The sequence below is a fragment of the Pseudomonas sp. 20P_3.2_Bac5 genome (assembly GCF_025466035.1).
GTDB lineage: Bacteria > Pseudomonadota > Gammaproteobacteria > Pseudomonadales > Pseudomonadaceae > Aquipseudomonas.
This window is the reverse complement of sequence record NZ_JANLOA010000070.1, coordinates 1-111,672: the sequence shown is the minus strand read 5'-3', so window position 1 is coordinate 111,672 and position 111,672 is coordinate 1. Positions and strand designations below refer to the sequence as shown.

Genomic DNA, 111,672 nt, shown 5'->3' with positions numbered 1-111,672 from the left:
TCGCGCTCGGCGCCGCGCAGCAGCGGCAAGGTGGCGTCGGCCAGTTGCAGCAGGCGCAGGCCGGCGCTGGTGAAACGGATCGGCTTGGTCTTGCGCACGAACAATTGCATGCCCAGGCGCTCTTCCAGTTCCTTGAACTGGTGCGAAAGCGCCGACTGGGTCAGGTGCAGGCGGTCAGCGGCGTCGACCAGGCTGTCGGCCTCGCGCAAGGCGTGCAGGGTTTTCAGGTGGCGGATTTCGAGCACCCGGATTCTCCATGAGTAATATTTGAGTGAAAGTCGAATTGGTTGAGTTTGTCTCATGATGAGCGGGCTGTCGACCACAACGTTTTAGACGCCAGCAAGCCGGACCGCTCTGCAACGGCCCGGCTTCGGGTTTTGGCGATGTGCCGTCGATCAGTCGAACAGCGGGGCAAAGTGCTTGTGCGCCAGCACCTTGCCGATATCTCCGCGCCAGATCCGTTCCGCCGACTCGCCCTGGCCTTGTTGCCATTGCAGACCACGGCGGCGTTGCTCAGGAATTTTCAGATGGGCCTTGGCGAAGCTGGCGAACCCCGGATTCGCCGAGGTGTAGTGAAAGTGCGCGTACCACAGGGGACACGGTGGGGTGCGGGTCAGGTCGCGTATTTCGTACTCCAGCAGGTATTCGGCACGGCCCTCGGCGCGCTTGGGCACCTGAGTCATTTCGCCGACCTTGATGATGTCCACCGACTGGTGCTCCAGCAGGTAGTCCAGCATCCCTTCGCTCGGGGTCTTGCTCGCCAGCGTCTGACGGATGCGCAGTTCCCGTCCTTGTGTCACCAGCTCATCCGCCTTGGCCCGGAGTGTCTCGAGCAGCGGCGCCTGCGGGTCCTGTTCGGCGATGAGCGTGGCGCGGGTGCGAAGCTCGCCGGCTTCGCTGACCAGCAGGTGTTCCAGGTCTACCGGCAACATGTTCTGGCGGGCGTAACCCTGAACCTTGGCGGTGTAGGCGGGGAGGTTGTCCAGGCGCTCCCGGGCTTCGCGCATGAGTTGCTTGAGGTCACTGGGCGCGCTCGCGGGCGCGGGCCTTGGATTTTCCAGGCGCCAGCGGCCTTGCGGGCCTTCGACATAGATTTCGGTGTTGTTGTTGATCCCGGGAATGGTCATGCGCCGCTGCCTGTCGGCATGCTCCTCGATCCCCATCAGCACTTGGTTGTCCTCGGTTTCGAACAGTCGACGCGCGGGTTGCGCCGGGCCGGGTTGGCGCGTCTGCGTCGGGAATGCGGACTTCTTTCTCCAGCGTTCGGCCAGTTCAGTGATATGGCGCAGGCCCTCCAGGAAGGGCTCGACATGGGGCTGATCGAAGAATTGCGGGTAGCTGGCGTTCCAGGCCAGAAAGTCGCGGTGATAGTTCTGGTAGGTTGCGTGGCAGTCCTGAAGTACGCGCTCGCGCTGGGTCGCACTGGCGCGCACCTCCGTCAGATGGAGCTGGTTGTTCAGTGCACGGTCAAGCCGGCTGCGGCTTCCGGCGATCCCCCGTTGGAGCAGGATCCAGGAAACATCGATGGCGGCTTCGTAACGGTTGACGATTTCCAGGTAGTTGCCGACCTTCAGGAGCTCGGTGGTGGCCTGGCTGAATTTCTGCTGCACGACTTCTACGTCTTCCTGCACGTTGGCACGCTGTTCGGCCACGGTGATGCGCTTGTTCCAGGCCTCGACCTCTTGCATCACCCTGCTGGTTTCGTCGAGCTTCTTCACCAGTTTCAGGCGCACCTGTTTGCGTTGTTGCAAGAGCAGCAGGTGGCGCTGGATGTCCATGACGGGGGTGTTTTCTATCTCGCTGCCAATCGCATCGATTCGCTCCAGATGCGCCAGCGCCTTGGGTTTGATGATGTTCAGCTCGTTGAGCCTGCGATCGACCTGCAGCCAGGCAACGCGGCTTTGCAGCCCTTTCAGTCGGGTCCGATTGTTGCCGGTGCTCAACTGGACCAGTGCCTCGAGGTCGGGGTACAGCTCGGTGGCGATTTCTCTTTCCTTCAGGTAGCGGGCGCGCAATTCGATGGTCAGCGCGTTGCGTGCCTCCGGGTCGACTGTCTGGTTGAAGCGGTTCTGCTGCGCCTGGGTGCCCGAGTTGAGGTTTTGCAGTTCGTACAGCCTCCGGTCGGCGCTGATCTTGAGGGCTTGCTGGCGACGCAGGACCGGGTCGGTCCACCAGCGTGGCAGGTGTCGGCGGATGGCCGCGGGCCACAGCGGGTCGGCGAATTCGGCCAAATGCCCCAGCGCGGCGCCGCCCCCGGCTGCGGGGCTGATGATATTGACGCCATAGAGCGCGCCGTGGGTGTCCCAGTTGCCAAAACCGTCGAGGGCGACCGGCTGTTTGTACGCGGAGTTGGCTTTGCCGGTCAGGCGCCAGGTATGCCGGCTTGCATCGAATATCACCGGATAAACCCGGCCGCTGTTGAGGATGAACGTGCCTTCGGTGTGGCGGTAGATACCGCGATAGATACCCTCGGTGCCTGGCGTCAGGCCGACCAGTGACAGTTCCCCCGCGTATTCGTAGCCGCTGAAGCGATCCACGGCGGTACGTCGACGCCCGCCCGGCGCGGCATGCAAGTGGCCGCTGGCGACCAGTTGTTTCAGTTGCCGTTGGTGGATCCGCGCACGTGCCGGGCCGGGTTTGAGGCTGGCGCCGGGCAGCAGGTCCATGGCGGCGTCGATCAGCGATTGCAGGAGCGATTCAAGCGCTTCCAGGCCCTCGGCGACCTGGTTGTGGAGAAAGGCCGCCACGGCCCGGTTGGCGCTGGTCCAGGCGTCGTAGAGTGCGATCACCGTGCCCGCGAAAGGCAGCACGCCCAGCGCCATTTTGATGTAGTCGAACACCCTCCCGCTCTCCAGCGCGGCCAGCTCCAGGCGCAGTTCCCGGTTGGAGCGCGAGGTGCTGCGGTGGGCCTGGATCAGGCGGCCCAGGTGCGCGTTGAGTTGCAGCGCCGCCAGCGAAGCGGTGGCCGGCCAGGCCTGCTCGATACCGATCAATCCGTCGAAATGACGAACGCAGGCCTCGTTGATACGGCTGACGTGGTAGTCCACCTCGCCCTCCAGCGCCCGGTCGGCCAGGTACGCCGCGATGCTGCTGTCGAACGCCAGGTTGAACAGCGCGATGCGCGCACTTTCCAGGCTGTCGTACTGGCGCAGGAAGATCGCGTCAGGGCAGTCAGGCAAATACAGCAGGGTCAGGCCGCTGACGCTTTCGTGGATGAACGTCACGCCGGACAGCGGCGTATTGCGATCGCCGGTGTCCTCACCGCCCGGCATCAGCATCGCCGGCAACAGGCTGACGCGTTTGCCGCCGGTATTGAACGCTTCGCTTGAACTGGCATCGATGGTCAGCGACAGGAGCTCATGCCCGGCCTGGGTGATATGGCGCTGGTGCCGGGCCGCTTCGCCGCGAATCGCCAGCATCAGCCGGATAGGCGCCAGCAAGCATTCCTGACGGTATTGCTGATGGAAAAGGGGCGCGTCCGCGGCGCCCAGCAAGGCATCGCGAATGCGTTGCTCGTAGCGCCCGGCGAGGTCCAGTTCGCTGACGAAGCGGCGCAGGTATATGGCATCCAGGCCGGAGGCGAGCGTGGACTGGTCAGCGGAGTCGCCCTCCGTGAGTACCAGCCCCATGAACTGCAGGCGGTTGGACATGCTGTGGTCGATGTTGCCCAGGGCCAGTTCCTGGAGGCTTATCAGGCTTCTGCTTTTACTGGGTTTGAGGACGAGCGTGAGCGGCGTCCCCGGGGCGCCTGATCCTGCAATCGCTTCCCTCACGAACTGGGTCGAATCGGGCAAGTCGAGATGAACCTGCACGGCACTGCCAAGGGCGAAATCGCGGATCAGGCGGGCGGTGACCTGTCGCGTGGCGAAATCCTCGCGGCGGGGAAGTTCGCGTTCCAGCAAGGCCTGGGAGCGTCGCGCGGCAGGTACGCAGGCCTTGATCAGGGCCCTGAATGACTGACGTTCGGAAGGCGCCAACTGACGCAGCCATTCGGGTTGTCCGCGGTTCAGGGCCAGGGATCGGTTTTGTTCAAGGAAGCGCTCATAGGCCAGGTCGCGAGCGGTATTGACCGGGACGTTCAGTTCATCGAGGACTGTGCGCCGCAGTTCCTCCCGTGCGCTCTGGTACTGCGCTTCATCGTTTGCGGCAAAGCGCTGGCGCAGTTCGAGCGCGGCCTGTTCGCAAGCGGCCAGTTGGCGTTGCAGGCCATAGTCGAACGCGTCCCCGACCAAGGGCGTGAGCAGCAGTTTGCGGGCGTCGTCGCTCGCCGACAGCTTGAAGAATTCGCGCTCCAGCGCCGTCACTGAAGCGAACTGCTGCAAGCCGCCCGCGCTGCCAGGCCAGAACAGCAACAGCGGGCGGTCAGCCACGACGGTGTTGGCCTCGGTGCCGTGGGCGATGACCAGCACACCGTCCAGCGCTTGTGAGGTGATCTGTTGGTCGTCGCCGGTCATTTGCAGGGTCAGCGCGGCCGCAACCACCGGGATGCCGCGCTGCGCCGCAGTGGGTGAGCGGAGCAGCGCTTCGAGCATGTGCCACTCGTCGTCGCCGAGCTGTTTCATGGCGTGTTGGACAGCGGCCTCGGCGTGCAGGCCGTCCTGGCGCGCCTGTTTCAGGTCGGCGTAGGTGTCCTGGGCCCGGCTGCGCAGTTCGTGTAGCCAGGCGGTGTCGAGTAACGAAGAGGCCGCGCTGTCGGCGCGGCTCTGCGCCATGGACAGGGCATTGAGCGTTTCTCTGAGTGATTGCAGTGTTGGCGAATCAGGGTCGTCCTGCTCGCCTGCCAGGGCTTCGAAGGCCCGCAGTTGCTGTTTGACCATGCCCAGGCGGGTGCTGAGCGCGATGTCCTGGTACAGGTTGCCAAAGTCGGTGTGGCGAGGGGATTCGCCATCGTCGGCAGCGTTGGCCAGCGAGTGAAACAGCGGCGGTTCGGCGAACAGGGTGTTGCTCGCTCGCGCGTTGTCGTAGGCGTCGACGGCGGCAAGGGGCGCGCTCGCGGTGGCCGCCGGCTCGGCGTCGCTGTTTTGTTGCAGGGGAGTGAGATAGCCAGCCCGCAGATGCCCCATCAATTGCCGGAAGGCGGCATCCAGCGGCGCGTCCTGGACTTGGTAGTCGATGGTGTTGCGCGGTCGCAGCTCGTTGCTGGTGTAGGACCACAGCAGGCGCTGGCGGTGCAGAAGCTCGCTTTCCATCGCTGCCCGATCGGCAAACACCTGCAGCGCGGGGGTGTACGACGGCAGGTAGAGCACGTGGTCGGTGCCCTCGCTAGCGACAGTGATGACCAGCGCGCCCGGCAGCCTGAGCCTGCTGCCATCGGCCAGAACCAGTTGCAGCGTCTCGAAACCGCTGGACACGGCTGGTGTATCGGGGCGCGGGAGCGCCGTTTGTAGCGCTTGCCACTGGCGTGCGGTCAGCGTGCCATCGGCCACGGCGAGATCGCAGGCCGCCTGGAAGTGCGCGTGATACTGCCGCGCCGCCCAACTGCGCCGGGACAGCGGGGTGCCGGGCGCCCGGCCATTCCAGTAGACGATCCACTGTCTGTTGAGGCTGCTGCTGAGTTCCAGGGTCTTGAGTGTCTCCAGCAGCGCCGTTGGCGACAGGCCATGCAGCGGGTGATCCGCGGGCAGGCCAAAGACGTCACTGGCCTGGTTCAGGGTCGGGTCCAGCGGAAACTGCAGGACGAATACGGCGGCTTCATCAAGGCACAGGCGCTGCCCGGTGTGGAAGCGCAGGCCGGCAAGGTCGCTGTCCAGGCCCCAACGCTCGGTGATCTGTTGCCTGATCGCGCCACGGATTGCGGGAAGCTCGCTGAACAGCTCGAGCATGTGCTTACGGCATTCGTGCCAACGCGCCGAGGCGCTGGAAAACAGGTTTTCATCGTGGGGGAGGGGGGCGTCGAGATTCTGTTCAAAAGCGAAGTCGATCACGGTCAAGGTGTCGACGTGGTCTGGGGCGGGCATCGGGTTTACCTCGGGCTCGGCGAAAACAGGCCGTACTGGCGCTGTGGTCGGCGGATTTGAGGTCAAGCCGGGGAAGGACGGGCGGTACATAGGTATCCGCTCGGCGAGGTTCATGAAATTGTCACGGAACTGTGGCAGCGCGCCGGCACAAACATCATCACACTCGCGCTCTACTGGGGATTTCGTTTTCGGTGTTTTTCCATGCGGTTGTATTTATTTCTCCTGGCGCTGCTGAGCGCCTTTCCGTCGTTCGCCGCGCCGCGTTGCGACGTCCATGCGCCGGTCGAGCAGGCCGAGCTGAAGCAGGTCAGCCTGGCCTACCAGAGCGTCGGGCGCAGCACCGACCCGGCGCTGTTGCTGGTCATGGGGCTGGGCGGGCAGTTGATCCACTGGCCTGATGAAGTGGTCGAGGCCCTGTGTCGCCAAGGCTTCCGGGTGATCCGCTACGACAACCGCGATGTCGGTCTGTCGCGCTGGAACCAGCCGCCCGCCGATGCCAGCCTGACCTACGAACTGGTGCGCTATCGCCTCGGCCTGTCGGTGAGTGCGCCCTACACCCTCGAAGACATGGCCGAGGACGGCCTGGAGCTAATGCAGTACCTCGGCGAAAGCCGCTTTCATGTGTTGGGCGTGAGCATGGGCGGGATGATCGCCCAGCACCTGGCGGCGATGGCGCCGGAGCGGGTCGAGAGCCTGACGCTGATCATGTCCAGTTCCGGTGCCCAGGGCCTGCCGGCGCCGAGCGCGGCGCTGATCCAGCAACTGGCGCGGCGCGGCGCGCCCAACCGCGAGGTGGCGATCGAGCAACAGGCGGACCTGCTGGCGGCGCTGGGCAGCCCGCGGGTGCAGGATGATCGTCAGGCGTTGCTGCAACAGGCGGCGGTGTCCTACGACCGCGCATTCAACCCCGAAGGGGTCAAGCGCCAGATCATGGCAATCCTCGCCGAACCCAGCCGGGTCGAGTTGCTCAACCGCCTGCGGGTGCCGGCGCTGGTGGTGCATGGCACCGCCGATCCGCTGCTGCCGGTGATGCACGGGGTGCACCTGGCGGCGCATATCCAGGGCAGCCAATTGGCGTTGATTCCCGGGTTGGCCCACCGATTCCAGGAACCGTTCAAGGCCGCGCTGCTGGCGGCGGTGCTGCCGTATTTACAGGCGCACCGCAATGATTACAGCCATCTCGCCCAGCGTTAATGAAGGCGTACCCAGACACTCACCAGGATCGCCGCCGCCACCAGCCACGCTAGCGCGGCGAGGGCCAGTGAGGCTTCCAGGCGCAGGCGGTCGACGAGGAAATACAACGCCGCGAGGTAGACGAAGTACGGAATGATCGACCACATGCCGAACACGATGGTGGTCTTCAGGTCGTCCAGCGAGCGCCCCTTGCCGACGATGTAGTGGGCGATCAGGGCGAAGGTGGGAAACAGCGGCACCAGCCCGGCGATGTAGTAATTGCGGGTCTTGGCCAGCATCGCGAGGATCACCACCACGGCGGCGCCAAGGCAGGCTTTGAGTATCAGGTCCATGTCGTTTCCGCCTTGTCAGCCGAGGCCGTATTTCTTCACTTTGTCGAACAGGGTGGTCTTGGCCATGCCCAGCTCCTGGCTGGCCTGGCTGAGATTGCCCCCAGTGCGTTGCAGCGCGTCGCTGAGCAGGTTGCGCTCGAAGGCTTCCACCGCCTCGGCAAAACCCACGCCCTGGGACGGGCTGGTGCCGCTCTTCTTGAACGCCGGCAAGCCGAGGGCGAAGCGCTCGGCGACGTTGCGCAGTTCGCGCACGTTGCCCGGCCAGTCATGGCTCATCAGGCGCGACAGGGTCTGGCTGTCCAGTTGCGGCGCCTCGCGGTCGAAGCGCAGGGACGACAGTTGGAGGAAGTGTTCGAACAGTTGCAGGATGTCTTCGCGGCGTTCGCGCAGCGGCGGCAGTTCCAGGGTGACGACGTTGAGGCGGTAATACAGGTCGCTGCGGAACTGGCCGCTCTGGCCGAGGGCGTCGAGGTCGGACTTGGTCGCGGCGATCACCCGGCAATCCACGGCGATGCTCTGGTTCGAGCCGAGGCGTTCGAGGGTGCGCTCCTGCAACACCCGCAGCAGTTTGATCTGCAGGTTGATCGGCATGCTCTCGACCTCGTCGAGGAACAGCGTGCCGCCATTGGCGTGCTCGATCTTGCCGATCCGCCGCTTGCCCGCGCCGGTGAAGGCGTTGGCCTCGTGGCCGAAGATTTCGCTTTCGAACAGGTTTTCCGGCAGGCCGCCGCAGTTCAGCGCGACGAAAGGCTGGGACTGGCGCCGGCTGAAGTCGTGCAGGCAGCGCGCGACCAGTTCCTTGCCGGTGCCGGTCTCGCCTTCGATCAGCACGTTGGCCGAGGTGTCGGCGACGTTGGCGATCAGTTCGCGCAGGTTCTGCATCGCCGGCGAACGACCGATGATGCGGCCTTCCAGGGTGCTGCGCTCGGCCAGTTGGCGGCGCAGGGCGAACACTTCCCGGGCCAGGCCACGTTGTTCGAGCGCGCGGCGGACCACGTCGACCAGGCGCTCCGGCGAGAAGGGTTTTTCCATGAAATCGTAGGCGCCGTTGCGCATCGCGCCGACGGCCATGTCGATGTCGCCGTGGCCGGTGATCAGCACCACCGGCAGGCTGCTGTCGCGGGCCTTGAGGCGGCTGAGCAGTTCCAGGCCGTCGATGCCGGGCAGGCGGATGTCGCTGACGACGATCCCGGCGAAGTCGTCGCCGATCCGCTCCAGGGCCTGTTCGGCACTGCTCACGCCTTCGCTGGCGATGTCTTCCAGGGCCAGGGCCTGCTGGCAGCCGAGCAACACATGCGGGTCGTCTTCGACGATCAGGACGGTAAGGGGCGATGGGTTCATAAGGACTCGGCGGGTTCAGTGGCGGTTTTGACCAGCGGCAGGCTGATGACGAACGCGGTGCCGCCGTTGGCGGGGTGTTCGACGTTCAGGCTGCCACCAGCGGCGGCCGCGAGGCTGGCGGACAAGGTCAGGCCCAGGCCGAGGCCATGCTCGCCCGGTTTGGTGGTGAAGAACGGTTCGAACAAATGCTTGCGGGCTTCGTCGTCGATGCCGTGGCCGTTGTCGCGGACTCGCAAGCGGTATTTGTCGTCCTGGCGCTCGCCTTCCAGCCAGAGCTGCGGCAGCGGCACCGTGGCCATGGCGTCCAGGGCGTTGCCGATGAGGTTGACGAGAATCTGTTCCAGGCGGGTCTGGTCGATGGCCAGTTGCTGGTCGCTGTAGTTGCTGTGCAGCTTCAGGTGGCACCCTTCGATGCGCGCATTGAGCACTTGCAGGGTAGCCTCGACGGCCTTGCTCAGCGAGGCCTGGCCGCGGTCGTCGCCGCGCCGGGCGAAGGAGCGCAGGCTGGCGGTGATGCGGCCCATGCGGTCGATCAGGTCGTTCATGGTCAGCAGGTTGGCGCTGGCGATTTCCAGCGAGCCGCGTTCGAGGAAGCGCACGGTGTTGCCGGACAAGGTGCGCAGCGCGGCCAGCGGCTGGTTCAGTTCGTGGGCGATGCTGGTGGACATCTGGCCGATGGCTGCGAGTTTTCCGGCCTGCACCAGTTCGTCCTGAGCGTGGCGCAGAGTCTGCTCGGCCTGGCGACGTTCGCGGATTTGCGCTTTCAGGCGGTCGTTGCTGGCGCGCAGGTCGGCGGTACGTTCGGCGATCTTGCGTTCGAGCTGGTTGTTGGCTTCTTCCAGCGCCTCGCGGGCGGCCAGGCGGGTGGCGATCACCTTGCGCCGCTCGTTCCAGGCGATGGCGAGAATGGCCAGCAGGGCGAAAGCCACGGCTACCAGAACACCCTGGATGATCGATTCGCGGCGCAGGTCCTGCAGCGGCGTCAGCAGGGTGAAGTGCCAGGGCGTGTCGACCAGGCGGCGAGTCTGCGCCAGGTAAGCGACTTCATGGGTGCCGTCATCGAGCCGGGCGTTGGCCGGGAAGGTCAGTTTCTCCAGGTCGTCGCCGAGTTTTTCCCGGCCCAGCGGTTGCAGCTCGTTGAGCGAGAACCAGTAGTACTGCAGGCTGCGGGCCAGGCGTTCCTTGAGTTCCGGGTTGAGCGGACGCACTGACTTCAGGCGTCGGGCCGGGTCGCTGGAGAGGATGATGATGCCGTTCTCGTCGCTGACGAAGGCTTCCAGGCGGGCGCGTTGCCAGCGTTCTTCGAGGGGTTCCAGGCGCACCTTGATCACCGCCACGCCAATGATCTTGCCGTGTTCTTCAAGACCGTGGGCCAGGTAGTAGCCCGGCTCGCCGGTGGTGCTGCCGATGCCGTAGAACCGTCCCGGCTGGCCGCGCACGGCGTCCTGGAAATAGGCGCGGAACGACAGGTCTTCACCGAGGAAACTGTCGACATCGCGCCAGTTGCTGGAGGCCTGGACCCGGCCGGTGGTGTCGAGGACGAAGATCGCCCGGCTGCGGCTGCGCCGGTTGAGGCCTTCGAGGTATTCGTTGACCACCTGGCGGTGTTCGCCATCCGGTTCGGTCAGCAATTTCGAGACGCTGTCTTCCAGCTCCAGCAGGCTGGGCAGGTAGGTGTACTTGCTGATTTCGCTCTCGACGGTGCGCGCGTGCAGCTCTAGCTGGCGCTCGCCGTTGTCGCTCAAGGTGCGGATGCCGTTGTGTTCGCTGACCATGAAGCCGGCGACGCCCAGTCCGATCGTCAGCAGGAGGATCAGTGGGGGAATGATGAGCTGGCGAATCAGGCGGGGTTTCACGGCAAGGGCAGGCTTGGCTGGGCGAAAGAGCGTGGGGTCGCATTTCATCACAGTGGCCTTATGACGACCAGCGCCCGCTGCCCGGCGAACACCGGACGGCGGGCTACGGTCTGCTTAGTGCTGCAGGATCTTGCTGAGGAAGTGTTGGGTACGTTGGTCACGCACGCTCTGGTCACCAAAGAATTCTTCCTTGGTGCAGTCCTCGATGATGTTGCCTTTGTCCATGAAGATGACCCGGTTGGCGACCTTGCGGGCGAAGCCCATTTCGTGGGTCACGCACATCATGGTCATGCCTTCGTTGGCCAACTGGACCATGACGTCCAGTACTTCACTGACCATTTCCGGGTCCAGGGCCGAGGTCGGTTCGTCGAACAGCATGACGATCGGGTCCATGGCCAGTGCGCGGGCAATCGCGACACGTTGTTGCTGGCCGCCGGAAAGCTGGCCGGGGTGCTTCCCGGCGTGGGCGCTCAGGCCGACGCGGTCGAGCAGGGCCAGGCCTTTCTTGCTGGCTTCGGCCTCGCTGCGACCCAGCACCTTGCGCTGGGCGATGGTCAGGTTCTCGGTGATGGTCAGGTGCGGGAACAGCTCGAAGTGCTGGAACACCATGCCCACCCGCGAGCGCAGCTTCGGCAGGTTGGTCTTCGGGTCGGCGATGGACGTGCCGTCGACGATGATGTCGCCCTTCTGGAACGGCTCCAGTGCGTTGACGCATTTGATCAGGGTCGATTTGCCCGAGCCGGACGGCCCGCAGACCACCACCACTTCACCTTTCTTGACCTCGGTATTGCAGTCGGTCAGTACCTGGAAGTCGCCGTACCACTTGTTGACGTTCTTGATGGAAATCATACGGTTATCCTTTTCTGCAGACGCTTGACCAGGAAGGAAGCGGAGAAGCTGATGACGAAGTACACGACGCCGGCGAAGATCAGGAACTCATTCGAGCGTCCGATGATGTCGCCACTGGCCCGTGCCGAGTTGAGAAAGTCCACCAGGCCGACGGTGTAAACCAACGAGGTGTCCTGGAACAGGATGATGCTCTGTTGCAGCAGCAACGGGGTCATCTTGCGGAATGCCTGGGGCAGGATGATCAGGCGCATGGTCTGGCCGTAGGTCATGCCCAGCGCTTGTGCTGCGCCCATCTGGCCCTTGGCGATCGACTGCACGCCCGCACGGACGATTTCGCAGAAGTACGCCGCCTCGAACATCATGAACGCCACGACGCAGGAGGTGAACGCGCCGATCGGGGTGTCTTCGCCGGTGATCCAGCGCAGCACGAACGGCACCGCCAGGTAGAACCAGGTGATCACCAGCAGCAGCGGGATGGAGCGGAAATAGTTGACGTAGGCACCGGCCAGGTTCGACATCAGCTTGTTCGATGACAGCCGCATCAGCGCCAGGATAGTACCCAGCACGATACCGCCGACGATGCCCATGACCATCAGTTGCAGGGTCATGCGCATGCCGTTCCAGAGGCCCGGCAGGGCGGGAATGATCCCGCTGAAGTCCAGTTCCATCATTTACCTCCCACGGAGATCAGGCCCGGTACCGAAACTTTCTTCTCGACCATGCGCATGAGCAGCATCAGGCCCATGTTCAGGGTGAAGTAGATCAGCGTGGCGAGGGTGAAGGCTTCGAACAGGTTGGCGGAGAATTCGGCGGTCTGCTTGGTCTGCGCCAGCAGCTCCATCAGGCCGATCAGCGAGGCGACCGACGAGTTCTTGAAGACGTTGAGGAACTCCGAGGTGAGCGGCGGAATGATGATCCGGTAGGCCTGGGGCAGCAGCACGTTGCTGTAGATCTGCGAGAGGCTGAAACCCATGGCGCGGGCGGCGGCTTCCTGACCGCGGGGCAGGGCCTGGATGCCGGTGCGGACCTGTTCGCAGACCCGTGCGGCGGTGAACAGGCCGAGGCAGATGACCACGCTGATCAGTGCCGAGGTCGTCGGGTTGAGGTCCTGCTTGAACCATTCCTGCAGGCCTTCGGGCAACAGGTCGGGCACCAGGAAGTACCAGATGAACAGTTGCACCAGCAGCGGTACGTTGCGGAAGAGTTCCACGTAGCAGGTGGCGATACCCGATACCACGCGGTTCGGTACGGTGCGCATGACGCCGAGGACCGAGCCCAGCAGCAACGCGATGATCCAGGCGGCGATCGCAATGGCGATGGTCCAGCCCAGACCGGTGATGTACCAGTCGAGGTAGGTCTCGTCGCCCACGCCGGTGGACTTGAAGAATACGCCCCAGTCCCAGTTGTAATTCATCGGGGTCTCCCCTCAGATCAGTTGTTTCACGGGCACCTTCGAGCATCCGGGGGCGCGGGCGCCCTCGGATGAAAGGTTAGACACTAACTAAACGGGATTCAGGACTTCTTTTCGTCCGCGGCTTTGTCGGTAGGGTTGGCGATCAACGCCTTGAGCTCTTCGCTCATCGGGAAGCCGAGGTTCAGGCCTTTTGGTGGGACCGGCTGCTGGAACCACTTGTCGTAGATCTTGTTGATCTCGCCCGACTTGTAGAGCGCGACGATGGCCTTGTCGACCGCCGCCTTGAACGGTGCGTCGTCCTTGCGGACCATGCAGCCGTAGATTTCATAGGATTGCGGCGTACCGGTAACGACCCAGTCGGTCGGCTTCTTGGCCTTGGCCATTTCGCCTGCGAGCAGGGCATCGTCCATCATGAAGGCAACGGCGCGACCGGATTCGAGCATCTGGAACGACTCGCCGTGGTCCTTGGCCGAGATGACGTTCATCTTCATCTGCTTGTCGGCGTTCATGGCCTTGAGGATGCGCTCGGAGGTGGTACCGGCGGTGGTCACCACGTTCTTGCCGGCCAGGTCCGGGAAGTCCTTGTAGGCGGGTTGACCGTCCTTGACCTTGGTCAGCAGGCGGGTACCGACTTCGAAGATGCCGACCGAGAAGGCGACCTGCTGCTGGCGCTCGACGTTGTTGGTGGTGGAGCCACACTCGACGTCAACGGTGCCGTTCTGGACCAGCGGGATGCGGGTCTGGGAGGTGACCAGGTTGTATTTGACGTTCAGGTTGGGAAGGTCCAGATCCTTTTTCAGGGTCTCGACGATTGCCAACTGGATGTCGTGGGAGTAACCGACCGGTTTACCCGAAGCGTCGGCGATGTAAGAAAACGGAATGGAAGCGTCCCGATGCCCCAGCGTAACGGTGCCCGAGTCCTTGATCTTCTTCAGGGTGCCGGTCAGTTCTTCGGCCATGACGGGCGAAGCGATCACAGCGGCCGCGATAGCGGCGCCCAACAGATGACGAACGATACGCATCTAATTTTCCTCGACGTTGTTTTTTTTATGAGGCCGTTGTCGGCCGTTTCGTTCAGCGAACACTGCAATAAAGCGTTTGCGCATTCGGGTACTGAGTGTAGAGCATGAGTCGTGCCAGGCGCTGACTTCGGTCATGAAGGCCCGGTTTTACTGGATAGCAGGGTTATTTGACGGGCGTTTGACAGGAGGCCGTGTACGGTAGGCCGAATCTTACGGAGGTTGGCGTTCGGAAAGCCGAACGAAGGCGGCGATGGGGTTGACGCGGAACTTGTGAGAGTGGCTGTTAGCCGCGATGGGCTGCTCCCACGGGTTCCGTGTCAACCGCCGCGATTCAGGCAGCCTGCACCCGACCACGCTTCAGCTCGACCCGCTGCAGATACTCACGCAGTGCCTGCTGTTCCGAGGCGCTCAGGAACAGCCCCAGTTTGCTGCGGCGCCACAGAATGTCGTCGGCGTTCAGCGCCCATTCTTCGCGGCACAGGTAATCCACTTCACGGCTGAACAGGCCACCACCGATGGCTTCGCCCAGATCTTCCGGACCTTGCGCGCCTTCCAGCAGCGCCAGGGTACGGCTGCCGTAGGTCAGCGCCCAGCGTTTGGCCAGGGCCGCAGGCAGCCAGCCGTGGCGGGCGAGGATTTCGTCGCAAAGGGCTTGCGGCGTGCTCATGTCTTCACCGCCGGGCAGCGGTGCGGTGGCGGTCCAGCTTCCGGTCATCTGGGTGAACCAGGGGGCCAGTTCGCCCATGGCCGATTCGGCCAGCTTGCGGTAGGTGGTCAGCTTGCCGCCGAACACCGACAGCAGCGGTGCCTGGCCGTTGTCCGAGGACAACGCCAGGGTGTAGTCGCGGGTCACCGCCGACGGGTTGTCCGACTCGTCGTTGCACAGCGGACGCACACCGGAATAGGTGTGGAGGATGTCGCTCCGGCTGAGTTGATGATTGAAGTGCTGGTTGACCACGTTGAGCAGGTAGTCGGTCTCGGCTTCGGTAATTGCCACCTGGGCCGGGTCGCCGCTGTATTCGCGGTCGGTGGTGCCGATCAGGGTGAAGCGTTCCAGGTAAGGAATGCAGAACACGATGCGCTGGTCTTCGTTCTGCAGGATGTAGGCATGTTCGCCTTCGTACAGCTTCGGCACGATCAGGTGGCTGCCCTGGATCAGGCGGATGCCGTAGGGCGCGTCGAGCTTGAGGTCGTCTTTGATGAACTTCGCGACCCACGGGCCGGCGGCGTTGACCAGCGAGCGGGCCTGGATGGTCTGCTGGCTGCCGTCGGCGCGTTCGACCTGCACGTTCCACAGCTTGCCGCTGCGACGCGCGCTCAGGCAGCGGGTGCGGGTGAGGATGTGCGCGCCGCGCTCACGGGCGGCCATGGCGTTGAGCACCACCAGGCGGGCATCGTCCACCGCGCAGTCGGCGTATTCGAAACCGCGGGTGATCGCCGGCTTGAGCGGGCTGCCCGGACCGAAGCGCAAGCTGCGCGAGGCGCCAAGTTGCTTGCGCTTGCCCAGGTTGTCGTAGAGGAACAGGCCGGCACGGATCATCCAGCCCGGACGCAGGTGAGGGCGGTGCGGCAGAACGAAACGCATCGGCTTGACGATGTGCGGAGCCTTGGCCAGCAGCACTTCGCGTTCGGCGAGGGCTTCGCGCACCAGGCGGAATTCGTAATGTTCGAGATAGCGCAGGCCACCGTGGATCAGTTTGCTGCTGGCCGATGAGGTGTGGCTGGCGAGGTCGTCCTTTTCGCAGAGGAACACCGAAAGACCGCGTCCGGCAGCGTCGGCGGCGATGCCGACACCATTGATGCCACCACCGATGACGGCAACGTCATAGATTTCGGCAAGGATGGGGGAGCTGGAATTGGACACGGCGCGGCCTCTTGTAAAGTCGTTCTGGTATCTTTTCTGAACATTAATGTTCGTATTCGAAAATGTTAGCCGAACGGAAAGCCGCCGACCAGTGACTTTCCATAGAAAATACTGATCTGGTTACAAATAAGTGAAAAAAACCGAACATTGAAACCGCCACCCTTGCGATGGCGGTTGCGGGGCCGTCACACCACTTCGAGGCGGATCTTGTTCTGGTTGAGCAACTGGCTCAGGGCGGCGACGGGAGCCTGGTCGGTTACCAGGCAGTCGATCAGGCTGATCGAGCCGAGGCGGACCATGGCGTTGCGGCCGAACTTGCTGGAGTCGGCGGCGAGGATCACTTGCCGGGCATTGGCGATGATTGCCTGGGAAACGCGCACTTCCTGGTAGTCGAAGTCCAGCAGGCTGCCGTCTTCGTCGATGCCGCTGATGCCCACCAGGGCGAAATCGACCTTGAACTGGTTGATGAAGTCGACGCTGGCCTGGCCCACCACACCGCCGTCGCGGCGCACATTGCCGCCGGCCAGCAGCACTTCGAAGTCGTCCTTGGCACTGAGGATCGAAGCGACATGCAGGTTGTTGGTGATGATTTTCAGGTGATTGTGGTTGAGCAGGGCGCGGGCGATGGACTCGGTGGTGGTGCCGATATTGATGAACAGCGAGGCGTTATCGGGGATCTGCTGGGCCACGGCTTCGGCGATGCGCTGTTTCTCATCGCGCATCTGGTCGGCGCGCATGGCGTAGGCGGTGTTTTCGATGCTGGAGTCGTAGGCCGCGCCACCGTGATAGCGCCGCAGCAGATTGACCTCCGCCAGTTGGTTGATATCGCGGCGGATGGTTTGCGGGGTGACGACGAACAATTGCGCCATTTCTTCGATACTGACGTAGCCGCGTTCGCGGACCAGTTCGAGAATTTGTTGTTGGCGGGGAGGCAGATTCATGGGCGTCCTTCAGGGGCGGCCGAAAAATGCTGCAATGATGCCGTAGGAAGTAGCCGGGGACCAGCCTGAGTGCGGCAGCCGCGTAGCACAGGGCGCATCCATTGCGGATGCGCCCTGTACGCACTGCTTACTCTTCGTGGGGTTCCCAGTCGCGCGTGCGATCAACGGCCTTGAGCCAGCCGCTGTAGAGTTTTTCCTTCTCCGCTTCCGCCAGTTGCGGAGTGAATTCGCGCTCGATCAGCGCCTTGCCGCGCAATTCGTCCAGGCCGCTCCAGAAGCCACAGGCCAGGCCCGCCAGGTAGGCGGCGCCGAGGGCGGTGGTTTCGCGCATCTGCGGACGCTCGACACAGGTGCCGAGGATGTCGGCCTGGAATTGCATCAGGAAATTGTTGGCTACCGCGCCACCGTCCACGCGCAGCGCGCTGAGGCGTTGGCCGCAGTCCTGCTGCATGGCGTCGAGGACGTCGCGGGTCTGGTAGGCGATCGACTCCAGTGCGGCGCGGATGATGTGGTCCACCTTGACCCCGCGGGTCAGGCCGAACAGGGCGCCACGGGCGTACGGGTCCCAGTAGGGCGCGCCGAGGCCGGTGAAGGCCGGCACCAGGTACACGCCGTTGCTGTCCTTGACCTTGCTGGCGAAGTACTCGGTGTCGTGGGCGTCGTTGACGATCTTCAGTTCGTCGCGCAGCCACTGCACGGTGGAGCCACCGTTGAACACGGCGCCTTCCAGTGCGTAGGCCACTTCGCCACGCGGCCCACAGGCGATGGTGGTCAGCAGGCCGTGGGAGGACTGCACGGCTTTGTCGCCGGTGTTCATCAGCAGGAAGCAGCCGGTGCCGTAGGTGTTCTTGGCCTGGCCCGGCTCCACGCACATCTGGCCGAACAGCGCGGCCTGCTGGTCGCCGGCGATACCGGCGATGTCGATGCCGCTCTTGGTCTTGCCGTAGATTTCCGAGGACGAACGAACTTCGGGCAGCATCTGCCGCGGGATGCCCAGCACTTCCAGCATCTTGTCATCCCACTGCAGCGTGTGGATGTTGAAGAGCAGGGTGCGCGAGGCGTTGGTGTAGTCGGTGACGTGAACCTTGCCGCCGGAGAATTTCCAGATCAGCCAGCTATCGACGGTGCCGAACAGCAGGTCGCCGCGCTCGGCGCGCTCGCGAGCGCCTTCGACATTGTCGAGGATCCACTTGAGCTTGGTGCCGGAGAAGTAGGGGTCGGTGACCAGGCCAGTGGTTTCGCGGATGTAGTCCTGCAGGCCGTCGCGCTTGAGCTGTTCGCAGATCTCGGTGCTGCGTCGGCACTGCCAGACGATGGCGTTGTACACCGGACGACCGGTTTCCTTGTCCCAGACCACCGTGGTTTCACGCTGGTTGGTGATACCGATGGCGGCGACCTGGTCGTGGCTGATGCCCGCCTGAGCCAGGGCTTCGACCATGGTTGCGCTCTGGGTGGCGAAGATTTCCATCGGGTCGTGCTCGACCCAGCCGGCCTGCGGGTAGTGTTGGGCGAACTCGCGCTGGGAGGTGCCGACCACGTTGGCATCGCGGTCGAAAATGATGGCCCGCGAACTGGTCGTGCCCTGGTCGAGGGCAATGATGTAGTTCTTGTTCTGACGGTCTGTCATGTCGTTGGCCTTGCAGTGAAATAGGTTGGAGTCAGGGCAGCTCTGTCCGCGTGCGGATCAGGAAGTCTGGGTGTTGCCCTGGGTCTTGTCGTCGGTCGGGGTGCTGGCAGCGGCGCTGGGCAGGCTGCGGGCGAACACGCCGCGGTACAGGGCGGCGCCAAGGCACGCTCCCATGATCGGCGCGAAAACCGGAACGAGGAAGTAGGGAATATCACGGCCGCCGGTGAAGGCTACTTCGCCCCAGCCAGCCAGGAATGTCATCAGTTTGGGGCCGAAATCACGTGCCGGGTTCATCGCGAAGCCGGTCAGCGGGCCCATGGCGCTGCCGATCACGGCGATCAGCAGGCCGATCAGCAGTGGGGCGAGGGCGCCGCGCGGCAGGCCGTTGTTGTCATCGGTGAGGGCCATGATCACGGCCATGAGAATCGCGGTGATGATCACTTCAACGAGGAACGCCTGACCGGTGGACAGCGCCGGGTGCGGGTAGGTGGAGAACACCGAGGCCAGTTCGAGGCTGGCCTCGCTGCCGCGAATCATCTGGTGGGTTTGTTCGTAATCGAAGAACAGGCTGCTGTAGAGCGTGTAGACCAGCGCCGCGCCGCAGAAGGCGCCGGCGATCTGGGCGACGATGTAGAACGGCAGCTTGCCCTTCTCGAAACCGGCGAACAGGCACAGCGCGATACTCACGGCGGGGTTCAGGTGCGCGCCGGAAATACCGGCGGTGAGGTAGATCGCCATGCTGACGCCCACCCCCCAGATGATGCTGATTTCCCACAGGCCGAAGCTGGCACCCGCCACCTTGAGCGCGGCAACACAGCCAGTACCGAAGAAGATCAACAGTGCGGTGCCGAAGAATTCGGCCATGCATTGGCTGGACAACGTCGGTTGTTGTAGAGCAGTCGTCATTCGATACCTCGGTTTTTGTTGTTGTGAGGCGCAGTGAGCGCTCGACAGAAACCCGAACGAAATCCCCATTTCGGTCAGGCAGACGATAGAAATGCACCTTATAAGGGCATCACCAATATTCAGATTCGAAAAAATATAGACAAGAAACGCTGATGTCAAAGGTCGAAAGTGAACTGTCATTCATAATCTGACTGCCGGCCTGCGAGTTGTCATGTTCGTGTCCTACAGGCCAATGGTTGTGGCACACGATTTGTCCTACAGTAGCCGCCGAATACAGAACGAATGTTGGAGCCCCGCATGACCCCTGCTCTGGACCTGTTGAAGAAAGTTCGCGCCGAACACCGCATTCACAGTTATGAACACGACCCCAAGGCCGCGTCCTACGGCCTGGAGGCTGCTGAAAAACTGGGTCTGGACCCCAAGCGGGTGTTCAAGACCTTGCTGGCCAGCAGTGAGAAGGGCGAGTTGCTGGTGGCGGTGGTGCCGGTGGGCGGCAGCCTCGATCTGAAGGCACTGGCCCAGGCGGCGGGCGTGAAGAAGTGCGAAATGGCTGACCCCGCCGCAGCCCAGCGTTCAACGGGCTACTTGTTGGGCGGAATCAGCCCGCTGGGTCAGAAGAAACGTCTGCGCACTTTTATCGACCAATCGGCCGAGGCTCACGAGACGATTCATGTCAGCGCCGGACGGCGTGGGCTGGAGGTGGAGCTGGCGGCTGCGGTACTTGCTGAGCACACCCAGGGCAAGTTCGCGGATATCGGTCGCGAATAGAAACGCGGATGCCCCAACGAAAAGGCCGCCACGATTGTGGCGGCCTTTTTTGTATCAGCTGACCGAGCCGTATCGGCGAACGCCGCTCTCGCCAGCCGGCAACCTCGCTTCGACACTGCCTGAAGCAGCGAACAGCACCAGGTGATCCGCCGCAACGGCAATCCCGACGTCCTGGCCAATCTGGTAATCGATATGGCTCGGGAAGATCGCTTCCAGCTGGGTGCCGGTGCCCAGTTGCAGGCGGTACAGCGTTGAGGCGCCCTGGAAGCTCTTGCCGTTGATCCGCGCGCTCAGGGTACTGTCCGGGGCATGGATGATGTCATCAGGCCGCAACAGCACATCCACGGCGCCGCCGACCGGCAGCGCATAGGCGCGGTTGCCGCGCAGCGTGCCGAGTTCGGTCTGGACCGTCTCCGGGTCGAGCAACTGGCCGCGAATGAAATAGCCCTGACCGATGAAGCTGGCAACGAACGGGGTCGCCGGCTCGTGGTACAGGTTGTAGGGCGTATCCCACTGCTCCAGCCGGCCTTCCTTGAAGACGCCGACATGGTCGCTGACGGCGAAGGCCTCTTCCTGGTCGTGTGTCACCAGGATCGCACTGGTGCCGCGGCTCTTGAGGATGTCGCGGACTTCGTGGCTGAGGCGCCGGCGAAGTTCCACGTCGAGGTTGGAGAAGGGTTCGTCCAGCAGCAGCAACTGCGGCTCGGGTGCCAGGGCGCGGGCCAGGGCGACCCGTTGCTGCTGGCCACCGGAAAGCTCGTGCGGGTAGCGCCCGCCGAGGCCGTCGAGCTTGACCAGTTCGAGCATCTCCTTGACCACCTGCTGCTTGTGCGGGTGTTTGCCGATGCCGAACGCGACGTTGTCCGCCACCGTCAGGTGTGGGAACAGCGCGTAGTCCTGGAACACCATGCCGATCCGGCGTTTCTCCGGCGCCAGGGTGAACCCGGCCTTGGAGATGGTCTCGCCGGCCAACTGGATGTCGCCATCGTGGATCGGCTCGAAGCCGGCGATGGCGCGCAGGGTGGTGGTCTTGCCGCAACCCGAGGAGCCGAGCAGACAGCCGATGTCACCGGCGTTCAGGTGCAGGTTGAGGTTCTGGACGATGCGCGCCTCGCCATAGCCGCAGGCGAGGTTGCGCAGGTTGAGCAATAGGGGACGACTCATGCGTGGTGGTAGGCCGGTTCAACAAGGAATTCGAGAAGCGCCTTCTGTGCATGCAGACGGTTTTCCGCCTGGTCCCAGGCGACCGAACGAGGGTCGTCGAGCAGGTCCACACTGATTTCCTCGCCACGGTGGGCGGGCAGGCAGTGCATGAACAGGGCATCGGGGGCTGCCAGGTCGAGCAGTGCGCGGTTGACCTGATAAGGCGCGAACCGCTCCAGGCGCCGTGCAGTTTCCTCTTCCTGGCCCATGGAAGTCCAGACATCGGTGCTGACCAGATGTGCACCGCGTACCGCTTCCTTCGGGTCGCGGACGATCTGCACGCGGTCACCGGCCTGGGCGACGAATTTTGGGTTCGGCTCGTAGCCTTCCGGGCAGGCGATGCGCAACTGGAAGTCGAACTGGATGGCCGCTTCGATATAGCTGTTGCACATATTGTTGCCGTCGCCGATCCAGGCCACGGTCTTGCCCTGGATCGAGCCGCGGTGTTCGAGGAAGGTCTGCATGTCGGCCAGCAACTGGCACGGGTGCAGGTCGTCAGACAGGCCGTTGATCACCGGAACCCGCGAATTGGCGGCGAATTCGGTCAGGGTGCTGTGGGCAAAGGTACGGATCATGACCGCATCGAGCATGCGCGACATGACGATGGCGCAGTCGCCGATCGGCTCGCCACGGCCCAGTTGGGTATCGCGCGGGGACAGGAAGATGGCCTGGCCGCCGAGCTGGATCATGCCGGCTTCGAAGGACAGCCGGGTACGGGTCGAGGATTTCTCGAAGATCATGCCCAGCACGCGGTTTTTCAGGGGCTCGAAGAGTACGCCGCGGTTACGCAGGTCTTTCAGCTCGATCCCTCGGCGGATCACACTGACCAGTTCTTCGGCGGTGAAATCCATCAGGGAGAGAAAGTGCCTAGCGCTCATCATTGACTACCTTTTTGCAACAGACCGCAGATCAGCAAAAACCGGTTTTTCGGAAACACGGATGAGACCTGCGGCGAAAGCCGCACGGGGCGACGAAATAGGGGAAGGCGCAATACTATAATTAAATGTCGCGTCTTACCAAGTGGGGCTGCATCCATGGCGTGAGCCGAGGATTTGGGCAAGCCGTTGGTCTGCTTCTTTTTCCAGAGCAAGAGAGCTTTTTACACTGCCCCAGACGGGCTTGGCAATGAATCGGCCAGGCTTTGTCGGTCATCTGGAACCATCGTTCCTCCTGATGCCCGGGGATTCACGCCGCGAAGGTCGCTGGCAGCCCGCGCATGCCGGGGCCATAGTCGGGGACGGCACTCCCCCCTGATCCGAGAACAAGAGGCGGCCATGACCAAGACCGTGCACCACCGAGCCTGTCACCTGTGCGAGGCCATCTGCGGCCTGACCTTCGAGCTTGATACCGAGGAGGGCGGCGCCCCGCGTATCACCTCGATCAAGGGCGATGCCCAGGACAGTTTCAGTCGCGGCCACATCTGCCCCAAGGCGGTGGCGCTGCAGGACATTCAGAACGATCCCAATCGCCTGCGCGGGCCGGTAGTGCGCGTGGGCGACCAATGGCTGCCCATTCCCTGGGAAGAAGCCTTCGAGCTGGCCGCCCGCAAGCTCTACGACATCCAGCAGCGACACGGCCAGAATGCCGTCGCGGTCTACCAGGGCAACCCGAGCGTGCACAACTACGGGCTGATGACCCACAGCAACTACTTCCTCGGCCTGCTCAAGACCCGCAACCGCTTTTCCGCGACGTCGGTCGACCAATTGCCGCATCACCTGACCAGCTACCTGATGTACGGGCACGGCCTGTTGCTGCCGATCCCGGACATCGACCACACCGATTTCATGTTGATCCTCGGCGGCAACCCGCTGGCCTCCAACGGCAGCATCATGACCGTGCCGGATGTCGAGAAGCGGCTGAAGGCGCTCCAGGCGCGCGGCGGCAAGCTGGTTGTGGTCGATCCGCGGCGCAGCGAAACCGCGGCGATGGCGGATCAGCATCTGTTCGTCCGTCCGGGAGGCGACGCGGCGCTGCTCTGTGGCGTGCTCAACACCCTGTTCGAGGAAAACCTGACCCGCGTGACGCATTTGCCGGTCAACGGCCTGGATCAGGTTCGCGAGGCCCTGCAGTCGTTCACGCCGGAGATCATGAGCCTGCTGTGCGGTATCGATGCGGGGCTGATTCGGCAGTTGGCGCGGGACTTCGCGGCGGCGGACAAGGCGGTGTGTTATGGGCGCATGGGGGTGTCGACCCAGGCGTTCGGCACGCTTTGTCACTGGTTGGTGCAGTTGATCAACCTGGTCAGCGGTAACCTCGACCGCGTCGGCGGCGCGCTGTGCACCGAACCTGCGGTGGACCTGGTGGCGACCACCAGCGGCGGGCATTTCAATCAGTGGCAGAGCCGGGTATCCGGGCTGCCTGAATATGGCGGCGAGCTGCCGGTGTCAGCCTTGGCTGAAGAGATACTCATCGAAGGCGAAGGACAGGTACGCGCGCTGGTGACCGTGGCCGGCAACCCGGCGTTGTCCACGCCCAATGGCCGACAGCTCGAACAAGCGCTGGACGGCCTGGAGTTCATGCTCAGCATCGATCTCTATATCAACGAGACCACGCGCTACGCCGACCTCATCCTGCCATCGACCTCCCCACTGGAGAACGATCACTACGACACCACGTTCAACCTGTTCGCGGTGCGCAACGTTTCTCGCTTCAACCGGGCGATCCTGCCCAAGCCCCAGGGCGCGCTGCATGACTGGGAGATTTTCGTCGGCCTGGCGCGGGCCTTCGCGGCGATCAGCGACAAACCCCTCAAACCGACCCTGCCGCCCGCGCAGATGATTGATCGGGGCCTGCGCGGCGGGCGTTACGGGGAAGGTTCGGCGTTCGGCCTGTCACTGGAGACGCTCGACCAGCACCCGCATGGCATCGATCTGGGCCCTTTGCAGCCCAATCTGAGCGGACGCCTGAAAACCGCGAGTGGCGCCATCGAAGCGGCCCCGGCCGAGATTCTCGCCGACCTGCAGCGCTTCGCCGCGCAACAGCCACCCAGCGCCGCGCAGTTGCTGTTGATTGGCCGGCGTCATGTGCGCAGCAATAACTCCTGGATGCACAACTATCATCGACTGGTCAAAGGCAAGCCCCGCCATCAGTTGTTGATGCACCCGGAAGATCTGGCCGGACGGCAGTTGCAGGATGGGCAGCGGGTGAGGGTGACCTCGCGGGTCGGCAGCATCGAGGTGGATGTGCAGGCCAGCACCGACATGATGCGCGGCGTGGTCAGCCTGCCCCACGGTTTCGGCCACGCCAGGCCCGGCGTGCTGCTGGACATCGCGCGGGCGCAGTCCGGGGCCAGTGCCAATGACCTGACCGATGACCGTCTGCTCGACGCGTTGTCCGGCAATGCGGTGCTCAACGGTGTGCCGGTGGAGGTGGTTGCTGCATGATTGTCGGCAAGGCCGAGCGTCGTGCTCGGCTTTCCGATACAATTCGCCACCGTGCCGACAACCAGGTCGGAAAGTTCAGCCGAGGTGCTTCATGGATATCATCGAAACAATCAAAGAGCAGATCGCCAACAACACCGTTCTGCTTTACATGAAAGGCTCGCCGAATGCCCCGCAGTGCGGCTTTTCGGCAAAAGCGGCGCAAGCCGTAATGGGCTGCGGCGAGAAGTTCGCTTACGTGGACATCCTGCAGAACCCGGAAATTCGCGCCAACCTGCCGAAGTACGCCAACTGGCCAACCTTCCCACAACTGTGGGTGGCCGGTGAGCTGGTCGGCGGTAGCGACATCATGATCGAGATGGCCGCCAATGGTGAGCTGCAGACCCTGATCAAAGAAGCTGCTGCCAAGGCCAAGGCTTCCGAAGCCTGATCACCTGCCAGCCGTCATGAAGAGCCCCGCGATGCGGGGCTTTTTCATATCTGGTGCCTCTGAATGAAAAAAAGCGCCGCGGCCCTTGAAGGCGCGCGGCGCTTTTATCTTGCAACTGGGAGCTTGAAGCTCGCGGCTGCGTTACTCACCCATCTGCGATTGCAGGTAGTTTTCCAGACCAACCTTGTCGATCAGGCTCAACTGGGTTTCCAACCAGTCGATATGCTCTTCCTCGGCCTCGAGGATGTCTTCCAGCAGTTCGCGGCTACCGAAGTCGCCAGCGGTTTCGCAGTGAGCGATGGCGGCTTTCAGGTCGATCAGGCCTTTCTGCTCGATCTTCAGGTCACATTCCAGCATTTCGCGGGTGTGCTCGCCGATCAGCAGCTTGCCCAGGTCCTGGACGTTGGGGATGCCTTCGAGGAAGAGAATACGCTTGATCAGTTTGTCAGCGTGCTTCATCTCGTCGATGGATTCTTTGTATTCGTGCTTGCCGAGTTTTTCCAGGCCCCAGTCTTCGTACATACGCGCATGCAGGAAGTATTGGTTGATCGCGACCAGCTCGTTTCCGAGGATCTTGTTGAGATGCTGGATGACGCTTACGTCGCCTTTCATGATTGAGGTCCTGCTCTTCAAGTGTGCCAATAAGCAGGAGTTTGAGCCTGGCAACTTTCTCTGTCAAACCTAAGTTATTGAATAATAAGTGAAAATTAATCGGAATAAGAATGTTTGTGTTCCGCGTTTTACACCTAACTAGTTGAATTATGGGAATAAAAAAACCGGACACTAGGTCCGGTTCTTTATAAATGGGGAAAAGATTTTTTCAGGCGGCGGAGAATTCCACGGGATAAGGCAGGGCAGAAGCCTGGCTGGCCTGGATTTCAGTCAGGGTCTCGCGGACGACCTGCTTGGCAACACACGCACACTTGCCACATTGGCTGGCCACGTTGGTGGCGGCGCGGACTTCCTTGTAGCTACAGCATCCTTCATAGATCGCATCGCGGATCTGTCCGTCGGTTACACCAACACAAAGACACACATACATAGAAGAAGACCATCAGGGTGGCGGACTCAATGGAACGAAGCTTAATGTTAATGAGAATGCTTGTCAAAACTCTTCTTGTGAGCCGCGAGATAGAGCGACCGCCGGTAGGTCAAACTGTCTGATCGCCATTACTCGGCGTCCCGCGCAGCGCGGTGTATGATGCCCAACTCGTGTCAGGCGACTTCGATCGCCTGCGTAGTTAGTTTCACACCATCAGGAGAAATCGAATGAGCGTGCTCGTTGGCAAAAAAGCCCCGGACTTCACCGTCGCCGCAGTACTGGGCAATGGCGAAATCGTCGACAGCTTCAACTTGGCTTCGGCTATCAAGGGCAAGTACGGCCTGGTGTTCTTCTACCCGCTGGACTTCACTTTCGTCTGCCCGTCCGAGCTGATCGCGCTGGACCACCGCATCCCTGACTTCCAGGCGCGCAACGTCGAAGTCATCGGCGTCTCGATCGACTCGCACTTCACCCACAACGCCTGGCGTAACACCCCGGTCAACAACGGCGGTATCGGCCAGGTCAAATACACCCTGGCAGCCGACATCTCCCACGAAATCTGCAAAGCCTACGACGTTGAGTCCGAAGGCGGCGTAGCCTTCCGTGGCGCGTTCCTGATCGACACCAACGGTGTCGTCCGTTCGCAGATCGTCAACGACCTGCCACTGGGCCGTAACATGGACGAGCTGCTGCGTCTGGTCGACGCCCTGCAATTCCACGAAGAGCACGGCGAAGTCTGCCCTGCCAACTGGAAAAAAGGCGACAAGGGCATGACCGCTTCGCCAGAAGGCGTTGCTGCTTACCTGAGCGAGAACGCTGGCAAGCTGTAATTCGCCACGCACAAAAAAACCGGCCCATGTGGCCGGTTTTTTTGTGCGTTGAAAACGACTCACTCGTCGAAATCGTGCCAGCCGCCCATTTCTTTCCAGCGGTTGACGATGCCGCAGAACAGCTCGGCGGTCTTCTCGGTGTCGTAGCGGGCGGAATGCGCCTCGCGGCCATCGAAGTCGATATCGGCGCTCTGGCAGGCCCGTGCCAGGACGGTCTGGCCATAGGCGAGGCCGGCGAGGGTGGCGGTGTCGAAGCTGGAGAACGGATGAAACGGGTTGCGTTTCATGTCGGTGCGCGCCACGGCAGCGTTGAGGAAGCCGAGGTCGAAGCTGCTGTTATGGCCGACCAGGATCGCCCGCTTGCAGCCATTGGCCTTCAGCGCCTTGCGCACGCCGCGGAAGATATCGGTCAGCGCCGCTTCTTCACTCACTGCCATGCGCAGCGGGTGATCGAGCTTGATCCCGGTGAACTCCAGGGCCGCCTGCTCGATATTGGCGCCCTCGAAGGGCTCTACGCGGAAGAAATAGGTGTGTTCCGGAAACAGGAAGCCCTTTTCATCCATGCCGATGGTCACCGCGGCGATTTCCAGCAGCGCGTCGGTGGCGCTGTTGAAGCCGCCGGTCTCGACATCCACCACGACGGGCAGATAGCCACGGAAACGTTCTGCCATCGGGTGGCGCGAACCACCGCCAAGACCTTCCTGGTCGTCGAACTGATCGTCACTCACGCGTTTTCCTCCAGCAGGCGCCAGCGCAGTTGCTCACCGGCGCGCAGCGGGACGACAGTCTGCTCACCGAAGGGCAGGCTGTCGGGTGCGGTCCAGCTTTCGCGGACCAGGGTAATGGTGTCGGTGTTCGCTGGCAGGCCGTAGAACGCCGGGCCGTGCAGGCTGGCGAAACCTTCGAGTTTGTCCAGGGCATTGCGCTGTTCGAAGGCCTCGGCGTACATCTCGATCGCCGCATAGGCGGTGTAGCAGCCGGCGCAGCCACAGGCGGCTTCCTTGGCGTGACGGGCGTGCGGTGCCGAGTCGGTGCCGAGGAAGAACTTGCTGTTGCCACTGGTGGCGGCGTCGAGCAGGGCGACCTGGTGGGTGTTGCGCTTGAGGATCGGCAGGCAATAGAAGTGCGGGCGAATACCGCCGACCAGCATGTGGTTGCGGTTGTACAGCAGGTGCTGGGCGGTGATGGTCGCGCCGACGTTGGCCGGAGCTTCGCTGACGAACTGCGCGGCATCGGCGGTGGTGATGTGTTCGAAGACCACTTTCAGCGTCGGGAAACGCTCGACCACGCGACGCAGGTGCTCGTCGATGAACAGCTTCTCGCGGTCGAACACGTCGACCTCGCTGCGGGTCACTTCACCGTGCACCAGCAGCAGCATGCCGACTTCGGCCATGGCTTCGAGCACCGGGGAAATCTTGTCGATGCTGGTAACGCCGGAATCCGAGTTGGTGGTGGCACCGGCCGGGTACATCTTGGCAGCATGGACGAAGCCGCTGGCCTTGGCGGCGCGGATTTCTTCCGGCTGCGTGCGGTCGGTGAGGTACAGCACCATCAGCGGCTCGAAACGGCTGCCGGCCGGACGGGCGTCGAGAATACGCTGGCGATAAGCGCCGGCTTCGTCGGCATTGCGTACCGGCGGGACCAGGTTAGGCATGATGATGGCGCGGGCAAAGGTGCGCGCCACGTCAGCGACGGTGTGAGGCAGGACGGCTCCATCGCGAAGATGGATGTGCCAGTCGTCGGGACGCAGGAGGGTCAGGCGGTCGGACATTGGGGATTCCAGGCGGTTCGAACTCTGGGCGAATGCTACCGGAAAAGCCTGGGTCGAGCACTCGCTATCAAGTTTTGCCAAAGCCGTCCGATAGCCTGCTGGTAAGTCGAAAGAATTTTGTGGAGCCGCCCGTGCGCCAGCGTTATCTAGCCCTGTTCAGCCTCTTTGTCAGCCTTCCGGCCGCCGCGCTCACGTTCCAGACGCGTGTGGAAAATATCGAGTGGAAGGTCGAAGGCGATCAGTTCGAGTGTCGCCTGATCCAGCCGATTGCCGATTTCGGCAGCGGCGAGTTCGTGCGTCGCGCCGGCGAGCAGGCGACGTTCCGCCTGCGCTCGTCCAGCAACATGCTCGGCGCGGGGTCGGCCACCCTGCTGGCCGCGGCCGCGCCGTGGCAACCGGGGCGCGGCGACATCAACCTGGGATCGATCCGCATGTCCGGTAGCGGCGTGCTGTTCAATAGCTCCCAGGGCCAGGCCAGCCGTCTGATCAACGGGCTGATGGATGGCCGCAGCACGGTGGTTCGCAACTACGCCGGGGAAGCCGGGCGGGCCATGGAAGTCCGCCTGCTGCCGGTGAAGTTCAACAAGGCCTTCGCTGACTACCAGGCCTGCACCGCCAAGCTGCTGCCGATGAACTTCGACCAGATCCGCCAGGCGCGCATCGGGTTCCCCGGCAATGGCATCGACCTGGACGCCGATGCCCGCGCCCGCCTGGACGTGATCCTCGACTTCCTCAAGGCTGACCCCACCGTCAACCATATCGAGCTGGACGGCCACTCCGACAACAGCGGCAACCGCCTGACCAACCGTGACCTGTCCCGCCGTCGTGCGCTGGCGGTGATGGAGTACCTCAAGGCCCATGGCGTACCGGAAAGCAACATCGTCGTGCGTTTCCATGGCGAGCGTTATCCGCTGGCGGCCAACAATTCGGCGGGCAACCGTGCGCGCAACCGGCGGGTGAATATCGAGCTGGACCGCGTGACCCCGGTCGAGACGCCAGCAGCGGAGAAACCCGCAGCGCCAGCACCGACGCCAGCTGCCACTCCCGCCGCACCGGAGGCCTCGGCGCCTGCGGCAACCCCGGTGGCGCCGGCGAAGTCGAATACCCCCGCCACGCAGCTGACGCCAGGCAAAACGTCGTTGAAGTCCTGAGTGCGACCGTCCGTCGCGCTCACGACAGTTCCTGTCGCTTTGTCGTCACAAGCTGTCGCCCCACTGTAAATTCCGCACCAAGAGCGGTAGAATCCGGGGTTTTCCGTACAACCCCGTGGAGTGATGGCATGGCGGACGTAAAAAAGGTCGTACTGGCGTATTCCGGCGGCCTTGATACTTCGGTGATTCTCAAGTGGCTGCAAGATACCTACGACTGTGAAGTGGTGACGTTCACCGCCGATCTGGGGCAGGGCGAAGAGGTCGAGCCGGCCCGCGCCAAGGCTCAGGCCATGGGCGTCAAAGAGATCTACATCGATGACCTGCGCGAAGAGTTCGTCCGAGACTTCGTGTTCCCGATGTTCCGCGCCAACACCGTCTACGAAGGCGAGTACCTGCTGGGTACTTCCATCGCCCGTCCGCTGATCGCCAAGCGCCTGATCGAAATCGCCAACGAAACCGGCGCCGACGCCATTTCCCATGGCGCTACCGGCAAGGGTAACGACCAGGTTCGTTTCGAGCTGGGCGCCTACGCGCTGAAGCCGGGCGTCAAGGTCATTGCGCCATGGCGCGAGTGGGACCTGCTGTCCCGCGAGAAGCTGATGGACTACGCCGAGAAGCACGCCATCCCGATCGAGCGTCATGGCAAGAAGAAGTCGCCGTACTCGATGGATGCCAACCTGCTGCACATCTCCTACGAAGGCGGTGTCCTGGAAGATACCTGGACCGAGCACGAGGAAGACATGTGGCGTTGGAGCGTCTCGCCTGAGAACGCCCCTGACCAGGCCACCTACCTGGAGCTGACTTACCGCAACGGTGACATCGTCGCCCTCGACGGCGTCGAGATGTCCCCGGCTACCGTTCTGGCCGAACTGAACCGCATCGGCGGCGCCAACGGCATCGGCCGCCTGGACATCGTCGAGAACCGTTATGTCGGCATGAAGTCCCGTGGCTGCTACGAAACCCCGGGCGGCACCATCATGCTGCGCGCCCACCGCGCCATCGAGTCGATCACCCTGGACCGCGAAGTCGCTCACTTGAAAGATGAGCTGATGCCGAAGTACGCCAGCCTGATCTACACCGGTTACTGGTGGAGCCCTGAGCGTCTGATGCTGCAAAAAATGATCGACGCCTCCCAGGTCAACGTGAACGGCGTCGTTCGCCTGAAACTGTACAAGGGCAACGTCATCGTTACCGGCCGCAAGTCCGACGATTCGCTGTTCGATGCCAACATCGCCACCTTCGAAGAAGACGGCGGTGCCTACAACCAGGCGGACGCGGCGGGCTTCATCAAGCTCAACGCCCTGCGTATGCGGATCGCTGCGAACAAAGGTCGTTCGCTGGTCTGATCGCGCCTCGTTGATAAAGAGCCCCGGCACTAGTGCCGGGGTTTTTTTATCCGTCCAAAGGTGGCGAGTGATTGTTGGGCCACTCGGTAATGATGGTCGTGTGAGTGCCGGCCTCCAGGTTTTGCAGGATCAGGCGGTTCGAGCTTGGCCGCGTTACAGCATGTCGGGCCAGTAGTTCGAGTAGGGTCTGCGCGTTGGGTCCGGAAATGACAACCGTCGATATTGTAACTTCAGATATTGGCGAAGCTGCGCGCGGAAGTAATAGCGGAGTTGTTGAGCTACTTGTTATGGGTGATGGCTCTTGTGTAACGTTATTGGTTTCAGGTGTTTCCGTTGTGCCCGAATGTTCATCGGGGCCGTACAGACTTTTGGTATTGAAGTTGAGTGTAAGAAAGAACAATAGCGTGAGAAAAGGCGGAAAACCGACCAGGAACCACGTGTAGATACTCTGGCTACTTTCCCCGAGAAAGGGTAACGAGGCCAATGCCGACGCTTCGATAATGCCGGCGAAGATAGCGATAGTGGTCAGCGGGCTTTTCGGTTCCTGGCTGCTCATGGTGAGATCTCTGCGTGCGGTGAGCGTTCGTCTGCCGGCTCTCGGGCAGGGAGTACAAGGGGCGTGGGCGCAGTGTGCCGCAAATGGGATCCAGCAATCACAGGGTGATGGGTCTTATTGAAGAAGCATTTCAGGGGGAATTTGTTTCCTTGCGGCGTGAACGGTCTGTCACTAGGACTTGTTTGGCGAATATTAAGGATATTTCCTTCATATGTTTTTCCGTTATTCGTAGCGATATTTTCTGCGCGCGAGGCTAGCATCCAGAGATGCCTTTTTTGATCTTCAAATTAAGGTTCGCAATAACGGTAAATACGCTGCCTGTAGGAATCTTCTGTAAGAAGCTTCTTTTATTTTTGTAGTCCATGTCTGAGTGTGCGGGTGTTCAGAACATACGCCCTGCAATCAACAAGCTGACTGGGCTATTGTGCGGGCTTCTAACAAGTCGAATAGTAAAGAATGGATCTTGCCCATGAATAAAGTGCTGATCGTCGATGACCATCCGGTCATTCGCTTGGCCGTGCGCATGCTGATGGACCGGCATGGTTATGAAGTGATTGGGGAAACGGATAACGGGGTGGATGCGCTGCAACTGGCCAGGGAGCATTTGCCGGATATCGTGATTCTGGATATCGGGATTCCAAAGCTTGACGGGCTTGAGGTGATTGGTCGCCTCACGGCCAATGGAATCGTCATCAAGGTTCTCGTACTGACTTCCCAGGCGCCGGGACATTTTTCGATGCGTTGCATGCAGGCGGGAGCTGCCGGCTATGTGTGCAAGCAGCAGGACCTTACCGAGCTGCTCAGTGCAATCAAGGCCGTGCTCTCGGGCTACAGCTACTTTCCCAACCAGGCGCTGCACTCGGTACGCGCCAATCTCGGCGGCTCCAGCGAGGCGGACATGGTGGGGCGTCTGTCAGGGCGGGAAATGATGGTGTTGCAGCAATTGGCCCGGGGCAAGTCCAACAAGGAGATCGCCGACGGCATGTTTCTCAGCAACAAGACGGTAAGTACCTACAAGACGCGTCTGTTACTCAAGCTCAATGCTCGCTCATTGGTCGATCTGATCGAGTTGGCGCAGCGCAACGGCCTGGTCTGACCGCTTCCCCCAAAACGCAAAAAGCCTCCGCAATGGAGGCTTTTGTTTTTCCAGGCCCGTAACGTCTCAAAGATCGAAGTCGTAATCAGCCAGTCGCTTTTGCAAACGGCGTTCTTCCAGCAGGTTGTCGATGGTGCGGCGCTTGCTCAGATTGGTTTTTGCAGCTTCAACCGGGGTGTCGTTGACAAACTCGTCGGACGCCGGGGCTTCGTCATCAACATCAAGGTCTTCTTTTTCAGTGCTCATGAGTCACTCCGTTACAAGAGGGCCATTCGCGCTCCTTATAACGATATTCCTGAAGCGGGTAAAAAAGATTTTTTCAATCACCCTGTGAAGGTTTTCACTATGTTCTCAATCGTCGGAGGTCTTGTGCTTGTACTCGCACAAGTCTTCGATCCGGCAACTTCCGCAACGGGGTTTGCGCGCTTGGCACACATAGCGGCCAAGCAGGATCAACCAGTGATGCGCATCCAGCAGATAGTCCTTGGGAACGAACTTCAACAGTGCCTTCTCCACGTCCACAACATTCTTTCCCGGGGCGATGTTGGTGCGATTGCTCACCCGGAAAATATGCGTATCAACGGCCATGGTCAGTTGCCGGAACGCGGTGTTGAGCACCACGTTGGCGGTCTTGCGGCCCACGCCCGGCAAAGCTTCCAGCGCTTCGCGGGTTTGCGGGACTTCACCGCCGTGTTGCTCCACCAGAATCCGGCAGGTCTCGATGACATTCTTCGCCTTGCTGTTGTACAGACCGATGGTCTTGATGTACTCGGACAGGCCTTCCACACCGAGCGCATGAATCGCGGCGGGCGTGTTGGCGACCGGGTACAGCTTGGCGGTGGCCTTGTTGACGCCCACGTCGGTGGACTGGGCAGAGAGGATCACGGCGATCAGCAGCTCGAAGGGCGAGCTGTAGGCCAGCTCGGTTTTCGGCTCGGGGTTGTCTTCGTGTAGCCGGCGAAAAATCTCCAGGCGTTTGGCGGCATTCATGGATCAGCTATTTCCTTCACGGTCTGGTGTGGCCTGTTTCGGACAGGCTCGTTTGATCAGGGCCAGCAGCACGCCGAGCAGCAGTAGGGCGCCGGGTGCGAGGCTGGCCAGGCGCAGGCCGGTAATGTCCGGCCCGCTGATGGATGTCAGATTGAGGGCGCCGCTGGCCAGCAATTCGCGAATCGTGCCCAGCAGCAGGTACAGCACGCAGAACCCTCCCAGCAATATGAACGCCCGGCGCCCGGCCTTGCCGACGCTTTGTTCGAAGAGCAGGCACTGCAGGGCGATCAGCTCTGGGTAGACGCCGAGCGCGTTGCGCAATTCCAGGCCCCAGGCGTGCAGGGCCAGGGTCTGGCACGTGACCAGGGTAGCGGCGACCAGAATGCTGGTGATCTCGCCCGCGACCCCATCGAGCCAGCGCCGCAGGGGTGTCATGCAGGCGAGATGAACCAGCACCGTCGACAGGGTAAGCCCGGCCATGGCGCTGGCCTGGAGCAGTGTCTGGCTCGCGCCGAGCAGTGGCGCCAGGCTGAGGGCCGCCAGCCAGGACCTATTCATGGGCGGGGCCCTCCGTCAGCCAGCCTTGGGCGTGTTCGTCGAAGTAGCGCAGGGCGTCCTGGATGGCGTGGATCACCGCCCGGGAGGTCACGCTGGCGCCGGCCAGTTGATCGAACTGGCCGTTGTCGCGCCTCAGGGCCCAGGCTGCCTCTGGCGTGTTGGCCTGGCTGTGGCCGGCGAAACCCTGCAGCCAGCGGTTGCCAGGTTCAGTCAGGCGAGCGCCGAGCCCTGGGGTTTCCTGATGCTGTAGAACATGGCTGGAGATCACCCGGCCATCAGGAGCGATGGCGATCAACAGTTGAATGGGGCCGGCATAGCCTTGCACACGGCTATGCAGCACCACCGCGGTGGGCTTGCCGGCCAGGGTGGCGAGATAGCCGCCAAGCAGGCTGCTGTGGGCCAGTTCCGGCTCGGGCAGGGCGAGCGGCTGTCGCAGCGGCTCGTTGTCGTAGCTGCCTGCGGGCAACACGCTGAGCCAGGTGCGTGCCTTGAGCTGTTCTTCAGCTGCGCTGATCCCTGGGGCCAAAAGCTGTTGCCAGGTGACACTGGCACCCACGCCCAGCAGTGCCAGGACGGCGATCAGCACGACGCTGCGAGCGTTCATGTCGCCTCCGCTTGCCGACGCTCCGCCCAGCGGTCCAGCGCCGGTACGCAGAGGTTCATCAGCAATACGGCAAAGGCGGTGCCGTCCGGATAATTGCCCCAGGTGCGAATCAAATAGGCCAGCACACCCACCGCGGCACCGAACAACAGCCGGCCCCACGGGGTTTTCGGGCCGCTGACCGGTTCGGTAACGATGAAGAATGCGCCCAGCATGGTCGAGCCGGCCAGCAGGTGCAGCAGCGGCGAACCGTTGGAATCTGACCCCGAACCGTTCCAGCAGAGCAGGCTGATCACGAACAGTGCGCCCAGCATGGCGACCGGTGCCTGCCAGGCGATCACCTTGCGTTGCAGCAGGAACAGGCCGCCGAGCAGGAAGCCCAGGCTGGCCCATTCGCTACCGCGGCCGGCGAAGTGGCCAAAGCCCGGATGGCTGGCGAACAGCTCATCGATGGTCAGGCTCTTGTTCTGGCGTAAACCGTCCAGCACCGTGGCCTGCGCCCAGGCGTCGGGACGTTCGCCGAGGCCGAACAGCGCATTCAGGCTGTGGCCCAGGTCCAGCGGCTGGGGCGCTGGCCAATGGGTCATTTGCACCGGGAACGAGAGCAGCACGACAACGTAGCCGAGCATGGCCGGATTGAACGGGTTGCGACCAACGCCGCCGTAAAGCTGCTTGCCGAGGGCAATGGCGCTGGCGGCGGCAATCACCGGTAGCCACCAGGGGCTGTGAGCGGGCAGGGCGGCAGCCAGCAGGGTCGCGCTGACCAGCGCGCTGCCATCGTTCAGCGCAGGGAGCACCGGACGCTGACGCAGGCGCAGCAACAGCGCTTCCGTGAGCAGGGCGGCGCTGCCAGCCAGCAGCAGATTGAACAACACCCCCCAGCCGTAGACCCAGAACAGCGCCAACACACCCGGCGCACAGGCCAGCAGCACCTGTTGCATGGCGCTACGCAGGCGCAGGTCGGTATCAGCAACAGCGCTCATGATGTGAACAATCCGCTGAACCCGAGAAAAGCCATGGCCATGATCCCGGCGCTCATCAACTCGATGGGCAGACCACGAAAGGCCAGTGGAATATCGTCATGCTGGCTGCGTTGGCGCAGGTCATCGAACAGCGCCAGCACCAGCCAGAAGCCTAGCCCGCTGCCCAGGCCCACCGCCAGGCTGAACAGCACGCCGCGCTGTTCGTCGGCCAGTTGCAGGCACAGGCCAAGCAGCGCGGCATTGCCCATCAGCATCGGCTTGAGCCCGTCGAACGCCGCATTGTTCCGCCAGCGCTGCAAACCATGAAGAATCGGCCCGGCGCTCAGCACACAGAGCGGCAGGAAGACGAACAGGCGCAGGTAGCCGAGTTGCAGCGGCAGCAGGAGGTAATGGTGGAGCAGTTGCCCGAGGGTGCTGATCAGCGTCATCGCCACCAGCGTTGCCAGCCCCAGCGCGTGGACGCGTGGGCGGCTCGTCCGGTCGTCCGGACGCAGCAAGGGATCCAGCGCCAGCGTCTGTTGCAGGACGATGTTGTTGATCAGCGCTGCGCCGATCAGGGCGAGGATCAGTTCGGTCATGGCGGTGCCAGCGGCAGGGTGCAGGACGCCATTATCCGGCAATGACGGTTCAATGAGAACGCCCCGGCGGGTGAGGCCGGGGCGTTGGTTTTACTTGATGCGCTGACCCGGCTTGGCGCCGCTGTCAGGGCTCAGCAGGTAGATTTCTTCGCCGCCAGGGCCGGCGGCCATGACCATGCCCTCGGAGACGCCGAAGCGCATTTTCCGCGGCTTCAGGTTGGCGATCATCATGGTCAGGCGACCTTCGAGCTTGGCCGGGTCCGGGTACGCCGACTTGATGCCGGAGAACACGTTGCGTTGCTCGTCACCGATATCCAGGGTCAGGCGCAGCAGCTTGTCGGCACCCTCGACGGCTTCGGCCTTGAGGATCAGGGCCACGCGCAGGTCGACCGCAGCAAAGGCATCGAACTCGATCTCGGGAGACAGCGGGTCCTTGGCCAGCTCGCCGTTGCCGGCAGGCGCCGACGAAGCCTGGCTGGCGGCCAGGTCTTCCTTGGAGGCTTCGACCATGGCTTCGACCTTGACCGGGTCGATCCGGGTCATCAGTGCCTTGAACGGGTTCAGCGTGTGGTTTTCGAGGCGGGTCAGGTGGTCGTTCCAGGTCAGCGGCGCGACGTTCAGGAAGGCTTCGGCCTCGGCGGTCAGCACCGGCAATACCGGCTTGAGGAAGATCACCAGTTGGCGGAACAGGTTGATGCCCTGGGCGCAGACCGCCTGGACTTCATCCTGCTTGCCTTCCTGCTTGGCCAGGGCCCATGGCGCCTTGTCGGCGATCCAGGCGTTGGCACGGTCGGCCAGGCCCATGATTTCGCGCATGGCACGGGAGAAATCGCGTGCCTCATAGGCTTCGGCGATGCTCGGCGCGGCGGCGAGGAAGGCTTCGGTCAGTTCCGGGGCGGCATCGCCCGCGACCATCACGCCGTCGTTGCCCTTGTGGATGAAGCCTGCGCAGCGGCTGGCGATGTTGACCACCTTGCCCACCAGGTCGGAGTTGACCTTCTGCACGAAGTCTTCGAGGTTCAGGTCGAGGTCATCGACGCCACGGCCAAGCTTGGACGCGTAGTAGTAGCGCAGGTATTCCGGCGACAGGTGATCCAGGTAGGTGCGGGCCTTGATGAAGGTGCCGCGGGATTTCGACATTTTCTGGCCGTTGACGGTCAGGTAGCCGTGCACGTTGATCGCGGTCGGCTTGCGGTAGCCGGCGCCCTGCAGCATGGCAGGCCAGAACAGGGCGTGGAAGTTGACGATGTCCTTGCCGATGAAGTGGTACAGCTCGGCCTTGGAATCCTTGTTCCAGAAGGCCTCGAAGTCCAGCTCGGGGCGGCGGGCGCAGAGGTTCTTGAAGCTGGCCATGTAGCCGATCGGCGCGTCCAGCCAGACGTAGAAGTATTTGCCCGGCTCGTCCGGAATCTCGAAACCGAAGTACGGCGCGTCGCGGGAGATATCCCACTCCTGCAGGCCGGAATCCAGCCACTCGGCGAGCTTGTTGGCTACGGCGTCCTGCAGGGTGCCGCTGCGGGTCCACTCCTGGAGCATGGCCTGGAAGTCCGGCAGCTTGAAGAAGAAGTGCTGGGAGTCCTTGAGCACCGGAGTGGCGCCGGAGATGGCCGACTTGGGGTTCTTCAGCTCGGTGGGCGCGTAAGTGGCGCCGCACTTCTCGCAGTTGTCGCCGTACTGGTCTTCCGCCGCGCATTTCGGGCAGGTGCCCTTGATGAAGCGGTCGGCCAGGAACATTTTCTTGTCCGGGTCGAAGTACTGGGTCACCGAACGGGTGGCGATATGGCCAGCGTCGCGCAGTGCCAGGTAGATGTGGCTGGACAGCTCACGGTTCTCTTCGGCGTGGGTCGAGTGGAAGTTGTCGAAGTCGACGAGGAAGTCGGCGAAGTCGCCGGCATGTTCCTTCTGGACGCCGTCGATCAGTTGCTCCGGGGTAATGCCTTCCTTTTCCGCGCGCAGCATGATCGCCGAGCCGTGAGCATCGTCGGCGCACACATAGATGCACTGGTTGCCACGGTGTTTCTGGAAGCGCACCCACATGTCGGTCTGGACGTACTCAAGCATGTGGCCAAGGTGGATGGAACCGTTGGCATAGGGCAGGGCACTGGTGACAAGGATCTGGCGTGGCTCGGACATGGGGGCTCGGCTACTTTATTCGGCTAAACAGGAGGAAAACGTGATCGGCCACTATAAAGCGCCGGGAAATATATTTCACCCTGTGGACGTCCCGGCGGTGGCTCGCGGGTTAGCATAGCGGCCTGTTTTACTCAGTCTTTTTATCGGGAGTCTCCATGAGCGCCGTCACTCGCGCAGCGGTTGAAGCCGTCCTTCGTCAATACACCGACCCATACCTGAACCAGGATCCCGTCAGCGCCGGCAGCGTCCGCGCCATCGAGATCGAGGACGGCCGCGTCAGCGTGCAGATGCAACTCGGCTATGCCGCTGGCCTGTTCAAGAACGGTTGGGCCCAGGTGCTCCAGACCGCGATCGAAGGGCTGGACGGCGTGAGCGCGGCGAAGGTGAGCATCGATTGCGTGATCGAGCCGCACAAGGCCCAGGCGCAGATTCCGGGGCTGGCCAACGTCAAGAACATCATCGCCGTGGCCTCGGGCAAAGGCGGCGTCGGCAAGTCCACCACCGCCGCCAACCTGGCGCTGGCGCTGGCCCGTGAAGGCGCCCGGGTGGGGATTCTCGACGCGGACATCTATGGCCCGAGTCAGGGCGTGATGTTCGGCATTGCCGAAGGCACGCGGCCGCAGGTCAAGGACCAGAAGTGGTTCGTGCCGTTGCAGGCTCATGGTGTCGAGGTCATGTCGATGGCCTTCCTCACCGATGACAACACGCCGATGGTGTGGCGCGGCCCGATGGTTTCCGGCGCGCTGCTGCAACTGGTGACCCAGACCGCCTGGGACAACCTCGACTACCTGGTGATCGACATGCCGCCGGGCACTGGCGACATCCAGTTGACCCTGGCGCAGAAGGTGCCGGTCGCAGGCTCCGTGATCGTCACCACGCCGCAGGACCTGGCCTTGCTCGATGCGAAGAAGGGCGTGGAAATGTTCCGCAAGGTCAACATTCCGGTGCTGGGTGTGGTGGAAAACATGGCCGTGCACATCTGCTCGAACTGCGGTCATGCCGAGCACCTGTTCGGCGAAGGCGGCGGCGAGAAGCTGGCGTCGCAGTACGGTGTCGAACTGCTGGCTTCGCTGCCGCTGTCGATGCTGATCCGCGAGCAGGCCGATAACGGCAAGCCGACCGCGATCGCCGAGCCGGAAAGCCAGATCGCCATGGTCTATCAGGAACTGGCCCGCTCGGTGGGTGCGCGCCTGGTGTTGCAGGAAGCGGCCGCCCCGGCGATGCCGAATATCACTGTCAGCGACGACTGAGTGCTGGCCCGGCCCGCTGCGCTGTTACGCGGCGGGCCTGCAAGAACCGATCGCCCATAAAAAAACCCCGCTCGAGAGCGGGGTTTTTTCAAGCGATGAAGCAGAAGTTAGATAACTTCAACTTCTTCAGCTTGCATGCCTTTCTGACCGCGGGTAGCGATGAAAGAGACCGCTTGGCCTTCTTTCAGGCTCTTGAAGCCGTCAGCCTTGATGGCTTTGAAGTGTACGAACAGGTCGTCACCGGATTGTGGGGTGATGAAGCCGAAGCCTTTTTCATCGTTGAACCACTTAACGGTACCGGTTTGGCGATTGGACATGGTCTGTCTCCTTGGACAAAAGTTTTCCGGCTCAGGAACGCCCTGGCCGAGACTGAGTGCAAAAAGACAGAAAATTCATGGATGGTTGATCGAGATCTTGCATCGAGTAGAGATTCTCAGTGACAGCGTGCAGCACAGTGTCGGCACCTTACCGGTTTTTCTTCGAGGTGCCAATGGTCTTGCGCGGCTTTTGCGCAATTCATGACTGACGGCGTCATTTGCGGCCTGTAGCCATTCGCCACTAACGGATCGACGGCCGGATGCAGGCTAATTCTTTGAAGCGGGCGCTCGTCCCGGTAAGATGCCGCTCACCTTTTTCACCACGCTACTTCAGGACACCCCGCCATGAGCATCAAATCGGACAAGTGGATTCGCCGCATGGCGCAGGAACACGGCATGATCGAGCCGTTCGTCGAGCGCCAGGTGCGCAATGACGGCAACGACAAGCTGATCTCCTTCGGTGTCTCCAGCTACGGCTACGACGTGCGCTGCGCCGATGAATTCAAGGTGTTCACCAACATCAATTCGGCCACCGTCGATCCGAAGAACTTCGACGCCGGCAGCTTCGTCGACGTCAAGAGCGACGTCTGCATCATCCCGCCGAACTCCTTCGCCCTGGCCCGCACCGTCGAGTACTTCCGCATTCCGCGCAACGTGCTGACCATCTGCCTGGGCAAGAGCACCTACGCCCGTTGCGGCATCATCGTCAACGTCACGCCGCTGGAACCGGAATGGGAAGGCCACGTGACCCTGGAATTCTCCAACACCACCACGCTGCCGGCGAAGATCTACGCCAACGAAGGCGTGGCGCAAATGCTGTTCCTGGAGTCCGACGAGGAATGTGAAGTCTCCTACAAGGACCGTGGCGGTAAATACCAAGGCCAGCGCGGCGTCACCCTGCCGCGTACCTGAACCGACGAACTGGTGGGAATTCCGCCGCCTTGTGGCACTCCAAGAAGATGAACCGTCCCGGCGCGCATGACGTGCGCCGGACCTCGTCAGGAGCAGCCAATGAAACTCGATCCCGCAATCAGCGCCAAGCTGGCCGTGCTGCAGCCCAACCACATCGGGCTGCCGGTATGGTCACTGCTGGCCCATCCGCATCCGGCGATGCACGCTGGCGGTGTTCCCGGCCAGCCCGACCCGGACACCCCGCAACCGCCGCAGCCCGGTGAAAATCCACCGATGGAACCCGGCGAACCGACCCTTCCCGATGAACCGCCACCCGCCCCGGTAGCCTGACTCAGCTTCAGCGCGCCAGCGGCCAGACCCGGCCGGCGCCCGCCAGGAATATCCTGGCCGGTGCGGCCGGGGTCACCCGCCAACCGCCGGTAAATTCGCCGAACGCCGGCAGCAGGCTCACTTGCTCGTCGATCACGAAGCACGGCAGGCGCAGCCTTTGCCGTGCCTTGCCATGCAGTACGCAGACCGGATGCACATGCCCGCACAGCACCGGATGGGTCGGGTGGGCCACGGGGTCGTGCTGCAAGGCGAAGGGCTCCAGCAACCAGGGTTCGTCCAGCATCTCGATGCCCAGGCTAGGCGGCGGATCGCCGGCATGCCGGTCGTGATTGCCGCGAATCAGGCGGATTTGCAACGCGGGGTGGCGTTCACGCCAGGCCTGCAATAACGCCAGGGTTGCCGGCGCGCGGCCTTGGCGGGCATGGATGAAATCCCCCAGCACCACCAGTTGCTCGCTCGGATAGCGTTCCAGCAGGGCGTCCAGTCGCTGCAAGGTTGCGGCGGTGGTGCCACGCGGCACCGGCTGATGCTGGGCGCGGTAGCTGGCGGCCTTGCCGATATGCACGTCGGCCAGCAGCAGCGCCTTGCGTGCAGGCCAATACAGGGCGCGGTCGGCGAGCAGCCACAGACGCTCGCCGCACAGTTCGATTTCACAGTGCTCGTGCATTCCGGCGCCCCCCGTCCGCAGCTTTTTCCAGATCGGCGACCATCCGTGCGATGCGGTCGGCGAGCTTTTCCGTGCTCATGGTCTCGCGCATGCCCTCGACGACCAGCGCGAAGGCCAACGGCCCCGGCCGGCGCAGCGCGTGCAGGTCCAGGCGCTGGCCGCTCATCTTCAGCAACTGGCGATGCAGCCGCTCGATTTCCAGTTCCTCGCGCAACACTTCATCCCGTGCCTGGCCCAGCAGCAGGTTGTCGGCGTCGTGGCGGCGGAACACTTCGAAAAACAGCCCGCTGGAGGCCTGGATCTGCCGGGTGCTTTTCTGCGCGGCGGGGTAGCCGCCGAACACCAGCCCGGATATCTGTGCGATCTCGCGAAAACGTCGCTGGGCCATTTCCCCGGCGTTGAGGCTGGCGAGCACGTCTTCGAGCAGGTTGTCGGCGCTCAGTGCTGCCGGCAGGATGCTGGCCCATTCCACGGCGGTCGGGCTGAGCAGTTCGAAGCCGTAATCGTTGACCGCGATGGACACACTCAACGGCTGCTCGCGACTCGCCCGCCAGGCGATCAGGCTGGCCAGCCCGAGGTTGGCCATGCGCCCGGCGAAGGGGTACAGAAACAGGTGCCAGCCCTGCCGCGAGTGCCAGGTTTCCGCGAGTAGGCTGCTTTGCGTCGGTAGCGCCGACCAGGCGGCCTGCAATTCCAGCAGCGGGCGCACGGCTTGCATTTCCGCGCCGCTGAATTGCCCCTTGGCGGCGGCATCGAGCTGCTCCACCAAGGCGTCGGCCAGTTCGCTGGAAAGCGGCATGCGCCCGCCATTCCAGCGCGCCAGTGCGGCCTTGCGCGCGGTGCTGCGCCGCACATAGGCGGTCATGTTCTCGACCCGCACCAGCTCCAACACCCGCCCGGCGAAGACGAAGGCGTCGTTGGGCCGCAGACGGGCGATAAAGGCTTCTTCGACGCTGCCGAGGTTGGTGCCGCCGCCGCCCTTGCTCCAGAACTTCAACTGGATGCTCGCGTCGCTGACGATGGTGCCGATGCCCATGCGATGCCGTCGTGCCAGTCGCTCGCTGGCGACCCGCCATATACCGTCGGCATGGACCTCGACCCGCTGGTAGTCGGGATAGGCGCTGAGGGAACTGCCGCCATGCCGGACGAAATCCAGCGCCCATTGCCACTGGCTGTCGCGCAGGTCGCGAAAGGCGAAGGTCGTGCGCACTTCCTCCAGCAACTCCAGCGGCCTGAAGCCCGCGCCCAGCGCCATGCTCACCAGATGCTGCACCAGCACGTCCAGGCACAGTCGCGGCGATTGCCGCGCCTCGATATGCCCGGCCGCCAAGGCCTGGCGCGCGGCGGCGGCTTCCACCAGTTCCAGGCTGTGGGTCGGCACCAGGGTGATGCGCGACGCCCGCCCCGGCGCGTGCCCCGAGCGACCGGCGCGCTGCATCAGCCGTGCCACGCCTTTGGCCGAGCCAATCTGCAGGACCCGCTCCACCGGCAGGAAGTCCACGCCGAGGTCCAGACTCGAGGTGCACACCACCGCCTTCAGCCCGCCCTCCTTGAGACTGCGCTCGACCCACTCGCGAGTGCTGCGGGCCAGCGAGGCGTGGTGCAGGGCGATCAGTCCGGCCCACTGCGGACGGGCTTCCAGCAGCGCCTGATACCAGCGTTCGGCCTGGGCGCGGGTGTTGGTGAAGACCAGGCAACTGTGGCAGTCATCGATCTCCCGACAGACCGGCTCGACCAGATTCAGGCCCATGTGCCCGGCCCAGGGAAAACGCTCGATGGCGGCGGGCAGCAGACTGTCCACCAACAGGCGCTTGTCCTGGCGACCTTCGATCAGCCGGCCGTTTTCCGGCACCAGCACGTCAAGGGCGTGGGGAAGATTGCCGAGGGTCGCCGACAGCCCCCACACCACCAACTGCGGGTGCCATCGACGCAGGCGGGCGAGGGCCAGTTGCAGTTGCACGCCGCGCTTGTTGCCGAGCAGTTCGTGCCACTCGTCGACCACCACCATGCGCAGGCTGGCGAAGTCGTCTTCGGCCTGGGCGCGGGTCAGCAACAGGGTCAGGCTTTCCGGGGTGGTGATCAGCGCGCTCGGCAGGCGCCGGGCCTGGCGGGCGCGTTCGGCGCTGCCGGTGTCGCCGCTGCGCACGCCGATGCTCCACGGCAGTTCCAGCTCGTCCAGCGGTGCTTGCAGGGCGCGGGCGGTGTCGGCGGCGAGGGCGCGCATCGGCGTGATCCACAGCACCTGCAAGGGCGCGGGCTGCGGGCGTTTGGCGTTGACGACGGGTTTGCCGGCGAAGGCGCGCAAGGCGGCCAGCCACACCGCGTAGGTCTTGCCCGCGCCGGTGCTGGCGTGCAGCAGCCCGGATTCGCCGCGGCCCACCGCTGCCCAGACCTGCCGCTGAAAGGCGAACGGCGTCCAGCCACGGGCGGCGAACCAGGCATCGGCGAGGTTGGGGCTGACTGGCATGGGCGCGTCCGGCTCGATGAGGGCTGTGTCTTCACAGACCATCGGCCGGACGCATTGGTTTTATTTCAGATTGCCCCGCAGGAATTGCTGCAAGCGCTCGCTCTTCGGCTGGCCGAGCACGTCGGCCGGCGTGCCCTGTTCTTCCACCAGCCCCTGGTGGAGGAACATCACCTGGCTGGAGACCTGACGGGCGAAGGCCATTTCATGGGTGACCATGATCATGGTCCGGCCTTCTTCGGCCAGGCCCTGGATCACCCGCAGTACTTCGCCCACCAGTTCCGGGTCGAGGGCCGAGGTCGGTTCGTCGAACAGCAACACTTCCGGCTCCATCGCCAGCGCGCGGGCGATGGCCACCCGTTGCTGCTGGCCGCCGGACAGAAACGCCGGGTACTGGTCGGCGACTCGCGGCGCCAGGCCGACCTTGTCCAGGTAGCGGCGCGCGCGTTCTTCGGCCTCGTGCTTGCTCACGCCCAGCACGCGGCGTGGCGCCATGCAGATGTTCTCCAGCACGCTGAGGTGGCTCCACAGGTTGAAGTGCTGGAAAACCATGGCCAGCCGCGTGCGCAGGCGCTGCAACTCGTCGGCGTCGGCGACGTGCAGGCCATGGCGGTCATGGACCATGCGGATGTCCTTGCCGTCCAGGGTCATGCGCCCGTCGTCGGGTTGTTCGAGGAAGTTGATGCAGCGCAGGAAGGTACTTTTGCCCGAGCCGCTGGCGCCGATCAGGCTGATGACGTCGCCGGTGTTCGCCTTGAGCGAGACGCCCTTGAGCACCTTGTGGTCGCCGTAGCTCTTGTGAAGGTCTTCGATGGTCAGTTTGTACACGCACAAGCCCTCATGGCGACAGCAGATAACCGCTTCGGTAAGCCTCGCGGCCGGCGACGTGGGCGATGACCATCCCGGCGGTGGCCATGCGCCGCAGCGAACGGGCGTAGAGCAGGCCCGGCTGGACGTTATGCACCGGGGTCACGCGGTCACTGAGCGGGTCGATGACCTCGGCCACCCGTTGTCCGGCTTCCAGGTATTGGCCGGGGCTGACATGAAACACCAGCAACCCGCCCAGCGGCGTGGCGACCGGCTCGACACCGGCCAGCGGCGTGGCCGGATACAGCAGCGGCGGCAACGGCGCCGGCTCGCCGTCGATGGCGCCGAAGTGGGTCAGGTAATCGAGGATGGCCTGGCAGTCGGCCTGGGCCAGCGGATGACTGACGTCGCCTTGGCCGCGCAGTTCGACGGTGACCGAGAAGCTGCCCATCGGAATCGGGAAGTGCTTGCCGAACCGCTGCTGCAACTGCCACCAGACCAGGGTGAAGCACTCGTCGAACGACTGCCCGCCGGAGTCGGTGGCCAGCAGGCTGGCCTGCACCCCGAGGTAGCGTGACAGCGGCTCGACCCGCGCCCAGGCTTCCGGCGTGGTGTAGAGGTGTTTCACGGCTTCGAAATCGCAGTGCAGGTCGAGCACCATGTCGGCATCGCAGGCCAGCCGTTGCAGGGTCAGGCGCTGGGATTGCAGCGGCGTGTGCGCCGGGTGCCCGGCCAGGGCACGGCGCAGGCTCTCGCGGATCAGCTCGACGTTGTGTTGCGGGTCCTGGTTCAGGTGCCCTTCGATCTGGTCGCCGACCAGGTCGGACAGGTCGACGAAGCGCCGGTTGAAATTCTCGCCGCTCTGCAACTCGTAGCGGCCCAGCGGCACGTCCATCAACACCTGCTCGAGGCCCACCGGATTGGCCACCGGCACCAGGACGATTTCCTGGCGCAGGCGTCCCTGGCTTTCCAGTTCGGCGAGGCGTTGCTTGAGGTGCCAGGCCACCAGCATGCCGGGCAGTTCGTCGGCGTGCAGCGAGGCCTGGATGTAGATCTTGCCGCCGGCCCGCGGGCCGAAGTGGAAACTGTGGATCTGGCGGGAAATGCCGGGGACCGGGGCCAGAAGGTCGTGGGTCTTGTGGTGCATGAAAAGTCCTAGTGAGCGGGGCCGAGGAAGGCCAGCCAACGCCGCTCGGCGAGGCGGAACAGACCGACCAGGGCGAAGGTGACGCACAGATAGATGATTGCCGCGGTGCCGAACGACTGGAACGTCAGGAAGGTGGCCGAGTTGGCATCCCGGGCCACTTTGAGGATATCGGGCACGGTGGCGGTGAAGGCCACGGTGGTCGAGTGCAGCATCAGGATCACCTCATTGCTGTAGAACGGCAGCGAGCGCCGCAATGCGGACGGCATGATGATGTAAGCATAGAGTTTCCAGCCTTGCAGGCCGTAGGCGCGGGCGGCCTCGATTTCGCCGTGGTTCATCCCGCGGATCGCCCCGGCGAAGATTTCCGTGGTGTAGGCGCAGGTGTTGAGGGCGAAGGCGAGGATGGTGCAGTTCATCGCGTCGCGGAAAAACGCATCCAGCAGCGGCTGTTCGCGCACGGCGGCGAGGCTGTAGATGCCGGTGTAGCAAATCAGCAACTGGATATACAGCGGCGTGCCGCGGAACAGATAGGTGTAGAACTGCACCGGCCAGCGTACCCAGAAGCGCCGCGAAACCCGGGCGATCGACAGCGGGATCGAGACCAGGAAACCGATCGCCAGCGAGGCGCTGAGCAGCCACATGGTCATGGCCAGGCCGGTGATGTGGGTGCCGTCGGTGTAGAGGAAGGCGCGCCAGTATTCCTGTAGCAGTTCGATCATCGCAGGGCCTCCCGGGTGCCGACGTTATAGCGCCGTTCCAGCCAGCGCAGGGCGATGTTCGAGGCACTGGTGATCAACAGGTAGATGAGCGCCGCCACGATCAGGAAAAAGAACAGTTGATAGGTGCTTTTGCCGGCGTCCTGGGCGGCCTTGACCAGGTCGGCGAGGCCAATGATCGACACCAGCGCGGTGGCCTTGAGCATCACCATCCAGTTGTTGCCGATGCCCGGCAGGGCGAAGCGCATCATTTGCGGGAAGACCACGAAGCGAAAGCGTTGCATGCGCTTGAGTCCGTAGGCCGTGGCCGCCTCGACTTGGCCGCGGGGCACGGCAAGGATCGCGCCGCGAAAGGTCTCGGTGAAATAGGCGCCGTAGATGAAGCCCAGGGTGATGACCCCGGCGGCAAACGGGTCGATCTCGATGTATTCCCATTCCAGGTAGTCGGTGAGGCTGGTGAGCCAGGTTTGCAGGCTGTAGAAAATCAGCAGCATCAGCACCAGGTCAGGCACGCCGCGGATCAGCGTGGTGTAGAGCTGGGCGGGGAGGCGCAGCATGCGCAGTGCCGAGAGCTTGGCGCTGGCGCCGAGCAATCCCAGGCCGACGGCGACCAGCAGCGACATGAAAGACAGTTTCAGGGTCATCCAGGTGCCCTGCCACAACAGTGGGCCGAAGCCCTTCAGGCTGAACGCCGAAAGCCCGAGCAGCGCAAGCAGATCGTCGAACATGAAGCGAACCCTTGGGGTGAAAAAAAGATGCCCATCCGTGGGATGGGCACCGGTTGGCGGTTATTTGCCGCTGTAGAGGTTCAGTTCACCGAAGTGCTTCTTCTGGATCTCGGCGTAGGTGCCGTCGGCGTGTAACGCTTTGATACCTTTGTTCAGGAGGTCCTGCAGGTCTTTGTTACCTTTGCGGATACCGACTGCGGTTTTCGACGGCAGCAGTTCGCTGTCCACCGGCTGGCTCACTTCATAGTTGGCGCCTTGCGGCGACTTCAGGAAGCCCAGTTCGGCTTGCAGCATGTCCTGGATCGAGGCATCCAGGCGGCCTGAGATCAGGTCGGAATAGACCTGGTCCTGGTTCTGGTAGGCCTGGGTCTTGACCCCGGCCTTGTCCAGCACGGCCTTGGCGTAGGCTTCCTGAATGGTGCCCTGCTCGTAGCCGACGGTCTTGCCCTTGAGCGAAGCGATATCGGCGCTCAGGCCCGAACCTTTCTTGAAGACGAAGGAGGTAGGGCCGGAGAACAGCTCTTCCGAGAAGTCGATGACCTTCTGCCGCGCTGGCGTCACGGTCATGGACGAAATCACGCCATCAAACTTGTTGGCCTTGAGGCCCGGGATCATCCCGTCGAAATCGCTTTCCACCCACTTGCAGGTGACCTTCAGTTCCTTGCAGATCGCGTTGCCCAGATCGATATCGAAGCCCACCAGCGAGCCATCGGCGGCTTTGGACTCAAACGGCGCATAGGAAGGATCGACGCCAAAACGCAGCTCCTTGTACTCCTTGGCCAGGGCGTTGCCGGCAGCCAGACACAGAGCAACAGCGGAAAGCGTCAGCCATGCTTTTTTCATCGTGTAGTCCTTGAGAAGCGGCGAAATATTGGGGTGGCCGTGCACCGTTACCGGTCGCGGCCCGACATCACAGTGATAGCAAGTTTTGCACCACTCTGACGGATACCTTGTCCTGGAGGCTTTATCCGGGCACCTCGGGCGGTGCCTGTCGTGCGGGGAAAGCGGTTTGGCGGCGGTGTGCGTTTTTACAGTGCGTGCCTCGCACAGTTCGATCCGCTCAGTGCACTGTCTTGCAGCACGGCGTGGCCGGGTCTCACGTGACTAACTCAAACAGTCTGCATGTTTGAACTGTTTATATCGTGTGCGAAACGGGCGACGGTCATCTCCCAAAGTTCATGCTCGAACCGATTGTTTATTGTCGGCCAGCACAGAGTCTCTTAAGGTCCCCTGTGAAGTGTGCTGCCCAGGCTTGCAGTGTTTTTATTATGTGTGCGAGAGGCCATAAGGCCGATGTGAATGTGCCTCCCGGCTGCGGCTGTTGCCTGCCTGAACACTGGCGGATCTGACTTTATTCTTTGAAATTAATGTTGGAGATGACCATGGTGTACGACGTTGTTGTAGTCGGGAGTGGGGCGATTGGTGGCTCCATTGCATTCGAACTGGCCAGCCGCGGGCTCTCGGTCTGCCGCGTGGGCGAGACCGCCCGGCGCAATGCGGCGTCCCGGGCTGCGGGGGCGATGAATGGCTGTTTCGGTGAGGTGACCAGGACACTGTTGTCTTCGGAGCCTGGTCGCCTGAAGTTGGTCATGGATATACAAGCGAAAAGTCTGTGGGCCGACTGGGAAGAGCGCCTTGCAACGGCCAGCAGCAATAACAAGGGATTACTGGCCGCCTGCGGAACGCATGTAATTCTAAACTCCGCGGGCATGGCGGAAGTTGACAGTGCCAACTACGCCGCCATTGAACAGAGCCTGCGTGATTTTCAGGTATTGCATACTTCGGTGGCGCCGGATGAACTTGAATGGATCAAGGCCAATGATCTGGTCAGGCCGATGCGCGCGCTGTTCATTCCGGATGAAAACGCAATCGATCCCCACCTGCTGCTGGAGAAACTTGATACGGCATTACTGGGAACCGGCGGCACGATCATCGATGCAACGGCCCGCAAGATCCTCGTGGAAGGTGCCGTCGCCACCGGCGTGATGCTGGACGACGGCCGCTCTATCGCGGGAAAACACGTGGTGGTGGCGGCGGGCGTGCAGTCACTGGACCTGTTCGACGAACTGGAGGACGTGGGACGCAAGATTCCGCCGCTGTTCGCCGGCTATGGCGTGTCGCTGCTGTTGCGGCCCAAGGCCGGCCAAAAACTGCCTGAAACCGTGATCCGTACGCCCAATCGCGCCTTTGCCTGTGGCTTGCACTGTCTGCCCCGGGGCGATGACCTGCTCTACCTCGGCGCGACCAATATCCTCGCGGAACAACCGCGCAGCCAGGCCCTGGTTTCCGACGTGCAGTTCCTCCTCGACTGCGCTGTAGACCAGCTCAACCTCGACCTTCATGACGCGGAAATCGTGGATATCCAGGTGGGCAACCGGCCGATCGCCGCCGATGGATTCCCGTTGATAGGGCCGTGCGGATACGACGGCCTGTGGATGGTCACTGGTACCTACCGCGACGGTTTGCACCAGTCGCCATTGTTGGCGGCCTGGGTCGCGGACCAGATCGAGGGCCGCGACAACAAGCTCGACCTGTCGGCCTTCACCCCGTTGCGGGCGCCGCTGCAGGTCGCGTCGCGGGCTGACACCCTCACCGAAACGGTGCGGCAGATGTTCGCCACCGGTTACGAATACCGCTGGGATATCAAGCCCTACTGGATGCCGCTGCTGGATCGCGGCATGAACGAGAACTACACCCGGCTGGTCGAGGCACTGCACCCGAGCTTCACGCCGCCGCCGGAGCTGATTGCCTTCTCCTGGCTGTACCCCTCGATGTTCCAGAGACTGGCCCGTTACTACGAGGCGTGGTCATGACCGCGGCATGGATCGCAGGGCACCGCGCGGCGGCATTGCGTGCCCTGGCCGACGCCGGGGTCTGGGATCCGGGTGCCGACACGGCGGCGCTGGTGGCGAAGCACTTGTACGGCGTCGAATGCTTCGACGAGCAGCGGGTGCAGGCGTTTCGCGCCGATGTAGCGGAGCGCTGCGCGCGCATTCCGCTGGGGCACATACTCGGTTACGCCGATTTCGGCTTCCTGCGCCTGATGGTTGGCAGCGGGACGTTCGTGCCCCGGTGCCAGAGCCTGGCAATGCTGCGCTGGATCGAGCGCAACCTGAGGCTGGATTCCCAATCCTGCGTGTATGACCTGTGTGCCGGAGTCGGAGCGCTGGGGTTGTCGATCTGGTCGGCGTGCGGCGCGAGGGTGACCTGCGTCGAATCTGATCCCACCGCCCAGGCCTATCTGCAGCGCAACATCGGCCGGCTCGGTGCCGAGCGCCACCTCAACCTGATGGCGGCGGACATCACCCAGCCCGCCCCCTTCGAACACGACCGCGGGTTGATCGATGTGGTCGTCGCCAACCCGCCTTACGTTGCACCGCACACCGACCTGCTACCGGAGTGGAGTCGTCATCACCCGCCTGGCGCGATTTACGCCCGGGACGAGGGCGCTGAATTGATCGAGGCCTCGGCCCGGCTGGCCAGCACCGTGCTGAAGCCTGCGGGCGCCTTGCTCATCGAGCATGGCGAGGCCCAGGTGGAGCAGGTTGAAACCTTAATGAGGAGGCACGGCTTTCAGTCGATCAGTCATTGCGTGGACGATGACTTCGGCGATGCGACCGGACCCTCCGTTTTCAGCGTAGGGAGAAGGGCATGAATCAATACGGCAAGCACAACACGGGCAAGGGCGACACCTGGATGGGGCTGCGCCATCAACGAACCAGCGATGCACTGGGCACGGCCGCCGCCGGTGGCCTGACCGGATTCGATGTGGTCGCTCGCAAGGGCAAGGAACTGACCCTGGCCGATGGCTCGACCTGCACCGAGTTCGTGTCCTGCTCCTATCTCGGGCTGGAGAGCCACCCGGCGCTGGTCCTGGCTGCCCGGGAGGCGCTGGAGCGGATCGGCATCCACCTGTCGGCCAGCCGCGGGGCGATGAGCCCGGTGTACCTGCGCCAACTGGAACAACTGCTGTCAGAGATCTACGACGGGGCGTCGGTCACGGTCTTCACCTCCACCAGCAATGCCCATCTGGGCGTCCTGCCGCTGCTGGGCAGTGGGGTGATGGAGGGCTATCCCGTTCGCGACAAGGGCGTGATGTGGCTGGTGGATCGCACCGCCCACGCCTCGATGCAGGTCTTGCGCGGGGTGCTGGAGCAGTTTGGCCCGGTATGCCGGGTCGACACCGCGGATATCGACGCCGTCGAAGAGGTGCTGCGTGGCTGCGACCAACAGGGCGTGACACCGGTCCTGCTGATCGACGGCGTGGGCTCGATGTCCGGCCTGCTGCCGGTGGCCCGGCTGAGCGAACGGCTGCGCACCCACGGCGGCTACCTGTACGTCGATGACGCCCACGGCATTTCGATCACCGGACGCCATGGCGCCGGCTACGCCTTCGAGAACCTGGGCCACCGGCTGCCGGCCAACACCCTGATTGCCGGCTCCCTGAGCAAGGCGTTCGGCGGGGCGGGAGGCTTCATCGTACTGCGGCCCGGCTACGACGCCCGGCAACTGCAGGCGCTGGCCAACCCGCTGGTGTTCGGTCACAGCATCGCGGTGCCCATGCTGGCGGCGAACGTGGCGGCTGCGCAGATTCACCTGTCTTCCGACATCCACGCGTTGCAGCAGCGGCTGTGGCGCAACGTCCGGCGGCTGGATGAAAGCGTCGCACAGCCGATGATGAACGCCGACCTGTGTGCGCCGATCCGCGGCGCCCTGTTCGCCAGCGAGCGTCAGGGCGTGACTGCCGCCCGGGCCCTGAGGGCGGCGGGCCTGGTGATGTTTCCGGTGTTCTATCCCATCGTCGAAAGCGGCAAGGCGATGCTGCGCTGCGCGGTGTCCGCCGCCCATACCCCGGCCCAGATCGACACCCTGGCGCTGCAGCTCAACCAGCACCTGAACGCACAGGCCGTGGAGGAATGAACCATGTCGAACGATGCCGCTGTAGTGCTCGGCTCGCACCGGGCGCAACTGGACAGGATCAACGGGCAACTGGTCGATTTGCTGGCAGAGCGAATGCAGCTCTGCCGGAACATCGCCAGGCTGAAATCAGCCCATGGCATTTCGATGATGCAACCGCAGCGCATCAGCTCGACGCTTGAGCTGGTGCGCTCGCTGTCCAGCGCGAGGCAATTGCGCCCGGACTATGTCGACCGGCTGTTCCGTCTGATCATCGATGAAACCTGTGATGAAGAACTGCGGGTCATGGCCAGCGCCGCCAAGGACGAGGGATGAACGATGCGCGTACTGATCATCGACAACCTCGACTCCTTCACCAACAACATCGCCCAGTACCTGTATGAGGTCTGCGGCGAGCACCCGGTGGTGGTGCCCAACACCCACAGCCTGGCGCAACTGGAACTGGACCGGTACGAGGCCGTGGTGCTGTCGCCCGGCCCCGGCCATCCCGGACGCTCCGGGGATTTCGGGGTGTGCCGGGATGTCCTGGAACATGGCGGTCTCCCGGTGCTGGGCGTGTGCCTCGGGCATCAGGGCATCAACTGCTTTTTCGGCGGGCAGGTGGAGCACGCACCGGCGCCGGTGCACGGTTACAGGACCCGGATCCGGCATGCGGGCAGTGGCCTGTTCGAAGGCATCGAGCAGGACTTCACCGCCGTGCGCTACCACTCGCTGGTGTGCACCGAAGTGCCGGAATCACTGGAGGTGACGGCCCGTTCCGAGTGTGGGCTGGTCATGGCGCTGGCCCATCGGCAGCGCCCGGTCTGGGGCGTGCAGTTTCATCCGGAGTCCATCGACTCGCAGCACGGCAAGCGGCTCTTCGGCAATTTCCTGCGCATGGTGAGGCAGTGCCAGAAAGGCGCTATCGAGAAACAGGTGGCTCATGCCTTGCGCCTGGCGGGCGGCCCGTCGACGCTCGCTCCGGACTACCGGCTGATGGACCCCGCCACCGATCCGCTGGCCACCTTCGAACACCAGTTCGGTGACTGCGTGGCGGCGTTCTGGCTCGACAGCGAGCGGGCCGAGCGCAGCAGGGCGCGCTATTCGCTGATGGGCAGCTGCGATCCCGATTCGGCGCTGGTGTTCAGCTATAACGTCGAGCAACGGCTGCTGACGATCGAAGGGCCGGCGGGGAAGACCGCGCTGGCGGGTGACTTCTTCGATCTGATGGCCGGGGTCACCGCCTCGTTGCGTCCCGAGTGCTGGCCGCAGGCGCCGTTTCCGTTTCGTGGCGGGCTGGCGGGTTATCTGGGGTACGAACTCAAGGCGCTCAATGGTGCTGAAAACCTGCACGTGTCGCCGCTGCCCGACAGCCTGTTGTACCTGCCGAAAAACATGATCGTGTTCGATCATCAGCTTGGCGTTGGTTATCTCTGCCACCTCTGGGGCGAGCGCCTGTCGCTCAAGCCCGTGCCGCCGGTCAGCCGCGCCGCTGCCACCGCATTTTCACCGGGGCCGGTGGCCGAGGCGGCGTTGAACCTCGCCGACGGCTCGACCGCCTACCAGGAAAAAGTCAGGGCCTGCCTGGCGCAAATCACCGAAGGCGAGTCATACGAGATCTGCCTGACCAACCGCGCCCGCATGGTCTGCCCGGATGCGCCGCTGGCGGTCTACACGCGCATGCGTGCTATCAGTCCCGTGCCTTATGGCGCCTATATCGACACCGGCACCTTCGCGATCCTCAGTGCGTCGCCGGAGACCTTCCTGAAAATCGATGCCACTGGCCGTATCCGCTCCCGGCCGATCAAGGGCACCCGCCCGCGTGGCAGCAGCCCCGTGGCGGATCAGGCGCTGCGCGACGACCTGGCCGCATCAGCCAAGGACCGTGCCGAGAACCTGATGATCGTCGACCTGGTCCGGCACGACCTCAACGGTATCTGCGTGGCGGGTTCGGTCGAGGTTCCGGACGCCTTTTCGATTGAAAGCTATTCGTCGGTCCACCAACTGGTGTCCACCGTGCAGGGGCAGCTGCGTGCGGGCGTCGATGCGTTTACCGCCATCAAGGCGTGCTTTCCGGGCGGCTCCATGACCGGCGCGCCGAAAGTGCGCACGATGGCTATCATCGACCGGCTCGAAGCTTCCGCCCGTGGCGTTTACTCTGGCGCCCTGGGCTGGATCGGGATGGACGGCTACACCGAACTGAGTGTGGTCATCCGCACGGCGGTGGTGAGGGACGGCATGGCCACCTTCGGTATCGGCGGGGCGATCGTCGCGGCCTCCGACCCCGCCGACGAAATGGAGGAAACACTGGTGAAGGCGAGCGTTCCGTTTCACAGCATCAAGGGATGAACATGGAAAAAATTCTGATCATTGGCGGCGCGGGCTGCGTCGGCCAGTTCATGGCGGGCCTGCTGGCGGACGCCGGCCATGCGCCGATCATCATCGATCGGGTGGCCGCACCGTCGGGCCTCGATCAGCGGGTCATGGACGCGCTGCTGTTGCCCGAACAGGCGCCGGAACTGCTGCGGGCCGCCACCACGCTGATCATCGCTCTGCCGGAAGAGGCGGCTTTGCAGGTGCTGGAGCGTTACGCCGGTGCCATGCCTGCGTTGCGGGTACTGGTCAATACCTGTTCGGTGCAGACTCCGTTCCAGTTACGCGCCTCCCGGCTGTTTTGCGATGTACCGTCGCTGGGCCTGAACCCGATGTTTTCGCCGACCCTCGATTGCCGGGGGCGGCCGCTGGTGCTGTGCGAGCGCGGGCGCAGCGAAGCGGGTGAATGGTTCGAGCAACTGCTGGTCGAGCGCGGCATGCTCGTCACCCGCCTGGCCCCCGACGAGCATGACCGCACCCTGGCGGTCTGCCAGACGCTGCCCCATGCGGCGATCCTCGCTTTTGCCGTTGCCCTGCAACACAGTGAGTGCGATCCGGCGCTGATCGCGGCGCTGGCGCCGCCGCCGATGAAAACCCTGCTGAGCCTCGCCGCCCGCATCCTGCAAAACCAGCCCGAGACCTACTGGGATATCCAGAAGCACAACCACAACGCCGCGCGCCAGCGCGAACAACTGGGCAAGGGGCTGGACCTGCTGCATCAGTTCTGCCGGCAGGACACGCCGGAGCATTTCAGCGCCGAACTGGACGCCGTGCGCCGCTACCTCGGCGTCGGGGTCGAACACTACGGCAAGGCGTGTGCCGGCATTTTCACGTTGTTGAATACACCTCAGGGAGAAGCACTCCATGCAAGAAGCAGCGAGCCCGCTGTACGCGATTCTCGGCAACCGCACGAAAGCACTGGCGTTGCTGGCGATCATGCTGCCCGTTCTACTGGTCACCATCGATAACACCATTCTCAACTTCGCCTTGCCGCGTATTGCCGTGGCGCTCAATCCGTCCGCCGCTGGCCAGTTGTGGATGATCGATGCCTACTCGTTGGTGCTGGCCGGTCTTTTGGTGACCATGGGCGGCACCGGTGACCGGGTCGGTCATCGCCGCATGCTGTTCATCGGGTGCGGCGGGTTCGCGCTGGTGTCGCTGCTGGTGTCGCTGTCGGTGCACGCCTGGCAGTTGATTGCCGGACGCGCCTTGCTGGGCATCTTCGGGGCAATGATTCTGCCGGCGACCCTGGCCCTGATCCGCAGTGCCTTCAGCGACCGTGAAGAGCGGCGGGTGGCCGTGGCGGTCTGGGCCACCTGCCTGACCATCGGTTCGGCGCTGGGGCCGTTGCTGGGCGGTGTGCTGTTGCAGTTTTTCGACTGGCCTTCGGTGTTCCTCGTGGCCTTGCCGTTCTTGCTGCCGGTCCTGGTGCTGGCGCCGTCGCTCAGTGAAACGCAACGGCAATCCGGAGGCTCGGCGGATTACCTCAGCATCCTGCTCAGCCTCGGCGCCATGACCGGCGTAATGCTGGCGCTCAAGCACGGCGCGACCACCGGTCTCGACGTCCAGGCCCTGCTCTTGCTGGTGGCCGGTGCGGGGCTGGGCCTGTTGTTCGTGCGGCGGCAGTTTCGCCTTGAAGAACCGCTGCTGGACCTGCGCCTGTTCCGCAGCACCACCTTCAGCGTGTGCATCGCGGTGAACCTGGTGAGCCTGGGGCTGCTGATCGGCTTCATCTTCTTCGCCACGCAACTGCTGCAATTGGTGTTCGGCATGGCGCCGCTGGCCGCCAGCCTGATCCTGGTGCCCGGCCAGGTGCTGGCGATCATCGCCGGCATGGCCGTGGTGCCGTTGGCGCGCAATGTGGCGCCCAACCGGTTGCTGGCGGCCTGCCTGCTGCTCGCGGCGCTGGCGTTCGCGGTGATGGCGCTGGTTCAGGCCAGTGTGGTCAGCGTCTGCGTTGCCTTCGTGCTGCTCAATATCAGTGTCGCGGCGATCACCACGGTCTCCAATGACCTCGTGTTGAGTTCGGTTCCCGCCGAGCGTGCGGGCAGTGCATCGTCGGTGAGTGAAACGGCCTATGAGGTGGGCGTGGTGCTGGGCACGACGCTGATCGGTGGCGCGGTCGCGGCGCTGTACCGGTTGTCATTGGTGCTGCCCGAAGGGCTGTCGGACGAGGCGACCCGCGCGGCGGCGACCCTGGGTGGCGCGCGCACGGTCAGCAGCGGCGAGCATGCGGCGGCGCTGTTGCAGGCGGCGGATGCGGCGTTCCGCGAAGGTGTATCGCTCACCAGTGCCGCGGTGTCGCTGACCGTGCTGGCGTTCGCGCTGCTGACTCTGCGCTGCCTGCGTTCGCCTAGCTGAGCAACGCCTGCAATGTCGCCAGGTCATCCGCTTCTTCTACCGGCTTGTCCTGGCGCCATCGGGCCATGCGCGGGAAGCGCACGGCGATGCCGCTCTTGTGGCGGCGGGACAGGGCGATGCCTTCGAAGGCCAGTTCGAAGACCATGCTGGGGGTGACGCTGCGCACCGGGCCGAAGGTTTCGAGGGTGGTCTTGCGGATGATGGCGTCGACGCTGCGCATCTCGGCGTCGCTGAGCCCGGAATAGGCTTTGGCGAACGGCACCAAGGCGCGCTCCGGCGTGCCGGGCGGGGCGTCCCAGACGGCGAAGGTGTAATCGCTGTAGAGGCTGGCGCGGCGGCCGTGGCCGCGCTGGGCATAGATCAGCACGGCGTCGACGGTGAAGGGGTCGATCTTCCATTTCCACCACACGCCCATGTCCTTGGTCCGGCCCACACCGTAGAGGGCGTCGCGCGCCTTGAGCATCAGGCCTTCGACGCCGAGGTCGCGGGAGTTTTCGCGCTGGCGGGCGAGGTCGGCCCAGTCGCTGGCGGCGAGCACGGGCGACAGGTGCAGCACCGCGTCCTGGCACTGCTCGACCACGGTTTCCAGTTGGCGCCGGCGCTCATGCTGCGGGCGGCTGCGCCAGTCTTCGCCCTGCCACTCCAGCAGGTCGTAGGCGAGCAGCGCCACGGGCGCATCGGCCAGCAGTTTCTTGCCGAGGGTCTTGCGGCCGATCCGTTGCTGCAACAGGGCGAAGGGCTGGACGGCGATGGCGTCGGCCTGGGTATCCGGCTTCCATACCACGATTTCGCCGTCGAGCACCGTGCCGTCGGGCAGGCTCGCGGCCAGCGTGTGCAACTCGGGAAAACGCTCGGTGACCAGTTCTTCGCCCCGCGACCAGATCCACAACTGGCCGTCGCGTTTGACCAGTTGCGCGCGGATGCCGTCCCACTTCCATTCCGCCTGCCAGTTGCTGACCGGCCCGAGCAGGGCGTCGAACTGCTCGACTGGCTGTTGCAGAGCATGGGCGAGGAAGAAGGGATAGGGCTGGCCGCCGCGTTGGGCGTGCTCGTCGGCGGAAGCTTCGGCGACCAGCGCGCGGTAGTCGTCCGCAGTGGGTCTGTGGCTGAGGTCGGTGTAGCCGACCAGGCGCTGGGCCACTTGCTTGGCGTCGAGGCCGGCCAGTTGCGCCAGGGCGCGAGTGACCAGCAGCTTCGACACGCCAACGCGGAAACTGCCGGTGATCAGTTTCAGGCACACCAGCAGGCTGTTGCGGTCCAGTTGCGCCCAGAGCTGCGGCAGGCGTTGTGACAGGGTTTCCGCTGGCAGGCCGCGCAGCGGCAGCAGCTCGTCTTCGACCCAGTGCGCCAGGCCCGCGTCGCTGCTGTGTTCGACCTCCGGCAACAGCAGGGAGAAGGTTTCGGCCAGGTCGCCCACCGCCTGATAACTTTCCTCGAACAGCCATTCGGGCAGTGCCGCGAGGCGGGTGGCGATGTCGCGCAGCAGGCGAGTGGGCACCAATTGCCGGGGACGACCGCCGGCGAGAAAGTACACCGCCCAGGCGGCGTCCCGCGCTGGCGCCTGACTGAAGTAGTCCTGCAGGGCTTGCAACTTGGCGTTGCTGGAGGTGGTGGCGTCCAGGCGCAGGTAGAGCTCGGCGAAGGCTTTCATGCCTCGGCCTGCGCTGCGGTCGGCGCGTCGTCTTCGTCGCCGTATTCGGTGACGAAGGGGCGGGCGTCGAGGCCCTGTTCGCTGAGATAGCGCACCAGCACACCGACCGAACCATGGGTGACCATCACCCGCTGCGCCCCCGTCTCGGCGATGGCCCAGAGCAGTCCCGGCCAGTCGGCGTGGTCGGACAGTACGAAGCCGCGATCGACCCCGCGCCGCCGCCGGGTGCCGCGCAGGCGCATCCAGCCGCTGGCGAAGGCGTCGCTGTAATCGCCGAAACGGCGCATCCAGGTGCTGCCGCCCGCCGAGGGCGGGGCAATGATCAGGGCCTGGCGCAGCAGCGGGTCGTTGCGCGGAATATCGCCGGCGTATTGCGTCGGCGGCAGATGGATGCCGGCCTCGCGGTAGACCCGGTTGAGCGGTTCGACCGAGCCGTGGGCGAGGATCGGCCCGAGGCTGGCATCGATGCCGTGGAGGATGCGCTGTGCCTTGCCGAAGGCGTAGCAGAACAACACGCTGGCCTTGCCGCGGGTCTGGTTGCCGCGCCACCACTCATTGATTTCGCTGAACACCTCGGCCTGTGGTTGCCAGCGGTAGATCGGCAGGCCGAAGGTGGATTCGGTGATGAAGGTGTGGCAGCGCACCGGCTCGAACGGCGCGCAGGTGCCGTCGGCTTCGACCTTGTAGTCCCCCGACGCGACCCAGATTTCGCCCTGGTATTCCAGGCGCACCTGGGCCGAGCCGAGGACATGGCCGGCGGGGTGGAAACTGAGGGTGACGCCGTGGTGCGACAGGCGTTCGTGGTAGGGCAGGGTTTGCAGATTGATCTCGGCGCCGAGGCGGGCTCGCAGGATCCCGGCGCCGGGGGCGGCGCACAGGTAATGGTGATTGCCGGTGCGGGCATGGTCGCCGTGGCCATGGGTGATGACCGCCCGTTCCACCGGGCGCCAGGGATCGATATAGAAATCACCGGGCGGGCAGTAGAGGCCTTCGGGGCGGGCGATGACAAGGTCCATGGCAGGGCTGCTGGTGGAGGGCTTGTATCGGTAGAGCGGTTACTGGGTGGGGAAGTTCGGTGTTTTTGAGGGCCTTATCGCTGATTTGTCGGGGGACCGAACCGCAGCGATAAGGCCCTCAAGGCCGATAAATTACTTCCCTGGCACCAAGGTCAGGCGCTTGCTGCCATACGCCCGTTCAAAGTTCTGCGTCTGCAGCGGCACGCTCTGGTACTGCCCGCGGAACCACGCATCCAGGCCGTTGGCGAACTGCGGGCTGGCCGGGTTGCCGGACTGGCCGCTGCTGGTGAGCAATTGCAGCGGCTCGACCTGGCCGAAGTCCACCACCATGCGTACTGCCGGGCCGAGGCTGGCCTTGAAGTCCTGGCCCCAGGCATAGGTCGACGGGTTCAGGGTGCTGTGGTCGCCGCCCACCGCTTGCGCCCGTCGGCTGAGGTTGTCGCCCAAACCATGCAGGTTGGCCGTCGGCCATTGGTACTGGTGCAGCTTGCCCCACTGCCAGGTCTTGCGGTCGGCACCGAGTTGCTGTTCACCGGCACTGATCGCCGCGGCCAGGCTGCGGGCAATGATGGTCGGTTTGTCCTCTTTTGCCGGGGTCGTGCGGTCATCCCAGAACGGGCTGTCGTCGCGACCCAGCAGGTGGTCGGCCTGGGCCGAGTAGGACAGCCGCGCATTGGCGACAAACGCCTGCCACGCCGGGCTCGACTCCGGACCCAACTCGTCGAGGAAGGTCAGCCGGGTGCTTTCCTGAAGGAACAGTTCGTACACCGCGGCGTCGGCCGAGGTCTGGCTCAGGCGGCCATCGAAAGCCATCAGGCGGGTGTACGCCTCGCGGGCGCGGGCCTTCTGCTCGGCCGGCAGGCTGTCGATGGCCTTTTTCAGCGGCTGGGCCATGCCCGGCGCTTCGAACATGGCCTTGAGTTTGCCGGCGAACAGCGTGGTCTGGTCGTTCTGCATGGCGATCAGGCTGCGGTTGTCGTGCTTGCCGTTGCCGGCCAGTTGCGCGAGGCGCTCGGCGCGCTCCGGGTACGACCAGCTATTGGACAACTGCATGCCGTAGCCTTTCGGCGCGCTGCGCTGGTTGGCGTTGCCGATCCAGCCTTGCAGCGGGTCCTGGTCGTACGGATGGAGCATGGCGTCGGCGTAGCCGTCCCAGTCGTAGCGGCTGTCCCAGCCCGGCGAGGGCAGCAGGCCCTGGCCTTCGCGGCGGTTGGGGTAGCGGCCGGTGACTTGCCAGCCGATGTTGCTGGCATCGGCGAACACCATGTTCAGCGCTGCTGCGCCGATCTCCCGGCTGGCGTCGAAGGCGCGCTCGACGTTCTGCGCCCGCGACAGGTCGAAGAACGCGTCGAGGCTCTTGTCGCCCTTGAGGTCGGGCATGCGCAGCGCCAGGCCGAGGCCGCCCTTGTCGCCGGTGAGCAAGGCGCCGTGGCCGGTCTCGTAGATCACTTCGCGCTGCGGGCGCTGGCCCTTGACGAAGAAGGTTTCGTTACGCGCCCGCGCCGGCTGCCAGCGGCCGTCCACTTCATAGAGCAACTGGCTGCCCTGGCGGCGCAGTTTTTCCAGGTACAGGTCCTGGTTGTCGCCCATGGCCGCGCTGCCGCTCCAGGCCAGCTTGCCGTTGAAGCCGGCGAGCACGAAAGGCAGGCCGGGCAGGGTGAAGCCGGCGGCCTGGTACTTGGTGGTGCGGATCTGCACCGGGCTCAGCACCCAGCCGCCCTGGCTGTCGCTGGCCAGCAGGCTGCGGCCGCTGCGGCTGCGCTGTGGGCCGAGGGCCCAGTTGGCCGAGTTGGCATTGCCGAGCACGTTGAACGCCGCGAGTTGCGCGCTGACCGCCGCCACCGGCGCCAGGCCGGTCAACTGGCTGGCCAGGTTCAGGCCCTTGAGCTTGTCGGCCTCGGCCTCCGGCAGCGGTTCGTCCGGGTAGTTGGGCAGCAGCCAGGCCAGTTTGTCGGCACCGACTTTCTGCGCCAGGGTCAGGGCGGCGAGTTCTTCCTGCAGGTTCACCGACTGGCTGAAGCTGTAGAGGGCGAACACCAGCGCCGAGTCTTCGGCTTTCCAGTACTCCGGGCGGTAGCCGGCGAGTGGCGTCGGCAGTTTTTCGCGGTAGCGGAACAGGTAGGCGTTGACGCCGCGGGCGTAGACCTCGAAGAAGCGCTTCAGCCGCGGCGAGGCGTCGGCATAGAGCTGGGTCGCGCTCTGGCGCAGGTTGGTGGCGCGCATGAAACGGTCGATGTCCAGCGCGTCGGCGCCGGCCATCTCGGAAAGGCGACCCTGGGCCAGCAGGCGCATGCCGAGCATCTGGCCGATGCGGTCGGAGGCGTGGACGTAGCCGAGGCTGAACAGAGCGTCATGGAAGGAGCTGCTTTCGATCAGCGGCATGCCCTGGGCATTGCGCCGTACCGAAACGTTCTGCGCCAGGCCCTTGAGCGGCTCGACCCCGACGGTCGGTGGCACGCTGTCGCGAACGTTGCCCATCTGGCAACCACCCAGGCTGAGCAGCCCGAGTGCGGCCGCGGCGACGCCGAACCGAAGACGTGAAAGGGGAAAGGCTGGCGAGGCCATGGCAAGGCTCCTGCAAGGGGGTGGCGGCTGAAAGGCGCTACGTTAGTGAGCGCGATGGCCCCGTGCAAGCGGGGGCGCGGGCTTTATTTGCAAAGCGCCGCGCCGGTGACGCGGGCTTATGGCTGCGGCGGGTTGATCTTTTCCACCAGAGCGTAGGCGCGCTGGGTGGCGGGACGGGCCTGAATGCGCTCGAACCAGCCTTTAAGGGCCGGGAAGTTGTCGAGATCCTGCCCCTGCCATTTGTGCGGGACGATCCACGGGTAGATCGCCATGTCGGCAATGCTGTACGCCTCGCCGGCGACGAACGGTCGGTCTTCCAGGCGCTTGTTCAGCACCCCGTAGAGGCGCGCGGTCTCGTCGACATAGCGCTTGATGGCGTAGGGGATCTTTTCCGGCGCGAAGCGGTTGAAATGGTGGTTCTGCCCGGCCATCGGGCCGAGGCCGCCCATCTGCCAGAACAGCCATTGCAGGGCTTCCTGGCGACCGCGCAGGTCTTGCGGAATGAACTGGCCGGTTTTTTCGGCGAGGTACAGCAGGATGGCCCCGGATTCGAACAGCGACAGGGGCTGGCCGTCGGCGGTGTCGTTGTCGACGATGGCCGGAATGCGGTTGTTGGGGGCGATTTTCAGGAAGTCGGCGGCGAATTGCTCGCCTTTGCCGATGTTGATCGGGTGGATCCGGTACGGAAGGCCGGTCTCCTCAAGAAACAGGCTGATCTTGTGGCCGTTGGGGGTGGTCCAGTAGTACAGATCGATCATGAGGCGCTCCATCAGGAAACGGCAGCATGGTGCATGCTGCCGTCGTTCTGCCGCGCTCGGGCGCAGCGGTCGGCGTTATGGATATCACAAAGCGCGACCGCTGTTACAGGAAGTCACACTCAGGCGCCGTGGCACTTCTTGAATTTTTTCTCGCTGCCGCAGGGGCAAGGGTCGTTACGGCCGACATCTTTCAACGTGTTGCGCACCGGCTCCTGGGGCGCATGGTTGCAGTGCGGACCGTGCACATGGCCGTGGTCGTGATCGTGGTGATGGTCGTGATCATGATTGCAATCAGGGCCGTGAACGTGGGGTTGCTGGGTCATCTGGGTTACTCCGGGACAAAATCGCCGGGAATTATCTCACCACTGCGGGACAAGTGCAGGTCGCGGGTGAAGAATAATCCGGTGCGCAGGGTGCCTTCGAGGCGGTAGTGCAGCGGTCGGTGGGTGCGCAGCATCTTCGCCAGCGGTTTCAGGTGCTGCCAGAGGTTGGTTCGCACCTCGACCTGGACGGTGCGCCGGCCGTGGGCGTCGATCCGCAGCCACTGGCCGTCGTCGCCCTCGGCCAGCAACAGCTCGTTGAGCCGTACCGCGTAGCTCAGGCCGCGAACCTGCAAGGCGCTGTCGTTGGGGTTGTCGATACGAAAGTGAAGGATGAAGCGCTGCTGCATCAGTCGCGCCTTGACCGTTTCCACCTTGATCAGGTGCACCTCGGGATCGCGGAAGTCGCTGTCCAGCCAACTGGCGCAGCCTGTCAGGCTCAGCAGGAGCATGAGCACTGACAGACGGGCCAGACGGCGCATGGTCGCTATCCGCCTACATAACTGGAACAGCACTTCTTGAATTTCTGCCCGCTGGCGCAGGGGCAGGCGTCGTTGCGGCCGGCCTTGAGGCCGACGGTCGGGTCGATGAAGTACCAGTGGCCCTGGTTCTGCACGAAGGCCGAACGCTCGCGGTGGCTGTGTTCGCCCTCGGCGTCATGCCAGCGCGCGGTGAAGGTGACGAAGGCGTGCTCGGGCTGACCGCCGAAGACCTCCGCCGATTCCACCTCCAGCCCGAGCCAGGTGCTTTGCGCACTCCAGGCGGCGATGGCCGGGCGGTCGAGGCCGGCCTGTTGCACCGGCAGGGTGGTTTTCACCAGATAGTCCACCAGGCCCAACACATAGGCGCTGTAGCGCGAACGCATCAGCGTTTGGGCGTCCGGGGCGGGTTGCCCGGCGTGATAGTGCCCGCAGCAGGTATCCAGCAGGTTGCCGCTGCCGCAGGGACAAACCGAAACACTCATCGCGTCACCACCAGTACTTGCCGAAGTTTTGCGGATTGGCCCAGAACTTGGCGTTGAGCCAGTCGGGTACCTGTTTATAGTCACGCAGATCGTAGCTGAACAGGCCGAGGACCTGGTCATCACGCTGGAAACGCTCGTTGGCCTGCAGCGCCAGCGAGTAGAAATCAGTGTCTTCCCAGCCGCTGGCGGCGAGGTCGGCCAGCACGGCGATGCGGCTGGCGTTGAGGTTGCGGATTCCGCCCACCAATTCCAGGCCATTGCGCTTGGGCAGGTGTTCCAGGCAGTCCACCAGCAGCGCCAGGTCGTAGCGCTTGCCTGCCAGTTCCGCTGGCAGCGGGCCGGGCGCGGCGACGTCGATGCTGGCCTGCGGGTGCGCCGCGGCGAAGGCTTCCAGGGCGGGGAAGCGGGTGCCCACCAACAACAGGCGTTGCGGGGCGTGGTGTTCCAATAGCGCGGCCAGGGCCTGTTGCGGCGTGCGCGAAGAAAAGCTCTCGGTCATCGAAGGTCCTCATCTGATCCGCCAAGACTAGCGGGCCACGGCGCCAAGGCAAAGGGGCGCGGTGGTAGCGTCATGGCTTATTGCTGGCGGAGATGGACGCTGCGGTCTTTACTCCCAGAGCATCGGTTTTGCACCGAATCCTCCTGGGAGATGCAACAAATGAGCATAGTTCGCACAGCTTTACCTCTGGTTCTGCTAGCCAGCGTATTGACTGGTTGTGCAGGTTTGCAAAAAACCGACTGGCCGAAATGTGCAGCCGTCGGAGGCGTCGGTGGCGCCGCATTGGGCGCGATCGAGAGCAGCAGTTGGGCCGGTTGGGGCGCATTGGTGGGCGGCACCATGGCCGCGGCGTATTGCTATGTCCATGGTGATGGCGATGAAGACGGCGATGGCGTGCCGGACAGCCGCGACAAGTGCCCGGGCACGCCGCGTGGCGTCCAGGTCGATGCCAACGGCTGCCCGCCAGAGCCTGTGCCGGTCGCGGTGGTCGAAGAAGTGGTGGTGGTGAAGGAAGAGACCATCGTGATCCGCGACATCCACTTCGAGTTCGATTCGGCCAAGCTGACCGCGGCTGACAAGTCCCGCCTGAACACCATCGCCACTCGCCTGAAACAGGAAGCGCCAAGCGCCCGGCTGAGCGTGACCGGGCACACCGACAGCGTCGGCTCGGACGCCTACAACCAGAAACTCTCCGAGCGCCGGGCGCATTCGGTGACCGAGTACCTGATCGAAACCGGCGTGCCACGCGCCAGCTTCGTCTCGGTGCGCGGTGCCGGTGAAAGCCAGCCTGAAGCCGACAACCGCACCGCGGACGGTCGCGCGCAGAACCGCCGCACGGAAATCCGCATCGAGCGTTGAAGCCTCGCGGCCCGTGGCTTGTGAAGTGCCACGGGCCGGTCTTTACTCCTGTGTGCTGGTAATAGCCAGTAACACAGGAGGCATTCCCCCATGACCGCACTTACCAGAGCCGCGCTTCCCGTGTTGTTGGCGGCCGGCTTGCTTTCCGGTTGCGCGACCCACAGCGATGGAAGCGCACCGCTCAATCAACGGACCTGGCCGCTGTGCAGCCTGCTCGGCGGCCTGGTAGGCGGTGGCCTCGGTGCCATCGAAAGCTCGGCATGGGCAGCCGGCGGTGGTGCCGCCGGTGCCATTGCCGGCGGCCTGATCTGCTTCGCCCATGACGGCGACGAAGACGGCGACGGCGTGTTCGACCGCCGCGACCGCTGCCCGGACACCCCGGCCAATACCCCGGTCAGCCACAACGGCTGCCCGCTGCCGCAGTACCCGGTATCGGAAAAAGTCGCCGAGCCTGAGCCGGTGCAGGAAGTCATCACCCTCAGTGACCAGGGCAATGTGCTGTTCGCCTTCGACTCGGCCGAATTGATGCCGGCCGCGCAGCAGCAACTGCAAGCGCTGGTCGAGCGCCTGAGTAACCCGGCGGTGACCCGCATTCGCGTGGTCGGGCACACCGACAGCAAGGGCACCGACGCCTATAACCAGAGCCTCTCCGAGCGCCGCGCCAGCGCCGCCGCCGAGTACCTCATCAACCAGGGCGTGTCGCCGCAGAAGGTCACCAGCCAGGGGCGCGGCGAAAGCGAGCCGGTCGCAGACAATGAAACCGACGCTGGCCGTGCGCAGAATCGCCGGGTAGAGCTGCACCTCAATTGATCGGCGCGGCGTCAGCCGTTATGGTGGCAGTCTGTCTCCTGGCGGACCGCCACGGCTGACGCGAACCCTTCAGGAGGCAAGGCTATGAAAGGCTTTCTCGGCTTGTTCAAGGCGCTGACAGTGGTGTTCTGGTGGGTGGTGCTGGTGAATCTGCTGATTCCCGCGCAACCGCCGTTCCACCAGTTGATTAACCTGGCCGGCGCCTCACTGCTGGGGCTTCATCTGCTCGAAATCCTGTTCTTCAACGGTCGCCTGCGCCAGCGCAGCCACCGCTGGTTCGACCGCCTGCAGATTCTGCTGGTGGGCATCTTCCACATCCTCTCCATCCCCGCACCTCCCAAGGAAGCCAAGCATGCGTAAGCTGATGCTGTTGACCGCGTTGTTCAGCCCGCTGAGCATGGCCGATGCCCTGAGCGTTGCACCGCATTCGGTGCTGCGCCTGGCAAACAAGGCCAGTGTCGTTCACCTGGAGCGCCTCGATGTGGCGGATTCCGCCACCTTGCTGCTGCCGTCCAGTCTGGTGGAGCTGAAAGTCGATCAACTGACACTCGGCCGCGATGCACGAATTGCCGTGGTGCCGGCCCAGGACACCCTGCGTATCGAGGCGGGCAGCGCGCAGCTCGCCGAAGGCAGCCAGATCGCCGCCCATGGCGCGCCGGGGACGTATGAAAAGCCGGCACAGTCAGGCCGCAATCTGGACCTGCGGCTGAACCGTTTGCAGGCACCGCTGCTGTCCATCGACGCCCGCGGTGGCGCCGGTGCGCCGGGTTACGTCGGCCTCGATGGCGCCAACGGCAAGGCCGGTGGTTGCACTTGGGGCCAGGCCAGCCGTGGCGCCAATGGTGACAACGGCGGCAATGGTCATGACGGTGCTCCCGGTGGCCGGGTGCGCCTGAGCCTGCCGGCGGATTATCCGGCGGAGCAGATCAAGGTGCGTCTGGACGGCGGGGCACCCGGTGCACCGGGTGTTGCCGGCAAACCGGGGCAGGGCGGGGCGAGCAAAGGCTGCCTGGTCTATCGCACCGATGGCGGTGCCGACGGGCGTCCCGGCGCCGCTGGCCAGCCTGGGCTGGCCGGGTCGCCGGGCGAGTTGAGCGTGCAGCGGCTGTAACGCGTGGTGTGAGGGGCGGCGGCGTTGCCGCGGCCCTCAGAACGACAACCGCGACGCCGCCACCACGATCACCGCAATCCCCAGCAACAGATTGATCCCCACCATGCGCCGGATGCGACCCATCACACCGGCGCCCGCTGCCCAGTCGCCAGCCTCGACGGCCTTGCGCAGCTCAGGCAGCAACAGGCTCTGCACCCGCATGAACAGGGCGAACATGGCGATGGCACCGCCCATCATCACCTGCACATGGCGCGGCGCATGGTCGAAGCCGGAATAGTGCATGTGCAGCATGCCCACGCCACTGACCGCCAGGACCAGCACGGCGATCCACACCCAACTGAAAAAACGCGGAAACACTTCCAGCCACAACTGCAGCCGGGGCGGGCCTTCGAGGACCGTGGCGGCCGCCGGGCGCAGGATCATCCAGGCGAAGAACATGCCGCCGACCCAGACCATGGCGGCCAGGACATGCAGGCTGTAGGGAAGGGCGTAGGCGGTCATCGGGCACTCCATTCGGCGCAAAGGGCAATAGCGGGGTATGATAGCCGGCCCACTCGAAACACTGAAAATTTATCCAGCCTTTTGGGCGCCCCGAGACCATGATCAGTACCGAACTCAAGTCCCAGATTCAGGGCGCCTACTCCCGTTTTCTCGAAGCCAAGAGCCTCAAACCGCGTTATGGCCAGCGCCTGATGATCGCCGAAGTGGCGAAGGTGCTCGGCGACATCGACTGCGACGACGAAGGTCGGCGCTCTGGCGACCCGGCCGTGGTGGCGGTCGAGGCCGGCACCGGTACCGGCAAGACCGTGGCCTACAGCCTGGCGTCGATCCCCGCGGCCAAGGCCGCTGGCAAGCGCCTGGTCATCGCCACGGCGACCGTCGCCCTGCAGGAGCAGATCGTCTTCAAGGACCTGCCCGACCTGATGCGCAACAGCGGCCTGAATTTCAGCTTCGCCCTGGCCAAGGGGCGCGGCCGTTACCTGTGTCTGTCCAAGCTCGACCTGCTGTTGCAGGAAGGCCACGCGCAGAGCGCCACGGCGCAGTTGTTCGAGGAAGAAGGCTTCAAGATCGAGGTCGATGAAGTCAGCCAGAAGCTGTTCAACAGCATGATCGAGAAGCTTGCCGGCAACCGCTGGGACGGTGATCGCGACAGTTGGCCCATGGCCCTGGAAGACAAGGACTGGATGCGGGTCACCACCGACCACAGCCAGTGCACCGGCCGCCACTGCCCCAACTTCGGCCAGTGCACCTTCTATAAAGCACGCGAGGGCATGGGCAAGGTCGATGTGATCGTCACCAACCACGACATGGTCCTCGCCGACCTGGCCCTGGGCGGCGGCGCGGTGTTGCCCGATCCGCGCGACACCATCTATGTCTTCGACGAAGGCCATCACCTGCCGGACAAGGCCATCGGCCATTTCGCCCATTACAGCCGCCTGCGCTCCACCGCCGACTGGCTGGAACAGACCGCGAAGAACCTGACCAAGCTGCTGGCCCAGAACCCGCTGCCGGGTGACCTCGGCAAGTTCATCGAGCAGGTGCCGGAGCTGGCCCGGGAGATCAAGAATCAGCAGCAATTCATGTTCAGCGCCTGCGAGCAGGTCGCCGATTTCCGTCCCAGCGATGACCTGGAAGGCCGCGAGCGGCCTCGGCATCGCTTCGTCGGCGGTGTGATTCCGGAGCATATCCGCGAGATCGGCATCGAACTGAAGAAGGGCTTTTCCCGTCTCAACGACCTGTTCTCCCGCCTCACCGACCTGCTCAAGGAAGGCATGGATGGCGAGGTCAATATCGGCATCGCCAGCCACCAGGCCGAGGAGTGGTACCCGCTGTTCGGCACCTTGCTGACCCGCGCTCAGGGCAACTGGGAACTGTGGACCGCCTTCACCGCCGAAGACCCGGAAGACAGCCCGCCGATGGCGCGCTGGCTGACATTGGCCGAGAGCGGCGCGCTGTTCGACATCGAAGTCAACGCCAGCCCGATCCTCGCCGCCGAAATGCTCCGGCGCAATCTGTGGAGCGTCGCTCACGGCGCCCTGGTGACCTCGGCGACACTGACCGCGCTGGGCACCTTCGACCGTTTCCGCATGCGTTCCGGTTTGCCGCGGGCGGCGGTCACCACGGTGGTGCCGAGCCCGTTCCACCACGTCGACGCCGGCGTGCTGCGGGTGCCGGACCTGCGCGCCGACCCGCGAGACGCCGCCGCCCACACCGCGGCGATTATTCGCGACCTGCCGGAACTGGTGGAAGGTTCGCGGGGTTCGCTGGTGCTGTTCTCTTCGCGCAAACAGATGCAGGACGTGTTCGACGGCCTGGACCGCGACTGGCGCAAACAGGTGTTCATCCAGGGCAACCTGTCCAAGCAGGAAACCTTGAACAAGCACAAGGCGCGGGTCGATGGCGGTGATTCCAGCGTGCTCTTCGGTCTCGCCAGCTTCGCCGAAGGGGTCGACCTGCCGGGTGCCTATTGCGAGCACGTGGTGATCGCCAAGATCCCCTTCGCCGTGCCGGATGACCCGGTCGAAGCGGCGTTGGCCGAATGGATCGAGGCGCGCGGCGGCAACCCGTTCATGGAAATCGCCGTGCCGGATGCGTCGCTGAAACTGATCCAGGCCTGCGGTCGCCTGCTACGGACCGAAGAGGACCGCGGAATCATCACCCTGCTTGACCGCCGCGTGGTCACCCAACGCTACGGCAAGGCTATTCTTAACGCGCTGCCGCCGTTTCGTCGGGAAATTTCCTGAGGCCAATCGCTGCGCTTCGGCGTCCCGCCAGGCCGCAGCGATCAGGCGCTGAAAATCTTTTGTATTTCTCGCTGTCTATTCACCGGACCCAAGACCCGCAAGGGTCCTTCAAGGAGAACTCGAGCCCCATGTTGCGCCGTACCCTTCCCGCCGTTTTCGCGCTGATGTTCTGCCCGCCACTGTTGGCCGCGCAGCAGACGCTGTTCAACTTTGTGCGCCCCACCTCCGTGGTAAACGTGGCGACCGAGGAGGCCAGCCTGCCGCAGTACAACGCTGAGCAGACGGCCGAAGGCGAAGTGCTGCGCCGAGTGGTGTTCAATCCGGTGCAGCGCCCCAACCTGCGTATGAGTCCGCAGACCGGCGTTTGGGACTGGTCCGCGCAAAAGGCCCTGACCCTGCGCCTGCAAAGCGGCATGGACTGGGCCCTGACCGTCAACGTGACCATCCAGAGCGCCGACGGCAAAACCCTCACCAGCCGCATCGACCTGCCAGCCGGCCCGGCACAGACCGTGCTGATTCCGCTCCAGGCCAGTTCGCCGCTGAGCCAGGGCATGCGCGCCGGCCCACCGATGCCCTGGACCTTCGAAGGCCAGCGCCTGATCCTGACCGGCAGCGCCGGCGAGCTGGACCTGAGCCAGGTCACGTCCGTCACCCTGTCGATGAACCAGCCGAATGTCGCCCAGAGCGTGCTGATCGAACGCATCAACGTGCAGGACGACGAGCGCCTACAGCAGGCGGCGTACAGTCAGTTGATCGATGGCTATGGCCAGTTCAGCCGAGGGCGCTGGCCGGAAAAGGTCAGCAGCGACGAACAACTGCGCAGCGCCGCCGCCAAAGAGCAGCAACAACTCAAGACCTGGCTGGCCGAACGCCAGAAGCAGCCGCTGGACCGCTTCGGCGGCTGGACCGGCGGGCAGACCTTCGATGCCAAGGGCTTCTTCCGCACGGTCAAACGCGATGGTCGCTGGTACCTGGTTACGCCGGAGGGGCACCCGTTCTATTCGCTGGGCGTCAACGCGGTGAACGCTGAACCCGGGCGCACTTATGTCGCCGGACGTGAAGCGATGTTCAGCGGGCTGCCGGCGTCGGATTCGCCATTGGCGGCCTTCTACGGTGAAGGCAACAACAACGACGGCAATGCCTCGTCCAAAGGCCGCAATTTCAACCAGGGCCGGTGGTTCGACTTCTATGCCGCCAACCTCGAACGCGCCTATGGCAAACCCTGCACGCTAGCCGCGGCAACCGGGCAGCAGCCCGCCGCGCAATGCCCGCCGGTCGCCTTTGACGCCGGGCGCTGGCAGACTCACGCCCTCGACCGTTTGCAGGCCTGGGGCTTCAACACCCTCGGCAACTGGAGCGACCCCGACCTGGGCCATGCCCAGCGTCTGCCTTACACCTTGCCGCTGGCGATCGTCGGCGATTACGCCAGCATCAGCACCGGCATGGACTGGTGGGGCGCGATGCCCGACCCGTTCGACCCGCGTTTCGCCATGGCCACCGAGCGCGCGGTCGCCATTGCCGCCCGCGATCACCGCGATGATCCGTGGCTGATCGGTTATTTCGCCGACAACGAGTTGGCCTGGGCCGCGCCGGGAGACGATCCCAAGTCGCGCTATGGCCTGGCCTACGGCACCTTGCGCCTGACCACCGACGTGCCGGCCAAGCGTGCTTTCCTCAAGCAACTGCGCGACAAGTACCGTAACCAGGAAGGCCTGTCCAAGGCCTGGGGCATCGAGTTGAGCGCCTGGGAACTGATGGAAGATCCGGGCTTCGAGCCGCCGCTGCCAAGCGCCGAACACCCGGAAATCGAAGCGGACTTCAAGCATTTCCAGCGCACCTTCGCCGACGCCTACTTCAAGACCATTTCCGATGCGCTGAAGTGGCATGCGCCGAACCAACTGCTGCTGGGCGGCCGTTTCGCTGTCACTACACCGGAGGCCGTGGCCGCCTGCGCCCAGTACTGCGATGTGCTGAGCTTCAACTTCTATACGCCGAAACCCCAGGACGGTTATGACTTCGCCCAACTGCGGGCGCTGGACAAGCCGGTGCTGGTTTCCGAGTTCCACTTCGGTTCCCGCGATCGCGGGCCGTTCTGGCCGGGGCCGATGGAAGTCGCCCGCGAGGAAGATCGCGGTCCGGCCTACGCGGCGTTCCTCAAAGCGGCACTGGCCGAGCCAAGCATCGTCGGTGCGCACTGGTTCCAGTTTGCCGACCAGCCGGCCAGCGGTCGTCTGCTCGATGGCGAAAACGGTCATTTCGGCCTGGTCGGCATCACCGACGTGCCGTTCCAGGGCTTCGTCGATCAGGTGCGCAAGGCCAACCTGCAGGTGGAGAAAGAGATCGTCGGCAGCGCACCGGCCCGGCAACCGGCGAGCGAGCCGGGCAAACCCTGAGCCTTACATGAATGATGCTGCCGTCTGACCCGTGTCTGTTCCCAAATCCGTCGCGTGCTGAAACAATGCACGCCACTTTTCAGGCAGGTCGCGCAGGAGTCGTCGGGTGCAGATTCAGGGTCATTTCGAACTGAAGTTCGAAGCGGTACGCGAGGCCTTCGCGGCCCTCTTCGACGATCCTCAGGAGCGCGGTGCGGCGTTGTGCATCCAGGTCGGTGGCGAGACAGTCCTCGACCTGTGGGCCGGCAGCGCCGACAAGGACGGCCAGGAGGCCTGGCACAGCGACACCATCGCCAACCTGTTTTCCTGCACCAAGACGTTTGCTGCGGTCACCGCATTGCAACTGGTGGGCGAGGGCAAGCTGCAACTCGACGCGCCGGTTGCGCGCTACTGGCCCGAGTTCGCCCAGGCCGGCAAGGAGTCAGTGACCCTTCGCCAGTTGCTCTGCCACCAGGCCGGCCTGCCGGCGATCCGCGAACTGCTCCCCGCCGAAGCCCTCTACAACTGGCAAACCATGGTCGACACCCTGGCCGCTGAAGCGCCGTGGTGGACGCCGGGCAGTGCGCATGGCTATGCCGCGATCACCTATGGCTGGCTGGTGGGTGAGCTGATCCGCCGCGCCGATGGCCGGGGCCCGGGCGAGTCGATCGTTGCGCGTACGGCAAAACCCTTGGGGCTGGATTTTCATATCGGCCTAGCCGACGAGGAATTCCACCGCGTCGCCCATATCGCTCGCGGCAAGGGCAACCTCGGCGACGAAGCGGCGCAGCGCCTGCTTCAGGTCACCATGCGCGAGCCGCAGGCCCTGTCGACCCGGGCCTTCACCAACCCACCGGCAATCCTCACCAGCACCAACAAGCCCGAATGGCGGCGCATGCAGCAGCCGGCGGCGAATGGTCACGGCAACGCCCGCAGCCTGGCCGGCTTCTACGCCGGGCTGCTCGATGGCAGTTTGCTGGAATCCGAACTGCTCGACGAACTGACCCGCGAACACAGCCTGGGCGAAGACAAGACCCTGCTCACCCGTACCCGTTTCGGCCTCGGCTGCATGCTCGACCAGCCGACGGTGGCCAACGCCACCTTCGGCCTCGGCGCTCGTGCATTCGGGCATCCGGGCGCGGGTGGTTCGGTCGGTTTCGCCGATCCTGAGCATGACGTTGCCTTCGGCTTCGTCACCAACACCCTCGGCCCCTACATCCTCATGGATCCCCGTGCGCAGAGACTGGTGCGGGTCCTGAAAGAGTGCCTTTGATCGGTTGGTTCTGTACTCATCAGGCCCGTTGGCTATTCTGCATTCCACGTACTTTTTCTTTCATTTTCATGGTGTATCGCTGATGTCTTCACATAAAACCTTAGCTCTTGCCCTGTGCCTGGCCATCACCGGCTGCGCCCAGAACCCCCAGAAAGACGCCGCCGACAACGGTCATAGCTGGTGGCCTTTTGGCTCGGACAAGGTCGCCGATCAGGAAGTGAAGGCAGCCGTGACCGAGAAAGTCGCCAAGTCCGAAGCCAAGTCCGAGGGCGGTAGCTGGTGGTGGCCTTTTGGTGGTAGCGAAGAAAAAGAGGTCGCAGCGGCGGCGGTACCGAAGATTGACGTGAAGGCCACCCAGGCCTGGCTGGACGCCTACGAGCCGCGCTTGCGCGAGGCGGTCAAGGACAGCAAGCTGGAACTGGAGCGCCGTGAAGACGTGCTGGTGGTGATCTTGCCGGTGGACAGTGGCTACAACCCGGATCGTCCGGCCATGCTGCTGCCGGTCACCCTCGGCCCGATCACCCGTGTGGCCAAGATCGTCGAAACCGACACCAAGACCGCCGTCCTGGTTCTCGGCCATGCCGACAGCAGCGGCGCCGCCGCGGTCAACCAGAAGCTGAGCCAGGAGCGTGCCCAGTCGGTGGCGGCGATCTTCCGCCTCAGCGGCCTGCAGCGTGATCGCCTGGGCCTGCGCGGTCTGGGTTCGGTGGCGCCACGGGCGGCCAACGACAGCCAGCAGGGCCGTTCGCTGAACCGTCGTGTGGAAATGATCCTGACCCCGCAAGCCACCATGGTGGCGCTGCTTGCCAAGTACCAGCAGCCAACCCCAAGCCCGGCTGCGCTGGTCGCTGTCCAGGATGCCAAACCTGCGGTCAAGGCACCTGCGGCCAAGCCAGCCGCCAAGGCTGCTGCAAAAGCCCCGGCCAAAGCGGCGCCTGCCAAGAAAGCCGCCCCGGTGAAAGACACCGCGGCCAAGAAGAAAGCGGCACCAGCCAAACCGGCTGCGAAAAAAGCCGAGCCCGCAGCCAAGAAGGTTGCGGCCAACAGCCCTGCGAAGACCAACTGATCCTCAAGGAACGCTGTAGATGACTCAGACGCTGGCAGATATGCGCCGTGACTACACCCGCGACGGCCTGGCCGAAGCCCAGGCCCCGAGCGAGCCCTTTGCGCTGTTTCACCAATGGTTCGCCGACGCGGTGAAAACCGAACAGGCCCCGGTGGAAGCCAATGCCATGACCGTGGCAACCGTGGACGAGCACGGCCGTCCGCATTGCCGCATTCTCCTGCTCAAGGGCCTGGACGAGCAGGGTTTCACCTTCTTCACCAACTACGAGAGCGCCAAGGGTCAGCATTTGCTGGCCAATCCGTACGCGGCCATGACCTTCTTCTGGCCGACCCTGGAGCGCCAGGTGCGTATCGAAGGGAAGGTGGTGAAGGTTTCGCCGGAAGAGTCCGATGCCTATTACCAGGTGCGTCCGCTGGGCAGTCGCCTGGGCGCCTGGGCATCACCGCAGAGCCGGGTGATCGCCGATCGTGGCGAGCTTGAAGCGCTGCTCAAGGCGACCGAACAGCGTTTCAGCGACAGCCAGCCGCAGTGCCCCGAGCACTGGGGTGGCTACCGCCTGTTGCCGGAGCGTATCGAGTTCTGGCAGGGCCGTCCGAGCCGTCTGCATGACCGCCTCAACTACCGCCTGGAGCAGGGCGCCTGGCTGCGTGAGCGGCTGGCGCCTTAACCGACGCTGTATCCGGCGGCCTCGCGTTCCAGCCAGGCCGCCAACTCCTTCCGTTTGACCTTCTGTGCCTTGGCGGCTTCGAGCCGCTGGAGCATGAATGCGCGTTTTTGCTCGTCTTTCCCCGCAAACGACAGGGCCAGGTCCCGGTCGGTCCAGCGCCTGATCCGCACGTACAGCCAACCGTGAAAATACAGGCCGGCCACGGTGGTGACGGCGATGATGAAGTAATCCATGTCTATCCTTGTTAACCGAGCCTTCTGACAGTTCCAGGTGTGCTGCCTGTACCCAAGCTGAATGGAAGCAATTTTATCCGGTGCGTGTCGTGACAGTCGTCAATGTGCGGAGTCTAATGAGCACCTGTCTTAAGGAGATGATCCTATGCGTAAGTCTGTTCTGCTGGTTGCATCGTTCACCACGATGTCGCTGCTGCTGGGTGGTTGTGCCTCCAACCTGTCCGGCGACTCCTACTCTCGGGACGAGGCACGCCGCGTCCAGACCGTGCGCATGGGTACCATCGAATCCCTGCGCCCTGTGAAGATCGAAGGCACCAAAACCCCGATCGGCGGTGGCGCCGGTGCGGTGGTCGGTGGTGTAGCCGGTAGCGCCATCGGTGGCGGTCGCGGCAGCATCGTCGCCGCAGTGATCGGTGCGGTCGCCGGCGGCTTGGCCGGTTCCGCCGCCGAAGAAGGGCTGACCCGTACCCAAGGTGTGGAAGTCACCGTTCGCGAGGATGATGGCAGCATGCGCGCCTATGTACAGCAGGTTCAGGAAAACGAGATTTTCCGGGTCGGCGAGCGCGTGCGTATCGTGACCGTCGATGGCACCAGCCGCGTCACCCACTGATCGGCAACGCCAGAAAGACAAAACCCCGACACGGCTCGCGCCGTTCGGGGTTTTTTAGTGCTGCCTGAAAAGCCGTGGATCAGCTCGCCTGGGCCTTGCGGCTGCACAGGGCAGTGATGCCGTAGCCGATCAGTGCGGCAAACAGCGAACCGGTGAGGATGCCCATCCGGTCCATGCCGGCGTACTCGCTGCTACCCGGCATGAAGGCCAGCGAGCCGACAAACAGGCTCATGGTGAAGCCGATCCCGCAGAGAATGGCCACGCCGAGGACCTGCCCCCAGTTGGCGCCGCTGGGCAGGGCGGCCATGCCGAGTTTGATGGCGATCCAGGTCAGGCCGAACACGCCGATGGTCTTGCCCGCCAGCAGGCCGAGGGCGATGCCCATGGGCACGGTGTGGGTGAAGCTTTCCAGGGTCACGCCGGCCAGCGACACGCCGGCATTGGCAAAGGCGAACAACGGCAGGATGCCGTACGCGACCCAAGGGTGCAGGGCATGTTCAAGGCTGCGCAGCGGCGAGGTCTCGGCATTGCGGGTGCGCAGTGGAATGCACAACGCCAGGGTGACCCCGGCCAGGGTCGCGTGAACCCCGCTTTTCAGCACACAGACCCAGAGGATCAGGCCGACTACCATGTACGGACCGAGCTTGACCACCCCCAGCCGGTTCATGGCGATCAGCACCAACAAGCAGGCGGCGGCCAGCATCAGCGAAAGGCTGGAAAGCGAGCCGGAATAGAACAGCGCGATGATGATGATGGCGCCAAGGTCGTCGATGATCGCCAGGGTCATCAGGAACAGCTTGAGCGAGGCCGGCACCCGCTTGCCCAGCAGGGCCAGCACGCCAAGCGCGAAGGCAATGTCGGTCGCGGTAGGAATCGCCCAGCCGGCGATGGCGGCGGGGTTGTCCCGGTTTAGGAACCAGTAGATCAGAGCTGGCACCACCATGCCGCCCACTGCGGCGGCGGCGGGCAGTACCACTTGCGACGGTTTGGACAGTTGTCCTTCCAGCACCTCGCGCTTGACCTCCAGGCCGATCAGCAGGAAGAACAGCGCCATCAGGCCGTCGTTGATCCACAGCAGCAGTGGCTTGGCGATGTTCAACGCGCCAACCTGGACCGCCACCGGGACTTCCAGCAGCCCGCTGTAGAGCCAGGACAGAGGTGAATTGTTGATGATCAGGGCCAGGACCGCGGCAGCGATCAACAACAGGCCACTGGCGGCTTCCAACTGAAAGAAACGAGTGAATGTGCTACGAAGAGGCAAGATCGCTTCCTCCCATCAAATGTGCAAAAGGCCGGCCACCCTAACCCTTTGTGTTATTCATTAAAATAAAAAATATATTCTTTTTTGTTATAAGTAATTTCGATCGTTTCAGTTTCGTCGATGTTTTCCGATCGGCATGTAGGAATCGGCTTATGTGGACGGTAGTTGGTTAAACCGGATTTGTAATTTGAGGCGCGCTCGTGATTTTTAAAGCGCTACACATCCTGTGTTAGCGTGCTGTAGTCCTTTCGCTTGAGAACCCCCTATGAGCCATGACCGCACCTGGGCCCGCGAAGCCATCCGCATCATCGAGGCCGATTTCCAGCGCAGCGCCGACACGCACTTGATTCCGTTGCCGATGGCCGGCTTTCCCGAGGTCGACCTGTATTTCAAGGACGAGTCCAGCCATCCCACCGGCAGCCTCAAGCATCGGCTGGCGCGGTCGCTGTTTCTGTATGCGTTGTGCAACGGCTGGTTGCGGCCCGGAGCCCCGGTCATCGAGGCTTCCAGCGGTTCGACGGCGATTTCCGAAGCCTACTTTGCCCGCTTGCTGGGCCTGCCCTTCATTGCCGTGATGCCCGCCACGACCTCGCGGGAGAAGATCGCCCAGATCGAGTTCTACGGTGGGCAGCCGCATCTGGTGAAAGATCCGACACAGATCTATGCCGAGTCCGAACGGCTGGCACGGGAAAGCGGCGGGCACTTCATGGACCAGTTCACCTATGCCGAGCGCGCCACCGACTGGCGGGCGAACAACAACATCGCCGAGTCGATCTTCAGTCAATTGCGTTTTGAGCGGCATGCCGAGCCAAGCTGGCTGGTTTCCAGCCCTGGTACGGGCGGCACCACCGCGACACTGGGGCGTTATGTGCGCTATCGGCGCCACGCCACCCGAGTGTTGTGCGCCGATGCCGAGCGGTCGGTGTTTTTCGATTGCTACCGCACCGGTGACCGCGACTTGCGGCTGGACTGCGGGTCGCGGATCGAAGGCATTGGCCGGCCGAGGGTCGAGGCGTCGTTCTTGCCGGCGGTGATCGATGCGATGGTCAAAGTGCCGGACGCCTTGTCGCTGGCGGCCATGCATTACCTGGCGCGTCGGCTGGGGCGGCGGGTCGGCGGTTCCAGTGGGACCAACCTGATCGGGGCGTTGCAGGCAGCATTGCAGATGAAGTCGGCAGACGAGGCGGGATCGATCGTGGCGATTCTCTGCGACAGCGGCGAACGCTATGCGACGACCTACTACGACGAGCAGTGGTTGAAGGCGCAGGGTTATCAACTGGAGGCGTTGATCGAGGTGGTGGCAGGGTGTGTCGAGCGGGGCGAAGCGCTGCCCGAGACGGTCTTGCGCGAAGGGATTTGACTCGCTTGTCGCGACGGCTCGGCACCCCGAACCGTCGCGTCAGGCGTGATTACTCGGTCAGACCCAGCATGCTGCGGGTCACGGCCTCGGCGATGCGGATCCCGTCGACACCGGCGGAGAGAATCCCGCCGGCATAACCTGCGCCTTCACCGGCCGGGAACAGCCCTTTCAGATTCAGGCTTTGCAGCGTCTCGTCGCGGGTAATCCGCAGCGGCGACGAGGTGCGCGTTTCGATGCCGGTCAGTACCGCATCCGGCAGGTTGTAGCCTTTGATCTGGCGGTCGAAGGCCGGCAGGGCCTCGCGGATGGCTTCGATGGCGAAGTCCGGCAGGCTCGGGGCCAGATCGCCAAGGTTGATGCCCGGCTTGTAGGAAGGTTCGACGCTGCCCAAGGCCTTGGACGGACGACCGGCGACGAAATCGCCGACGAGTTGCGCCGGCGCCTGGTAGTTGCTGCCACCCAGCACGTAGGCGAGGGACTCCAGGCGTTCCTGCAACTCGATGCCTGCCAGCGGGCCGCCCGGGTAATCCTGCTCGGGGGTGATGCCGACGACGATGCCCGAGTTGGCGTTACGTTCGTTGCGCGAGTACTGGCTCATGCCGTTGGTGACCACCCGGCCCGGTTCGCTGGTAGCAGCAACCACGGTGCCACCCGGGCACATGCAGAAGCTGTAGACCGAGCGGCCGTTCTTGGCGTGGTACACCAGCTTGTAATCGGCGGCGCCGAGTTTCGGGTGACCGGCGTATTTGCCCAGGCGAGCCTGGTCGATCAGCGATTGCGGGTGCTCGATGCGGAAACCGATGGAGAACGGCTTGGCTTCCATGTACACGCCGCGGCTGTGCAGCATGCGGAAAGTGTCGCGGGCGCTGTGGCCGAGGGCCAGGACCACATGGCGCGAATGCAGTGTTTCGCCGTTCTGCAGTACCACGCCGGTCAGTTGACCGTCGTCCATCACCAGGTCGGTGACCTTGTGTTCGAAGCGCACTTCGCCGCCCAGCGCACCGATTTCCTCGCGGATGTTCTCGACCATGCCGGTCAGGCGGAAGGTGCCGATGTGCGGCTTGTTGACGTAGAGAATCTCGTCCGGCGCACCGGCCTTGACGAACTCGTGCAGGACCTTGCGGCCGTAGTGTTTCGGGTCCTTGATCTGGCTGTACAGCTTGCCGTCGGAGAACGTGCCGGCGCCGCCCTCGCCAAACTGGACGTTGGACTCCGGGTTGAGCTCGCTTTTACGCCACAGGCCCCAGGTGTCCTTGGTGCGCTGACGGACTTCCTTGCCGCGCTCGAGGATGATCGGGCGCAGCCCGGCCTGGGCCAGGATCAGGCCGGCGAAAATACCGCAGGGGCCGAAACCGACCACGATCGGACGCTCGGCAAGGCCACCCTCGGGGGCTGGTCCCACGGGTTTGTAGGTGACGTCGGGAGCGATGCCGATGTTGTGATCGTCGGCGAACTTGCTCAGTACGGCCGCTTCATCACGGACATTCAGGTCGATGGCGTAGATGAACAGCAGTTCGGTGTTCTTCTTCCGCGCATCGTAGCTGCGCTTGAAGATGGTGAAGTCCAGCAACTGGTCGTCGCTGATGCCCAGGCGTTGCACGATAGCGTCGCGCAGGGCTTCGTCGGGGTGATCCAGCGGCAGCTTCAGTTCGGTAATTCGTAGCATGACAGGGTCCAGTATCCCGGCCATGGAGGGGCCGGCGGCTTTACACAAACCGCCGAGTATAAAGGTTTCACCGCGCGAGCACTCAGGTTGAATGCGCGCCGGCTGTCAGTCGTTGCGCGAGCCGCCGTAGTAGGCGCAGCCGTTCAGGGTCTTGCCGTCCAGGCGCAATTGCGCACTGAGGTGGCTGATGCCGCCGGTGGCGCTGTCGACGCAACGTTGTGGGGCGAGCCACAGGTCGATCTTCTGGCCGTTGGCCTCGGTGCTCAGGTTGATGCGGCCTTCCGGCAGTTGCTCTTCCAGGTACGGCAGCGCCAAGGGCGGCTGGCCCGGACGGTCGAGGACCATGCCCTTGCCGCTGATGTTCAGGTTCCAGTCCGGCTCGTGGCCGAAGGCGCGCAGGGTCAGGCGTTTGAAGTTCGGGTCGCTGCAGGCGTTGGCGGCGTGTTCGACACGGTAGACCTGGTGCACGTTGAACTGCCCGTCGGCACCGGCGTTCTGGCTGCCGGCGAGGGTGCCGCGGATATCGGCGAACAGTGCTCCGGGCGTGTTGGCCAGGGCTACGGCCTCCTGCAACAGGCTGGTGTTGCCGGTGTCCTTGATGACGAAGCGGCGGCTTTCGGTGCAGGGCTTGAACAGCAACTGGCCATTGGCGGCGCTGAGTTCACCTTGCAGGCGGGTCATGCCGGCGGTGGAGACGGGTTCCGGCTGGTCGGCCAGCAACTGGCAACCGGAGAACAGCGGCAGCAGGGCGGCGACCAACAGGGAATGAGCGATACGCATCGAGGAAAACTCCGGGATCTCGACCAGAAAAGTTTTCAACGGTACGCAGGGAGGCGTGGGATCACAAGTGAAGTTGAATCAGAAAATGCGCGAGTAGCTGGAAGGCCATCACTGCGGCTCGGCGGAGCGCCGAACCGCAGCGATGGGGCCTTGAGGATCAACCGCCCAGGTAAGCGTCGCGAACCTTCGGATCGGTCAACAGCGCTTCACCCGTGCCCTGCATCACCACCCGGCCGTTTTCCAGCACATAGGCGCGGTCAGCGATCTTCAGCGCCTGGTTGGCGTTCTGCTCCACCAGGAACACCGTCACGCCATCACGGCGCAGTTGTTCGATGATGTCGAAGATCTGCTGGATGATGATCGGCGCCAGGCCCAGCGACGGTTCGTCGAGCAACAGCAGCTTGGGCTTGCTCATCAGTGCACGACCGATGGCCAGCATCTGCTGCTCGCCGCCGGACATGGTGCCGCCACGCTGGCTGAAGCGCTCCTTGAGGCGCGGGAACAGTTGCAGGACCTTGTCCATCTGCGCCTGGTAGTCGCCCTTGTCGGTGAAGAAACCGCCCATTGCCAGGTTTTCCTCGACGGTCAGTCGCGAGAACACCCGACGGCCTTCCGGCACTACGGCAATGCTCTTGCGCATGATGTGCGAGGAACTCTGGCCGACCAGTTCTTCACCCAGGTAACGGATGCTGCCGCTGTGGGCTTGCGGCGAACCGCAAAGGGTCATCAGCAGGGTGGACTTGCCGGCGCCGTTGGCCCCGATCAGGGTGACGATCTCGCCCTGGCGGATTTCCACGTTGACGTCGTGCAGCGCCTGGATCTTGCCGTAGAAGGTGGAAACGTTTTCGAACTGCAGCATTTACGCTTCCCCCAGGTAGGCTTTGATCACATCAGGGTTGTCACGGATTTGCTCCGGCGTGCCGTCGGCCAGCGGAGTGCCCTGGTTGATCACGACGATATGGTCGGAAATGCTCATGACCAGTTTCATGTCGTGCTCGATCAGCAGCACGGTGACGTTGTGGGACTCGCGCAGGTAGCCGATCAGTGCCTTGAGGTCGTCGGTTTCCTTCGGGTTGAGGCCGGCCGCAGGCTCGTCGAGCATGATGATCCGCGGTTGGGTCATCATGCAGCGGGCGATTTCCAGGCGGCGCTGCTGACCATAGGCCAGGGTGCCGGCGGTGCGGTTGGCAAACTCGGTCAGGTTGACCTTGTCCAGCCAGTACTGGGCCCGCTCCATTGCTTCCTTCTCGCTGCGGCGGAACGCCGGGGTCTTGAACAGGCCCGCGAAGAAGTTGGTGTTGAGGTGGCGGTGCTGGGCGATCAGCAGGTTTTCCAGCGCGGTCATTTCCTTGAACAGGCGTACGTTCTGGAAGGTCCGCACCACGCCCTTGCGGGCGATCTGGTGGCCGGCCAGGCCCTGGATCGGCTGGCCATCGAGCAGGATGGTGCCGCCGCTTGGCTTGTAGAAGCCGGTCAGGCAGTTGAACACGGTGGTCTTGCCGGCGCCGTTCGGGCCGATCAGGGCAACCACCTGTTTTTCCTTGACGGTGAGGGCGACGCCGTTGACCGCCAACAAGCCGCCGAAGCGCATGCTCAGGCCGCTGACTTTCAGAATTTCGCGGCTCATCGACGCAGCTCCATATGAGGACGTTGCATAGGCAGCAGGCCCTGCGGACGCCAGATCATCATCAATACCATCAGGGCGCCGAACATCAGCATGCGGTACTCGCTGAAGTCGCGCATCAGCTCAGGCAGCAGGATCATCACAATGGCCGCGAGAATCACGCCCAGTTGCGAGCCCATGCCACCGAGCACGACGATGGCGAGGATGATCGCCGATTCGATGAAGGTGAAGGATTCCGGTGTCACCAGACCTTGGCGGGCAGCGAAGAAGCTACCGGCGAAACCGGCGAAGCAGGCACCCAGGGTGAAGGCCGACAGCTTGATCACGGTCGGATTCAGGCCCAGCGCACGGCAGGCGATTTCGTCTTCACGCAGCGCTTCCCAGGCACGGCCGATCGGCATGCGCAGCAGGCGGTTGATGACAAACAGTGCCACCAGGGCCAGCAGCAGCGCGACCAGGTAAAGGAAGATCACCTTGTTGATCGAGTTGTATTCCAGCCCGAAGAACTCATGGAAGGTCTGCATGCCTTCGGCGGCCTTGCGTTCGAACGTCAGGCCGAAGAAGGTTGGTTTCTCGATGTTGCTGATGCCGTTGGGGCCGCCGGTCCACTCGGTGAGGTTACGCAGGAACAGGCGGATGATCTCACCGAAGCCGAGGGTCACGATGGCCAGGTAGTCACCGCGCAAGCGCAGCACCGGGAAGCCCAGCAGGAAGCCGAAGGTGGCAGCCATCAGGCCGGCGATCGGCAGGCAGACCCAGAAGCTCAGGCCGAAGTAGTGCGACAGCATGGCGTAGCTGTAGGCACCGACGGCGTAGAAGCCGACGTAACCCAGGTCGAGCAGGCCCGCCAGACCGACCACGATGTTCAGGCCGAGGCCGAGCATGACGTAGATCAGGATCAGGGTGGCGATGTCGACCGCGCCGCGCGAGCCGAAGAACGGCCAGACCAGGGCGACCACGATCAGGCCGAGGATGATGTAGCGCTGGGTCTTCGGCAGGGTCAGGTAGTTGCTGACATTGGCGGGGATCAACGGACCGTCGCGACGGGACTTCATCGCCGCGCTCCATTGCTTGTCGAACAGCACGCGCAGGAACATCAGCACCGAGCACAGGGCGATGACACCGAGGGTGAAGGGACCCTGGCCATGCACTTCGAGGTTGATGCCGGCAATGCTGAGCTTCAGGCCCAGTACCGGGAATGCCACGGCCCAGACCAGCAGGGCGCTGAAAAACGCCGATTTGAGATGTCTGTTCATACTTTCTCAACCTCCGGACGGCCCAGGATGCCAGTCGGCCGGAACAACAGAACGAGAACCAGCAGGCCGAACGCCACGACGTCCTTGTACTGGTCGCCGAAGATGTCAGCGCCGAAGGCTTCGGCCACACCCAGCACCAGGCCACCGAGCATGGCGCCCGGGATGCTGCCGATGCCGCCGAGGACTGCCGCGGTGAAGGCTTTCAGGCCCACCAGGAAGCCGGCGTTGGGGTTGATCACGCCGTACTGCATGCTCAGCAATACGGCCGCGACGGCCGCCAGCGCGGCGCCGATGACGAAGGTCAGGGCGATGATGTTGTTGGTGTTGATACCCAACAGGTTGGCCATCTTGATGTCTTCGGCGCAGGCCCGGCAGGCCCGGCCCAGACGGGAGCGGGAGATGAACAGGGTCAGGCCGGTCATGGCGATCAGGGTGACCACGAAGACCAGGATCTGCATGTAGGAAATCAGGACTTCTTCCGCGCCGCCCGGGCCGAAGGAGATGCTCCCCGGGATCAGGTTGGGAATGGACTTGTCCTTGGAATCCTGGGAAAGCAGTACGGTGTTCTGCAGGAAAATCGACATGCCGATGGCGGAAATCAGCGGGATCAGGCGGTTGCTGTTACGCAACGGCCGGTAGGCGACCCGTTCGATACTGTAGCCATAAGCACTGGTAACGAGGATCGTCGCGACAAACGCGGCGGTCATCAGCAACGGCAGTGAGTGGATACCCATCATGGCCAGTCCGGCAAGGACGATGAAGGCCACGTAGGAACCAATCATGTACACCTCGCCATGGGCGAAGTTGATCATTCCAATGATGCCGTAAACCATTGTGTAGCCAATGGCTATCAAGGCATAGGTGCTGCCAATGGTCAGGCCATTAACAAGCTGTTGGAAGAAGTGATAGATCTCAGGCATTACAGCGCTCCTAAAAACCTGATACGCATTTCTCTGGTGGGTTTGTACCCGGCACGGCCTTGTGGTCTATAGCCACTTCGACGCGCGCAACTGCCAGGGAACCGCTGGTGACGGTTTTAAGATTTTCAGGTGAACCCGATCCCGGATCGCGGGAAACAGGTCCATGAACCTCGTAAAACAAAGCCCACTGCTCGCACAGTGGGCTTTTCGGTCATGTATCAAACAGTGTTACTGAGGGGAAACTTCGGTTTTCGGTTTGCCGAAATGCCATTCGTAGACCACGAATTTGAAGTCCTTCAGGTCGCCCTTGGCGTCGTACGACAGGTCGCCGGTCGGAGTCTTGAAGGTGCCGGCGTGGATGGCGGCTGCCACCTTGTCGGTGTCTTCGCTCTTGGCTGCCTTGATGCCTTCGGCGATCAGCTCGACCGCGGAGTAGGCCGGGAACACGAACGGACCACTTGGATCCTTGCCGTCAGCCTTGATGGCGTCGGAGATGGCCTTGTTCGCAGGGTCGGTGTCGAACGACTTCGGCAGGGTAACCAGCAGGCCTTCGGAGGCGTTCTGGGCGATTTGCGAGATGGAGTCGTTGCCGACGCCTTCCGGACCCATGAACTTGGCTTTCAGGCCTTTTTCCTGGGCTTGGCGCAGGATCAGGCCCAGCTCTGGGTGGTAGCCGCCGTAGTAGACGAAGTCGACGTTGTTTTGCTTGAGCTTCTGGATGATCGAGGAGAAGTCCTTGTCACCGGCGTTCAGGCCTTCGAAGACGGCAACCTTGGTGCCTTTCTTCTCCAGGGTTTCCTTGACCGCGGTGGCGATGCCTTCACCGTACTGTTGCTTGTCGTGCAGGACTGCGACGACTTTCGGCTTGACGTGATCGGCGATGTAGTTGCCGGCGGCCGGGCCCTGGGCGCTGTCCAGGCCGATGGTGCGGAAGATCAGCTTGTAGCCACGAGCGGTGATTTCCGGGCTGGTAGCGGCCGGGGTAATCATGATCACGCCTTCGTCTTCATAGATGTCGGACGCTGGCTGGGTGGAGCTGGAGCAGAGGTGACCGATCACGTACTTGACGCCATCGTTGACCACTTTGTTGGCAACGGCCACGGCTTGTTTAGGGTCGCAAGCGTCGTCGTACTCCTTGGCTTCGAGCATCTTGCCATCGACGCCGCCCTTGGCGTTGATGTCTTTGATGGCCTGTTTTGCACCGAGGAACTGCATGTCACCGTATTGAGTGACCGGGCCGGTTTTCGGGCCGGCGATGCCGATCTTGATGGTATCGGCTGCAAACGAATGGCTGGCGACGCCGGCCAGAACCATTGCGGCAAACAACTTGGAAATTTGCTTGGTAGCCTTACTCATAGTGCTCCACTCATTCTGTTGTAATTTTTATAGTCCTAAGCGCCAAGGCAGAGGACCTGACCAGATCCCGGTGCGGCTACGCCGTACCGCGAGCCTGATCTTCCGGAATCGCCCCCGGTGAATGCCCTGGCAACTGTACCGGTACAGTGTAGAGCGCTGCTTCCTCGCTTGAAAAGCAGGCGCGCCGAGGCAAAAACCGAGGGTGTCGCCTGATCGACATAAAGTTACAAAAAAGCGTCTTTTATTGTTCCGGTATTGCCCGGAAACACTTGGCTTTGCTGTATCCGTCGATCAATTACTTATTTGAAACTGGGTTTTTCTGCAAAAATACCGGGCTTTACTCAAGCCGGATTATTTTTGGTGGAACCCATGACAGATGAACCAAGCACCCTCTATGCCAAATTGCTCGGTGAGACGGCGGTAATCGAGTGGAAAGCCTTGGAGCGTTTTTGGGCGAAGGGTGACCTGATTTGGGTCGAGCCTGCCGTCGACCTGATCGAAGTCGCACAGGCAATGGCCGAGAATCGTGCCGAAAGCGTGGCCTTGTGGCGCAATGCTGGCACTGTCGGCGCGGTCACCGCCGAGCAGGCCCTTGACCTTCAGAGCCGCGATCCAGAGATATGGGCGGTGGTGGTTTCGCCGTTCATCCTGATTCAGGAACGCAAATCCGCCTGATCGCGAGTTGAATTGGTGCGTGAAAACGCACAGCGAGTCCATTTTGGTGCGCGAGCCTGTTCAGGCAAGGTGACCGTTGGTAACAGTCCTGCCGCATCACGGGCGGGCGGTAACAGTCACCAGCCTTGAAACAGGGCAAATACAAAACGGGGCGCCTTTATGGGCGCCCCGTTTTTGTTTTCCCGCCGACTCAGTAGTCGACTTTACCGGTGTGGTAATTGAGCGAAATGACTTTGGTCTTGCCAATCCGGTGGCGGTAAATCTCGCGCAGATACTTCACGGCTTTCTTCACGCACTCCCGCGACAGGCGAATATCGTTGATCGAGACGAACTTGCTCTTGTCGTTGATCAACTCGCGATATTTCTTCTCGTACATCGGTTTGATTGCGTACCAGTTGGTATCGAGAATCTTCGCCGGGTTCTCGAATTCGTTGAGCAGCTCATCGATGCGCTCCTCCTCGAATTCCTCTTGGGTGATGAAGTCGAGGATCGCGTTGTCCAGGGTTTCGTCGAAGCGATAAGGTGCGCGGGCGAAGCAGCGCTTGATGAACGCCACGATCAGGGTCAGGAAGTCGTCCGACAGGCACGGGCTCTTGGCGATCAGCGTGGTCAGCGACAGGTTGGCCGAAGCCCCGATCACCAGCGCGTAACGCTTGAGGGTGGTGTTGGGGAACAGGCTGTTGAGGTGGGTCTTGAGCCGGTTCAGGTCCATGTAGGACAGCTTGTAGTCCTTGGGCAGCGAAACGATCGACACCACCGACGAGCAGTTCTTGAAGAAGTGCAGGTCATGCAGCGCCGCGGCGTCGCAGCCTGAATTACGGTACTGCTCCAGGGCCGCGCGATAGCGCTTGGACTCGATCGGCAGCAGGCTGATGCCTTCGATGGCCTGGGTGTCTTTGTTGAAGTGCGGCAGGTCGATGGAGCGGAAGAACAGGTCGTCGATGTCGAGTCGCGGCTGTTCCTTCTCGAACACCTTGAAGCCTTTCTCGGAACTCTGGGTCGGGGTTTCCGGCACGACCGATTCGGCGTAGGCGATGGCCACCGGGCCGGCCAGGCTCATGAACAGGTCGTTGGCGTCGAGGCGGATGGTTTCGCCGATGTCGATGCCGGCGCGGCGGAAGTAGTTCTGGTCGTAGTCGGTGGTCACCGCCTGGGCGGTGAGGATGTTGAAGATTTGCTGGGAGATGTACTGGTTGGCGTGCTTCTCCATCGCGTTGACGTCGATGTTCTGGATGTTGCCGTCATCGCTTTCTTCGGCGTAGCGCATGATGTCGTTGGAGATCAGCATCATCGCGTTCCATGGGCGAATGCGGCCCATGACGCTGGCTTCGCTGCTGTCTTCGTTGTCGAAGTTGTACGAGAAGTCCCATTCTTCCGACAGGTATTTGCAGAGCAGTCGCCCGGCGTTGATGTGCAGCGCCTCGGACATTTCGCTGCGATGATCGGAAATGTTCGGCAGCACGCAGATGCCGCTGGTGAAGATCGGCTCGAAGACGAACGAGTGCCCGGACTCGCCGTCTTGCTCGTCGGCCGGCTTGGTGTCGAAGGTCTTGTTCATGTACGAAAACTGCTGGGCCAGGCCGAACTCCGAGGCCATGCCCGAGCCGGTACCGCCGCCGGCGCTGAAAATGTAGAAGTACAGCCGCGACTGGTTGGCCTTGATCCCGCAGGAATCGATCAGGTACGAATGGATCAGCTTCCAGTCGGCGCTGGAGAAGCGGTGGGTTTCCTTGTTGAGGATGATCTTCGCCAGGTACTGGCCGAGGATCGGCGCGTTACCGGCGCCGCCGGCATGGACTTCGGAGAGGTCCATGATCTTCATTTTGCTGTAGTCGCGCAGGAAGCCGCTTTTCTCGCCTTTGCGCGAGAAACGGATGCGTCCGGCGATGTCCTTGTCCAGATCGCCAAGCATGACCAGCGGTTCGACCAGGAACACCGGCTTGGCGCTCTTGGCCTGGACCAGGCGCAGGTTGTTGCGGATCCAGCGCGCCGGGTTATAGCTCGGGTCGGTGCCGGTGCGCTCGTCGTTGTTGAATTCGTTGAGGTAGAACGTGCGGGCGTTGTAGACCAGCTCGGCGACATCCAGGGCGATGTTCGAGCCGCAGCGGCCAAGGCCAATGAGACAAACCGAGGGGAATTGCTGGTCCAGCCGCAACTGGCTGTCGTCTTCGACATGCAGGCTCGGCGGGAACACCAGATCGCGCAGGCCGTCGAGGTTGTCGAGGATGCGCTGGGTGTCTGGTTCGGTGAAGTAGAGGTATTGCTGTGGCGTCAGGGTGGGCTGGTTGTAATAGCTGCGGGCCCCGTAATTGGAGGGCGCGGTGGCTGCAAGCAGCTCGGAAATCACGTTGGCTGGAGTATTCTTGGAGGTCATTTTGCGCCGTTTGCCTGGGAGGGTGGCAGTGAAACAGTCGATATCATTCAGCCATCCCTGGATAAGTTTCGCGACTGTATCAGCGCGTCTCTGGCGTACGCGATCAGGTTTTACCCTATAAACCCTAGGGGTTTTCCCTCGTACCCCTTCTGAATCGTCCAAGTCGTCAACTTCTTTAATTGTCTGGAGCTGTAGATGAGCAATCCAATGCCGTTGTCCCTGGGCTTTGCCGGTATCGGTTTGATGGGCCTGCCCATGTGTCGGCGCCTGCTGGCGGCGGGTTTTTCGCTGACTGTGTGGAACCGCTCGCCCGATAAATGCGCACCGTTGGTGGCCGCCGGAGCCCGGCAAGTGGCGACACCGGCCGAGCTGTGCGAGGCGGCGGATGTGGTGATGCTGTGCCTGGCGGACACTTCGGTGGTGCATGACGTGGTGTTCGGTGCCGAGGGCATCGCCAGCACGGCGAAGGCCGGACAGTTGCTGGTGGACTTCTCCAGCCTGGAACCGACCGCCACCCGCGAAATGGCCGCGCGGCTAAAGGCCGCCAGCGGCATGAGCTGGCTGGATACGCCGGTATCCGGCGGCACCCCGGGCGCTGAGGCCGGCACTTTGGCGATCATGGTTGGCGGTGAAGCGGACGACCTGGCGCGAGTGCGCCCGGCCTTGCTGTCACTGGGTCAGCGGGTGACGCACATGGGCGGGGTCGGGGCGGGGCAGGTGACCAAGGCCTGCAACCAGATGATCGTGGCCTGCAACGCGCTGGTAATTGCCGAAGTAGTGGCCTTGGCCGAGCAGTCCGGGGTCGATGCCAGCCTGATCGCCGAAGCCCTGGCCGGTGGCTTCGCCGACTCGAAACCCTTGCAGATCCTTGCGCCGCAAATGGCCGAAAGCCGTTTCGAACCGGTGAAATGGCATGTACGGACCTTGCTCAAGGATCTCGATACCGCCGTCAAATTCTCCCGTGAGCAGGGCTCGGCAACCCCGGTCAGCGGACTGGCCGCGCAGTTGATGCGCCTGCATGGCGCTCAGGGCTATCTGGAAAAAGATCCCGCGACGCTGATTGATCTGTATCGCAGCAAGCCATAAGCCGTTCTTCGCGATGGTTGAGCTCGTTGAGCACGTCGCGCAGCGCTTCCAGCGGCACCGGTCGGCTGAGCAGGTAACCCTGAATAGCGTCGCACTCCAGTTGCCGGAGGAATTCGTACTGTTCCTCGGTCTCCACACCCTCGGTGATCACCTTCAGGTGCAGGGTGTGGGCCATGACCATGATCGCCTGGACGATGTCCTTGTCTGCCCGTGAGCGCGGCACGTCCTGGATGAACGAGCGGTCGATCTTCAACGTGTCCAGCGGCAGGCGCTTGAGATAGGCCAGCGATGAATAGCCGGTGCCGAAGTCATCGATAGACAGCGACACGCCCTGCTCGCGGATGCGCCGCAGCAGGGCGATGGTGCTGTGGATATTGGCCATCAAGGCGTTTTCCGTCACTTCCAGCTCCAGGCGCCAGGCCGGCAGACCGGCACCGAGCAGGGCGTCCTGGACTTCGTTGGCCAGTTCATCGCGGCCCAAGGTGAGGGCGGAGCAGTTGACCGTCACTTTCAGATCACCGAAGCCGTGCTGGCTCAGCTCGGCGAGGTCCAGGCATGCCCGGCGCATCACCCACAAGTCCAGATCGGCGATCAGGCCGTTGGTTTCGGCGATGCCGATGAAACGGTCGGGGCTGAGCAGGCCATGTTGCGGATGCTGCCAGCGAATCAGCGCTTCGAGCTTGGTCACCCGGCCACTGGCCAGTTCGTAGATCGGCTGGTAGTGAATGCGCAGGCCGCGCTCTTCCAGCAGGGCGATGCGCAGTTCTTCCTCCAGTTGCAGCTCCAGGGTGGCGCGGGTCTTGAGGTTGTCGCTGAAGAAATTGAGCTTGTTGCGCCCGCTGCCCTTGGATTGATAGAGCGCAAGGTCGGCGTGCTTGAGCAACTCGTCGCAACTGCCGCCGTCGTCCGGGAACAGGCTGATGCCGATGCTGGTGGTCATGACCATGCGCCGCCCGGCCAGGTCGATCGGCTCGCGGACCTTCTGCAGGATGCGCTGGGCAAGGCCGCGGGCTTCGTCCGGGCTTTTCAGGTTGAAGAGGATGCAGAACTCGTCGCCGCCGAGCCGCGCGACCACGTCCTGGTTGCGGGTCGCGGCCTTGATCAGGTTGGCGATGGCCTTGAGCAACTGGTCGCCGGCGTCATGGCCGAGGCTGTCGTTGATGCGCTTGAAATGGTCGATGTCGAGGAACATCACCCCGAGCATGCCGCCGATCTGGCTTTGCTCGGCCAGGCGCTCGGCGAAAATCTGGTTGAAACCGCGGCGGTTGATCAGGTTGGTCAGGGCGTCGTAGTGCGCGGCCTGTTGCAGCGAAACCCTGGCCTGGTCGAGCTGGCTCAGCAGGGTGTTGACCCGCTGCAGGTCCTGCTCCTTGCTTTGCAGCTTCTTGTCCGACAGCGCCGCACTGATGCAGCTGCCGCTGATCAGCAGGGTGATCACGGCGATGGTCAGGCTCAGTTGCAGGCTGTTGTCGCTCAGGGCCATCTGCGTGCTGGTGCCGTCGGGCAGGGTCAGGCTCAGGGCGCACATGCCGGTGTAATGGGTGGCGATGATGCCCCCGGCCATGACCACGGCGGCGCTGTACTTGAACAGTTGCGGGCGGGAGCTGTTGCCGCCACGCAGGTAGCGGGCCATCAACAGCGGCAGAAGCGCGGCGATCAGGGCGACGATCACCGACACCAGCACCAGTGCGGGGTTGTAGTGCTGCAAGGCGTTGGAGCGCATGGCGGCCATGCCGGTGTAGTGCATGATCGCCACCCCGGCAGCGACGCACAGCGCGGCGAGGCAGTAATGGCGGGTGCGCGGCAGGGGCTGGCCGAGGATGTTCATGGCGCAGAGGGCGGCGGACAGCATGATCAGCAGCGACACGCCGGTCAGGAACATGTCGTAGTGGACTTCCAGCGTCGTTTCGAAAGCCAGCATGCCGATGTAGTGCATGGCCCACACGCTGCAGGCAAGGCAGCAGGCGCCCAGTATCTTCCAGCGTCGTCGGGCTGCAGCGTGTTCGCTGTCGCCGATGCGTTCGATGATATCGAGGGTGGCGAAGCTGCCCGCGCACATCACCAGATAGGCGAGCAGGATCAGGTAGGGGTTATGGCGTACAGCCAGAGCAAAATGGCCCGCCGGATGATCGGCAAGCAGCATGTGCAGCCATTCCATAGCGTGCCTCCCAGTTCAGCCGAGTTCGCACTCGTCCCCACACCGCCTGGAGACTCTTTTCTTTTGCTGAGTATAGAAAGACCGCGCTGAGGCATCGGGATTAATGGCAGATTGATTTCAATGAATTGGCAATCACTTCCATAGCCAACGGTTCTAACGGCGCAAATGGTTACAATTACCCGTCATCAAGCGAATGGATGATGGCAGACAGCCTTGAGATTGCCTTCTAGATTTTGTCCGGCGTACTGGCGCGCACTGACAAAAACAAGAGGGATCTGACTGATGCATACCCCCACCCAAGCGGCCAATGCCTGGCGCATTCTGTTCCTGTTGTTCCTGGCGAACCTGTTCAACTTTTTCGACCGCACCATTCCCGCCATCGTCATCGAGCCGATCCGCCTGGAATGGCACCTCAGCGACTTGCAGATCGGCTTGATCGGCACCGCATTCACCTTGGTGTACGCCATCGCCGGCCTACCGTTGGGACGCCTGGCCGATACCGGTTCACGCAGCAAAGTGATGGGCTGGGGCCTGGCGGTCTGGAGCGGACTGACTGCAGTGAACGGCATGGTTGGCAGTTTCTGGACGTTCCTGCTGGTGCGCATGGGCGTTGGTGTGGGCGAGGCCAGCTATGCGCCCGCAGCCAACTCGCTGATCGGTGACCTGTTTCCCGCCGAGCGCCGCTCCCGGGCCATGGGTATCTTCATGCTCGGGCTGCCGCTGGGCCTGTTGCTGGCGTTCTTCACCATCGGGGCGATGGTCCAGGCCTTTGGTAGCTGGCGCGCGCCGTTCTTCATTGCTGCGGTGCCCGGGGTGATCCTGGCGCTGTTCATGTTCATGATTCGCGAACCGGCGCGGGGCGCGGCGGAAGCCGTTGCCTCGTCCCAGACGCCGCTGGACCGCCCGCTGCGCCGGGTCTTGAGCATTCCCACCTTCGGCTGGCTGGTGTTGGCCGGGCTGAGCTACAACTTTGCCACTTACGCCTGCAACTCGTTCATGGTGCCGATGTTGCAGCGCTACTTCCTGCTGTCGTTGCAGCAGGCGGCGGTGGCGACCGGGGTGATCGTTGGTGTGACCGGACTGTTCGGCCTGACCCTCGGCGGCTGGGTTGCCGACAAGATCCACCAGCGCATGCCCGCCGGGCGCTTGTTGTTCGGCGCGTTCAGCATGCTGGTGGCCACGCTGGGAACGGGCTGGGCGCTGTATGCCGGGCGGGTGGAGATCGGCGTATTCGTCGCGATGTTCGGCGTGGGTTGGCTGTTTGCCTACAACTTCTACACCTGCGTCTACACCGCGATTCAGGACGTGGTCCAACCGCGTTTGCGGGCGACGGCCATGGCGTTGTTCTTCGCCGGGCTGTACCTGCTGGGTGGTGGCTTGGGCCCGGTGGTGGTGGGATCGCTGTCGGATCACTACGCCAAGGTGGCGATGCTGGAGGCGGGGGCGCTGGAAATGAGCGAGGCGTTCAAGGCCGTGGGTCTGCATGACGCCATGGGGCTGATTCCGGTGGCCTTGCTGTTTACGTTGGTGTTTCTGCTGTTTGCGGCGCGGAGTTTCAGTCGCGATGCGCAGAAGATGAAGGCGGGGATGTTGGAGGAAGCTGAAGGGCTTGGCGGCAAGTCCGCCGAAGCGGTGTGATATTGGGGCCGCATTGCGGCCCCAATGGTTTCAGCCGGCGACGAGAACCCGAATCGCCTCAAGCCGCAGCGCTGCCTTGTCCAGCATCGCCAGGCCATCTTCCCGCTGCTTGCGCAGCGCGTCGATTTCGCTGTCGCGCACGGTCGGGTTGACCGCTTGCAGCGCGGTCAGGCGTGCCAGCTCTTCTTCGGTTTCCGCAGCCAGGCGGCGTTGCGCTTCGGCTACGCGCTCGTTGTGGCGCGGCTGGATCTTGGTTTCGCCGGCGTTGATCCGTGGCGTCAGCACATCGCGCTGGGCCTGGATGAACTTGTTGGCGCTGGCCTTAGGCACGCTTTCGAGCTGGTCATTGAGGGTTTCGAACGACACCCGCGAAGCCAGGTCGTTGCCGTTGGCATCGAGCAGGCAGCGCAGCGCCGCCGGCGGCAGGTAACGGCCCAGTTGCAGCGCGCGCGGGGCAACCACTTCGCTGACATAGAGCAGTTCCAGCAGCACGGTGCCGGGTTTGAGCGCCTTGTTCTTGATCAGCGCGACGGCGGTGTTACCCATCGAGCCGCTCAGGACCAGGTCCATGCCGCCTTGCACCATCGGGTGTTCCCAGGTGATGAACTGCATGTCCTCGCGGGACAGCGCCTGGTCACGGTCGTAGGTAATGGTCACGCCTTCGTCGTCGCCCAGCGGGAAGCTGGCGTCGAGCATTTTTTCGCTCGGTTTGAGGATCAGGGCGTTTTCCGAATGGTCCTCGCTGTCGATGCCGAAGGCGTCGAACAGGGTTTCCATGTAGATCGGCAGGGTGAACTGGTCGTCCTGTTCAAGGATCGCCTCCACCAGGTCCTGGCCTTCGCCGGCACCGCCGGAATTCAGTTCAAGCAGGCGGTCGCGGCCGCTGTGCAGTTCCGTTTCCAGGCGTTCACGCTCGCCGCGCGCTTCGTCGATCAGGGCTTTCCACTGGTCGTCGTCGCTGTCTTCCAGCAGTGGCAGCAGGCGCGGGCCGAACTGATGCTGCAGGGCGTTGCCGGTCGGGCAGGTGGCGAGGAAGGCGTTCAGCGCCTGGTCGTACCACTGGAACAGGCGTTCCTGCGGGCTGTTCTGCAGGTGCGGAACATGCAGCTCGATGGTATGTTTCTGGCCGATCCGGTCCAGACGACCGATGCGCTGCTCCAGCAGGTCCGGGTGGGCCGGCAGGTCGAACAGCACCAGGTGATGGGAGAACTGGAAGTTGCGGCCTTCGCTGCCGATTTCCGAACAGATCAGCACCTGCGCGCCGAACTCTTCGTCGGCGAAGTAGGCCGCGGCGCGGTCGCGCTCAAGGATGCTCATGCCTTCGTGGAACACCGTGGCTGGAATGCCGGAACGCACGCGCAGGGCGTCTTCCAGGTCCATGGCGGTTTCGGCGTGGGCGCAGATGACCAGCACCTTGACCCGCTTGAGCATCTTCAGGGTGTCGATCAGCCAGTCGACCCGCGGGTCGAAACGCCACCAACGGTTTTCTTCATCGCTGTCGCCCTGGGCCTGGAAGCTGACTTCCGGGTAGAGGTCGGCGTGCTCGCCAACCGGCAGCTCCATGTACTGATCGGGGCACGGCAGCGGATAGGCGTGCAACTGGCGCTGCGGGAAACCCTGGACGGCGGCGCGGGTGTTGCGGAACAGCACGCGGCCGGTGCCATGGCGGTCGAGCAGCTCGCGGATCAGACGAGCGCTGGCCTCGGTGTCGCCATCGCTGACGGCTGCCAGCAGGGCTTCGCCTTCGGCACCTAGGAAACCCTGGATGGTGGCGTGGGCCTTGGGCGACAGGCGGCCTTCGTCGAGCAGCTCCTGTACCGCCTCGGCGACCGGGCGATAGTGCTCGCTCTCGGCGCGGAACGCGGCCAGGTCGTGGAAACGGTTCGGATCGAGCAGGCGCAGGCGCGCGAAGTGGCTGTCCTGACCGAGCTGTTCCGGGGTCGCGGTGAGCAGCAGCACGCCGGGGATGACCTCGGCCAGTTGCTCGACCAGCGCGTATTCCGGGCTGGCGTTTTCTTCGTGCCAGACCAGGTGGTGCGCTTCGTCGACCACCAGCAGGTCCCAGCCGGCGGCGAACAGTGCGTCCTGGGCTTTCTCGTCCTCGACCAGCCATTCCAGCGCGACCAGCGCCAGTTGGGCGTCTTCGAACGGGTTGCTGGCGTCGCTTTCAATGAAGCGCTCGGCATCGAACAGCGCGACTTCCAGGTTGAAGCGTCGGCGCATTTCCACCAGCCACTGGTGCTGGAGGTTTTCCGGGACGAGGATCAGCACACGGTTGGCGCGGCCGGACAGCAGTTGGCGGTGGATCACCAGGCCGGCTTCGATGGTCTTGCCCAGGCCCACTTCGTCCGCCAGCAATACCCGCGGGGCGATACGGTCGGCCACTTCACGGGCAATGTGCAACTGGTGCGCGATCGGTTGGGCGCGCACGCCACCGAGGCCCCAGAGCGACGATTGCAACTGGCGGCTGGTGTGCTCGAGGGTGTTGTAGCGCAGGGAGAACCACGGCAGCGGGTCGATCTGCCCGGCGAACAGGCGGTCGCTGGCCAGGCGGAACTGGATGAAGTTCGACAGTTGGGTTTCCGGCAGGGTGCACGCCTCGTTCTGTGCGTTGAGGCCGTGATAGACCAGCAGCCCATCGATCACTTCGACTTCGCGGACGGTCAGTTTCCAACCTTCGAAGTGAGTGATCTGGTCGCCTGGAGAGAAACGCACCCGGGTCAGGGGGGCGTTGCGCAGTGAGTACTGGCGAGTGTCGCCAGTGGCCGGGTAGAGCACGGTCAACAAGCGACCATCCTGTGCGAGGACGGTACCCAGACCCAGCTCGGCTTCGCTGTCGCTGATCCAGCGTTGCCCCGGTTGATACTGCTGCACCATACTGCCTGACTCCCGCCATGAAAAAGCTGGCTATCTTAACGGATAGCGGCGTATTGACCAAAGGTTCTGGCCCTCGAGCGGGTGACCGGGCGTCGGTATCCGCGCCGTGATGCCGCTCACAGTTGCCGGCACTCTGACCTCAAGCCGTGGTCAAACGTGCCGACACAGGGGCAACAGGAGACCCTTCACCATGCTGCCACCGATGATTCCGCTGAGTGCCGTGCCCGTCACGTCGCAACTGGACCCGGTCAAACCGACCCCGGACATCAAGCCCGTGGTGCCCACCCAGCCCAGCTCCAGCGACGGGACGATCGACCTCAAGCATCGCCATCCCGAGCAGGCCGCCGTGCTCCTGCGCGAAGAACAGCGCAGGCGCCAGGGCCAGGGTCAGCAGGCCTCCCATGAACAGGATGACGACCCTTATCACCCGCTACCCGGCGACGAACTCAACGCCGACAACACCGTGCCGGTGTCGCCGCTGATGGGCGGTGAAGGCCGCCAAGGGTTGCTGGTGGATATCGAAGTCTGACCGCCGGGCTGTTCAGCACCGGCATCAGCCTTCATCATGGGGCCTTCGCTGCCTCAGAGCCTGACCATGAGCCAAGACGACAACCTGATCGATTTCGGCGCCGAGCGCGCCCGTCGTGTTCACGACCTTAATGAAAAACGCCTGAACGAAGTGCGCAAGGCCTTCGAGCAGGCCATGCCCCTGGGCGCTGCCAAGAAAGGCAAGAAAAAGCCCAAGGGCAAACCCGCCAAGCGCTGAAAATCTTGATGCAGGTCAAGCCTGCCCCCGCCTCCGGCGCCCGCTCAGGGCGCTATTGACCTCGGTCAATTTTCCCTCCCGGCACATTCGCTACTGTTCACTCATCGGACAGGCACTGGCAAATGGAGGCCGACATGTTCTTCGATAATGTGGTTGTCGCAGGGGTAGTCACAGTCGGACTGATGTTTGTCTTCTTCGCCGGCTTCGGACTTTTCATCTGGAAGGACTCGCAGAAGCGCAAAGATCGCTGATTCCTTCCCGATACAACGAGCACGCAAGGCATTTAGGGCGACTTCGGTCGCCCCTTTTTTTGTCTGCGATTTTTGCAGGACACGGCGGGTAAGCAGACAACATCGAAAAAGACGCTGGACTCTGATAGTTAGCTAGCTAATAATTTGTTTCAGGTCGTTTCCTGTTACCTCTGTCTATCGTTAACCCCACCGTCCTCAGGTTCGCTCCGTGCCGCTCACCCTGCAGGCGCTTTTCGCGCCCAACACACTTGCCGTGCAATTCGCCATCAAGACCTTGCTGGGTGGCGGGCTGGCGCTGTGGCTGGCGTTGCGCTGGGGACTGGAGCAGCCGGCTTGGGCCTTGATGACCGCGTTCATCGTCGCTCAGCCGCTGTCCGGCATGGTCTTGCAGAAGGGTTTGGCGCGCCTGGTCGGGACGCTGGTGGGGACGGTGATGTCGGTGGTGTTCATCGCCGTGTTCGCCCAGACACCCTGGTTGTTCCTGATCTGCCTGGCGTTGTGGCTGGGCCTGTGTACCGCGTGCTCGACCCTGCTGCGCAGCGCCTGGGCCTACGCCTTCGTGCTGGCCGGCTACACCGTGGCGATCATCGCCTTGCCCGCGGTCAATCACCCGTTGCTGATCTTCGATCAGGCGGTGGCGCGTTGCACCGAAATCAGCCTCGGCATCATCTGCGCCACGTTGAGCAGCGCCTTGCTTTGGCCGATGCGGGTCGAGCAGCAATTGGCCGTGCAGGCGCGTCAGGCCTGGCAAAGCGGCTTGCACGCGGCCAGCGCGACGCTTGCCGGCGACGAGGAAGGGCGCAAGAGCCTGGTGGAAATCCTCGGGCGGATCGTCGCCGTCGATTCGCAGCGCGAACACGCCTGGTTCGAAGGCCGCCTGGGCCGTGAGCGCGCCCGGGCCATTCGCGGGTTGAGCCAGAAGCTGTTGATCCTGCTGCGCATCGCCCGGTCGGTGCGCCGGCAGTGGCGACAACTGGACGAGCGCGAGGCGGAGCACTTGCGGCCCTGGCTCGACGAGGTGCGCGCGGCCCTGGCGACACCTGACGCGGAATCACTGATGGCACTGCGGCAGCGGGTCTGGCAGGCCTCGCAGGACCTGCGTGACAGCGCCGCCGAACACTATTGCCTGGCGCGCCTGACCCTGTTGCTGGATAACGCCGCCGCCGCGACCCACGCGCTGCACGCGGTAGAAGAGGGCAAGGCGCCGGCGGACCTGCCGGACAGCCTTGCCGTGCACCGCGATTTCCCGCTGGGCCTGTTGTTCGGTTCGCGCAGCGCCCTGGCATTCCTGGCCATGGCCAGTTTCTGGCTGGCCACCGCCTGGGCCGCGGCGCCGGGCGGGCTGGTGCTGACCTGCGTGGTCTGCAGCCTGTTCGCCAGCCGCGAAAACGGCGCGCAAATCGGCATGAGTTTTCTGCGCGGCATTCTACTGGCGCTGCCGGTAGCGTTTTTCGTCGGGCAAATCCTGCTGCCGCAGTGGAGCAGCTTCGCCATGCTCTGCCTGGGGATGGGCGTTCCGCTGTTTTTCGGCGCGCTGGGCATGGCCAACCCGCGAATCGGCGCCACGGCCACCTCGTACTGCCTGCATTTCATCGTGCTGGTGTCGCCCCTGAACACCATGAGTTTCAGTGTCGAGGCCTTCCTCAACAATGCCCAGGCGATGATGATCGGCGTCGGCGCGGCGGTGCTGGCGTTCAAGCTGCTGGTGCTGCGCAATCCCGCCTGGCACGGCCGGCGGTTGCGCGCCGCGACTCAGAGCGATCTGGTGCGTCTGACCCGACGTGAATTGCGCGGCGCCGAAACCTGGTTCGGCGGACGCATGGCCGACCGCCTGTTGCAACTGGCGCGGCACTTCGCGGCGCTGCCCGAGCAGGAACGCGGGCGTTGGGATGACGGCCTGCACGGCCTGGACATGGGCGACGAGTTGTTGCACTTGCGCATGTGCCTGGCGGTAGCCCGCGCGCCGGTGGAGCCGGCCCAGCGCGAGTACCTGCAACAACTGGAAGCGGTGCTGGCGCAAGGTCCGGGCCCCGGTCGCGAGCACCGCCTGGATGGGCCGAGCGCCAATTTTATCGCCGCGCTGCAGGACCAGCCGAGCAGCGACGCTCTGCGCCTGGCAGTGGGCGCCGTTCTGCAACTGCAAAAGAGCTGGGGGCGCTGGTGCCGCCGGCTGGAGGATATTCATGGGCTTGCGTGAATGGGCGCTGGGCGGAGTCCTGCTCAGTCCGTTTCTGATCTACGTATTGCTGGCGCTGTTGCTCACCGGCGCGGTGCGCCTGCTCCTGCGCCTGACCCCGGTGGGGCGCTGGATCTGGCACGAAGCGCTGTTCGATTGCGCCTTGTTCGTTTGCATCCTGACCCTGGTAACGCTGTACCTGGGAACTGTCTGAGGAGTTTGTCCATGCGTACCACCGTGCGTATCGCCCTGACCCTGTGCCTGGTGGCTGTGGCCGTGTTCGCCGGCACCCACTTGTGGCAGTACTACATGCTCACCCCCTGGACCCGCGACGCGAAAATTCGCGCCGATGTGGTGATCGTCGCCCCGGACGTTTCCGGCTGGGTGCGCGAATTGAAAGTGAAGGACAACCAGCAGGTAAAAGCCGGCGAGTTGCTGATGTCCATCGACAGCGACCGCTTCGAGGCGGCGCTGGAAAAGGCCAACGCCGTGGCCGAAACCCGCCAGCAACAGTTGCGTCTGCGTGAGCACGAGGCTTCGCGCCGGGCCGCTTTGGGGCCGCAGGCGATCAGCGCCGAGCTGCGCGAGAACGCCCAGATCAACGCCGCCGTGGCCCGCGGCGAATTGCGTCAGGCCCAGGCCGACGCCAAAGTCGCGGCCATCAACCTGGCCCGCAGCAAGGTCCAGGCGCCCCGCGACGGACACATCACCAACCTGCGCTTGGCCGAAGGCAACTACGTCAATGCCGGGCAGCCGGTGATGGCCCTGGTGGACGACTCGACGTTCTACGTGCAGGCCTATTTCGAGGAAACCAAGTTGCCGCGGATCAAGGTCGGCGCGCCGGTGAAGATCTGGCTGATGAGCGCCGGCGAACCGATGAAAGGCCATGTGCAGAGCATCAGCCGTGGCATCACCGACCGCAACGCCACCCCGGACAGCCAGTTGCTGGCCGAGGTCGAGCCGACCTTCAACTGGGTGCGCCTGGCTCAGCGCATTCCGGTGCGGATCAGCCTCGATGAGGTGCCGGAAGGGTTTGCCCTGAGCGCCGGGATGACCGCCAGCGTCCAGGTCGAGGAGCACTGATCAGGGCTGCTGGCGGGTCGCGGCCAGGACGATCTCGCGGATACATACGTGCTGCGGCTGTTGGTAGGCCCAGAGGATGGAACCGGCAACGTCCTCGGCGCTGAGCACCAAGCCGCCCATATCCTGCTGTTTCCAGTCTTCGTAGCCGCGCTTGATCGCCTCGTCGGTGGTGTGGCCGAGCAGCTCGGTTTCCACCGCGCCGGGGGCGATGGTCACCACCCGCACATTGTGCGGCGACAGCTCTTCGCGCAGGTTTTCGGAAATCCCGTGCACGGCGAACTTGGTGCCGACGTAGGCGACGTGGTTGGGGAAGGTCTTGCGCCCGGCCACCGAGCTGACGTTGATCAGCGTACCGTGGCGGCGTTCGACCATTCCGGCGGCGAGCAGGTGAATGCCGTTGAGCAGGCCTTTGACGTTGACGTCGAGCATGCGCTCCCACTGCGCCGGGTCCTGTTCGTGCATCTGCCCGAGCAGCATGACGCCGGCATTGTTGACCAGCGCATCGGCCGGGCCGTAGGTCGCCTCGGCTTCGGCCACCGCGGCGGCGAAAGCCTCGCGATCGCGGATATCGACAGCACGGCAAAGCGTGTCAGGCAACTCCAGTGCCTGCATCCGTTCCAGGCGGCGGGCCAGCAACAACAACGGGTGGCCGGCCTGGGAAAACAACCGCGCGCAGGCTTCGCCGATACCGGAACTGGCACCGGTGATGATAATCAGGGGCTTGAGCATGATGACCTCCAAGGCATAATCAATTTGAATGGCTGAATTCTATTGAGCCCGGAAAGTCTTGAGAAACGGCTTATTCCGCTGGCTAGCATCGGAAATGACTATGGATATTCGACACCTGAAGGCGTTCATTGCGGTCTTCGAAGAACGCAACATCACCGCGGCCGCGCAGCGCCTGTGCGTGGCCCAGCCGTCGCTGTCGGTGACCATCCGGCAATTGGAGGAGGAACTGGGCGTCGAGTTGTTCCTGCGTCAGGCCCGCGGCGTCGACGTCAGCGAACAGGCGCGGGTGCTGTATCCGAGGCGCAGCGGATGGTGGCCGAGGCCGAGGCGCTGAGCGTGAGTTTTCGCGAGGGCCGCCAGCAATTGGTGCTGCAACTGGGGATCGAGGCGGATATGGCCGGCAGCCAGGTGGAGTCATTCCTGCGCATGGCCAGTACGGCGCTGCCGTCGTTGCAACTGACGCTGCTGGACGGGTGCGCCGGCGATGCGCGGCTCGGCGTCGAATCACTGTGCTGCGAGGATGAACTGTTCCTGCCGCTGTGGGATGAGCCGTTCGTGCTGGCGCTGCCGAGCAGCGGCGCGCCGCTGCGCTGGATCACCTGTCCGCAGCAGCCGTCGCATCAACGCCTGCTCGGTTTCTACGGCGATGCCGCGCAGGACTGCGCCGGCACCGCCGCCAGCCTGCAGCAGGCGGTGCATATGGTGGCGGCGGGACTGGGGCAGGCGCTGCTGCCGCAATCCTTGGTGGAGCATCATCCCGGCGTGCAGTGGCGACCGTGCCAGGGCGCGGCGTTGAGCCGCCGGGTCGGCCTGTGTTTCTCCGCCCAGGCCCTGCAACTGCCCGCGTTGGCGCAGTTGCGGGTGGCGTTGGGCGCCGCGGCGGATTAAAGGAACATCCCGCCCGAGACTTCCAGGCGCTGGCCGGTGACCCAGCCGGCGCCGTCGCTGGCCAACAGCGCAATGGCGGCGCCGATATCGTCCGGCAGGCCGACCCGGCCCAGCGCGGTGTTGCTGGCGACAAAGGCGTTCACGTCCGAGTTGTCGCGCACCACGCCGCCGCCGAAGTCGGTCTCGATGGCCCCCGGCGCGAGGATGTTCACGCGGATGCCGCGCTGGCCAAGCTCCTTGGCCTGATAGCGGGTCAGCACTTCCATGGCGCCTTTCATCGCGGCGTAGGCGGCATAGCCGGGCAGGGCAAAGCGCGTCAGGCCGGTGGAAACGTTGATGATCCGGCCTTGATCGGCGATCAGCGGCAGTAGGCGCTGGGTCAGGAAGAACGGGCCCTTGAGCTGGATGTTGAGCAACTGGTCGAACTGCGCCTCGCTGGTTTCGGCGAAGGGCGCGTTGATGCCGATGCCGGCGTTGTTCACCAGCACATCGACGTGCTCGCGGCCAAAGTCGCGTTTCAGTGTCTCGCCCAAGGTGCTGGCGAAGGCCTTGAAGCTGGCGCTGTTGCCCACGTCCAGTTGCAGCATGGCGGCGCGGGCGCCGCTTTGTTCAAGCGTGGTTACCAGGGTTTGCGCTTCGCCGGCCTTGCTGTGGTAGGTGCCGATGATGTCGAAACCTTGCGCCGCGAGGTGCAGGGCGGCGTTCTTGCCGAGGCCACGGCTGGCGCCGGTGATGAGCGCGATTTTGCGGGACATGTTCTCTACCTCAGAAGGGGATGGTCGGGATGGGCAAAGTCTATTGGTCGCGTATTGGCTGATAAATCCGCTGGGTTCGGAAATACTGTTCGGGTCATTCGAACAATCAGGCGCTGCCCCATGCTCAAGCCGGAACTGCTGCGGACCTTCATCCGGGTCAATGAATTGGCCAGCTTCACCCTGGCCGCCGAGCAACTTGGCCTGCCGCGCTCGACCGTATCCGAGCAGATCCGGGCGCTGGAAAACCAGCTCGGTGCGCGCGTGTTCAATCGTTCTACGCGCCGTGTGCAGGCGACGCAGGACGGCCTGCTGCTCTACGAGCGTAGTAAAGAGCTGCTGTCGCGGATGGAGGAAATCGAGGGCCTGTTCCGCGCCGACCCCGCCGAGCTGAGTGGCTGCCTGCGGGTCGATCTGCCGACCCGGATGGCCCGGCGCATCATCCTGCCGCGACTGCCGCAATTCATGGCCGCGCATCCGGGATTGACGGTGGAGCTGAGTTGCACCGACCGCCAGGTCGACCTGCTGCGCGAAGGCTTCGACTGCGTGATGCGCATCGGTGCCTTGAGCGACCTGACGGTGGTGGCGCGGCCATTGGGCCAGTTGACCATGGTCAATTGCGCCAGCCCGGCCTATCTCGCGCACTTCGGCACGCCCACGTCGCTGGCGGAGCTGGAGACGCACCATCTGGTGCACTACGTGCAGGCCCTCGGTTCGCGTAGCCCGGGCTTCGAGTATCAGGAGCAGGGTGCTACCCGCTTCGTGAACATGGGCGGGCCGATCACCGCCAACAACACCGATGCTTATGAAAGCGCCGGCCTCGCCGGGCTGGGCATTATCCAGGCGCCTTGGGTAGGGCTGCGCGACTACCTGGAGCGCGGGCAACTGGTGGCGCTGTTGCCCGACCATGTTCCGGCGGCCATGCCGGTTTCCCTGCTCTATGCCCGCCAGCGCTACCTGCCGCCGCGGGTACGGGTGTTCATGGATTGGCTGGCCGGGGTGCTGGCGTCTCAGCTCGATCCACCGGCAAGTACAGACTGAACAACGTTCCGGCCTCGGCGGATGAGCGCACTTCCATGTGCCCGCCATGGGCCAGGGCGATCTGCTTGGCGATATACAAGCCAAGCCCGAGGCCGACTTGCGGCGATTCCGAAGGTAGTTGGGAAAACGGTTCGAAGAGTTGCGTCACCACCTCCGGCGCGATCGGCGGACCGAAGTTGTGCACGCCGAGGATGAACAGGTTGTCTTCCATCTTCGCCGAGACAGTAATCGGGCTGCTCTCGTCGCCATACTGCACGGCGTTGGCGATCAGGTTGGAGAGCAGTTGGCAGATGCGTTCGCGGTCGCAATGGATGCTCGATAGATCGGCGATATTCAGTTGCATCTGGCGTTGCGGATGCACCCGGTGCAGCTCCGAGGCGACATGTTGCAGCGCCTCGCCCAGGTCCGGGCAAGGCAGGATGCTCAGCGGAATGCCATCGCCCAGCCGCCCACGGGCAAAGTCGAGAACATCGCGCACCAGTTGGGTGGCCCGGCGACCGGACGTGAGGATGTGTGCGGCAATGTTGCGCGAGCGTTCGTCGCTCAGGCGCTTGACCAGCAATTCGGCGCCGGCGGTGATAGCGAACAGCGGGTTGCGCAGGTCATGGCCGAGTACCGCGATGAACTTCTCACGAAGCACCGCGATTTCTCGTTCCTTCTCCAGGGCGATTTCCGTGCGCTGGGCGCTTTCCTCGCTTTCGATCTGGATCGTCAGCAGCCGGGCGAAGGCTTCCATCATCGGCTGGATGGCGCTGCCTTTCAGCGATTGCGGCTGTGGATCGAAGGCGCAGATGGTGCCGAAAAAACTACCGTCGCTGCGAAACACCGGCACGGCGATATAGCTTTCAAAGCCATAGGTGCGCGGGGCGGGGTGGTCGAGGTAAGTGGCATCCTCGCTGGCCTTGTCGATGACGATGGTCCGATGGGTGCGGCGGATTTCACCGCACAGGGTGCTGCGGGCATCCAGTTCGTCGCCGATCTTTATGCCGAACCCCAGGGTGTCGAGAACGGCGAGGGCGGTCCAGCGGGTTTCCGTCACCCGGGCCACGGCGGCAAAGCGCAGGCCAGTGGTTTCGCTGATGACCTGGAGAATGGCGGGCACTACTTGAATACGGCTGATGGTAGCGCTGTCTGGAAATATTGAAGTCTTCATGGAACATCGGCTGCAGAAAATCGAGTGTCGGCTGCAAGTGTAGCGAGCATCCGTGATGAGATAGAAAATTCGGAGCAAGCGGTAGGCAAATTCCATTACTCTTGTGCGACCCGAGCATTCCCGTCAGAGGAATGCCCATCTACTTGCGTGCCAACTCTTTTTGACCTGCATCCTTTTGGGTGTTTTCAGCGAGGTTTGACATGCACATCACGTCCCAGGACATCTGCTCCGCCGCCGACCAGCTCAAGGGCTTCGTCGGTTTCCACCGCAAACTCGGCAAGCACATCGTGCGTTTCAGCGAAGACTCGTTCGGTATGGATGTGGCCGATGACAGCATCACCCCCAGCAGCGAATTCGTCTGGCAGGGCAGCGATGGCGAGGCCATGACCCTCAGTCGTGAACTGATCGATGTGCTGCTGGCACAGAACGTCGATGATCGGCTCAACGTCAGCGAGCCACTGCGGGTTTACCAGCGGCGCCGTGACCTGCCGGAAATCATGGCGCAGCGGCGTCGAGTAGGCTGAGCGCGCCGGGCGGGCGGTGCCGGTCTAACCGGCTTGCCCGCGTTCGCTTCCTTCTTCGCGATGGCGTTCGAGCAGTTGTTCGAATGCCGCGCGCTCCAGCGGGTGGCTTAAATAGAAGCCCTGGACCTCATGGCAGTTTTCCATGCTCAGCGCCTTGAGTTGCTGCTCGGTTTCCACGCCTTCGGCGGTGACGGTCAGGCCCAGGGCCTTGCCGAGGTTGATGATCGCCTGGACCACCGCGCGGTCATTGCTGTCGCTGCTGAGCCCGGCGACGAAGCGCTTGTCGATCTTGATGCTGTCGAAGGGGTACGTGCGCAGGTAGCCCAGCGATGAGTAGCCGGTTCCGAAGTCGTCCATGTTCAGGCGCACGCCGAGTTCCTTCAGCGCATTCATGGTGCCGAGCGCACCTTCTATATCGTTGAGCATGACGTTCTCGGTGATCTCCAGTTCCAGGCGCTGGGCCGGGAAGCCGGTTTCCATGAGGATCTGCCGGACATCGGCAACCACATCGCTGCGGGAGAACTGCGCCGGCGACAGGTTTACCGACACCAGTAACGCCCCCGGCCAGCCGCGGGCGATCTCGCACGCGCTGCGCAACACCCACAGGCCCAGCGGGACGATCAGGTCGGTCTGTTCCGCGAGCGGGATGAACGTGTCCGGGCCGAGCAGCCCTTCGACCGGATGCTGCCAGCGCACCAGGGTTTCGACCGAGACGATTTCCAGGGTCTGCAGGCGATAGCGCGGCTGGAAGTGCAGGACGAATTCGTGGTTCTTCACGGCGCGGCGCAAATCGTTCTCCAGTTGCCGGCGGTACTGGATCTGCTGGTTCATCTCCGCCGAGAAGTAACGCCAGGTGTTCTTGCCCTGGGCCTTGGCCTGGTACAGCGCGATGTCGGCGCAGCGGATCAGTTCGCCGGCATCGGTGCCTTGCAGGCGGGTTTGGGCGATGCCGAGGCTGGCGCCGATATGGAGGCTGTGGTCTTCATAAAGGATGGGCTGGTGCAGGTTTTCGATCAGGCGGGCGCAGAAACGGTCGATCTCGTTGCGGTTGTCCAGCTTGGCGATCACCAGCACGAACTCGTCGCCACCGAGCCGGGCCACCAGGTCGCCGTCCCGGGTCGAGTCGCGCAGCCGCGCCGCCACCTCCAGTAACACCGCGTCGCCGGCAGCATGGCCGAGGGAATCGTTGATCGGCTTGAAGCTGTCCAGGTCCAGCAGGATCAGGGTCAACGGCGGTGCATCCGGGCCCTTGAGCAGCGCTTGCTCAAGAAAACGCGAGAGCTTGTTGCGATTGGCCAGGCCGGTCAGGGCGTCGTGCATCGACAGGTGCTGGATGCGCGCATGGGCCGCCACTTCGTCGGTGATGTCGCTGGCGGTGCCGCGAAAGCCGGCGGGCTGGCCCTTCAGGTAGATCGGCCGCGCCGAAACCCGGCAGAAACGCAGCAGGTTGTGCTGGTCGCGATAGGCGCAGCGCAGGTGCGATGCCTGCTGGCCGGGAGGTTCATCAAGGTTGTCGAGCCAGGCGCCCAGCGGTGTGGTTTCGCAGGTGAGCAGCAGGTGCAGCGGCTGGCCCAGCCAGTCTTCGGTGCGGTAGCCGGTGACATCGACGAAACGTTGCGACAGGTAGGTCAGCCGGTGATGGTGGTCGATTTCCCAGATCCAGTCCGACGCGGCCTCGGCCACGGCGCGGAAGCGCTGTTCGCTGGACTCCAGGGCTTGATTGCTGGCTTGCAGGGCATTCAGGTTGCTGTCGATTTCTCGTGAAGCGCGCAGTGCGTAACGAAAGAAGTAGGCCATCAAAAGGCTCAGCATGATGATCGCACCCAGCAGTGGCGGTAGTACCGCCCAGAGCAAGTGGTCGCCGGGACGCGGCGGGCTCCATTGCAGGCTGTAGCCGATATTGTCCAGTGGCAGGTGCGCGAGGCCGGTAGATTCGTCGCTCGCCTTGACGATGTGCATGGTATCCAGGCCGACATCGCTGGCGAGCTTGTCGAGCTTGGGTTGGGTCAACTGGTCGACGAAGAGCAGAACCGGGGCGGTTTGCGGGTCGATGCTCAGCACCTCGTCGTCCGGGCGAATCGCCGCGGCGCTGAGCACCGCCGGCCAGCCGTTGAACAAGACGTAGCGGCTCAACTGGCGACGGCTCGCGGCAAGGCCCCGGGCTTCGGTGATAACGGCTTCCAGCGGGGTATCGAGATAAGCGCTGATCGGGGAGTTGCTGAGCTGGCCCTTGAACAACGCGTACTTGGTGCGCTGCTCATCAATGACGAACACACCTTCATAACCGCTGGCGGTGTAGAGGGATTCGCCGATGTTCTTCTCTATATAAGCCCAGCGTGTGTCCGGGTCGCTTTTGAAGTGCTGGTAGGCGGCATCCCACACGGCGTAGCTGGAGAGAAACTGGCGAGAGGCGTCGAGTCGCTGGTGCAGGGCCCGGTCGGTGTGAAAGATGCTTCGCCGGCTTTCGCTCTGGTTCAACTGATGGGCGATGTTGAACAGGGCGCCCAGAGCAATCAGGCAGGCCAGCGAAAACAGCAGGACGGCGCCGGTGATCAGTTTTCGCGTTTGCAACCTGGGCTGGGCCCAGCGTTGACGAGCGGTGGTGTTCCTTTCCATGGCGGTGCCAAATCCTGTGGGCGCGCTCCGCACGGGCTCGTGCGGCGCGGGCTGACTTCACTCAGGATAGGCGACTCTGGACGGCACGTTTTCCCCACCGACAAAATTGACCCGGTCGCGGCCACTGTTCTTGGCGGTGTAGAGCGCCTTGTCGGCCTCGTTGAGCCAGGCCACGGGGTCGTCGAAGTCGGTGCGGCAGATGGCCAGACCGATACTCAGGCTGATGCGCAGTTCCGGGAGGGCGGGGTCGCGGTAGCTGGCAACCCGTTCGCGCAGCCGCTCCATGATTCTTGCGGCCTGCTCCAGACTGGCGTCGGGCAGGATCACGCAGAACTCGTCGCCGCCGTAGCGTCCGGCCAGGTCATCCTCTCGCAGGCCGATTTTCAGTTCGGCGCTCAGATGGCGTAGCACTGCGTCGCCGACCACATGGCCGTAGGTGTCATTGATGGTCTTGAAGTGGTCGATGTCGATGATCGCGATCACGGCGCTGCTGAGTTGTTGCTGGCAGGTCTGAAACTTGAGTTGCAGCAGGTCCTTCCATGAGCCGTGATTGAGCAGGCCGGTGAGGCTGTCGGTACGGCTCAGGGCGCTCAGGCTGCGTTTGTGCTCGGAGAGCTGGATCGCCAGGCGATAGCAGACCCAGCCGAGCGCCAGCGGATAAAGCGTGAGCATCGGCAGGCAGGCATAGACCTGCAGGTTGCTGCTGACCAGTTGCAGGCCCGGGCCGAATATGGCCATGGAGAGCAGCATGCCGGCGATCTGCGCGAGCAGCCCGCGGACGAACAGGCGCTGGCCGCCGGCGGCCACGTTGTTCATGGTCATCATGGACAGGATGGTGATGCTCGGCAGCGGATTGAAATGCATGCTCGCGGTCCAGAAGCCGCCCGTCATGGAGTCGATCAGCAGGTTGCGTTGTTCCGCCTGGTAGGGCGTGGGCGAGCGAAGGCCTATCTGATAGGCCAGGTGCGGCCAGAGCAGTCCATTGAAGAACATGACTGCCCATACCCATGGTGGTGGGTCCAGAGGCAGCATGCCGGCGTACACACCGAGCAGGCCGATACCCATGCCGATGGTGCGCGGTGCATAGATCCTCCTGACAAATGAAAGTCCCTTGCCTCGTTTATTGTCCGTCATGGTGTTCGTTTTTTCCGGGGGCGCCGTTTATCGCATAATTCGCCTGAATATTGTTGAACATTCACGCACCGCTCAAGAATGGCCTTGCGAGCCATTTAAAGGTTGCTGGCGGCAACCTGTTAATCCATACGAAAAATATGGGGTTGTTCTCCCTCTATATAAGGAAGGGTTTTCTAGCCGGAAAAGCACTTGTTGAACGGGGACGTAAATTTCTGAAAATTCTCGAAATATTCTCTTGACGGGGTTTTGTAGTTCTGTAGAATGCGCCCCCACGAAGCGAGCAAACGCCGCAGAGTGAAGCGAGTCAAGTGGTTGAAGTTGAAC

The 111,672-nt window shown here is 63.4% G+C and carries 102 protein-coding genes and 1 pseudogene (1 of these 103 only partly in view); 41 read left to right on the top strand and 62 right to left on the bottom strand.

Annotated elements, in window-relative coordinates:
- Positions 1-245, bottom strand: partial view of a transcriptional regulator MetR gene (metR, locus tag NTD88_RS13560; RefSeq protein WP_095154872.1) — the 5' portion only. The gene continues 673 nt to the left of window position 1, outside the view; the window shows 245 of its 918 coding nt (coding positions 1-245); it begins with the start codon at positions 243-245; its stop codon lies off the left edge, out of view.
- A gap of 150 nt (positions 246-395) precedes the next feature.
- A complete protein-coding gene (locus NTD88_RS13555; RefSeq protein WP_262154378.1) occupies positions 396-5,957 on the bottom strand; it encodes a dermonecrotic toxin domain-containing protein in 5,562 nt (1,853 codons plus the stop codon).
- Between the two features lie 201 nt (positions 5,958-6,158).
- Here NTD88_RS13555 and NTD88_RS13550 point away from each other — a divergent pair, with 201 nt between their 5' ends.
- Positions 6,159-7,151, top strand: coding sequence for an alpha/beta fold hydrolase (locus NTD88_RS13550; protein ID WP_262154376.1), 993 nt, complete (start codon positions 6,159-6,161; stop codon positions 7,149-7,151).
- On the opposite strand, the gene NTD88_RS13545 is transcribed toward NTD88_RS13550, so the two are convergent.
- The 11 genes from NTD88_RS13545 to NTD88_RS13495 form a co-directional block, all read right to left on the bottom strand.
- Positions 7,148-7,474, bottom strand: coding sequence for a GlpM family protein (locus tag NTD88_RS13545; RefSeq protein WP_177454403.1), 327 nt, complete (start codon positions 7,472-7,474; stop codon positions 7,148-7,150). The genes NTD88_RS13550 and NTD88_RS13545 overlap by 4 nt on opposite strands.
- A 24-nt stretch (positions 7,475-7,498) precedes the next feature.
- The gene (locus tag NTD88_RS13540) at positions 7,499-8,824 is read right to left on the bottom strand and encodes a sigma-54-dependent transcriptional regulator (RefSeq protein WP_095154876.1); all 1,326 of its coding nucleotides are present in this window, start codon (positions 8,822-8,824) and stop codon (positions 7,499-7,501) included.
- Entirely contained in the window at positions 8,821-10,728 is a 1,908-nt protein-coding gene (locus tag NTD88_RS13535; RefSeq protein WP_262154375.1) for an ATP-binding protein, read from the bottom strand. The genes NTD88_RS13540 and NTD88_RS13535 overlap by 4 nt, the downstream gene beginning before the upstream one ends.
- Positions 10,729-10,794: 66 nt before the next feature.
- Complete coding sequence (locus NTD88_RS13530; protein WP_262154374.1) at positions 10,795-11,529, bottom strand: amino acid ABC transporter ATP-binding protein; 735 nt, start codon at positions 11,527-11,529, stop codon at positions 10,795-10,797.
- Positions 11,526-12,197: an amino acid ABC transporter permease gene (locus NTD88_RS13525; protein ID WP_095154879.1), complete on the bottom strand. Its 672-nt coding sequence runs from the start codon at positions 12,195-12,197 to the stop codon at positions 11,526-11,528. Before NTD88_RS13525 ends, NTD88_RS13530 begins: the two co-directional genes overlap by 4 nt.
- Positions 12,197-12,943 (bottom strand): amino acid ABC transporter permease, encoded by a 747-nt coding sequence (locus NTD88_RS13520; protein WP_095154880.1) that lies wholly within the window; start codon positions 12,941-12,943, stop codon positions 12,197-12,199. The genes NTD88_RS13525 and NTD88_RS13520 overlap by 1 nt, the downstream gene beginning before the upstream one ends.
- A 98-nt stretch (positions 12,944-13,041) precedes the next feature.
- Positions 13,042-13,965, bottom strand: coding sequence for a glutamate/aspartate ABC transporter substrate-binding protein (locus tag NTD88_RS13515; protein ID WP_095154881.1), 924 nt, complete (start codon positions 13,963-13,965; stop codon positions 13,042-13,044).
- 331 nt (positions 13,966-14,296) lie between these two features.
- Complete coding sequence (gene glpD / locus NTD88_RS13510) at positions 14,297-15,829, bottom strand: glycerol-3-phosphate dehydrogenase (RefSeq protein WP_262154373.1); 1,533 nt, start codon at positions 15,827-15,829, stop codon at positions 14,297-14,299.
- A gap of 185 nt (positions 15,830-16,014) precedes the next feature.
- Positions 16,015-16,770: a DeoR/GlpR family transcriptional regulator gene (locus NTD88_RS13505; protein ID WP_095154883.1), complete on the bottom strand. Its 756-nt coding sequence runs from the start codon at positions 16,768-16,770 to the stop codon at positions 16,015-16,017.
- A 127-nt stretch (positions 16,771-16,897) separates the two neighbouring features.
- Positions 16,898-18,397, bottom strand: coding sequence for a glycerol kinase GlpK (gene glpK / locus NTD88_RS13500; RefSeq protein ID WP_175652299.1), 1,500 nt, complete (start codon positions 18,395-18,397; stop codon positions 16,898-16,900).
- A 57-nt stretch (positions 18,398-18,454) separates the two neighbouring features.
- Positions 18,455-19,303, bottom strand: a complete 849-nt coding sequence (locus NTD88_RS13495; RefSeq protein ID WP_262154372.1) for an MIP/aquaporin family protein — start codon at positions 19,301-19,303, stop codon at positions 18,455-18,457.
- 297 nt (positions 19,304-19,600) lie between these two features.
- Between NTD88_RS13495 and ybaK the strand changes: the two genes are divergently transcribed.
- Positions 19,601-20,071 (top strand): Cys-tRNA(Pro) deacylase, encoded by a 471-nt coding sequence (gene ybaK / locus NTD88_RS13490; protein ID WP_095154886.1) that lies wholly within the window; start codon positions 19,601-19,603, stop codon positions 20,069-20,071.
- Between the two features lie 54 nt (positions 20,072-20,125).
- Here the strand turns inward: ybaK and NTD88_RS13485 are convergent, their stop codons facing one another.
- Complete coding sequence (locus NTD88_RS13485) at positions 20,126-21,235, bottom strand: ABC transporter ATP-binding protein (RefSeq protein WP_095154887.1); 1,110 nt, start codon at positions 21,233-21,235, stop codon at positions 20,126-20,128.
- A complete protein-coding gene (gene argF / locus NTD88_RS13480; RefSeq protein ID WP_095154975.1) occupies positions 21,232-22,152 on the bottom strand; it encodes an ornithine carbamoyltransferase in 921 nt (306 codons plus the stop codon). The genes NTD88_RS13485 and argF overlap by 4 nt, the downstream gene beginning before the upstream one ends.
- Positions 22,153-22,548: 396 nt before the next feature.
- Between argF and NTD88_RS13475 the strand changes: the two genes are divergently transcribed.
- Together NTD88_RS13475 and grxD are read left to right on the top strand one after the other, a co-directional pair.
- Entirely contained in the window at positions 22,549-24,657 is a 2,109-nt protein-coding gene (locus NTD88_RS13475) for a molybdopterin oxidoreductase family protein (RefSeq protein ID WP_262154371.1), read from the top strand.
- Between the two features lie 91 nt (positions 24,658-24,748).
- Entirely contained in the window at positions 24,749-25,084 is a 336-nt protein-coding gene (grxD, locus tag NTD88_RS13470) for a Grx4 family monothiol glutaredoxin (RefSeq protein WP_095154889.1), read from the top strand.
- Positions 25,085-25,225: 141 nt separating this feature from the next.
- On the opposite strand, the gene bfr is transcribed toward grxD, so the two are convergent.
- Together bfr and NTD88_RS13460 are read right to left on the bottom strand one after the other, a co-directional pair.
- Entirely contained in the window at positions 25,226-25,696 is a 471-nt protein-coding gene (gene bfr, locus NTD88_RS13465) for a bacterioferritin (protein ID WP_095154890.1), read from the bottom strand.
- A gap of 208 nt (positions 25,697-25,904) precedes the next feature.
- On the bottom strand, positions 25,905-26,126 hold the full coding sequence (locus tag NTD88_RS13460) for a bacterioferritin-associated ferredoxin (RefSeq protein ID WP_095154891.1): 222 nt from the start codon (positions 26,124-26,126) through the stop codon (positions 25,905-25,907).
- 227 nt (positions 26,127-26,353) lie between these two features.
- On the opposite strand from NTD88_RS13460, the gene NTD88_RS13455 reads away from it, so the two are divergent.
- Positions 26,354-26,956 carry a peroxiredoxin gene (locus tag NTD88_RS13455; RefSeq protein WP_095154892.1) on the top strand — a complete coding sequence of 201 codons (603 nt, stop codon included), beginning with the start codon at positions 26,354-26,356 and terminating at the stop codon, positions 26,954-26,956.
- 59 nt (positions 26,957-27,015) lie between these two features.
- On the opposite strand, the gene rnt is transcribed toward NTD88_RS13455, so the two are convergent.
- Positions 27,016-27,684: a ribonuclease T gene (rnt, locus tag NTD88_RS13450; protein WP_095154893.1), complete on the bottom strand. Its 669-nt coding sequence runs from the start codon at positions 27,682-27,684 to the stop codon at positions 27,016-27,018.
- Complete coding sequence (pyrC, locus tag NTD88_RS13445; protein WP_095154894.1) at positions 27,681-28,727, bottom strand: dihydroorotase; 1,047 nt, start codon at positions 28,725-28,727, stop codon at positions 27,681-27,683. The genes rnt and pyrC overlap by 4 nt, the downstream gene beginning before the upstream one ends.
- A gap of 131 nt (positions 28,728-28,858) precedes the next feature.
- On the opposite strand from pyrC, the gene NTD88_RS13440 reads away from it, so the two are divergent.
- Together NTD88_RS13440 and NTD88_RS13435 are read left to right on the top strand one after the other, a co-directional pair.
- The gene (locus NTD88_RS13440; RefSeq protein ID WP_262154370.1) at positions 28,859-29,878 is read left to right on the top strand and encodes a flagellar protein MotY; all 1,020 of its coding nucleotides are present in this window, start codon (positions 28,859-28,861) and stop codon (positions 29,876-29,878) included.
- A 128-nt stretch (positions 29,879-30,006) separates the two neighbouring features.
- Complete coding sequence (locus NTD88_RS13435; RefSeq protein WP_095154896.1) at positions 30,007-31,224, top strand: argininosuccinate synthase; 1,218 nt, start codon at positions 30,007-30,009, stop codon at positions 31,222-31,224.
- Between the two features lie 46 nt (positions 31,225-31,270).
- Here the strand turns inward: NTD88_RS13435 and NTD88_RS13430 are convergent, their stop codons facing one another.
- Positions 31,271-31,780, bottom strand: a complete 510-nt coding sequence (locus NTD88_RS13430) for a hypothetical protein (RefSeq protein WP_256587692.1) — start codon at positions 31,778-31,780, stop codon at positions 31,271-31,273.
- Between the two features lie 469 nt (positions 31,781-32,249).
- On the opposite strand from NTD88_RS13430, the gene NTD88_RS13425 reads away from it, so the two are divergent.
- Positions 32,250-32,876, top strand: coding sequence for a response regulator transcription factor (locus NTD88_RS13425; protein WP_095154897.1), 627 nt, complete (start codon positions 32,250-32,252; stop codon positions 32,874-32,876).
- Between the two features lie 66 nt (positions 32,877-32,942).
- On the opposite strand, the gene NTD88_RS13420 is transcribed toward NTD88_RS13425, so the two are convergent.
- From NTD88_RS13420 to metG, 7 genes are all read right to left on the bottom strand, one after another.
- Complete coding sequence (locus NTD88_RS13420; protein WP_095154898.1) at positions 32,943-33,122, bottom strand: PA3496 family putative envelope integrity protein; 180 nt, start codon at positions 33,120-33,122, stop codon at positions 32,943-32,945.
- A 105-nt stretch (positions 33,123-33,227) separates the two neighbouring features.
- Positions 33,228-33,866, bottom strand: coding sequence for an endonuclease III (nth, locus tag NTD88_RS13415; protein ID WP_095154899.1), 639 nt, complete (start codon positions 33,864-33,866; stop codon positions 33,228-33,230).
- Between the two features lie 3 nt (positions 33,867-33,869).
- Positions 33,870-34,424 carry an Rnf-Nqr domain containing protein gene (locus NTD88_RS13410; protein ID WP_262128356.1) on the bottom strand — a complete coding sequence of 185 codons (555 nt, stop codon included), beginning with the start codon at positions 34,422-34,424 and terminating at the stop codon, positions 33,870-33,872.
- On the bottom strand, positions 34,417-35,028 hold the full coding sequence (locus NTD88_RS13405; RefSeq protein WP_262154369.1) for an RnfABCDGE type electron transport complex subunit G: 612 nt from the start codon (positions 35,026-35,028) through the stop codon (positions 34,417-34,419). Before NTD88_RS13405 ends, NTD88_RS13410 begins: the two co-directional genes overlap by 8 nt.
- Positions 35,025-36,008, bottom strand: a complete 984-nt coding sequence (locus NTD88_RS13400) for an RnfABCDGE type electron transport complex subunit D (RefSeq protein ID WP_095154902.1) — start codon at positions 36,006-36,008, stop codon at positions 35,025-35,027. Before NTD88_RS13400 ends, NTD88_RS13405 begins: the two co-directional genes overlap by 4 nt.
- The gene (locus NTD88_RS13395; protein WP_262154368.1) at positions 36,005-36,586 is read right to left on the bottom strand and encodes an Rnf-Nqr domain containing protein; all 582 of its coding nucleotides are present in this window, start codon (positions 36,584-36,586) and stop codon (positions 36,005-36,007) included. The genes NTD88_RS13400 and NTD88_RS13395 overlap by 4 nt, the downstream gene beginning before the upstream one ends.
- Before the next feature lie 90 nt (positions 36,587-36,676).
- The gene (metG, locus tag NTD88_RS13390; protein ID WP_262154367.1) at positions 36,677-38,719 is read right to left on the bottom strand and encodes a methionine--tRNA ligase; all 2,043 of its coding nucleotides are present in this window, start codon (positions 38,717-38,719) and stop codon (positions 36,677-36,679) included.
- 155 nt (positions 38,720-38,874) lie between these two features.
- On the opposite strand from metG, the gene apbC reads away from it, so the two are divergent.
- Positions 38,875-39,969 carry an iron-sulfur cluster carrier protein ApbC gene (apbC, locus tag NTD88_RS13385; RefSeq protein WP_175652312.1) on the top strand — a complete coding sequence of 365 codons (1,095 nt, stop codon included), beginning with the start codon at positions 38,875-38,877 and terminating at the stop codon, positions 39,967-39,969.
- 107 nt (positions 39,970-40,076) lie between these two features.
- On the opposite strand, the gene NTD88_RS13380 is transcribed toward apbC, so the two are convergent.
- Entirely contained in the window at positions 40,077-40,286 is a 210-nt protein-coding gene (locus NTD88_RS13380; RefSeq protein WP_010221054.1) for a cold-shock protein, read from the bottom strand.
- A gap of 345 nt (positions 40,287-40,631) precedes the next feature.
- Here NTD88_RS13380 and dcd point away from each other — a divergent pair, with 345 nt between their 5' ends.
- Both dcd and NTD88_RS13370 read left to right on the top strand, forming a co-directional pair.
- Entirely contained in the window at positions 40,632-41,198 is a 567-nt protein-coding gene (gene dcd, locus NTD88_RS13375; protein ID WP_042122772.1) for a dCTP deaminase, read from the top strand.
- Positions 41,199-41,297: 99 nt separating this feature from the next.
- Positions 41,298-41,528, top strand: coding sequence for a hypothetical protein (locus tag NTD88_RS13370; RefSeq protein WP_095154905.1), 231 nt, complete (start codon positions 41,298-41,300; stop codon positions 41,526-41,528).
- Between the two features lie 7 nt (positions 41,529-41,535).
- Here NTD88_RS13370 and pdeM read toward each other — a convergent pair whose 3' ends face one another.
- Genes pdeM through NTD88_RS13335 form a run of 7 tightly spaced genes read right to left on the bottom strand, consistent with a single transcriptional unit; the run spans position 41,536 to position 48,900 of the window.
- Positions 41,536-42,195, bottom strand: coding sequence for a ligase-associated DNA damage response endonuclease PdeM (gene pdeM, locus NTD88_RS13365; RefSeq protein ID WP_262154366.1), 660 nt, complete (start codon positions 42,193-42,195; stop codon positions 41,536-41,538).
- Positions 42,179-44,662 (bottom strand): ligase-associated DNA damage response DEXH box helicase, encoded by a 2,484-nt coding sequence (locus tag NTD88_RS13360; protein ID WP_262154365.1) that lies wholly within the window; start codon positions 44,660-44,662, stop codon positions 42,179-42,181. The genes pdeM and NTD88_RS13360 overlap by 17 nt, the downstream gene beginning before the upstream one ends.
- A 60-nt stretch (positions 44,663-44,722) precedes the next feature.
- On the bottom strand, positions 44,723-45,487 hold the full coding sequence (locus tag NTD88_RS13355; RefSeq protein ID WP_262154364.1) for an ABC transporter ATP-binding protein: 765 nt from the start codon (positions 45,485-45,487) through the stop codon (positions 44,723-44,725).
- Positions 45,488-45,497: 10 nt separating this feature from the next.
- Positions 45,498-46,613: a succinylglutamate desuccinylase/aspartoacylase family protein gene (locus tag NTD88_RS13350; protein WP_262154363.1), complete on the bottom strand. Its 1,116-nt coding sequence runs from the start codon at positions 46,611-46,613 to the stop codon at positions 45,498-45,500.
- An 8-nt stretch (positions 46,614-46,621) separates the two neighbouring features.
- Complete coding sequence (locus NTD88_RS13345; protein ID WP_095154909.1) at positions 46,622-47,332, bottom strand: ABC transporter permease; 711 nt, start codon at positions 47,330-47,332, stop codon at positions 46,622-46,624.
- On the bottom strand, positions 47,329-48,057 hold the full coding sequence (locus tag NTD88_RS13340) for an ABC transporter permease (RefSeq protein ID WP_095154910.1): 729 nt from the start codon (positions 48,055-48,057) through the stop codon (positions 47,329-47,331). Before NTD88_RS13340 ends, NTD88_RS13345 begins: the two co-directional genes overlap by 4 nt.
- A 60-nt stretch (positions 48,058-48,117) precedes the next feature.
- The gene (locus NTD88_RS13335; RefSeq protein ID WP_095154911.1) at positions 48,118-48,900 is read right to left on the bottom strand and encodes a transporter substrate-binding domain-containing protein; all 783 of its coding nucleotides are present in this window, start codon (positions 48,898-48,900) and stop codon (positions 48,118-48,120) included.
- A 539-nt stretch (positions 48,901-49,439) separates the two neighbouring features.
- Here NTD88_RS13335 and NTD88_RS13330 point away from each other — a divergent pair.
- The 7 genes from NTD88_RS13330 to NTD88_RS13300 are packed head-to-tail and all read left to right on the top strand — an operon-like array spanning position 49,440 to position 57,687.
- Positions 49,440-50,870 (top strand): NAD(P)/FAD-dependent oxidoreductase, encoded by a 1,431-nt coding sequence (locus NTD88_RS13330; protein WP_095154978.1) that lies wholly within the window; start codon positions 49,440-49,442, stop codon positions 50,868-50,870.
- On the top strand, positions 50,867-51,712 hold the full coding sequence (locus NTD88_RS13325; protein ID WP_262154362.1) for a N5-glutamine methyltransferase family protein: 846 nt from the start codon (positions 50,867-50,869) through the stop codon (positions 51,710-51,712). Before NTD88_RS13330 ends, NTD88_RS13325 begins: the two co-directional genes overlap by 4 nt.
- Positions 51,709-52,977: an aminotransferase class I/II-fold pyridoxal phosphate-dependent enzyme gene (locus NTD88_RS13320; RefSeq protein ID WP_095154913.1), complete on the top strand. Its 1,269-nt coding sequence runs from the start codon at positions 51,709-51,711 to the stop codon at positions 52,975-52,977. Before NTD88_RS13325 ends, NTD88_RS13320 begins: the two co-directional genes overlap by 4 nt.
- 3 nt (positions 52,978-52,980) lie before the next feature.
- Positions 52,981-53,289 carry a chorismate mutase gene (locus NTD88_RS13315; RefSeq protein ID WP_095154914.1) on the top strand — a complete coding sequence of 103 codons (309 nt, stop codon included), beginning with the start codon at positions 52,981-52,983 and terminating at the stop codon, positions 53,287-53,289.
- A gap of 3 nt (positions 53,290-53,292) precedes the next feature.
- On the top strand, positions 53,293-55,302 hold the full coding sequence (gene pabB / locus NTD88_RS13310; protein ID WP_262154360.1) for an aminodeoxychorismate synthase component I: 2,010 nt from the start codon (positions 53,293-53,295) through the stop codon (positions 55,300-55,302).
- A gap of 2 nt (positions 55,303-55,304) precedes the next feature.
- A complete protein-coding gene (locus NTD88_RS13305; protein ID WP_262154359.1) occupies positions 55,305-56,294 on the top strand; it encodes a prephenate dehydrogenase dimerization domain-containing protein in 990 nt (329 codons plus the stop codon).
- The gene (locus NTD88_RS13300; RefSeq protein WP_262154357.1) at positions 56,191-57,687 is read left to right on the top strand and encodes an MFS transporter; all 1,497 of its coding nucleotides are present in this window, start codon (positions 56,191-56,193) and stop codon (positions 57,685-57,687) included. The genes NTD88_RS13305 and NTD88_RS13300 overlap by 104 nt, the downstream gene beginning before the upstream one ends.
- On the opposite strand, the gene NTD88_RS13295 is transcribed toward NTD88_RS13300, so the two are convergent.
- The 8 genes from NTD88_RS13295 to NTD88_RS13260 form a co-directional block, all read right to left on the bottom strand.
- Positions 57,680-59,338: an ATP-dependent DNA ligase gene (locus tag NTD88_RS13295; protein ID WP_262154355.1), complete on the bottom strand. Its 1,659-nt coding sequence runs from the start codon at positions 59,336-59,338 to the stop codon at positions 57,680-57,682. The genes NTD88_RS13300 and NTD88_RS13295 overlap by 8 nt on opposite strands.
- Complete coding sequence (locus tag NTD88_RS13290; RefSeq protein WP_262154353.1) at positions 59,335-60,354, bottom strand: ligase-associated DNA damage response exonuclease; 1,020 nt, start codon at positions 60,352-60,354, stop codon at positions 59,335-59,337. The genes NTD88_RS13295 and NTD88_RS13290 overlap by 4 nt, the downstream gene beginning before the upstream one ends.
- Positions 60,355-60,486: 132 nt before the next feature.
- A complete protein-coding gene (locus NTD88_RS13285) occupies positions 60,487-62,919 on the bottom strand; it encodes a penicillin acylase family protein (protein ID WP_262154352.1) in 2,433 nt (810 codons plus the stop codon).
- Positions 62,920-63,035: 116 nt separating this feature from the next.
- On the bottom strand, positions 63,036-63,677 hold the full coding sequence (locus NTD88_RS13280; RefSeq protein ID WP_095154921.1) for a glutathione binding-like protein: 642 nt from the start codon (positions 63,675-63,677) through the stop codon (positions 63,036-63,038).
- Positions 63,678-63,796: 119 nt separating this feature from the next.
- The gene (locus tag NTD88_RS13275) at positions 63,797-64,000 is read right to left on the bottom strand and encodes an SEC-C metal-binding domain-containing protein (RefSeq protein ID WP_095154922.1); all 204 of its coding nucleotides are present in this window, start codon (positions 63,998-64,000) and stop codon (positions 63,797-63,799) included.
- A 5-nt stretch (positions 64,001-64,005) separates the two neighbouring features.
- Positions 64,006-64,479, bottom strand: a complete 474-nt coding sequence (locus tag NTD88_RS13270) for an LEA type 2 family protein (RefSeq protein WP_095154923.1) — start codon at positions 64,477-64,479, stop codon at positions 64,006-64,008.
- Positions 64,480-64,484: 5 nt separating this feature from the next.
- Complete coding sequence (locus NTD88_RS13265) at positions 64,485-64,961, bottom strand: YchJ family protein (protein ID WP_262154351.1); 477 nt, start codon at positions 64,959-64,961, stop codon at positions 64,485-64,487.
- A gap of 4 nt (positions 64,962-64,965) precedes the next feature.
- A complete protein-coding gene (locus NTD88_RS13260; protein WP_095154925.1) occupies positions 64,966-65,460 on the bottom strand; it encodes a DUF6231 family protein in 495 nt (164 codons plus the stop codon).
- 159 nt (positions 65,461-65,619) lie between these two features.
- Here NTD88_RS13260 and NTD88_RS13255 point away from each other — a divergent pair, with 159 nt between their 5' ends.
- The 4 genes from NTD88_RS13255 to NTD88_RS13240 all read left to right on the top strand — a co-directional run bounded on the left by NTD88_RS13255 (position 65,620) and on the right by NTD88_RS13240 (position 68,239).
- Positions 65,620-66,318: an OmpA family protein gene (locus NTD88_RS13255; RefSeq protein ID WP_095154926.1), complete on the top strand. Its 699-nt coding sequence runs from the start codon at positions 65,620-65,622 to the stop codon at positions 66,316-66,318.
- 90 nt (positions 66,319-66,408) lie between these two features.
- Positions 66,409-67,128: an OmpA family protein gene (locus tag NTD88_RS13250; protein WP_095154927.1), complete on the top strand. Its 720-nt coding sequence runs from the start codon at positions 66,409-66,411 to the stop codon at positions 67,126-67,128.
- Positions 67,129-67,212: 84 nt separating this feature from the next.
- Positions 67,213-67,488 carry a DUF1145 domain-containing protein gene (locus NTD88_RS13245; RefSeq protein WP_095154928.1) on the top strand — a complete coding sequence of 92 codons (276 nt, stop codon included), beginning with the start codon at positions 67,213-67,215 and terminating at the stop codon, positions 67,486-67,488.
- Positions 67,481-68,239 carry a collagen-like protein gene (locus tag NTD88_RS13240; protein ID WP_095154929.1) on the top strand — a complete coding sequence of 253 codons (759 nt, stop codon included), beginning with the start codon at positions 67,481-67,483 and terminating at the stop codon, positions 68,237-68,239. Before NTD88_RS13245 ends, NTD88_RS13240 begins: the two co-directional genes overlap by 8 nt.
- A gap of 36 nt (positions 68,240-68,275) precedes the next feature.
- On the opposite strand, the gene NTD88_RS13235 is transcribed toward NTD88_RS13240, so the two are convergent.
- A complete protein-coding gene (locus NTD88_RS13235; RefSeq protein ID WP_095154930.1) occupies positions 68,276-68,740 on the bottom strand; it encodes a CopD family protein in 465 nt (154 codons plus the stop codon).
- Positions 68,741-68,838: 98 nt separating this feature from the next.
- Between NTD88_RS13235 and dinG the strand changes: the two genes are divergently transcribed.
- The 5 genes from dinG (at position 68,839) to pdxH (ending at position 76,361) form a co-directional block, all read left to right on the top strand.
- Positions 68,839-70,983, top strand: coding sequence for an ATP-dependent DNA helicase DinG (gene dinG, locus NTD88_RS13230; protein ID WP_262154350.1), 2,145 nt, complete (start codon positions 68,839-68,841; stop codon positions 70,981-70,983).
- Positions 70,984-71,111: 128 nt separating this feature from the next.
- Positions 71,112-73,376: a beta-galactosidase gene (locus NTD88_RS13225; protein WP_262154349.1), complete on the top strand. Its 2,265-nt coding sequence runs from the start codon at positions 71,112-71,114 to the stop codon at positions 73,374-73,376.
- Positions 73,377-73,482: 106 nt separating this feature from the next.
- Positions 73,483-74,628, top strand: coding sequence for a serine hydrolase domain-containing protein (locus tag NTD88_RS13220; RefSeq protein WP_262154348.1), 1,146 nt, complete (start codon positions 73,483-73,485; stop codon positions 74,626-74,628).
- A gap of 82 nt (positions 74,629-74,710) precedes the next feature.
- Positions 74,711-75,694, top strand: a complete 984-nt coding sequence (locus NTD88_RS13215) for an OmpA family protein (protein WP_262154347.1) — start codon at positions 74,711-74,713, stop codon at positions 75,692-75,694.
- A 19-nt stretch (positions 75,695-75,713) separates the two neighbouring features.
- On the top strand, positions 75,714-76,361 hold the full coding sequence (gene pdxH / locus NTD88_RS13210) for a pyridoxamine 5'-phosphate oxidase (RefSeq protein WP_262128416.1): 648 nt from the start codon (positions 75,714-75,716) through the stop codon (positions 76,359-76,361).
- Here pdxH and NTD88_RS13205 read toward each other — a convergent pair.
- Positions 76,358-76,594: a hypothetical protein gene (locus NTD88_RS13205; protein WP_262128418.1), complete on the bottom strand. Its 237-nt coding sequence runs from the start codon at positions 76,592-76,594 to the stop codon at positions 76,358-76,360. The genes pdxH and NTD88_RS13205 overlap by 4 nt on opposite strands.
- A 145-nt stretch (positions 76,595-76,739) precedes the next feature.
- Between NTD88_RS13205 and NTD88_RS13200 the strand changes: the two genes are divergently transcribed.
- Entirely contained in the window at positions 76,740-77,204 is a 465-nt protein-coding gene (locus NTD88_RS13200; protein ID WP_095154937.1) for a glycine zipper 2TM domain-containing protein, read from the top strand.
- A gap of 79 nt (positions 77,205-77,283) precedes the next feature.
- On the opposite strand, the gene nhaA is transcribed toward NTD88_RS13200, so the two are convergent.
- Positions 77,284-78,465 (bottom strand): Na+/H+ antiporter NhaA, encoded by a 1,182-nt coding sequence (gene nhaA, locus NTD88_RS13195; protein ID WP_095154938.1) that lies wholly within the window; start codon positions 78,463-78,465, stop codon positions 77,284-77,286.
- Between the two features lie 265 nt (positions 78,466-78,730).
- On the opposite strand from nhaA, the gene NTD88_RS13190 reads away from it, so the two are divergent.
- Complete coding sequence (locus NTD88_RS13190; protein ID WP_095154939.1) at positions 78,731-79,825, top strand: PLP-dependent cysteine synthase family protein; 1,095 nt, start codon at positions 78,731-78,733, stop codon at positions 79,823-79,825.
- Positions 79,826-79,874: 49 nt separating this feature from the next.
- Here the strand turns inward: NTD88_RS13190 and NTD88_RS13185 are convergent, their stop codons facing one another.
- The 7 genes from NTD88_RS13185 to NTD88_RS13155 all read right to left on the bottom strand — a co-directional run bounded on the left by NTD88_RS13185 (position 79,875) and on the right by NTD88_RS13155 (position 87,427).
- Positions 79,875-81,491 carry an NAD(P)/FAD-dependent oxidoreductase gene (locus NTD88_RS13185; protein ID WP_095154940.1) on the bottom strand — a complete coding sequence of 539 codons (1,617 nt, stop codon included), beginning with the start codon at positions 81,489-81,491 and terminating at the stop codon, positions 79,875-79,877.
- A gap of 105 nt (positions 81,492-81,596) precedes the next feature.
- Entirely contained in the window at positions 81,597-82,271 is a 675-nt protein-coding gene (locus NTD88_RS13180; protein ID WP_262154346.1) for a COG3650 family protein, read from the bottom strand.
- A 157-nt stretch (positions 82,272-82,428) separates the two neighbouring features.
- Positions 82,429-83,130: an ABC transporter ATP-binding protein gene (locus NTD88_RS13175; RefSeq protein WP_095154942.1), complete on the bottom strand. Its 702-nt coding sequence runs from the start codon at positions 83,128-83,130 to the stop codon at positions 82,429-82,431.
- Positions 83,131-83,898 carry a high-affinity branched-chain amino acid ABC transporter ATP-binding protein LivG gene (gene livG / locus NTD88_RS13170; RefSeq protein WP_095154943.1) on the bottom strand — a complete coding sequence of 256 codons (768 nt, stop codon included), beginning with the start codon at positions 83,896-83,898 and terminating at the stop codon, positions 83,131-83,133.
- Positions 83,895-85,151, bottom strand: a complete 1,257-nt coding sequence (locus NTD88_RS13165; RefSeq protein ID WP_095154944.1) for a high-affinity branched-chain amino acid ABC transporter permease LivM — start codon at positions 85,149-85,151, stop codon at positions 83,895-83,897. Before NTD88_RS13165 ends, livG begins: the two co-directional genes overlap by 4 nt.
- Positions 85,148-86,071 (bottom strand): high-affinity branched-chain amino acid ABC transporter permease LivH, encoded by a 924-nt coding sequence (gene livH / locus NTD88_RS13160; protein ID WP_095154945.1) that lies wholly within the window; start codon positions 86,069-86,071, stop codon positions 85,148-85,150. The genes NTD88_RS13165 and livH overlap by 4 nt, the downstream gene beginning before the upstream one ends.
- A gap of 228 nt (positions 86,072-86,299) precedes the next feature.
- Positions 86,300-87,427, bottom strand: a complete 1,128-nt coding sequence (locus NTD88_RS13155; protein ID WP_095154946.1) for a branched-chain amino acid ABC transporter substrate-binding protein — start codon at positions 87,425-87,427, stop codon at positions 86,300-86,302.
- Positions 87,428-87,796: 369 nt separating this feature from the next.
- On the opposite strand from NTD88_RS13155, the gene NTD88_RS13150 reads away from it, so the two are divergent.
- Positions 87,797-88,102, top strand: coding sequence for a DUF2288 domain-containing protein (locus tag NTD88_RS13150; RefSeq protein ID WP_262128454.1), 306 nt, complete (start codon positions 87,797-87,799; stop codon positions 88,100-88,102).
- 190 nt (positions 88,103-88,292) lie between these two features.
- On the opposite strand, the gene NTD88_RS13145 is transcribed toward NTD88_RS13150, so the two are convergent.
- Entirely contained in the window at positions 88,293-90,476 is a 2,184-nt protein-coding gene (locus NTD88_RS13145; RefSeq protein ID WP_262128436.1) for a hypothetical protein, read from the bottom strand.
- A gap of 195 nt (positions 90,477-90,671) precedes the next feature.
- On the opposite strand from NTD88_RS13145, the gene NTD88_RS13140 reads away from it, so the two are divergent.
- Positions 90,672-91,562, top strand: a complete 891-nt coding sequence (locus NTD88_RS13140; protein ID WP_262154345.1) for an NAD(P)-dependent oxidoreductase — start codon at positions 90,672-90,674, stop codon at positions 91,560-91,562.
- On the opposite strand, the gene NTD88_RS13135 is transcribed toward NTD88_RS13140, so the two are convergent.
- The gene (locus NTD88_RS13135) at positions 91,462-93,720 is read right to left on the bottom strand and encodes an EAL domain-containing protein (protein ID WP_262154344.1); all 2,259 of its coding nucleotides are present in this window, start codon (positions 93,718-93,720) and stop codon (positions 91,462-91,464) included. The genes NTD88_RS13140 and NTD88_RS13135 overlap by 101 nt on opposite strands.
- A gap of 282 nt (positions 93,721-94,002) precedes the next feature.
- Here NTD88_RS13135 and NTD88_RS13130 point away from each other — a divergent pair, with 282 nt between their 5' ends.
- Positions 94,003-95,358 (top strand): spinster family MFS transporter, encoded by a 1,356-nt coding sequence (locus NTD88_RS13130; RefSeq protein WP_262154343.1) that lies wholly within the window; start codon positions 94,003-94,005, stop codon positions 95,356-95,358.
- 30 nt (positions 95,359-95,388) lie between these two features.
- Here the strand turns inward: NTD88_RS13130 and rapA are convergent, their stop codons facing one another.
- Complete coding sequence (rapA, locus tag NTD88_RS13125; RefSeq protein ID WP_262154342.1) at positions 95,389-98,235, bottom strand: RNA polymerase-associated protein RapA; 2,847 nt, start codon at positions 98,233-98,235, stop codon at positions 95,389-95,391.
- A gap of 190 nt (positions 98,236-98,425) precedes the next feature.
- Between rapA and NTD88_RS13120 the strand changes: the two genes are divergently transcribed.
- From NTD88_RS13120 to NTD88_RS13100, 6 genes are all read left to right on the top strand, one after another.
- Positions 98,426-98,764, top strand: coding sequence for an aspartate-semialdehyde dehydrogenase (locus NTD88_RS13120; protein ID WP_262154341.1), 339 nt, complete (start codon positions 98,426-98,428; stop codon positions 98,762-98,764).
- 66 nt (positions 98,765-98,830) lie between these two features.
- Entirely contained in the window at positions 98,831-99,001 is a 171-nt protein-coding gene (locus NTD88_RS13115; RefSeq protein ID WP_262154340.1) for a hypothetical protein, read from the top strand.
- Between the two features lie 134 nt (positions 99,002-99,135).
- On the top strand, positions 99,136-99,252 hold the full coding sequence (gene ccoM, locus NTD88_RS29000; protein ID WP_042122864.1) for a cytochrome c oxidase subunit CcoM: 117 nt from the start codon (positions 99,136-99,138) through the stop codon (positions 99,250-99,252).
- Positions 99,253-99,460: 208 nt separating this feature from the next.
- Positions 99,461-101,449, top strand: a complete 1,989-nt coding sequence (locus NTD88_RS13110) for an FUSC family protein (RefSeq protein WP_262154339.1) — start codon at positions 99,461-99,463, stop codon at positions 101,447-101,449.
- Positions 101,436-101,642 carry a DUF1656 domain-containing protein gene (locus NTD88_RS13105; RefSeq protein ID WP_262154338.1) on the top strand — a complete coding sequence of 69 codons (207 nt, stop codon included), beginning with the start codon at positions 101,436-101,438 and terminating at the stop codon, positions 101,640-101,642. The genes NTD88_RS13110 and NTD88_RS13105 overlap by 14 nt, the downstream gene beginning before the upstream one ends.
- Positions 101,643-101,653: 11 nt before the next feature.
- On the top strand, positions 101,654-102,511 hold the full coding sequence (locus NTD88_RS13100) for an HlyD family secretion protein (protein WP_262154337.1): 858 nt from the start codon (positions 101,654-101,656) through the stop codon (positions 102,509-102,511).
- Here NTD88_RS13100 and NTD88_RS13095 read toward each other — a convergent pair whose 3' ends face one another.
- The gene (locus NTD88_RS13095) at positions 102,512-103,240 is read right to left on the bottom strand and encodes an SDR family oxidoreductase (protein WP_262154336.1); all 729 of its coding nucleotides are present in this window, start codon (positions 103,238-103,240) and stop codon (positions 102,512-102,514) included.
- A 100-nt stretch (positions 103,241-103,340) separates the two neighbouring features.
- On the opposite strand from NTD88_RS13095, the pseudogene NTD88_RS13090 reads away from it, so the two are divergent.
- Positions 103,341-104,128 (top strand): annotated as a pseudogene (locus NTD88_RS13090) (LysR family transcriptional regulator).
- On the opposite strand, the gene NTD88_RS13085 reads toward NTD88_RS13090, so the two are convergent.
- On the bottom strand, positions 104,125-104,883 hold the full coding sequence (locus tag NTD88_RS13085) for an SDR family NAD(P)-dependent oxidoreductase (RefSeq protein ID WP_262154335.1): 759 nt from the start codon (positions 104,881-104,883) through the stop codon (positions 104,125-104,127). The pseudogene NTD88_RS13090 and the gene NTD88_RS13085 sit on opposite strands and share 4 nt — an antisense overlap.
- Positions 104,884-105,003: 120 nt before the next feature.
- On the opposite strand from NTD88_RS13085, the gene NTD88_RS13080 reads away from it, so the two are divergent.
- Positions 105,004-105,921: a LysR family transcriptional regulator gene (locus tag NTD88_RS13080; protein WP_262154334.1), complete on the top strand. Its 918-nt coding sequence runs from the start codon at positions 105,004-105,006 to the stop codon at positions 105,919-105,921.
- Here NTD88_RS13080 and NTD88_RS13075 read toward each other — a convergent pair.
- Positions 105,860-107,074 (bottom strand): GAF domain-containing sensor histidine kinase, encoded by a 1,215-nt coding sequence (locus NTD88_RS13075; protein WP_262154333.1) that lies wholly within the window; start codon positions 107,072-107,074, stop codon positions 105,860-105,862. The genes NTD88_RS13080 and NTD88_RS13075 overlap by 62 nt on opposite strands.
- Before the next feature lie 200 nt (positions 107,075-107,274).
- On the opposite strand from NTD88_RS13075, the gene NTD88_RS13070 reads away from it, so the two are divergent.
- The gene (locus NTD88_RS13070; protein ID WP_262128449.1) at positions 107,275-107,598 is read left to right on the top strand and encodes a DUF2025 family protein; all 324 of its coding nucleotides are present in this window, start codon (positions 107,275-107,277) and stop codon (positions 107,596-107,598) included.
- A gap of 24 nt (positions 107,599-107,622) precedes the next feature.
- Here the strand turns inward: NTD88_RS13070 and NTD88_RS13065 are convergent, their stop codons facing one another.
- From NTD88_RS13065 to NTD88_RS13055, 3 genes are all read right to left on the bottom strand, one after another.
- On the bottom strand, positions 107,623-110,214 hold the full coding sequence (locus NTD88_RS13065; RefSeq protein WP_262154332.1) for an EAL domain-containing protein: 2,592 nt from the start codon (positions 110,212-110,214) through the stop codon (positions 107,623-107,625).
- 57 nt (positions 110,215-110,271) lie between these two features.
- Complete coding sequence (locus NTD88_RS13060) at positions 110,272-111,348, bottom strand: diguanylate cyclase (protein WP_262128451.1); 1,077 nt, start codon at positions 111,346-111,348, stop codon at positions 110,272-110,274.
- Between the two features lie 72 nt (positions 111,349-111,420).
- The coding region (locus tag NTD88_RS13055; RefSeq protein WP_262154331.1) for a hypothetical protein at positions 111,421-111,672 on the bottom strand (252 nt) is incomplete at its 5' end.

What these genes read in the sequence shown, in the direction of transcription:
- NTD88_RS13555 (WP_262154378.1), bottom strand. Translation starts at nt 5,957, where the DNA reads ATGCCCGCCCCAGACCACGTCGACACCTTGACCGTGATCGACTTCGCT.
- NTD88_RS13550 (WP_262154376.1), top strand. Translation starts at nt 6,159, where the DNA reads ATGCGGTTGTATTTATTTCTCCTGGCGCTGCTGAGCGCCTTTCCGTCG.
- NTD88_RS13540 (WP_095154876.1), bottom strand. Translation starts at nt 8,824, where the DNA reads ATGAACCCATCGCCCCTTACCGTCCTGATCGTCGAAGACGACCCGCAT.
- NTD88_RS13535 (WP_262154375.1), bottom strand. Translation starts at nt 10,728, where the DNA reads ATGAAATGCGACCCCACGCTCTTTCGCCCAGCCAAGCCTGCCCTTGCC.
- NTD88_RS13530 (WP_262154374.1), bottom strand. Translation starts at nt 11,529, where the DNA reads ATGATTTCCATCAAGAACGTCAACAAGTGGTACGGCGACTTCCAGGTA.
- NTD88_RS13525 (WP_095154879.1), bottom strand. Translation starts at nt 12,197, where the DNA reads ATGGAACTGGACTTCAGCGGGATCATTCCCGCCCTGCCGGGCCTCTGG.
- NTD88_RS13520 (WP_095154880.1), bottom strand. Translation starts at nt 12,943, where the DNA reads ATGAATTACAACTGGGACTGGGGCGTATTCTTCAAGTCCACCGGCGTG.
- NTD88_RS13515 (WP_095154881.1), bottom strand. Translation starts at nt 13,965, where the DNA reads ATGCGTATCGTTCGTCATCTGTTGGGCGCCGCTATCGCGGCCGCTGTG.
- NTD88_RS13505 (WP_095154883.1), bottom strand. Translation starts at nt 16,770, where the DNA reads ATGAATCTGCCTCCCCGCCAACAACAAATTCTCGAACTGGTCCGCGAA.
- glpK (WP_175652299.1), bottom strand. Translation starts at nt 18,397, where the DNA reads ATGACAGACCGTCAGAACAAGAACTACATCATTGCCCTCGACCAGGGC.
- NTD88_RS13495 (WP_262154372.1), bottom strand. Translation starts at nt 19,303, where the DNA reads ATGACGACTGCTCTACAACAACCGACGTTGTCCAGCCAATGCATGGCC.
- ybaK (WP_095154886.1), top strand. Translation starts at nt 19,601, where the DNA reads ATGACCCCTGCTCTGGACCTGTTGAAGAAAGTTCGCGCCGAACACCGC.
- NTD88_RS13485 (WP_095154887.1), bottom strand. Translation starts at nt 21,235, where the DNA reads ATGAGTCGTCCCCTATTGCTCAACCTGCGCAACCTCGCCTGCGGCTAT.
- argF (WP_095154975.1), bottom strand. Translation starts at nt 22,152, where the DNA reads ATGAGCGCTAGGCACTTTCTCTCCCTGATGGATTTCACCGCCGAAGAA.
- NTD88_RS13475 (WP_262154371.1), top strand. Translation starts at nt 22,549, where the DNA reads ATGACCAAGACCGTGCACCACCGAGCCTGTCACCTGTGCGAGGCCATC.
- grxD (WP_095154889.1), top strand. Translation starts at nt 24,749, where the DNA reads ATGGATATCATCGAAACAATCAAAGAGCAGATCGCCAACAACACCGTT.
- bfr (WP_095154890.1), bottom strand. Translation starts at nt 25,696, where the DNA reads ATGAAAGGCGACGTAAGCGTCATCCAGCATCTCAACAAGATCCTCGGA.
- NTD88_RS13460 (WP_095154891.1), bottom strand. Translation starts at nt 26,126, where the DNA reads ATGTATGTGTGTCTTTGTGTTGGTGTAACCGACGGACAGATCCGCGAT.
- NTD88_RS13455 (WP_095154892.1), top strand. Translation starts at nt 26,354, where the DNA reads ATGAGCGTGCTCGTTGGCAAAAAAGCCCCGGACTTCACCGTCGCCGCA.
- pyrC (WP_095154894.1), bottom strand. Translation starts at nt 28,727, where the DNA reads ATGTCCGACCGCCTGACCCTCCTGCGTCCCGACGACTGGCACATCCAT.
- NTD88_RS13435 (WP_095154896.1), top strand. Translation starts at nt 30,007, where the DNA reads ATGGCGGACGTAAAAAAGGTCGTACTGGCGTATTCCGGCGGCCTTGAT.
- NTD88_RS13430 (WP_256587692.1), bottom strand. Translation starts at nt 31,780, where the DNA reads ATGAGCAGCCAGGAACCGAAAAGCCCGCTGACCACTATCGCTATCTTC.
- NTD88_RS13425 (WP_095154897.1), top strand. Translation starts at nt 32,250, where the DNA reads ATGAATAAAGTGCTGATCGTCGATGACCATCCGGTCATTCGCTTGGCC.
- NTD88_RS13420 (WP_095154898.1), bottom strand. Translation starts at nt 33,122, where the DNA reads ATGAGCACTGAAAAAGAAGACCTTGATGTTGATGACGAAGCCCCGGCG.
- nth (WP_095154899.1), bottom strand. Translation starts at nt 33,866, where the DNA reads ATGAATGCCGCCAAACGCCTGGAGATTTTTCGCCGGCTACACGAAGAC.
- NTD88_RS13410 (WP_262128356.1), bottom strand. Translation starts at nt 34,424, where the DNA reads ATGAATAGGTCCTGGCTGGCGGCCCTCAGCCTGGCGCCACTGCTCGGC.
- NTD88_RS13405 (WP_262154369.1), bottom strand. Translation starts at nt 35,028, where the DNA reads ATGAACGCTCGCAGCGTCGTGCTGATCGCCGTCCTGGCACTGCTGGGC.
- NTD88_RS13400 (WP_095154902.1), bottom strand. Translation starts at nt 36,008, where the DNA reads ATGAGCGCTGTTGCTGATACCGACCTGCGCCTGCGTAGCGCCATGCAA.
- NTD88_RS13395 (WP_262154368.1), bottom strand. Translation starts at nt 36,586, where the DNA reads ATGACCGAACTGATCCTCGCCCTGATCGGCGCAGCGCTGATCAACAAC.
- metG (WP_262154367.1), bottom strand. Translation starts at nt 38,719, where the DNA reads ATGTCCGAGCCACGCCAGATCCTTGTCACCAGTGCCCTGCCCTATGCC.
- apbC (WP_175652312.1), top strand. Translation starts at nt 38,875, where the DNA reads ATGAGCGCCGTCACTCGCGCAGCGGTTGAAGCCGTCCTTCGTCAATAC.
- NTD88_RS13380 (WP_010221054.1), bottom strand. Translation starts at nt 40,286, where the DNA reads ATGTCCAATCGCCAAACCGGTACCGTTAAGTGGTTCAACGATGAAAAA.
- dcd (WP_042122772.1), top strand. Translation starts at nt 40,632, where the DNA reads ATGAGCATCAAATCGGACAAGTGGATTCGCCGCATGGCGCAGGAACAC.
- NTD88_RS13370 (WP_095154905.1), top strand. Translation starts at nt 41,298, where the DNA reads ATGAAACTCGATCCCGCAATCAGCGCCAAGCTGGCCGTGCTGCAGCCC.
- pdeM (WP_262154366.1), bottom strand. Translation starts at nt 42,195, where the DNA reads ATGCACGAGCACTGTGAAATCGAACTGTGCGGCGAGCGTCTGTGGCTG.
- NTD88_RS13360 (WP_262154365.1), bottom strand. Translation starts at nt 44,662, where the DNA reads ATGCCAGTCAGCCCCAACCTCGCCGATGCCTGGTTCGCCGCCCGTGGC.
- NTD88_RS13350 (WP_262154363.1), bottom strand. Translation starts at nt 46,613, where the DNA reads ATGCACCACAAGACCCACGACCTTCTGGCCCCGGTCCCCGGCATTTCC.
- NTD88_RS13345 (WP_095154909.1), bottom strand. Translation starts at nt 47,332, where the DNA reads ATGATCGAACTGCTACAGGAATACTGGCGCGCCTTCCTCTACACCGAC.
- NTD88_RS13340 (WP_095154910.1), bottom strand. Translation starts at nt 48,057, where the DNA reads ATGTTCGACGATCTGCTTGCGCTGCTCGGGCTTTCGGCGTTCAGCCTG.
- NTD88_RS13335 (WP_095154911.1), bottom strand. Translation starts at nt 48,900, where the DNA reads ATGAAAAAAGCATGGCTGACGCTTTCCGCTGTTGCTCTGTGTCTGGCT.
- NTD88_RS13330 (WP_095154978.1), top strand. Translation starts at nt 49,440, where the DNA reads ATGGTGTACGACGTTGTTGTAGTCGGGAGTGGGGCGATTGGTGGCTCC.
- NTD88_RS13325 (WP_262154362.1), top strand. Translation starts at nt 50,867, where the DNA reads ATGACCGCGGCATGGATCGCAGGGCACCGCGCGGCGGCATTGCGTGCC.
- NTD88_RS13320 (WP_095154913.1), top strand. Translation starts at nt 51,709, where the DNA reads ATGAATCAATACGGCAAGCACAACACGGGCAAGGGCGACACCTGGATG.
- NTD88_RS13315 (WP_095154914.1), top strand. Translation starts at nt 52,981, where the DNA reads ATGTCGAACGATGCCGCTGTAGTGCTCGGCTCGCACCGGGCGCAACTG.
- pabB (WP_262154360.1), top strand. Translation starts at nt 53,293, where the DNA reads ATGCGCGTACTGATCATCGACAACCTCGACTCCTTCACCAACAACATC.
- NTD88_RS13305 (WP_262154359.1), top strand. Translation starts at nt 55,305, where the DNA reads ATGGAAAAAATTCTGATCATTGGCGGCGCGGGCTGCGTCGGCCAGTTC.
- NTD88_RS13300 (WP_262154357.1), top strand. Translation starts at nt 56,191, where the DNA reads ATGCAAGAAGCAGCGAGCCCGCTGTACGCGATTCTCGGCAACCGCACG.
- NTD88_RS13295 (WP_262154355.1), bottom strand. Translation starts at nt 59,338, where the DNA reads ATGAAAGCCTTCGCCGAGCTCTACCTGCGCCTGGACGCCACCACCTCC.
- NTD88_RS13290 (WP_262154353.1), bottom strand. Translation starts at nt 60,354, where the DNA reads ATGGACCTTGTCATCGCCCGCCCCGAAGGCCTCTACTGCCCGCCCGGT.
- NTD88_RS13285 (WP_262154352.1), bottom strand. Translation starts at nt 62,919, where the DNA reads ATGGCCTCGCCAGCCTTTCCCCTTTCACGTCTTCGGTTCGGCGTCGCC.
- NTD88_RS13280 (WP_095154921.1), bottom strand. Translation starts at nt 63,677, where the DNA reads ATGATCGATCTGTACTACTGGACCACCCCCAACGGCCACAAGATCAGC.
- NTD88_RS13275 (WP_095154922.1), bottom strand. Translation starts at nt 64,000, where the DNA reads ATGACCCAGCAACCCCACGTTCACGGCCCTGATTGCAATCATGATCAC.
- NTD88_RS13270 (WP_095154923.1), bottom strand. Translation starts at nt 64,479, where the DNA reads ATGCGCCGTCTGGCCCGTCTGTCAGTGCTCATGCTCCTGCTGAGCCTG.
- NTD88_RS13265 (WP_262154351.1), bottom strand. Translation starts at nt 64,961, where the DNA reads ATGAGTGTTTCGGTTTGTCCCTGCGGCAGCGGCAACCTGCTGGATACC.
- NTD88_RS13260 (WP_095154925.1), bottom strand. Translation starts at nt 65,460, where the DNA reads ATGACCGAGAGCTTTTCTTCGCGCACGCCGCAACAGGCCCTGGCCGCG.
- NTD88_RS13255 (WP_095154926.1), top strand. Translation starts at nt 65,620, where the DNA reads ATGAGCATAGTTCGCACAGCTTTACCTCTGGTTCTGCTAGCCAGCGTA.
- NTD88_RS13250 (WP_095154927.1), top strand. Translation starts at nt 66,409, where the DNA reads ATGACCGCACTTACCAGAGCCGCGCTTCCCGTGTTGTTGGCGGCCGGC.
- NTD88_RS13245 (WP_095154928.1), top strand. Translation starts at nt 67,213, where the DNA reads ATGAAAGGCTTTCTCGGCTTGTTCAAGGCGCTGACAGTGGTGTTCTGG.
- NTD88_RS13240 (WP_095154929.1), top strand. Translation starts at nt 67,481, where the DNA reads ATGCGTAAGCTGATGCTGTTGACCGCGTTGTTCAGCCCGCTGAGCATG.
- NTD88_RS13235 (WP_095154930.1), bottom strand. Translation starts at nt 68,740, where the DNA reads ATGACCGCCTACGCCCTTCCCTACAGCCTGCATGTCCTGGCCGCCATG.
- dinG (WP_262154350.1), top strand. Translation starts at nt 68,839, where the DNA reads ATGATCAGTACCGAACTCAAGTCCCAGATTCAGGGCGCCTACTCCCGT.
- NTD88_RS13225 (WP_262154349.1), top strand. Translation starts at nt 71,112, where the DNA reads ATGTTGCGCCGTACCCTTCCCGCCGTTTTCGCGCTGATGTTCTGCCCG.
- NTD88_RS13215 (WP_262154347.1), top strand. Translation starts at nt 74,711, where the DNA reads ATGTCTTCACATAAAACCTTAGCTCTTGCCCTGTGCCTGGCCATCACC.
- pdxH (WP_262128416.1), top strand. Translation starts at nt 75,714, where the DNA reads ATGACTCAGACGCTGGCAGATATGCGCCGTGACTACACCCGCGACGGC.
- NTD88_RS13205 (WP_262128418.1), bottom strand. Translation starts at nt 76,594, where the DNA reads ATGGATTACTTCATCATCGCCGTCACCACCGTGGCCGGCCTGTATTTT.
- NTD88_RS13200 (WP_095154937.1), top strand. Translation starts at nt 76,740, where the DNA reads ATGCGTAAGTCTGTTCTGCTGGTTGCATCGTTCACCACGATGTCGCTG.
- NTD88_RS13190 (WP_095154939.1), top strand. Translation starts at nt 78,731, where the DNA reads ATGAGCCATGACCGCACCTGGGCCCGCGAAGCCATCCGCATCATCGAG.
- NTD88_RS13185 (WP_095154940.1), bottom strand. Translation starts at nt 81,491, where the DNA reads ATGCTACGAATTACCGAACTGAAGCTGCCGCTGGATCACCCCGACGAA.
- NTD88_RS13180 (WP_262154346.1), bottom strand. Translation starts at nt 82,271, where the DNA reads ATGCGTATCGCTCATTCCCTGTTGGTCGCCGCCCTGCTGCCGCTGTTC.
- NTD88_RS13175 (WP_095154942.1), bottom strand. Translation starts at nt 83,130, where the DNA reads ATGCTGCAGTTCGAAAACGTTTCCACCTTCTACGGCAAGATCCAGGCG.
- livG (WP_095154943.1), bottom strand. Translation starts at nt 83,898, where the DNA reads ATGAGCCGCGAAATTCTGAAAGTCAGCGGCCTGAGCATGCGCTTCGGC.
- NTD88_RS13165 (WP_095154944.1), bottom strand. Translation starts at nt 85,151, where the DNA reads ATGAACAGACATCTCAAATCGGCGTTTTTCAGCGCCCTGCTGGTCTGG.
- livH (WP_095154945.1), bottom strand. Translation starts at nt 86,071, where the DNA reads ATGCCTGAGATCTATCACTTCTTCCAACAGCTTGTTAATGGCCTGACC.
- NTD88_RS13155 (WP_095154946.1), bottom strand. Translation starts at nt 87,427, where the DNA reads ATGAGTAAGGCTACCAAGCAAATTTCCAAGTTGTTTGCCGCAATGGTT.
- NTD88_RS13150 (WP_262128454.1), top strand. Translation starts at nt 87,797, where the DNA reads ATGACAGATGAACCAAGCACCCTCTATGCCAAATTGCTCGGTGAGACG.
- NTD88_RS13145 (WP_262128436.1), bottom strand. Translation starts at nt 90,476, where the DNA reads ATGACCTCCAAGAATACTCCAGCCAACGTGATTTCCGAGCTGCTTGCA.
- NTD88_RS13140 (WP_262154345.1), top strand. Translation starts at nt 90,672, where the DNA reads ATGAGCAATCCAATGCCGTTGTCCCTGGGCTTTGCCGGTATCGGTTTG.
- NTD88_RS13135 (WP_262154344.1), bottom strand. Translation starts at nt 93,720, where the DNA reads ATGGAATGGCTGCACATGCTGCTTGCCGATCATCCGGCGGGCCATTTT.
- NTD88_RS13130 (WP_262154343.1), top strand. Translation starts at nt 94,003, where the DNA reads ATGCATACCCCCACCCAAGCGGCCAATGCCTGGCGCATTCTGTTCCTG.
- rapA (WP_262154342.1), bottom strand. Translation starts at nt 98,235, where the DNA reads ATGGTGCAGCAGTATCAACCGGGGCAACGCTGGATCAGCGACAGCGAA.
- NTD88_RS13120 (WP_262154341.1), top strand. Translation starts at nt 98,426, where the DNA reads ATGCTGCCACCGATGATTCCGCTGAGTGCCGTGCCCGTCACGTCGCAA.
- NTD88_RS13115 (WP_262154340.1), top strand. Translation starts at nt 98,831, where the DNA reads ATGAGCCAAGACGACAACCTGATCGATTTCGGCGCCGAGCGCGCCCGT.
- ccoM (WP_042122864.1), top strand. Translation starts at nt 99,136, where the DNA reads ATGTTCTTCGATAATGTGGTTGTCGCAGGGGTAGTCACAGTCGGACTG.
- NTD88_RS13105 (WP_262154338.1), top strand. Translation starts at nt 101,436, where the DNA reads ATGGGCTTGCGTGAATGGGCGCTGGGCGGAGTCCTGCTCAGTCCGTTT.
- NTD88_RS13100 (WP_262154337.1), top strand. Translation starts at nt 101,654, where the DNA reads ATGCGTACCACCGTGCGTATCGCCCTGACCCTGTGCCTGGTGGCTGTG.
- NTD88_RS13095 (WP_262154336.1), bottom strand. Translation starts at nt 103,240, where the DNA reads ATGCTCAAGCCCCTGATTATCATCACCGGTGCCAGTTCCGGTATCGGC.
- NTD88_RS13085 (WP_262154335.1), bottom strand. Translation starts at nt 104,883, where the DNA reads ATGTCCCGCAAAATCGCGCTCATCACCGGCGCCAGCCGTGGCCTCGGC.
- NTD88_RS13080 (WP_262154334.1), top strand. Translation starts at nt 105,004, where the DNA reads ATGCTCAAGCCGGAACTGCTGCGGACCTTCATCCGGGTCAATGAATTG.
- NTD88_RS13075 (WP_262154333.1), bottom strand. Translation starts at nt 107,074, where the DNA reads ATGAAGACTTCAATATTTCCAGACAGCGCTACCATCAGCCGTATTCAA.
- NTD88_RS13070 (WP_262128449.1), top strand. Translation starts at nt 107,275, where the DNA reads ATGCACATCACGTCCCAGGACATCTGCTCCGCCGCCGACCAGCTCAAG.
- NTD88_RS13065 (WP_262154332.1), bottom strand. Translation starts at nt 110,214, where the DNA reads ATGGAAAGGAACACCACCGCTCGTCAACGCTGGGCCCAGCCCAGGTTG.
- NTD88_RS13060 (WP_262128451.1), bottom strand. Translation starts at nt 111,348, where the DNA reads ATGACGGACAATAAACGAGGCAAGGGACTTTCATTTGTCAGGAGGATC.